Below are 115343 nucleotides of genomic sequence, written 5' to 3'. Positions count from 1 at the left end.
AACTTAATGATATAACATGATATATTAGGATGTAGAACATGAGAAGTATGGGTATTTATGGAGGTGCTTGTATTGGGGAAAGACTCGGCATCCAAGCCGATGTATGAACAGATCTTTGAATCCTTGCGCGAACGGATACAGCTTCATCAATATCAAGTGGGTGAGCGTGTACCTTCGGAGAAGGAATTATGTGATGAATTCGGAGTTAGCCGGATTACCACTAAAAAAGCGCTTGAGATGCTGGCGAATGAACAATTAATTGTTCGTCAGCCGGGACGGGGTTCTTTTGTAGCCGACACAGCAGATGTGTTACAAGAAAGACCTGACAGACCTGCTCCGCGTGCTGCGATCAAAGATCCAGAGAAGAAGCTGCTCATTGGTCTGGTCATTACTAATTTCAGTGACATGTATGGTACAGAACTGTTATATGGTATGGAAGAAGCTTCGCGAGAGCATGATTGTTTTCTTGTACTTAGACGATCCTTCGGGATTCCGGAGCAGGAGGAGCGCAGCATTCAGGAACTGCTGGAACTGGGTGTGGACGGATTGATTATTTTCCCGGCACAGGGTGAATATTTCAGCGATGAGATTCTTAAATTGGTCGTTAACAAATTCCCGTTTGTCCTGATTGACCGGTACCTGAAAGGCATTCCGGCTTCATCTGTCAGCACGGATAATGTAGGCGCGGCGCGAGAAGGGATGAATTATTTGTTCGATCTCGGTCACCGACACATCGCTTTTCTGACACAGCCTCCGGCGAACACCACACCGATTGAAGAACGAATTGAAGGCATTATTGAGGCTCATCATGATCAAGGAGTGTTGGTGAACAGGGAACTGTGGTTAGAATCTTTTCTTTCGACATTACCCAGTGTGTTCGATCCTCAAGTCGAGGTCCGCGATGTGGAGGCACTGGTGGAGCATTTACAGAAATACCCGCAGATTACTGCACTCTTTGCTGCGGAGTATCATATTGCTTTACTTGCAGAACAGGCAGCAGATCGGCTTGGTCTGAGGATTCCGGAGGATTTGTCCATCATTTGCTTTGACAGTCCGAATGCTGCCGAAGGAAGCCGTGTAACACATATGAGACAAAGCCAGTTTGATATGGGAAAACAGGCACTTGAGATGGTGCTTCAAAGTATGCAGAACAACGAAATGGCAGTGAACAGAGTTGTTCTGCCTGCCTGCTTGGTGAAGGGGAAATCAACGAGTACGGTGAAACCGGAGAAATAATTTTAGCGGCATTATATTCATGGTATTCAATCAGGGACTTCGTGTAAACGAGGTCTCTTTTTTGTGCGGATAAAAAGGGGATAATCGCTTTAATTAGTATACCATTTAATGTTGTTTAATTTAAATAACATGCTAATATATAAATAAATATATTGACATGACATTATATTCGTTTTAGGATGATGAAAGCGGTTAACAAACTGGATTACATAAGGAGGACAACATGCTGACACCCAGAGATAATCTAGGGATTCCCCCCTCGATATACGACATGATTGATCGGATTAACAAACGTATGCCGGACCATCCGGAACTTAACCAAATGTTCAAAAACTGTTTTACCAATACGATGATGACCACAATTCAGCGCAAAGAAGATGGAACAACTTTTGTGATTACGGGAGATATTCCTGCCATGTGGTTACGTGATTCTGCCGCTCAGGTCAGACCTTATCTGCTTCTCGCTTCAGAGGATGAAGATATCGCTGATATGATCGCTGGACTGGTTGAACGTCAACTGAATTATATTCTCCTGGACCCTTATGCAAACGCTTTTAATGAGACAGAGAGTGGAAAAGGACATCAGGAAGACTTGACGCAGATGAATGATTGGATCTGGGAACGGAAGTATGAGATCGACTCTCTCGCTTATCCGATTCAGCTCAGTTATCTCTTGTGGAAGAATACTGGCAGAACAACTCAATTCAATGATACGTTCCGCAAAGCAGCCAAGATCATCATACAGCTATGGCAAGTGGAACAGCATCATGAGACGAAATCTCCCTATAGGTTCCAACGTCTTGATGCTCCCGAAACCGATACACTCAGCAGAGAGGGAAGAGGTACTGAAACAGCCTACACAGGCATGACCTGGTCGGGGTTCCGTCCCAGCGACGATCGCTGTGAATATGGTTATCTGATTCCATCCAATATGTTTGCCGTTGTAGCACTTCGTTATCTACAGGAAATTGCTGAAGCGGTGTTCGAGGATGAAACGCTGGCAGTTACTGCTCAGCAGCTGGAGGAACAGATCAACAAAGGTATTCAGGAGTATGGCACCGTTGAACATCCGGAATATGGAACCATATATGCGTACGAAACGGATGGTAAGGGCAACTACAATCTGATGGATGACGCTAACGTGCCGAGCCTGCTGTCCTTACCTTATCTCGGATATGTGGAGGAGAACGACGAGGTGTATCAGAATACACGCCGTTTCATTCTATCCTCACACAACCCGTATTTTTATGAGGGAACAGCAGCAGCTGGAATTGGTAGTCCGCATACGCCGGAAGGGTACATCTGGCATATTGCTTTATCGATGCAGGGGCTGACTACAGAGGATCGCAATGAAAAATTAAGATTGCTCCAGCTCATCCAACAAACGGATGCGGATACCGGACTGACCCATGAAGGGTTTTCGGCCAACAATCCACATGAATATACCCGTCCATGGTTTTCATGGTCCAACATGCTCTTTAGTGAGCTGATGATGGATTATTGCGGATTCCGCGTACAGAAATAGAATTGTGTACAGAAATAGATAGGAAAGCAAGAGAGAACCTGCGAGTACATCATAACGTTCGGAGTTCGTCGAATTCCGACAAGAGGAGAGCGAACCATGAGAAAAATATCATTGAAAATGCCAGTAGCAGCAGTTATGACATCCTTGCTTATTCTAACTACAGCCTGTTCAGGCGGAAGTTCAAGCACAGGTACAACCAGTGACGGCAAGAAGGAAGTGACCGTATCGTTCCGATCTTCCGGATCTGAGGATACACTTACGAAGTTTTTCCAATCAGGCTTGGTGGATCAATTCGAGAAAGAAAACCCGGATATCAAAATCAACATTGCGCCTGTATTGGCAAGTGAGGGTGATTACACATCCAAAATGGTTTTGCAGATGAAATCGCCTGACACGGCGCCAGATGTCATTGCCGAAGATACATCCATCATCAAATCCGATGCGGCTGCCGGATATCTGGAGCCGCTGGATACACAGGTCAAGGGATGGCCCGATTGGGAAGAACATATCATCGATAACCTAAAAGCAGGGGTTACTGGCGAAGACGGCAAAATCTATGGCGTTCCGGCTACTTCGGATACACGCGGCATCTGGTATAACAAGGAGCTGTTCCAGCAAGCTGGACTTGAAGTTCCATTTAAACCTGCAAGCTGGGCAGAGGTACTTGAAGCAGCACGTACCATCAAGCAAAAACTGCCGGGTGTGACACCGCTTAATATGATCGTGGGCAAAGCAAACGGTGAAGGTGTTACCATGCAAACGCTGGAAATGCTGCTCTATGGTACGGCGGATACGCTGTATAACGACACCAGCAAGAAATGGGTAGTTAACAGCCAGGGTCTGCTGGATTCCTTCAAATTCATAGATCAAGTGTTCAACACGGATAAAACAGGTCCGACCATGCAGGTTGCCTTGAATGGACAAGCTGGCAGTATTGCCTTCCAGCAACAGTTCCCACAAGACAAACTGGCGATGGCTGTAGATGGTAGCTGGGCAGGTTCGACATGGGCGGAGAACGGTGCTGCTCCAATCGCCAACGTTGAAGAGAAAATAGGCTTTGCGCCATTCCCGACACAAAATGGGGAAGAGCCTGGAGCAACGACGATGTCTGGAGGATGGGCTTGGTCTGTTCCTGCACAGGCGAAAAACAAGGAAGCAGCTTGGAAATTTATCGAGTTTCTGATGAATAAGGAAAATGCGACTGCACGTGTAGTAGCGGAAGGCAGCCTCAGCCCACGTAATGATTCCACAGAAGTTGAAGGTTATACAGATCGTCCATATACCAAAGAAGCACAGGAGCTCTTGAGTGTGGCCCACTTCCGTCCAGCGAACGATCAATATGCAGCGGTATCCGCACAATTGCAAAGCATTGTTGAAAGTATTGCCTCGGGCAAGCTGACGCCAGAGGAGGGAATTACACAATTGAAGGACAACGTATCCCGTTCCCTTGGCGCGGACAGCATCGAAGAGAAATAAGGATATCGATATATTCGGAGGGGGAGGCACAATCTCCCCTTTTTCCGGTTCGAATGGAGAGTGACTTATGAAAAGGAAAGCACCAGGCTCATTTCTGTTTCTCATGCCTTCCGTACTGTTATTACTTGTGTTTTTCATTGTTCCCATCATTCTGACGATCTGCTTTGCTTTTACGAATATGGCTCTGACCGGGGCGGCAGCCAAGAGTTTAGAGTTTGTCGGATTCCAGAATTTCATTAATATGTTCCATGATCCGGACTTTCGGATTAGTGTTTGGCGCACGCTGGTCTTTCTCATCTTTTCCGCAGTGATTGGTCAGGTATTGCTTGGTTTCATTCTGGCTCTTCTAATGAAGGAGAAAAATGTGACGTTCCGCCGGGTCATTGGCATCATCGTCATTGCCGGTTGGGTGACACCCGAGATTGTCGTCGCATTCTGTATGGTTGCCTTTTTCAGTGACAATGGTTCGCTCAATCAGATCCTCGGCTGGTTTGGGGCAAGTCCAATCTCCTGGTTGTTCAGTTTCCCTATGGTGAGTGTCATTATCGCAAATATCTGGCACGGAACAGCCTTTTCAATGATGGTCTATCAGTCGGCTCTGGATGACATCCCGAAGGAAGTTGAAGAAGCTGCTATTATTGACAGCGCCACCGGGTTCCAGATTGTGAGACACATTACGATTCCGATGGTAAAAGGGTCCATCGTGACCAACATGATGCTGGTCACCCTACAGACACTGGGTGTATTCACGCTGATCTATACGATGACCGGTGGTGGCCCGGGTACTTCGACACAAACCTTACCGATCTTCATGTACAACCAGGCCTTTGTGAACTATCAGTTTGGATACGGCACAGCCATATCTCTGGTGCTGTTGTTCATCGGTATTATCGCCAGCCTGTTCTACATGCGATCCATGAAAGTGAAAGTGTAACCATGAAGGAGGTTCGATCCCTATGGTCAAACATGGGCTTCAACACAAAATCCAGTACGGGATTCTAGTCTTTCTAGGGCTCTGTTTTTTATTGCCGCTGCTCTGGATCATTCTGGCTTCATTTGACCCGAATGCACAGCAGGGCATCAAAATGCCCAGTACGTGGACCATTCAAAATTTCAAGGATGTGCTCGGGGATTCGAGCAATCTTCGTTCATTCGGTGTTGGCCTGATTCTGTCAGGAGGGCAAGCGATATTGGTTGTAATGGTATCTGTTCTTGCTGCGTATCCTTTATCCCGTTATGAAATGAGATTCAAAAAGAGCTTCCTGTTATCCATTCTGTTCATGACAGCTCTTCCGATTACTGCCGTGATGGTTCCGGTATTTCAAATGTTTCTGTTCTTCAAAATGCAAAATAGCATTATTGCCACGATGCTGTTCCTGACCGCATCCTCACTTCCTTATGGCATCTGGATGATGAAAAACTTCATGGATTCGGTGCCCATTGATCTGGAGGAATCGGCATGGATTGACGGTGCGTCCGTATGGAACGGATTGAGACGAATCGTGGCTCCGCTTATGCTGCCCGGTATTGCAACGATAGCGATATTTACCTTTTCGGGAAGTTGGGGCAACTTCTTCGTGCCATACATCCTGCTCCAGACACCGGAGAAACTTCCGGCATCCGTCACGATCTATCAATTCTTCGGCAGCCACGGTATGGTCGAATATGGCAGATTGGCTGCATTTTCACTACTCTATACAATGCCTTCGGTTGTACTATATATCTTCTCCCAGCGTTACATGTCCAAGGGCTTCAGCATGGGTGGGGCAACCAAAGGTTAATGACAGGAGGTACGCAACATGACAACCCAAAAGACGGCACATCTTATCTCGCATACTCATTGGGACCGAGAATGGTATATGCCTTATGAACACCATCATGTACTGCTCATTGAGCTGATGGATAAATTGCTGGACACGCTTGATCAGGACCCGGAATATCGCTATTTCCATCTGGATGGGCAGACGATTATTCGTGAAGATTATTTGCAAGTTCGGCCCGAACAGCAGGAGAGGCTTGATCGATATATTCGTGAAGGACGCATCCATTTTGGTCCATGGTATGTGTTACAGGATGAGTTTCTGACCAGCAGCGAGGCCAACTTGCGTAATCTGCTCATCGGTCATCGTGATGCTCGCCCATTGGGTGTGATATCCAAGACGGGATACTTTCCAGACTCGTTCGGAAATATGGGACAAGCTCCGCAGATTCTGCAACAGGCGGACATTCATAACGCGATCTTTGGGCGTGGAGTGAAGCCTACGGGATTCAATAATGCGGTGGTTGATGCAGACAGTTACGAATCTCCCTATTCCGAGATGATCTGGCGTTCGCCGGATGGTTCGGAAGTGCTCGGCATTTTGTTCGCAAATTGGTACTGCAATGGGATGGAAGTTCCGGTTGATCCAGAGAAAGCTCGAGTATATTGGGATAAAAATCTGGCGGATGCCGAGAGGTTCGCCTCGACTCCACATCTGTTGTTCATGAATGGTTGTGATCACCAGCCGATCCAGACGGATCTGCCTGAAGCTTTACGTACGGCTGCTGCGTTGTATCCTGAAGTGGAATTTATCCACTCCAATTTTGACGATTACATTGAGGCGGTTACGAAAAATGTGCCTGAGCATCTGGCGACCATTGAGGGCGAGCTTCGCAGTCAACACACGGATGGTTGGGGAACACTGGTGAATACGGCATCCGCACGGGTGTATCTGAAACAGTTGAACCAGCAGGGGCAGACGTTGCTTGAAAAAGTAGCCGAACCCCTGGCCGCCATGGCTCATATAGCCGGGGTAAAAGATTATCCGCACCATCTGTTGACACATGCCTGGAAGATGCTGATGCAGAACCACCCGCATGATAGTATCTGCGGATGCAGTGTCGATGAGGTTCACCGTGAGATGGTGACCCGCTTTGCCAAGAGCAGACAGCTTGCAGAGAAATTGGTTTCGCAAAGCGCTCAGGCCATTGCAGATTCTATTCGTGTGCAGCCATCTGAAGTCTGGGGCGAGGATGCCGTCCTTTTCACCGTGTTCAACACGAGTGGATGGAATCGCAACGGGATCATTGAGATGGACCTGATTGTGGACAAAGTATTTTTCCCAGAAGGTCCCAGTCCGCAGGCACTAGCGCAGAAAGTGGAAAAAGATGCACTGCCAGCGTATCAGCTGGTCGATTCGGATGGACACACGTATTCGGCAGAAATCAAGGATCTGGGTGCACATTTTGGCTATGAACTTCCCAAGGACCGCTTCCGACAGCCTTATATGGCTCGTAAAGTAAGAGTGACTTTCCAGGCGGTGGATGTACCTTCGCTAGGTTATAAGACATATGCTCTCATTCCCGTTCAGAAGCAAACAGAGATTGCTGAGATTGCTGAAGTGCCCGATACGAGCGAACTCATCCAGGTTCAGGGAATGATGATGGAGAACGGTCATTTGCGGGTGACGATTGAAGAGAACGGAACGGCAACAATTGAAGATAAGGTCTCTGGTGCTGTATACAGGGGATTAAATGCTTATGAGAACACCGGTGATATTGGCAATGAATACGTATATCGTCAGCCTGAGGGAGAAACCACTCTAACGACAGAGCATCTGAAGGCAGACCTGCGGATCGTGGAGCAGTCTCCGTATCGAGCGGTTATGGAGAGTGTACTACGCTGGGATATTCCTGCTGGAGCGGACGAACTGTTCGAGCTGGAAAAGCGACAGATGGTTCCTTTTACAGAACGGAAGGCGCAGCGAGTCGAGAAGACCGTTTCATTGGTAATTAAGACAACGTATACGCTGGAAGCGTGCAGTAACATGGTCAAGGTAAAGTCTGACTTTGACAATCAGGCCAAGGATCATCGACTGCGCGCACTCTTTCCGTCCGGACTGGAGACAAAGGAACATTATGCAGATTCCATTTTTGAAGTGGTCAAACGTTCCAATACACCGGCCAAAGAATGGGTGAATCCGAGTAATGCGCAGCATCAGCAAGCGTTTGTACATGTGAGCGATGGTGATCATGGATTGATGATTGCAAACAAAGGGCTGAATGAATACGAGATTTTGCAGCATGAAGAAGGCAGTACGATTGCAGTTACGCTGCTGCGTGCCTCTTCGGAACTGGGAGATTGGGGTGTGTTTGAAACGCCGGAAGCCCAATGTCTGGGACCTCAGAGTGTGGAATATGCGATTATTCCATTTGCAGGCGATGCTGCGCAGTCAGGGGCATGTGCATCCGCATATGTCTATCCAATTCCGTGGACGACCGTCCAGCTAGGGGCATTAGCACGCACGTTTGAGCGGGAAGGTCATGTCGGAGCTGATGGGCACAAGGTTGAACTACCTGTATCGAAGCAATGGTTGGCGTGGAATGCACACAGTTCGACACTAGCCTTCTCCACATTGAAGATCGCAGAGGAAACCGGAGATTTGATTGCTCGCTGGTATAATCTGAACTCCGAACCTGTTGAATTGAACGTACAGCCTGGATTCGAATGTTCCTCTATTTACGAGAGCGATGTGCTGGAACGGGTTAAGGACACGTTGGAGGGGCACAGCCAGATGGTATCTGGATACAAGATTGTTACACAAGGGTATGCGTCACGTTGAGTTGATTATTGAACATCATAACTATAGAAACCTCCTGTTCACGTTATTGTGGACAGGAGGTTTTTGGATGTTTTCTTCTAATTGGGAATATATAATCAAAAATAGAATAAAAAAATATTGCAGTTTCATATTTAAATTTCGATTCCGTTTCCTCTACTATTTTCTAGCACAATTAGTCTGTCTATAGAGGCAAATTTAATTTCCTCGTATCTTTATTTCTTCAGAATTCAACCGAATTTCTCTCCTTGTATGGACTAATTATAATATGGTCTATTTTTGTTTGACAATTTTTCTGTCTTTAGATACTATAGCATAAACGACAGTGATCACTGACATTCTTTGAAAAGAGGAATCAAGTTGTCTAACAATACAAAATTAAGCAGCAAGGAGAAATTAATGACGGCTGCTATCGATTTAATTTCGAAAAAAGGTTATAGCTCTGTAACAACTCAAGAAATTGCCACTACTGCTGGTTTAAGTGAGAAAACATTATTTCGACAATTTGGGACGAAACAAAACTTATTAGAAACAGCTTTTGACCATTATCACTACTCAGAAGAAATGGCAAAGATATTTAATGAAAGGTTAGTATGGGATCTACAAACGGACTTGTTATTGATCTGTAGAACATATCATGAAATTATGAATCGTAATCGAAAAATGATTATGATTAGCTTAAAAGAAGAAGATAATTTACCTGGTTTCAGAGAACGAACAATAAAACATCCTCGTCAACTAATGGAGGTATTAACTAATTATTTCAAGGCCATGTATGGCAAAGGAAAGTTGATAGAAACGAATCCTGAATTACAAGCTTTTTCTTTCATGGCACTGAATTATGGTACGTTTATAAATCATCTAGATGAACGATCTAATTTTCCAACCCTCTCATTGGAAGATATAATTAAAGAGACTGTATGGATATTTTCTAGGGCGTTAACTCCCTAGTTTTTTTCAACAAAAATGACAGTAAGTACTGACTGTCATTCGGTTATTCATTCAATGCATACAAAGAATCGAGGAAAATGATATGAACACCAAAGCTGCTACAACAAATGAAACAGGCCCACTTTTACTGCGTGTGTTAGTCTTCACACTTATCATTTCAGTCATGAACGGAACCATGTTTAATGTGGTATTGCCAGTAATCAGCAAAGAATTCCAACTCACTGCATCACAAGTAACTTGGATTGTTTCAGGCTATTTGATTGTGTATGCGATAGGTACAGTTACCTATGGGAAACTGACAGATAAATTTAGTATTAAAAGTTTAATTACGTTTGGTCTGTTACTTCTGACAGTTGGATCTCTTGTGGGAGTAGTTGCTACACAATATTGGATGATCATCGTTGCACGTATCTTGCAAGCCGCTGGTGCGGCTGTGATACCTGCGTTGGCTATGATAATTCCTGTTCGTTTTTTTTCACCTGAGAAGCGTGGGCGCGCTTTGGGAACCTCTGCAATAGGTACGGCTCTTGGAGCAGCACTTGGTCCAATTATCGCGGGATTTGTCTCAAGTGCTTTAAATTGGAAATTTCTCTTTGTCATACCTCTGCTTTCTCTTATCACATTACCTTTGTATAGAAAGTATCTGGATGATGAGCCAGTGACAAACGAGAAGATTGATTACATTGGCGGAATTTTATTGGCAGGAACGGTTGCTACATTCTTACTCGCACTTACACAATCCAATATGTGGTTGTTAGTAACTGGATTAGTTATCCTAGTTTTGTTTATCATTCGAATTCGCTATGCTTCTGTCCCCTTTGTGAATCCAGCGATCTTTAAAAATAAACAATATTCTATAGGGATGGCGATTGCATTTGTATTAGTCGCTGTTGGATTCGGCATTCCATTCCTGACACCGCTCATGTTGTCGGATGTTAATGGTCTGTCACCTGCATCAATCGGGCTCATTATGTTACCTTCAGCTCTTATTACCGCCATTCTTGGACGTAAGGGTGGAAAATTAGCGGATGAGAAAGGGAATCCATTTCTACTGTATATCGCATCAACACTTCTTGCTGGAGGTTTCATTATTCTATCGTCAGTCGTGGGGATGTCACCTACGTATATTCAAATATTCCTTACCTTAGGTGTACTGGGTCAATCTTATATACAAATTGCTATGTCAAACACTATCTCACGAACTTTGCCCAAAGATGAGGTCGGAATCGGTATGGGATTGTTATCGATGTTTAACTTTATTGCAGCAGCAGTATCCACGACTGCGATTGGTAAGCTACTTGACGGTGGAGCAACTACTGTTCACTTTAATCCGTTTGTTCATGATAAGGTTGCTTTTGTGTACAGTAACATATTGCTGGCGCTGGCTTTAATAGTCGTTGTAATGGCAGTACTTTATTCTCTTCAATTTGGACGTAAATCCAACAATAAATAAACATCTTATTGGAATTGAAAGAATATCTTCTGTGGACTAGGCCCTAATGATCAGGCCAGTATACCATTCTGTGTAATAACGAGATTTATCATGCGATCTGCTTATGTACACGATTCCGATGTATAAACATCTAATAACAATTCATGTCGTGATTTTATACATTTATTGTCGTGAGTTTCTATTAAAAATAGATGAAGTCTGTGATAACTTATAGATAAATGTCAGAATATTATATAGTATGGAGGTAAGACAACAGTGACCATTCGAATTGGAAAAATTAGCTTGTGGCATGTTCACGCATGGGATTACATCAAGCAGGCACAGGAACATGAGGATACAGTCATCGCCGCTGTGTGGGATGACGATGCCAAGCGGGGGCAGGAAGCAGCTGAACATTTAAACGTACCGTTCTATGCTTCACTCGAAGATATGCTGGCCAAGGATGACATCGATGCCGTTATTGTAGATGCGCCAACCCGCATCCATGGAGAGGTGATCACGGCTGCTGCCAAGGCAGGCAAACACATTTTCACCGAGAAAGTGATTGCTTCGACACAGGCGGAAGCCAACAGAATCCTTGATGAGGTAAAGGCAAATAACGTCAAGATGACAGTTTCCTTACCACGTCTGAATGACGGGTATACATTAACGATTCAGGATGTACTTAACCAAGGATTACTTGGCAAAGTGACTTATGTTAGAGCGCGTTTATCGCATGATGGAGCAATTTCCAACTGGTTGCCTGAACACTTCTATGATCTGAAGGATTGTCAGGGCGGTGCACTGATTGATCTGGGCTGCCATCCAATGGTTCTCGCCAAACTGTTTCTGGGTCAGGAAGTAACAGCGGTTAATGCGAACTTCGGATATATTACAGGGAAAGAAGTGGAAGATAATGCTGTCGCAACCTTGTTCACGGATTCAGGAGCAGTCGGCGTTGTTGAAGCTGGTTTTGTGAACAGCCATTCTCCATTTACGATTGAGGTTCATGGTACGGAGGGTACACTTCTGTACGGAACACCCGAAGAAAAGCTGTTGATTCGCACGAAAGCAGCGCAGGGACAATATGATGACTGGACTGAAATTCCTTTGGCAGACAAAAGAGAAAGCGCATTCAATCAATGGGTTGCACATATACAGAATGATACGGATGCAATCGAAAACGTGCAGATCGCTATGGAGCTAACCCGGTTGATGGAAGCTGCGAATCTCTCTGCCAAAGAAGGGCGCAGAATTGCTCTGAATGAGTTAAAGAGCTAGGTTTTATTAAGGAGGTGTGCAGTCTTGAGCCTGTATCCTTATGAGAAAATGCTTGAACGGCAGGATCTCCTGGAGAGACTGGATATTCTAATGGTTTGGGGACATTATCAGATTCGTGTGATGCGATTTCATCTGACTTCTTTTCCAGCGGGCCGAGTTGTGGATTTCCATAATCATGCAGAGTTTGAGTTTCATTTTATCCCAAGAGGTAAAGGCAAAGTGATTCTCGATGATCAGACACATGCACTCTCGGAAGGTATGCTGTATTTGACTGGTCCGGGTGTCGTTCATTATCAGGAGGCTGATGCCAAAGAGGACATGGATGAACTATGTCTTCATGTGGATATCGTTCACAAGCCAAGGGAACATGTCGATCCCTGGGAAGCCGCTGAATCCGAGGAAACGATTGAAAAGCTGAGAACGCTTCCGCTTACTCCGGTGAATGATTATCATCGGGCGATGCATTGTTTTTTGGAAGCCTATGAGGCATGTGATCAGAAATTGTTAGGTTATTATACATCGATCAAGCAACTGGTCATCAGCATATTACTCAAAACCGTGCGAGCATACGACACCGGGGGGAATCGACCGGAAGCCCCTGTGCGGGATATGTCGGTGTATCGTTATGAGTATGCAGTGCAGTATATGGAGGCAAATCATCCTACAGTGGTCACGCTGGAGCATGTAGCTGAGAAACTACATATCAGCAGCAGACAATTGCAGCGAATCTTCTATCAAGTACAGCCGGAGATGCCGTTCAGCCGCGTACTGGAGGATATTCGTCTGCGCGCCGTGTGCCGCAATCTGGAGGAAAGTAACGTATCCATTGAACAGATTGCTCTTGCTTCAGGATTCAATAATGCCAACTATTTGCATGCTGTATTTCGCAAACGTCTGGGGATGACCCCGTCGGCTTTTCGTAAAATGAAACAACCAATACTTAAGTGAGGGTGAATATATATGAGTAAAGTATATCGTATCGGAATTATTGGCTGTGGTGGAATCGCGAATGGTAAACATCTGCCGAGTCTGAGTAAATTGGATCATGTTGAACTGGTGGCTTTCTGCGATATTGTTCAGGAACGTGCAGATGAAGCCAAGCAGAAATATGGCTCTACGGATGCTGAAGTCTACACCGATTATCAGGAATTGCTCAAGGATGAATCTCTGGATATTGTGCACGTGCTTACGCCGAATATTTCTCATGCCGAGATTTCCATTGCTGCCTTGGAAGCAGGCAAACATGTCATGTGTGAGAAGCCAATGGCAAAGACCTCTGCTGAAGCCCAGCTCATGCTGGAAGCCGCAGAGCGTACCGGCAAGAAACTGACCATCGGATACAACAACCGTTTTAGAGAAGACAGTCAATATTTGAAGAAGGTGTGCGAAGCGGGTGATCTGGGGAATATCTATTTTGCCAAAGCACATGCGATTAGACGTAGAGCAGTACCGACTTGGGGCGTTTTTCTGGATGAGGAGAAACAAGGTGGCGGTCCACTGATTGATATTGGTACGCACGCACTTGATCTGACGCTCTGGATGATGGATAATTATCAACCAAAAGTTGTGCTGGGTACGACCTATCATGAGCTTTCACAACGTGAAAATGCGGCCAATGCCTGGGGCCCGTGGGACCCAAAACAATTCTCCGTAGAGGACTCGGCCTTTGGCATGATTGTGATGGAGAATGGGGCAACGATCATGCTCGAATCCAGCTGGGCACTTAATTCACTGGATGTGGATGAGGCCAAATGCAGCTTGAGCGGCAGCGAAGCCGGTGCGGATATGAAGAACGGACTTCGCATCAATGGCGAGAAATTCAGCCGTCTGTATACTAACGAGATTGAACTGAGTGCAGGCGGGGTAGCTTTCTACGATGGTAAAAGCGAGAGCGCACCGGATGTCGAAATGAGAAAGTGGATTGAAGCAATTGAGAACGATCAGGAGCCGGTCGTTACACCAAAACAAGCGCTGGTTGTATCTCAGATCCTGGAAGCACTTTACGAATCTGCTCGCACAGGCAAGGCTGTGTACTTGAATAACGGTAGCAAAGCATAGAACAAACATAAACAATAGATTACAGAACCCTTTGTCCTGTTATTTGGGACAGAGGGTTTTTTGTTCATGCAATCTTACATTTTTGAAAGATTCGTGAAAGATAGATAAATAGGAGATAAAACCAACAGTAATTATACTTTAAACAAACAAGATGCTGACAATGAACAAATGGAGGGGTTACAAATGGATTTAATACAAGTTATAGGCAGATTATTACCTATCTTAGCTATTGCATTGGCCGCTGGAGTTGTTGTAATCGGTATTACTTATTCAGTATACATTGCATACAGGAAAAGAGGGGGGGAAAGAAGAATAACCAGTAGGCAATTTATAGCATCATTTTTGATCTTGGGTTGGTTTGTCATTGTCATGACATTAACCGCATTTAGCAGAGGAGCTAATTATGAGGGTTGGATCAATTTAGAGCTATTCAGTGGCTATATAAACGCATGGAATAAATGGTCGGTGAGCGAATTTCAACTCATCATTTTTAACATGTTGATGTTCGCACCACTCGGTTTCCTACTTCCGCATATCGGAATGAAAACGCGTCACGTTAAGCCCGTGTTACTCATATCGCTGTTGGTAACGCTGGGTATCGAAATTTTTCAGATGATCACCGGCAGGGGAATATTTGAACTTGATGATATTCTTCATAATACAATCGGGAGTATTGCAGGATATTTGTTGATGAGAGCGATCCTCGACATTATTGAGCAAAGAAGGATCACCGTAAGGTTACTATTGAAGGCACTCTGCATACCACTAGTTTTTACGCTGCTTTTTTCTAGTGCTTTTATGATCTATTACAACAAAGAACTTGGTAATCTCTCCATACGTCCAGCTATTTCTCAAAATATGAATCAAGTCAAAATAACATTTAACACAAAGTTACCGGATGAGGCCGAGAAAGTGTCTCTTTATCGCAGCAGTGAAATTCACAACATGGAATATGCCAAACGAGTTTCCTCTTTAATGAAGGATTATTTTGGATTACATCAGAAAGGTAGCATATCTATTGATGGATACAACCGAGTTTGGAGTTTTGTTGACAATGCAGGGAGAGAATATACATTTAATTATGACGTAAATAGCGGTACATGGTCGTTGTCATCGAATATCGAAGCAAGCACTCCTGTAGAGCCGGAAGATTTAATCAAACAAGGACAAGAGTATGGCGGTTGGTTGATTCAGAATGACTTATTGTCTCAGAAAGCGATATTCAGCACACAAAATGGAGACACGGTTCGATGGGATATCAGAAAAACAGTTACAGATGTGGCGAAGGGTGACCGCGATTATGATACCGGACTGATTATGATTGTCCCATCAGCAGAATCAATGGTTCCGCAGAATTTATTTTATTCAATGAATGAAAATATTTATGTACGAGTGGTTGATATTATCAGTCCGGCTGAGGCATACGAAGAAATTCTCAAGGGGAACTTTTCGATCTATAACAACTTAAAAAAAGGGGACGAACTAAATGTGAACAAGTATGAACTGACTTACACTTATGATTCAAAAGGTTATTATCAGCCAGTTTATCAATTCGAAGGAGAGGTCGATGGAGTGAATTGGAATGCTTTGATCCCAGCAGTAATGAATTGATTTCAGCTTCTACGTGCCTTGATGAAGCATAGACAGCAGCTCCTGCTTCAATGAAGATATGGAACTGATAAAGGTTGTTCTGTCATCGTAATGACCCATGTAAATAACAAAGGAGAAGATGCTTCTGCCAAATGCAGATGCGTCTTTTTTTTTGTACCAAAATGCTTCAATTTGGAGGTGGTGAGAAAAAAATATGAATGTACTCGAAAAAAAAGTATTGCATATAAGTTTAGTCGGAATTATATTAATGGTATAAGGTCTAGACCATATACAGATCGGAGTGTTTAGATGTCCAGTACGTTTTCATTTCGTTTTGAGAAAGTATCCACCAAAAAGGTTAGTGAATTCATTAGAGAACAACTGGAAGAAGCCATTATTTTGAAAGAATTGATGAGTGAAGAACAGCTTCCAGCCGAGCGGGATCTGGCAGAGATTTTTAATGTAAGCCGCATTACCGTTCGCGAGGCACTCTCTTCACTGGAAGACAAAGGATTGATTGAGAAACGGGTGGGTGCCAAAGGCGGTACATTTGTATTGCCTCTGACAGCCAATTCGCATAAGCGCACGAGAGAGGAAATTAAACGGGATTGGTCACAGATGCTGAAGGTGTTTGAATATCGAACCATCATCGAACCAGAGGGGGCTTTTCTGGCCGCTGAGCGGATCACCGCAGGCGAACTGGAACTGCTAGAAGGCTATATGGAACAAAGTATAGAGCCAGAGTGTACAAGGGAATGGTTCAGGGCGCTGGATGTGAAATTCCATCTGACCATCGCCAAAGCGTCTGGCAATCCGTATTGCGAGAGAGCCGTCAGACAAATCCGGACCAAAATTAATCCCGCGCTGGACTTGATGCCTTATGATGACCGGATACGTTCCGTCAATCACGGTGTACATATGGAGATTCTTGAAGCACTGAAAGCACATGACAGGTTCAAGTCCCGGGAGACGATGAAAAGACATATCGAATTCTCGGCTGACGCGATCTATGCCCGTTTGGTTTCTGAATCGGATGAAAATGAAGGGAATGACAGCGAATGAATCGTTCAGAACTAATACAGCTGGCTCAGCCACTGCAAGCCCAGTTAAGCGCTTGGCGCAGAGATTTACATCGGCATCCGGAAATCGGTTATGAGGAGCATCGAACATCCTCCATCGTAGCCGAGCATCTGGAAAGCCTGGGACTCGAAGTTACACGGAATGTAGGAAAGACCGGGGTTACAGGCCTGCTTCGCGGAGAGACAGATGGACCAACCTTTGCCTTGCGGGCAGACATGGATGCCTTGCCAATTCAGGATCAGAAAGCGGTGGAATACCGCTCGCAAGCAGAAGGCAAAGCGCATTTATGTGGACATGACGCTCACACCTCCATCCTGATGGGAGCAGCCCAACTGCTTACTGGCCTTGGAAGACCAAAATCAGGCAACATCAAATTCATTTTCCAGCCAGCAGAAGAGGGACTTGCAGGGGCAAGAGCCATGATCCAGGACGGTGTTCTGGAGAATCCGAAGGTTGATGCCATCGCAGGATTACACATGACCCCTGGACAGAACACGGGAACCTTGGGTGTAAGTCAGGGCGTTGCGTTTGCATCAGCTGATCCTTTGATTATCAAGATCCTTGGTAAGGGGGGACATGCTGCTCGTCCGCATGAGGGCATTGACGCGATTGCGGTATCCGCTCAGGTCATCACCGCATTGCAGAATATCGTCAGTCGGATGGTCGATCCGCTTGAACCCGCTGTAGTCACGATTGGCAAAATCACCGGAGGTTATATGGGAACAGCCATTGCTCCGGAAGTGGAGATGATCGGTACGGTTCGTACACTCTCACCTGCCATTCGTGAACGGATGCCAGCTTTGATCGAGCAGGTTGTTAAAGGGGTCTGTGATTCTTTCGGAGCAGGATACGAAGTCGTCTACGGCGATGGATACCCTGTTGTTGTGAATGATCTCGGCATGGTTGACCTGTTAACAGAGACTTGTGATCAGGTTAATGCGGAGAAGGGATGGAGCTATATCAAACCCTCCACAGGGGGCGAGGATTTCGCTTTTTATTGTGAACAGATTCCAGGTGTGTTTTTCAGACTAGGATCTGGTAATGATGAGGAACGTACTCGTTATCCACTCCACCATCCCATGTTTGATCTCGATGAGACAGCGATGCCTTATGGTGTGGGCATGCTGTCTGCAGTAGCACTTGAATTTTTGGCAAGGAATACAACAACTAAGGGGGAGCAATCACAATGAAAAAAAGACAATGGACAGGCTTGTGGATCACGTTACTGGCAATCGTAATGGTGCTCAGCGCCTGCGGTGGAAAAACGACAAGCACAGATGACAATACCGCAACAGAAGGAACGGGCAGTGCAAGTACAACACTGACCGTTGCTGCAGCAACAGACATTGAGAGTTTCGATCCGCACAACAACAACAATACTTCCAGTGAGGCGGTTCTGGTCAACGTTTTTGATTATCTGATCAAAAATGACAGTGAACAGAAAAAAGTAGCAGGACTTGCGACCTCATGGGATCAGGTAGATGATACAACATGGAGATTCAAGCTGCGTGAAGGTGTGACCTTCCACAATGGCGATCCATTCACTTCAGCAGATGTAAAATACACGCTGGAGCGCGTAGCCAAGGACGAGACACTGAAACAAAACAGTTATTTCAAAAATATCGTAGAAGTTAAAGTGGTGGATGACTATACCGTAGACATTATCACAGATGGTCCAGATCCGCTCTTGCTGAATCGTTTATCCAAAATGGGAGCTGGCATTCTGCCAGCAAAATATATTGCGGATAAAGGATTCGATGCTTTCCTGAAACAACCGGTAGGCACTGGCCCTTACAAGTTCAGTAAATGGACCAAAGATGATCGTGTGGAACTGGTGAAAAACGAGAGCTACTTCGACGGTGAACCAAAATGGAATGAAGTGGTATTCCGCGTTATCCCTGAAGCCTCCACACGTGTATCCGAATTGCTTGCTGGTGGTGTAGATGTGGCATCTTCCATTCCGTCCACTGACATTGCCCGGATCGAAGGCGAAGCAGATAAAAAGATTGTCAAAGCGCCAATCCAGCGTGTGCTTCAGTTGATCTTCCGTCAGACAGAAGGCAGCATCACGGCTGATCCGAAAGTACGTGAAGCAATTGACCTGGCGATTGACAAACAAGGAATTGTGGACAGCATTGCTGGCGGAGCAGGTATTGTAACCCGCACATCCGTAACACCAGGCAACTTTGGTGCTGATCCTTCATTGTACAAAACGTCACTCTATGACCTGGAAAAAGCAAAACAATTGCTGCAAGAAGCTGGCTATGCAGAAGGTGAAGCCGAGATGACGATCTCCGTTTCCGCACAATACAAAGAACAAGCTGAAGTTGTTGCAGCGATGCTGGAACAAGCAGGATTCAAAATTAACCTGGATGTCCTCGAAGCAAGTGCATTCAGTGAACGTTACAGCTCCAAATCATTCAAAGAAATCTTCATGATTGGTATCGGCAACTCCTTGTTCGACGCTTCGAATAACTACAATCGTTATATGTTGGAAGAAGCCAAAGGCGAGTCGGATTACAACAATCCTGAAGTAGAAAAACTGCTTCAATCTGCATTGGTGAACATGGACCCAGCGGCTCGTGAGAAAGAGTATCAGCAAGTACAGCAGATCTTCTCTGAAGAACGCCCAGCCGTATATCTGTACCAAATGGAAGGTGTATACGGAACAAATGCTAAAGTGAACTTCGCGCCGCGCAGTGACGAGATGTTCTATGCTGACGAGATTACACCTGTTGCACAGTAACATCGAGTATAACAACCGGTCATTGCAAAGATAAGGCCGTGAACGGCAGGGACTGGATAACCATGTTCCTGCCGTTCTTTTTCTTAACAAGGGAGGTGAACAAGGAATGGGCAAATACGTACTTAAGTCATTACTACAGATCATTCCGGTACTGTTCATTGTTTCATTAATTGTGTTCATTTTGGTTCGAGTCACCGGTGATCCGGTTGCGCTAATGTTGCCCGAAACGGCTACCGCTGAAGATCGTGCTGTCTTGACTCAGGCACTCGGTTTGGACCAGCCATTATATACGCAATACGTGAAGTTTCTGGGCAGTGCGATACAGGGAGATTTTGGTCAGTCTTTTCGCTATAATCAGCCTGCATTAGAGCTTGTGCTGGAGAGATTGCCTGCCAGCTTTGAACTGGCGGTAGCCGCCATGTTCTTTGCTGTACTTATGGCTGTGCCGCTTGGGGTCATTTCGGCTGTGAAACGCAATACGTTTACCGATCTCATCATTTCAGGAATATCCGTCATTGGTAAGGCGATGCCAAACTTCTGGATGGGGATTATGCTTATCCTCTTGTTCTCCGTCATGTTGGGGGTATTGCCGGTATCTGGTCGCGGAGGATTGTCCCATCTGATCTTACCGGCATTTACACTCGGCGTTGGACTGGCTGCGCAGATGACCCGTCTGATTCGCTCCAGCATGCTGGAGATTCTGAATCAGGACTATATTCGAACAGCCCGCAGCAAGGGGCTTGGCCGAATGGTTGTCATTGGGAAACATGCATTTCGGAATGGATTGATTCCGGTCGTGACGATTATGAGTTTGCAGTTTACAAGTCTGATCGGGGGGACCTTGATTACGGAAACGGTATTCTCCTGGCCTGGACTGGGTCAATTGCTGGTCGTTGCAGTCAACACACATGATATGGCGATTGTACAGGCAGCGGTGTTTGTCATTGCCGTTATCGTGGTAGTAACCAATATCTTGACGGATGTAGCCTATAGGTTACTTGATCCGCGCATCAAATACGACTAGAAGGAGGTGCAATCATATGACAGGCAGCAATGATATGCCAATTCCGGGTACAGAACAGGAACAAGACAATGGGCGTGCACCAACGGGATCTCGTTATATCTGGCAACAACTGATCATCAGCAAGACCGGAATGTTTGGTGCTGTGCTTGTATTGTTGGTTGTGTTAATTGCCATAGGTGCACCTCTATTGACGAGTCATGATCCGGCAGCGGTTAATCCGCTGAACCGACTTAAACCACCAGCGTGGCTTGAGGGCGGAACGGCCGAATACTGGCTGGGTACCGATAATCTCGGCAGAGACATGTGGAGTCGAATTGTATATGGTGCCCGAGTTTCCTTAATCGTGGGGATGGGTGCCGTGATTGTGTCAGGAATCATTGGCGCCATTCTGGGGCTGATATCCGGATTCTACGGGAAATGGCTGGATGCCGTCATCATGCGTGTAGGTGATGCCTTCATGGCGATTCCAACCATTCTGTTCATGCTTGTTGTGATGGCGATTGTTGGCCCGGGTATTACAACGTTGATTTTTGTCATCGGGGTGACGAACTGGGTTCCATTCACCCGTGTGGTAAGAAGTGAGGTTCTTAGTATCAAAGAGCGGGATTTTGTTCATGCGGCCAGATCGATTGGCGCGAAGAATGGAAGATTGATTCTGAAACACATTCTGCCGAATATCCTTTCATCCTTTATCGTAATCTGTGGTATGAATGTCGGCACAACGATTATTATGGAAGCTTCACTCAGTTTCCTGGGTCTGGGTATCAAACCACCCGATGTATCCTGGGGAGGGATGCTCAGTGATGGCAGACAATACGTTGCAACAAGCTGGTGGGTCGCTACATTCCCGGGACTAGCCATTACATTTACCGTACTCGGTGTTATTTTCCTTGGAGATTGGCTGCGTGATGTGCTTGATCCACGTACGGAGACAGCTCATAAATAAACGGAGAAGGGAGCCATCAATATGAATCAAAGACCAATTATGCCGGAGGATCTAGTTCACTATCGTTGGATAAGTCAGCCGGTGATTAGTCCTAACGGACAAGTGGCTTATGTGGAACAGACCATAGATCAGGATAAAAACGAATATAACACGCAAATTCGAGGAATTTCGCTCGATGGTAATGACGATATTGCACTTTCGGATGGCACGAGGGATTCCTCACCTGCTTGGTCGCCGGATGGCACACAGCTCACATTCATTCGCTCCGTGGATGGGGGTAAGGGATTATGGACGCTCCATTCAAATCAAAAAGAGCCGGTCATGCTGATATCTCCCGCACGTAAAATTTCGAGTTATATCTGGTCGCCAAACGGGCAGTATATTGCATTTACCAGCAAGGTGCAACCGGAGGACCAACAGAAGAAAGCTGACGCCGACCAGGAGCCACCACCTGTGCTGCGAGGTAAAGTCTTTGAGCGTACAACGCCGAAGGCGGAAGGGGCTGGCTGGTGGGATGGACAATACAGCCATTTGTTTGTATATGAGATCAAAAGCGGGGAAATCACGCAGGTGACTTCCGGGCTATGGAATATCAGTGCTCCGGCATGGTCGCCAGATAGCAAGCAGCTTTCTTTCATTTCGAAGCAAGTAGAGGATGAGCAGCTTGATGCAGATTTGCTGTACTTTACAGATATATACAGCGTTCGATTGGGAGAACGTGATCTCTTCAAAGTGACGGATTCCAGTCTGGCGATAAGCCAGTTCTCCTATTCGTCCGACGGGCAGCAGCTGATCCTGATCGCCAGTGATCGTGAGTATGGAAGTGGGAGCCACAACAGCTTATACGCTGTCCCCGTTCATCGGGGGGAACCCAGGATAATTGCACCTCAATTAGATATGCAGATGGGTAACGCAGCACTGGGGGATATGAAGTCAGCAAGTCCATCTCCTTCTCCGATCTCGGATTTCCGTCATCCGGAACGTGGTGTATATGTGCTCGGGACGCATAACGGAAATGTGGATGTGTACCGCATTCAAGATAATGGAGAGTGTCAATCTGTTACGGGCGATGGTGAGAAGGATGTGTATCAGTATACCTTAACACTAGATGGTACGTCGCTGGTTATCGCTGCGTTGACTACTGAACATCCTGGAGAGTTATATCGCGTGGATATCGACAGTGGCGAGATGTTCAGACTCACCCATCGAAATGACGAATTCATGGCCGAATTAGCCATAAATGTGCCTGTTCGTGTTGAGTTTACCTCTTCAGATGGATGGCCGATTCAAGGTTGGTTAGCCACACCGGCAGTAAGCGCATCCAATGGGAAGCTGCCATTGATTTTGCAGATTCATGGTGGACCCCACGCAATGTATACGGGAACATACAGTCATGAGATGCAGACACTCGTTGCGCAAGGGTACGCTGTGCTGTGGATCAATCCTCGCGGAAGTATGGGATACGGTCAGGAGTTTGCCAGAGCTTGCCGTGGCGACTTTGCCGGAGGGGATTACAGGGATCTGATGGAAGCTGTTGATTATGCCCTGGCTACCTATGATTTCCTTGATGCATCACGTCTGGGTGTGGCAGGTGGCAGTTATGGCGGGGTGATGACCAACTGGATCGTTGCGCATACACATCGCTTCAAGGCTGCTGTAACCCAACGCTCTATCTCCAACTGGTTGTCCATGTATGGAACGAGCGATATCGGAATTTCCTATGTCGAGGGCGTCATTGGGGGCAATCCGGCAGAAAATGCTGAATTCTTGTGGTCCCGCTCACCTCTTGCCCATGCACATCACATTGAAACGCCACTTCTGATCATGCACGGAGAGCAGGATTATCGGACACCAATTGCGCAAGCGGAGGAATTGTATACCACATTAAAACGATACGGTAAAAAGACCAAACTGATTCGTTATCCGGGCTCCAATCACAGCTTGCTCAAAAGCGGTAAACCTTCACTTCGGATCGATAGTTTTGAACAGGTGAATGCCTGGTTCAATCAGTATCTCGGTAAAGAGGAGGGTGAGCAATGAGTCGGACGCAGCTGTCCATTCCTGTAGGCCTTCTTGTAGAGAATGTTCTGACAAGTGGGGCACCTGAAGAAGTAATTATTGAATGGTTACAACGTCGAGACTACTCCCAGTTGCTGCCTCTGGTTAAGGAATCCGCGATGGATTTTGATGAAAGACTGCAGACAGCAGCTGATATCGGAGACGATTGGGAAAAGGCGATACGTCATGGTTATGAATTCAAGTTTTTGCATATTAACGGGTTGAAGCGATTAATCGATTTCCGGTTTGATCGTAAGGTGGGTCGGGATTACGTTCAAGATGAACTGTCACTGAAGCATATTCAACTGACCGCACAAGAGATTAAATTGCTGCAATCGTTAATTGGCAGGCAGTGGCTCGTGCAAGCAGAAGAAACAGAGGCAGCAGCAGAAGTTAGAGAAGAAAGTGAGTTATCCTCCCGCATTCCTGTCCGTATTCAATTGAAATTCCCATAATATGACCAGAAGAAGCCGCGATGATCGCGGTTTTTTGGTATGTACAGGTAGAAATGTGGATGACTAAATTCAAAAGTTGAAATCGGTCTTTATATGATTTATATTTATATTAAATGATATGATTATCTATCAATAACATAAAGATTTAAAGAGGGTGACATGGGATGTCCATTCAAAATGTTGAGGGTATATCATTCAACCAACCTGATGTGAGGTTTTAGTCTAATTTTAGCTACCTAGAGGAGTGACAGCGATGAATAAGATTAACATAATAAAAGCCAGTCCACAGTCCTTAGTCGGCGGACAACTGAATCAGATGGCACTTGAATATATGGCATATTCGCTTGCAGGTACCAAGGATAAAGGCATTACAGAGAAAACATTCAAAAAGTTATGGGTCTCGAATCAGAACCGATTCAGTCACCAATTCGCCTTTGAAGCTAAAATGGGTAGCCAAACGCTGGGCATGATCATGTGTTATCCGACCACTATAATGAACAAACTCGCTTTGCCAACGTTCTCCAAGTTGTTTGAACTTCGTAAATGGAGCCTCATTAAGTATAATCTCCAACACTGGAAAGAGTTTTACTCCATGGTGACATTAAAAGAAGCGGAGAACGACGAATACCACATCGGAACATTGGCGACCTTGCCTGAAAGCAGAGGACTTGGTGTAGGGACACAACTCATTCAATTTGCAGAGGAGCAAGCTGTAACACAAGGTCTGTCCAAATCTTCGCTTACGGTTAAAAAGGAAAATCTACTAGCTATTAAACTCTACGAGCGTTTGGGATACCAGAGAGTAGGGGAAATCAATAAACCTTCGCTATCCCTGTACCGAATGTCCAAAAAACTGGTGTAATGTTTTCTGAAACGAATAGAAAAAAGCAGCTAACTGGAGAGTTTCACATATATAAGCCCACATTGGAACAGTTAAAAGTGTTGCTGGAGGGACGCTCTATGCGTCCTTTTTTTAGTTTTCAGATTTTCTCATAAAAAAGTATCTTGACTTTTGTATGGGTTTAAGCAGGTACTTGACAGGGGTGTGGTATAGTATAAAAAGTTCTTTTATGAAGAAAGACGGAGAAATATACAATGTGGGGTGTAACCAGTGTATCAATATAAAGATCAGGAATATGAAGCAGTGCATTTTGAGGGGCGTGATTTGCGCTATGGAGAACTCATAAGTTGTGTTTTCAAACAATGTACGTTCATGAACGCTTCTATGGAAGAGATCGAAACCAGTAACTGCCGTTTTATCGAGTGTGACTTCAAAGGTGCTTCCATGAATGGTTCAATTCATACGGAATCAGCTTTTGAAAATTGCACCTTTGGTGGTGCGAATCTATTTGCTTCCAAATTCAGTTCTTGCAAGATGACGGGATCGGACTTTTCAGGTGCGCAAATGGATGGGATTACACTAAGTCATGGCGATTGGTCTTATACGAATCTGAGACATACCCGATTAGGTAAACAGGATTTGCGAGGAATTCGTTTCTTTGAAGCTGACTTTACGGACACGGATTTCACCAAAGCGGATTTGAGAGACTGTGATCTTACCCGAGTTGTATTAAGCAGAGCTAAGCTGCAAGGGGCCGATCTTAGAGGGGCTAACCTGGAAGGCATCGATCTGAAATCATTGGATATCAAAGGTGTACGTTTGGATCGCGAACAAGCCGTTCTGTTTGTACGCTCGTATGGTGCGAAAGTAGACTAATAAAGTGGGCCATGTCCATAAGTGATTGGAACCAGACAGCAATTGAAGAAAGATAACCATGCTATGAGCCGCCGAATGGCGGCTTTTAGTTTTACTCATGAGGAAGTATGTTATAATTTATAGTCTAATCCAATCATATGATGGATGATCAGATCAATTGTTGAACTATACTCGCCAAGAGGTGTAATACAATGAAAAAGGAAATGACAACAATCAAACAAACCAGGCTTCATTCCATTTTGGACGAGGCTACCAAGTTGCTGATTGAAAAACCAAATGCTTCCATGAATGAAATTGCAGAATCTGCAAAAATCGGGATCGCTACGTTACATCGATACGTGGAAAGCCGCGAACAGCTCATGGTTCATCTGGGATTACGCGCAATCGAGGTGGTCAGTGAGACCATGCAACACATTCAGCTGGATGAGGAGCACTGTGAAAAGTACATACCTGAACTGATTGAGGCGCTGATTCCATTAGGCGACAAAATATATTTTCTGGCTCATGACACCACCATTAATTATAATCCCGAGATTGAGGGAGCAGATCTGAAACTGAGAGAACCGGTACTGCATGCGGTTGGTCTGTTGCAACAAAAAGGTTATTTCCGCTCCGATCTCGATAAAACCTGGATTGTCGATGTGCTGTATTCCATCATGTTCCTGACGTGGCAGCAGGTTGTAAGTGGTCATATCGCGAGAAAAGCAGCCCCTGCGCTTGTAGTAGACACGTTTTATCATGGGTTTAAGCAGAAGTGAAATAATGGATGAGTGTACTGACCGGAAGTAGCCCATCACCGTTGACCAATTAAAAGTCGCTAATTTAGCGGCTTTTTTTGGCTTCTTTACTGGCATACATTCCTGTTTCAAGCCAGAGACATTGAACTAACCTGTACTGGGCATCTGAGATTTAGTAAAACTAACTATAACAAAATGAACGATTACATAGCATTATTTGTCTTATTAATGAAAACACAGCAAAGGGGGGTGCTATAGAATGACTGACAGAGAAATTTTTGAATTGTACAAAGAGCAAGTTTATTACTTCTGTTATTATCTGATGAAAAATCAAGCAGATGCTGAGGACATTTGCCAAGAAGTATTTGTCAAAGTTATCTTGGCAGATAGAACTAAGGTAAGGAACTTGAAATCATGGATATTGCGGATTGCTTCAAATGAGTGTCATAGCGTTATTAGAAGACGTAAATCTGGATGGATAAAAGAAGTGCGACATTATTTGTTGTCCAAAACCCAGAATTATAACCCAGTGGAAGAGGGAGTGTATCATAGGGAAACAAAAGAAGAGTTACAAGGGTTATATAGTGAACTTCCTGACAAGATCAGGACGGTTGTTGTCCTCCGATTTATCAATGATTTGACTGTACCTGAGATCTCTAAAGTCATGAACATACCTGAAGGAACTGCAAAGTCCAGATTGAACAAAGGGTTGAAACTTCTTAATAAAATGGTTGAACCTGAACTAAAGGAGCTGAGTAATAATGAATCAGTATTCTAATAAGGAAAAAAATATATCTCATCCGGATTATGACTTGATGTGGACAACCATTGAAAAAGAAGCACATAAACGCCGAGTCAATCTGCAATCTTCACAAAAGCTTAGTGGATACCGAGCTAAAGCAATTCCTATCAGCATCATTTTTACTTTTTTCTTGCTTGTTGCTATTCCGGTATTCGCCAGTATGACGATTGATTGGGATCGAATCGGAGGCCGTGGCGTCGCAAACGCAATAAATAATGGTATCGGTCAACAATATGATCTTCGTTCTTCCAGTTCAGGTGTGTCCATGAATTTGAACGGTGTAGTAACAGATGGAGAGAAAATGAAGGTGCTGATATCTCTGGACACATCAATCGATCTTTCAAAGTACACGGGGTTTGCTACGGAGAAAAATATCTTAAAAGATGAGTCCGATGCGAAGGCGAAAGTATATGGTTATTTAGGATTCGATCCTGAGAGCCAAAAACTCATCGGGGTCTATGAAACACCTGATACATTAAAGGATGGTACGAAAGAATATACATTTGAAGCACAAAATCTTATTTTTTACCGGGATAGGGATATTTCCTTAAAATCTTCTGGTACAGTTGGAGATACGATAGTCACTGGAGTTACGCAATATCCAACAATCAATATTGAATCCGTTAACCATTCTGAAAATCAAACCGTTATTCGTTATAAAGTTGCTGCATCCCCATCTGATATGGGACGAGGTAATCCCCACTTGGTAGTTCATACCGGCGCTCAAGTGATAGACGCAATTCCAACCTTGTTGCCCAGTGAAGATACAGGTTTGTTGATTGAACAGGTATTCGATATAACCGAAAAAGAATGGACAAATGCGAATCTTCATCTCAGTTATATTGAACAATCAAAACGGATATTAGGGACTTGGAAGTTTGATTTTGTGGCAGATGGGAAAAAAGCAAGTGAGTCTATGTACACAAAAAAATTGGAGACAACTCCTGAGTTTCAAGAAAAAACAGGTGTCACTTTAGAGCAACTCAAAATAACTCCCTTGGATCTCCAGATTCTAATCGACGAAGAGGGTTCGCTTAAAAAAGGTATTGTTCATTACAATACAGCCCAGTTAGTTATAGGTGATAACACAATAACTGGGGGAAGAACTTTGATAGGAGACCATCGTGGTAGTTATCAGCATTTTTTCCGATTTGAATCCCCTGAGTGGTATCAAAACTGGTCTGATGTTTCAATGAAACTCATCTTAAAAGATGCCGTCGTTGAGAAACGAGATACCACTAAAAACTGGATTCATTTAAATAAACCCAAGAAACAAAAGCAGTACACCAAACTCACTGTCGATGGAGTTGAAATACAATTTTCTTACTATAGGGATGGGGAGGAATTAGTTGTAGAGTCATATTCTAAAACTCCTAGTTTCAGAGGTGTTAACCAAACTACGTTACGTATTAACGGCAAAGAAGTAGTACCTGAAGTTACACCTAGGGGCATGGTATCTTCAGGAATTTATATTGATACCTACAAAGGTATTCCGTTTGACGGAAGGATTGAACTTAATCCTGGTATTTATAAATATAGCGATCCACACCGGAACGTAGAAGTTAAACTATAAGGTGGATTTATCTAACGAGTCAGGTTAGAACGTTCAATTGAATACGGATTTTAATTGCGAACACCCCAAAAAAGTCGACTGTATCGTTAGATACACAGACTCTTTGAGGGTGTTTTTTTGCGTTCACAACAGCGTTTCTCAGTGCGCAAGCATCAAAGACTTGATTTTAACTCATATTCAAATATTAACAGCGTTCAGAATTTAAGATTTTCAGTTTACAAAAAATGATATAAATTTCTAGTAGATTCAAATCATTACCAAATAAAGACAAAATATTCAAACGAGGAGGCCGGACAGAACGACCAGCAATTGTGCAATTTAAAATCAGCTTATGTACTCATTCCATCAAACCAAATCAGGAGGGATTCCATGCTTTACACCATTATTGTGCCAGTCAACCAGGACTATAACATTCTGAACCTGTTCACAGATTCGCTACTCCGGACGGTAAGCCGATCCACTCAGATTATTTTCATCAACGATGGTTCCGGCTCAGCCGTTTTTCAACATCTGGATAAACTGAAGCAAGAAGTAAGAGAAGGTGTGACCATCGAGATTCTTCAGCATGATTTTCCACTCGGTTGCGCCGTGTCGATTAATAGCGCACTGAGCCTTGCCAAGGGAGAGTACATTTTCTTTCTGGATTCTGACACGATTCTTCAACCGAACTGGCAACCGATGATGAAAGAGACACTGGATAGCGATATTACAATCGGCATGATTGGAGGGGTTCTGTTGTATCCACAGACAGGAGGCGTGCAGCACTGCGGCATTGCTTTTGCGGACACCATCGGCCGACACCTGTTCCTGAACGCATCTCCTGATGATATCCCGAAAGAAACTTTCTCTGTTCAACTGGTGGTGTTCGCCATGTTTGGCATGAAACGGGAGGTGTATGAGACCATCGGTAACCTCGATGAGAAGTTCTTTAACGGGTACGAGGACTTTGATTATCAGATGCGGGCACGAGCTGCCGGATACGATACAGTCATTAATCCGAATATTCAAGCATATCACTGGGAACGCAGTAGCGGTATTCACCGCAACTTCAACCGCAAGAACAATCTGGCACGCTTCTGGAAAAAGTGGGGCAGCCAAATCGAAGCTGATGTGTGGCCTTTCGTTTTCAGTCATCTGAAAGCGCAGCTAGAGAGTCAAGTTGAATACCAGCATCTGCCGATTGTTGGCATTGATCTTGCCGAGGTTCGTAGTGATGCGGATACATTCTGGACCAAGTTGGAGGAAGCTGACTTTGCAAATGTAGCCGAAGTACGTGACTATTCAAACCGCTTCAATTCCAACGGAGCTATCTGGTTGCCACAGGTACTGGGCAAGGAACTGATTCATAGTGAGAACCGGTTACTGTTCTTGGTGGACAATTTCGCCCGTTTGCTGGAGAACCGCTACTGGATTGAGATGAGACATGCTCATCGAGCCAAGGATCTGATCATTGACCTGTATGGCAATGTGATCACGATGGATCGCATATACGATGGATGCTGGCCTGGAACCAAAGTTCGGTAATTCACTCACAACGAAAATAAACAGGGAGGTACTTAAGGTGAAAGAAAAAGAGAGCACGCTCGATCGTGCCGTAAGATTTACCCGTAATCTGGAGTGGTTGGAACAAGTCGAAAAGGTAATTCCGAGCGGATGCAGCACTTTAGCCAAAGCACCTGAACGTTTATTTCCGGGGCATACCCCCGTATGTTGTGCAGAGGCTTATAATTCCCGATTTACAGATATCGACGGAAATGAATGGCTGGATTGCGAAATGGCCATGGGTACGGCGCCATGGGGCCATGCCAGACATGAAGTCCAATTAACCGTCATTCACCAGTTGAAAAAAGGGACAAGTTTTTCTTTGCCTGCCGACATCGAGCTTGAATGTGCCGAGTTGATTCTGGAGCGGTTCGAGGGTCGTTATCCCTCACTGCGCTTTACCAAGAGTGGCGCCGATGCAGTGAGTGGGGCCGTGCGTCTGGCCCGTGCCGCTAGTGGTAAAAGCAAGGTTATTGCGACAGCTTATCATGGGTGGCACGATTGGTCTGCCTATGGCTATTACGGTGGCCAGACGAAAGAACGTGGCATCCCAGTGGATATCGAGCGTTCAACGATCTGGATCAACAAGCCTACTGTGGAGCGAATTGAGGCCCAGATTACCTCATCTCCCGAGGATATCGCATGTATTGTTCTATGCCCCAACGAGTGGAAAAAGGACGCGCTGGAGAAAGCCGTAAACCTGTGTCGGTCTCTGGACATCATTATCATATTCGATGAGGTAACGTCCGGTATTCGAATGGGCAAGCAGGCTACAGCAGGAGAATATGACATCTGGCCTGATCTGCTCTGTATCTCTAAAGGTATGGCTAACGGTATGCCGCTCGCAGCGGTTATGGGGCCGGAGCACTTGATGTCTTTGTCAGGACAGGTCAGATTCAGTAATGCCCATTCCAGCGAAACGACAGCGCTCGCCGCAGCCATTGCCTGTGAACGATTAATGAAAAATGCGAAAGTGTGGCCGACCTGGCGAGATCCGGCAACCCGGATCATGGATCGTCTGGAATCTGAACTTGTGTTACTCGGATTGACGGATCAATTGGAAGTGAGAGGGACGTATGCAAGCTTCTACATTCAATCCTTGGCTGAAGATAACTTCCAAACAGATCCTTTCCGCGAGTTCATGGTGAAGAGGATGGCTCACTTCGGCATCTTTACCAAAGGTTATTTTATTTTCTCCGATGCCCATACACGTGAAGAATTGCTATGGGTGGAGGAAGCGCTGTTGCAGATCCTGTCAGACTGGAAAGAGATTCAGAAGCAGGAACATCTTCACGCGATGCAACTTACGAAAACGTTTGAAGCTTAATCCATAGATCATAATCGACAATCGACTAGGAGGAATATTCAATGAAAGCACTCGTATATCAGGATCTCAAACAGGTGGCGTACCAAGATATTGATGAGCCAACCATTCAAAAACCAAATCAGGTAAAAATTAAAATCTATGGTTCAGGCATCTGCGGTACAGACCTGAATATTGTCAAAGGCAAAGTGCCTGCGAATAAAGGAACGATCATTGGTCATGAAGGTGTGGGCACCGTGGTTGAGGTGGGTGACGAAGTTCGTGGTTTCAAGATCGGTGATCGGGTATTGGTTGATCCCACGCAATCTTGCGGTACCTGCTCTTATTGCCGCGAAGGTCTGTTTATCTACTGCGAGAATTTTGATGACTATCAAGTAGGGATGACGACGCACGGAACCTTTGCTGAATATTTTGTCGGGGATGAGAAGTACATCTATGCCATCCCGGATTCCATGAGCTGGGAAACGGCCATGATGATCGAACCACTGGGATGTGTTCTGCAGACATTCATGAAAGCAGGAGTCAAACCGAGTGATTCTGTACTCGTCCTCGGTTCCGGTGCAATCGGTTCCCTGTGTCAGCTTGTGAGCAAACGATTGGCAAGGCTTACGGTAGGCACGGAAGTGGACCCTTATCGCAAAGAGTTCGCATCAGGGATCGCAGATCATGTGTTCTATCCTCAGGATCTGACACTGGATAAAGTATACGAGATCAATAATAACAAAAAGTTTGATATTGTAGTGGACGCAGTTGGTAACCAGCTTCATGTGGGATTTGAGATGATTGCCAAAGGCGGAAAAATTATTCCTATGGGATATGACGACAGCTATGAGGTGACGTTCAAATCAACAGCCGTGATTAATGATGGCATTAGTATCATTGGCGCGGTTGCTAATCACTCGATGATCAGTACGGCACTGAAATTTGCCCAAAGTATTCCGGAGCTGGAGCAGATGGTGACAGCCAAGGAACTGCTGAGTGATTATGAACAGGCCTTTAATGGAACGATTGGTTATGACTTGCGTACCGGAGAGACCTTGCCGATGAATTCGGTCAAAACAGCTCTGATCCTATAAGCATGTAGACATTAGCGGGTTTGCCGCTGCGAGAAGTTGGAATTTGCAGCGGTGAAAACCGCAGAAGGAAGGGATATCGATTGAAATTGCTTCAAGATTTGCCGAAGAATCCACGCTACTCCATTTTACTCGAACCGGTATGGGCCATTCCGGGCACGATCGTTCTCTTCTACGCTCCTTTATATATGAAGGAAGCCGGACTTTCGGACATTGAAATCGGTTTAATCAATTCGGTGAATCTTTACTTTGCCTTTATCTTTCAATTGTTTGCGGGTTCCATTACCAATAAGCTGGGCCGGAAACGAACAACGCTGATCTTTGATCTGCTTGCCTGGAGTGTTCCCATGTTCATCTGGGCCTTCTCCCAGAACTTCTGGCTGTTCCTGATCGCTTATTTACTGAACGCAACATCCAAGTTTGTAACGGTCGCCTTTAACTGTCTAATCATTGAGGATGTCGAGGAACATAAACGATCGAAAGTGTTTGCCATTCTCAACATGATCATTACAGGAGCCGGGGTATTAACGCCGATTGCCGGGGTGGTCATTGCTGATTATGGTATTGTGCCAACACTTGCCAGCATTTACTTTGTCGGGGGTATCCTCATGACTGCTATGTTCTTCATTCGTAACCGATACACGGATGAGACTGAGGTCGGCAAGGAACTTATGGGATTGCATAGTAAAACCCGCGTGCTTCAGAGCTTGGGTGCCAGTCTGCGCATGTTCGGCAAATCGTTCTACAAACGGAGACTTTTTCCGATTATTCTGATTACGGTTTTATCCAATCTGATCTTGCAGCTGAATTTCTTTCAGGTCATTTTCTTCAAGGAACAGTTGAAATTTGATGATCGTGTCATTTCGTTTATTCCGGTTGTGACCGCAGTAACCGTCATGCTGCTCTATCTGGTCATCATTCCGCGACTGAAACGGCGTTCGGAAGAAAAGTATGTTGGTTTTTCCATCGTGCTCAGCACGGCTGGGGCCATTCTGTTTCTATTGATCCCTGTGGGGAATATAGGCATGTTGTTTCTCACACTAATCGTGCTTGCTGCGGGTAACTTCATTTTGCAGACGTACCGGGATTCTCTGCTGATGAACCGATTGGGTACGCATGAGAAAGCCGACATGTTCTCGGCCGTGCAGACCGTAATGACGCTTACAGCCATTCCATCCGGTTACCTGACGGGCCTGCTCTACCATCACAATCCAACACTGTTGTTCAGTGTCATTCTTGGTCTATATGTCGTACTCGTGGTCATCATGTTCTTCCTGCCAGATCCGCAAAAGCACTCCCAAGTACTAGAGTCTTACAAAAATATGTAGAAAAAGGGGTTTACTGTATCTTGAGCGAATATGTAGTACAGAAAAAAACTAGAACAACCTCTAGAACATAATTTAACTTGGGAGGCTGCTAACAAATGACGAACGTAATGACAACAGAAGCACGGAAGCAATGGAGCTGGATGAACGAGCCCGAAACCTGGTCCTATACGGATCAGGGAGGTGTGCTGGTGGAAGCGAAGGAGGACACGGACTTTTTCCAGGACCCTGCGGGCAAGCATATTCGTGCAACTGCTCCTTTCTTGTCCATGCCTGTGCCTGGCGATTTCGAAATCACAACCCAATTAACTGTTGATATGAAAAATCAATATGATTCCGGATGCCTGATGGTGATGGCGGATGACCTTAACTGGTGCAAAATTTGTTTTGAGTATGATGGAAAAGCGCCTACCATTGTGTCGGTGGTCACACGTGATGGTTCATCCGATGATTGCAATTCGGTTGAAGTCTCCGTACCTAATCCCTATCTGCGTATACGCAAAGTAGAGGACTGCATATCATTCTTTTATTCTCCCGATGGGGAAGAGTGGAAACTAATTCGATATTTCGGCATGCCGATTCAGGGGAAACTTCGAGCTGGATTAGTTGTTCAGTCGCCGACTGGAACGGGCTGTACGTGTCACTTTTTATCCGTGAACGTTACTCATCCGGACTTGACCGCACGCTTCTAATCCGCTCCCCCGGCCGATCATTGGAGGGAGAACAGGTTCATGGTAAAAGCATTTATATTTGATTTTGATGGACTCATTATCGATACAGAGACACCTTGGTACTATGCGTTTCGCGATATTTATGAAGAGCATGGGGTTGAACTTGGTCTGGAGCTATGGTCGAAAAATGTGGGGACTTCCTTCGAGGAATTTCATCCTTTTCTGTACCTGGAGCAGGCGCTCCAAAAAAAGATAGATCATGATCATATCAAGCTGCTATCAGAACAGAAATACGAAGCCTATTTGGGACAAGCGGCAATTCTTCCAGGGGTGCATGAATTGCTTCAGTCTGCGAGGGAGAAGGGGATTCAGCTTGCGGTTGCTTCCAGCTCCACACGGGACTGGGTGCATGGTTACTTGCAGAAATTAGGCATTTTGGATTATTTCACAGTCGTTCATACATCCGAGGATGTGAAGCGAGTGAAACCGGACCCTGAACTGTACCTTCTTGCTCTCCAGAGTCTTGGGATCGAGGCTTCCGAAGCGATTGTGTTCGAAGACTCACCTAATGGCTTGAAGGCAGCCAATGCCGCAGGTATTCGTTGTATCATCGTGCCTAACGAGGTAACGTGTGGTCTGGAATTCGCCATGCATGAACTGCGGTTATCCTCGCTGGCCGAGATCAATATGGAGGCGCTTTAATCCAGATACTGCTTGCGTAGCTCGATAGGGGAGATCCCTTCGTATTTTTTGAACACTGATCCAAAGTAACTGGCACTGTTGAAACCAACGGCTTTGGCTATTTCATGAGCCGTATTGGCATCATTTTCAATGAGCATTTCCTTGGCTTTCAACAGCCGATAGCGCATCAGATACTCCAGTGGAGTCATTTGAAATTCTTTTTTGAATATCCGATTGAGGTGTTGCTCGGTAACGTCCATCTGCTCGGCCAACACGGGGAGAGAAATATCCTGATGATAATTTTGTTTGATAAAAGTAATGAGTTCATCCAATCTTAATCGGGCATCAGAACGTTCGTAAGCACTATAGCGTTCACCTTCAATGGTTAATCTGACCAAAAGCATGTACAGTAATGCGGATACGTGCCAGATCTGATCCTTGTGCCGGGACTGCAGCGCCAACGTAATTTCACGCAACAGGATATGAAGCATTCCATCCGGCTTGAAGGCGCGCAGCTCCCCGATCTGCAAGGTATGCAAGAACCGTGGCAATAAATAGCCATTGAAAGACAGACAATCAAATCGTAATGAATCACTCCGATTGTGGTAACGGTAGGTTACCTCTGGGAACAAAATGAGAGCGGTCCCTTTTTTGATCGAAAATTCATGATTCTTTGCTGCGATTCGCCCTGTTCCTCCGATGCACTGTACAATGCTGTAATCCCTTGAATGGTCGCTCCAATTCATCAATTCATCAACGGTCAACTGGTTTTGCCCTGTAATCATGAGCGGCATATCGGTATCCATCGGATTCCCCATGCTAGGTTTCGGCATCGTCGTGTATTCCTCTTTTCGTTAAAGGATCATGTGCGTAAGTGGCGTGGTTACAGAGTTAAAAGAAACCTAGAAAGAATTATATTACATAAATGGAATAATTTTAATTGAATGACGAGGGGTGATAAAACGTTTTCACATAGATACTTCAACAGTTCTTTATTGGATGAATGAGTATGAACTGCGGTCTGATCAGCCTCTATTTATGGACCTAAAAGTACGCCTGCCTTGCCAACAGAATGCAAAACGGTATACGCTATAACGAATGAGTGATTATAGAAAGGAATGCAAACATGAAGAAAGTCATCGTAGTCGGATCGGGTATTCTGGGGGCATCAACAGCCTATCAATTAGCCAAACATGGCGCAGAGGTAATCATCGTAGATCGAAAAGATATAGGACAGGCGACGGATGCAGCTGCCGGTATCATCTGTCCATGGCTGTCACAGCGTCGCAATCAAGACTGGTATCAGCTCGTCAAGGCAGGTGCGCGGTTCTACCCTAGCATCATAGCGGAGCTTGAGGGTGAAGGAGAAACGGAAACCGGATATGCTCAAGTGGGGGCGCTCAGCATTCATACGGATGAGGATAAAATCAACAAGATGGAAGAGCGGGCCCATCTTCGCAAAGCAGAGGCACCGGAGATTGGTGACATTACACCTCTTGATGCCATAGGAACCCGTGAACGTTTTCCACTGCTGGAGGAACGTTATCAATCGGTACATATCAGCGGTGCTGCACGTATAGATGGAAGGGCGCTGCGCGATGCCTTGATCCGGTCTGCACAGCGAAATGGAGCGGAAGTAATTCATGGAGACGCCAAGATTAAATTTGAAGCAGATCGGGTCATTGGTGTGAGTGTTAATGATCGGAGTTTCCTGGCAGATGAAGTCGTTGTCTGTGCAGGTGCTTGGGCTAACGAACTGCTGAAGCCGCTCGGCATACACTTTAAAGTGCATTATCAAAAGGCACAAATTATGCATCTACATGTCACGGATGGGGAGGATACAGGCCGCTGGCCTGTGATCATGCCACCTTCTGACCAATATCTCTTGGCCTTTGATCAACAGAAGATTGTGATTGGTGCAACTCATGAAAATGATGTGGAAGGTTATGATACAAGAGTAACCGCAGGGGGCATGCAGGAAGTTTTGAATAAAGGTCTTGAACTGGCGCCGGGGCTAGCCAATAGCATATTCCAGGAAGTAAGAGTTGGGTTCCGTCCGTTCACACCTGGCTTTCTGCCTGTAATGGGGGCTGTCCCAGGCTGGCAAGGTCTGATTACCGCGAATGGACTTGGAGCCTCTGGCTTGACCATGGGTCCTTTTATCGGGAGTCAACTGGCGAAACTAGCTCTCGGCATGGAGCTGGATATCGATATTGAGCCCTATACTGTTGGCAAAGCAATGGATGAAATTGAAAGAGGTGAACCATGACATATTCACAACGTGTATCCGATGGAGCGAACTCGTCCGACATCATATATCTAGAGCATCAGATCGGTACGACAAAAGAAGAACTGCGCATAGCTTTGGAGAAACAAGAAACATCCAAACGCGAATTGGCGGAATTGAAGTCATCACCAACCATGAAAGCATCGGAAGACGGTTCTGAAGAGCAAGTCTTAATGGAGAAGGCAAGCCAAACGAAGAAATTGATTGAAACCCTGTCTGAACAACTGGAGCAACTACAGGATTCATTAGCGAAACTAGGCGATTGATTGGGTAATGATATACGATGCGTATAAAATGAAAACTCCTTATATTAAGGGGTTTTTATTGATTTAGTTCAAATGGTTTATATCAATAAATGAACGGGTGGTATAAAATGGAATCAGGTGCTGAACTGTCAATTCAGGACCCATGTAACCAATCACGAAACTATGCTGAGAGGTGGATTCCAAATGTATAAAGAAGTGATACGTGTTGAGGACATTACGGGGTTTCAGTCCAGATCTGAAGAGTTTTTCCCACTTCACTGGTTTCGAAAAATGCTGTCCGAGCATCCTGTGTACTATCACGAAGATACAGACACCTGGAATGTGTTCAGATACGATGATGTGAAGCAGGTCCTCAGTAATCATGAGTATTTTTCAGCCGAAGGAACCCGGACGACCATTGCCGTTGGAGCGAAGAACAATGAAGGCACACCTCCAGACAAATTAAACATATCAAGTATCGACCCTCCCCGTCATCAAAAAAGTCGTTCGTTGTTATCGGCTGCTTTTACACCGCGTAGTCTGAAAAACTGGGAGCCACGAATTCGCAACATTGCAGAGCAGCTTGTAGCAGATATTGAGCCAAATACGACCATTGATATTGTTCAAGCGTTGGCCGCTCCGCTGCCTTCGATGGTTATGGCTGATCTGCTCGGCATCCCTCTCACAGATAGTCATCGCTTCAAGAACTGGGTAGATATTCTGTTTCAACCCACCAATCCGAAGACTGCTGAAGAGAGTGAACTGAAAAAACAAACTGCAGCGCAAGAGTACTATCAATTCCTGTACCCCATTGTGGTTCATAAACGGACTCATCCTGGTGAGGATATCATTACCAATCTGTTGAACGTTGATGTTGAGGGGGAGAAGTTCACAGAAGATGAGGTTGTTCGCACGACTATGCTTCTGCTCGGAGCCGGTATTGAGACAACAAGCCATATGGTTTCAAATACGTTCTATTCCTTCCTGTACGATGACCCGAGTCTGTATAGCCAACTAAGACAGAATCCCGATTTGGTTCCGCTTGCAGTGGAAGAAATGCTTCGTTATCGTTTCCATAATGCCAAGCGACATCGGACAGTGAAGCAGGATAACCAACTGCTCGGAGTAGATTTGAAAAAAGGAGATGTTGTCATCTCCTGGATGAGTGCAGCCAATATGGATGAGCAGATGTTTGAAGACCCGTTTGAGCTGAATATTCATCGTCGGAATAACAAAAAACATCTTACCTTTGGCAATGGCCCACACTTTTGTCTGGGTGCCCCGCTGGCAAGGATGGAACTGAGCATTGCATTGACTGCATTTGTAGAGAAGATCGCTCGGATTGAGCCGGTGGAGTCCTTTGATCTGGAGAATAATCTGGCCACTTCAGCTCCGGGGCAGTCGTTGACTCATCTGCCAGTGAAGATCGTTGCGGAGTGATAAGGAATCATACAAGGAATCATACGGGACACAACCTAAAAAGCGGCAGATCAGACGTAAACGTCTTGATCTGCCGCTTTGTTATGCAAGCAAGTATGAGGCTGGACACCTTAATTTCAATTCATGGAAACTTTTTGTCTTACAACCTGTTTGCTTTCTTCCTCTTTGGCTTGTTTGGTACGTTTGATAAAGAAGGAAAGAACCAATCCCACAACAGCGATACCGATGATAACAACATAAGCATCATTGATGCCCTGAATCATGGATTCTGTGGCAAGCTGTTGTTGACTGAGGCCATTGGCTGCACCAGTCGCCATCATATCCTGTACGTGTGCCGTTGTACGGGAGGTCATGACACTTACGAGCAATGAAGTACCTACAGCGCCAGCAACTTGTCTGACAGTGTTGGAGATAGCTGTGCCGTGTGCACCGAGCCTTGGTGGCAGTTGGTTAAGACCCGCAGTTTGAATCGGCATCATGAGCAATGCCATACCAATTCGGCGGCCGGTTGACATGAATACCAGGTAACTATAACTGGTTGAATCCGTTAAGTCGATGAAACCAATTGTCGCCACGATGGTGATTACCATGCCGATAACAGCCAGCCATTTTGCTCCAAATCGGTCAAACAATTTTCCGGCTACTGGCATCAAGAAGCCCATGACAAGCGCACCTGGCAGAAGCAATAATCCGGACTCCAGTGCAGTGTAACCACGTGCGTTCTGGAGATACAAGGGAAGCAACATCATGTCAGCATACATGATCATTGTAATCGCGATACTGATGACGGTGGTCAGGGAGAACATGTTGTACTTGAAAGTCCGCAGATCAAGCAGGGGAGTTTCAGAAACGAGCTGACGCCATGTAAACAGGGCTAGAGCAACAATTCCTGCTGCAATGCAGATAAGGACTTCTGCACTTGACCACCCCAGACTTCCTGCTCTGCTGAAGCCATACAGCAATGCGCCGAATCCGATAGTAGACAACACAACACTGATTGTGTCGAACTTTGTGTTGACCCGTTCGGATACATTCTTCAGGTATACAAACGCAAAGGCAATGACAATAAGGGTTAATGGAATCATGCCATAGAACATCGTTTGCCAAGAGTAGTGCTCCAGAATATAACCGGCAAGGGTAGGTCCGATTGCAGGGGCAAAAATGATGGCAAAGCCAACCATACCCATCGCAGATCCTCGTTTTTCAGGGGCAAACAAGGTCAAAATAACGTGCATCAAGAGCGGCATGATAATGCCGGCACCTGCGGCCTGAATCATGCGTCCTGTCAGCAATGTGCCAAAGTTGGTTGCAAGAGCGGATACGATGGTACCAATCAGGAAAATAAACATGGAAGCTTGGAATAATTGTCTGGTTGAAAAGCGTTGCATGAAGTAGGCCGTGATGGGGATAAGTACCCCGTTCACCAGCATATAACCTGTCGTTAACCATTGTGCTGTTGCGGCGGAGATGTTAAAATCACCCATCAGTTCCGGTGTAGCGACACTCATGATCGTTTGATTCAACGTTGCAAGGAAGGCTCCCAAAATCATGATAAACAGGATGGGGCCTTTCTTTACGGATAATTCTTCTTGCACTCTAGCCTGACTCAATCCTTTTCATCCTTTCAATCCACGCGTGACTAAATTTACAACGTGTTGTATAGTTTTCAACCTGCACTATCGTGATATTACGGATATGATGGAGAAGATGGCCGATGAGATGATTGAGCATATTGAACGGATCGTGGATGAATATGCTCCTCATTTTGAGAAACAAAGAACGGAAGAGGCTTGGCCTGTTCTGGTCAAGTTACTGGAGCATTTTGCAGAGAACGCCTCGTTCTATCAGGTGGTACTTGCTACCAAGCGCACACCGATTTTTACCGAACGACTGCTCAAATTGTTGAGTACGCTGGTGAAAGCCAAAATTGATCGGGTAGAGATGGAGGATGAACTCGAAGAATCCGGCATTCACAAGGAGATTGCAATCTGGTACGGTTCTTCAGCCCTGATTGGTACCATTGTCGCCTGGTTGCGCAACGATATGCCTTATTCCCCGCATTTTCTGGCGAAACAATTCTCGTTAATTCGCTCGTACTCTTATAATGACCTGATATAATCAAAGTACAATCCACTGACGGCAAACGGGGAGATATAACAGGGAAATTGCAGTCCATTTCACCTAACGTTAATAGAGGAGGAATAATGTAATGAAATATAGTGCAGAACGTATCTTTGTGAGATTTTGGAATGTGGAAGATGCCTCATTGCTTCTGGATCTACAGGTTCGAAATCGTGAGGCAATTGAGAGTACCTCAGCGAGTATTCGGGAGGAGTCTTTCTACAGCTTGGAGCGGCAAAAGTCAATCATTGAGAGCTGGAACAAGAAGAGAGAAGAAGGAAATCGCTATTCTTTTGGTATTTTTCTACATACAACAGATGAACTGGTCGGTGAGATTTCTTTGTTTGAGATCATATTGGATTCCACTCCAAAATGGATTGTTGGTTATGTGACGGATATTTTGCATCAAGGAAAAGGGTATATGAGCGAAGCCCTGCAATGCGTGCTTGAATTTGCCAAACATGAAACTGAAATTACACGCATCGAAGCTGGTGCGGTACCTGATAATACAGGTTCCATCCGTGTACTTCAAAAGGCAGGATTCACAGAGTATGGGTCACAGCCTGTCCCGATCCAGGGAACGTTAAAAGAACATACGATGTTTGCTGTGGATATACAATGAGCAGGACGTATCACTATTTACTATAAGTTGAACTATACATTCAAACGTATCGGAGAGGACAGAAAAATCTATGGCTACTATTCTCGTTGCAGACGACGATCCAAACATTCGTGAACTCGTCTGTCTCTTTCTCAAAAATGATGGATTCACAACAGTGGAAGCTGCGGACGGTAAGGAAGCTCTTACCGTGTATGGCGAAACGCCAGTGGATCTGGTTGTGCTTGATATTATGATGCCTGTCATGGATGGCTGGGCACTGTGTAAGGAACTCCGAAGAGCCAATCCCGATCTCCCGTTACTCATGCTGACAGCGAGAGGAGAGACGTGGGAGAAGGTGAAAGGATTCGAATTGGGTACGGATGATTATTTGACCAAACCGTTTGATCCATTGGAACTGACCGCCCGTGTCCGGGCATTGTTGAAACGTTACAAAATTGGCTCCACGCATACAATACAGTTTGGCAACGTTATTCTGGACCGTCAGACGTATAAGGTGATGAGAGGTACGGAGTCGCTTACGTTACCGCTTAAGGAGTTCGAATTGCTGTATAAGCTTGCTGGAACACCAGGCCAAGTCTATACACGTGAGCAGTTGATCGATCAGATATGGGGTATTGATTACGCCGGAGATGATCGAACGATAGACGTACATATTAAGCGTCTGCGCGAACGATTTGCGACTACACCAGATTTTCGGATCGAAACAGTGCGTGGACTGGGATACAGACTTGAGGTCCATGAATGATCCGATCCATATATATTCGTGTGGTCCTGACCTTTCTGGGGTCTGTCATCGCTGGTACGGTCATTTCATTTTTTGTATCTACCTGGATATTTGAGGACAAATTGAATCAAAACGCTCAAATTAACTTGCGTAATTTCGGCCAAGACGTTGTGCAGATCTATAAGTCCCTGCCAGTAAGTGAAGCGGACTTGTACGTAAGTGGAATGAAGCAGCTCAATTCCTATCATATTCGAATTTACGAAGCTACGGGTCAGTTCAAGAGTTACGGAAAGACTAACGGACATAAGTCTGCTGCTGTGACGAGCGAGCAACTAAAGAAAGTATTAGCTGGTGGCGTTGTTCAAGATACGAGGGATGGAATCGCTACGGTGATTTTAGGGTTGCCGTTGAAGACGGAGATGGGAACAAAAGCGATGTTTTTGGAAACACTCTCACCACCCTCAGCCACTTTTGTGGTCAAGTGGGGCTTGATCTTTGCAACCTGTTCGTTGATGACAGGGAGTTTGTTAATTCTGGTTGCTTCTGTATATCTGGTGAGACCGATCAAGAAATTAACCAAAGCGACCAAACGGATTGCAGCTGGAGATTTCAACGTCAAGCTGAACATTAAGCAAACGACTGAAATAGGTACGTTGGCTCGCAGCTTTGAAGAAATGATGCATGATCTGAAGCAGTTGGAGCAGATGCGCAGGGAATTCGTTACAAATGTTTCGCATGAGGTTCAGTCTCCGCTCACCTCGATATCCGGTTACGCTTCCGCACTGAAGCAAGTAAACCTCTCAGAAGACGAGCGAAACCGTTACCTGGATATTATCATCTCTGAAGCAAAACGAATGTCCAAAATGAGCGATAGTCTGCTCAAGCTGAGTTTACTTGAATCGCAGTCACAGCAACTACGGCTCACCACCTTAAGCCTTGATGAACAGATCAGGCGGGTCATCGTGGCGCTTCAGCCGCAATGGTCTGGGCGCAACATTCATTTCGAGCTTGATTTGGAGAGCGTGAAGGTAACGGCTGATCACGACCAGTTAAATCAGGTATGGACGAACATTCTCGGAAATAGCATCAAGTTTTCCAAGGATGGCGGTATGATTAAAGTCAGTATCGAAGAGGATTTCAAAAATGTGACTGTTCGAATATCCGACACGGGCATTGGAATTCCCCTGGAAGACCAGAAGCGTATATTCGACCGCTTTTTCAAGGCAGATCGTTCCCACAGTCGTAAATACGACGGGAGTGGTATGGGACTAGCAATCGTTAAACAGATCGTATCCCTTCATCAGGGTGACATCCGAGTGGAAAGCGAACCTGGTCAAGGCACGACCTTTATGATCACGTTGCCAATCCATCCACCAACGGATAGTTAGGCTCACAGGATAGGGCCAATGAATAGAATATAGATCGGATTATCTAAACCGAATGATCATGCCATGTGTAACATGCAAGCTTTCTTGTATGTTATACGTGGCTTTTTTTGCTTGTTCATATTCAGTTCATATTGACGTCACAGGGAGTACATTTTCATTGGTTAAGCTTTCATTAGCAGCAAAGAAGACAACCGAACAAACAGTTCAAGACAGGAGAAGATCAGAGTGACACAACCAGAGGGAAAGAAAGCCAAGAATAGAACCAGGGTCAGGAAGGTACGAAATATTATACTTAAAATACTAGGAGCAATCTTAATTGCCATTGTTCTATTTCTGGGTATTGTTTATATCACCAATGTGATCAGTAGTAATTCAGAAGCGAAGAAGATAGAGTCCTATGGTCAGCACGTATCTGTAGACGGGAAAAATATGAATGTGCTCATTCAAGGCGAAGGCAAGGAAGCGATCGTGCTTCTTCCGGGATATGGAACAGCTGCACCAGCGCTTGATTTTAAACTGCTCATCGATGAACTATCACCATATTACAAAGTTGTTGCGGTTGAGCCTTTTGGTTATGGATTGAGTGATGAAACTGAAAAAGAAAGAACCGCAGAGAACATCGTAAGTGAAGTTCATGAAGCTCTACAGCAACTTGATATTAACAAATACATGCTTATGGGCCACTCCATTGCAGGCATTTATGGCATTGATTATGTGAACAAATATCCGGATGAGGTGACGGCATTTGTCGGAATTGATAGCAGTGTTTCAACACAACCGGGTATGGATGCCAAATTACCTACTAAAATGTTCGGATTTCTCAAAAAATCAGGTCTCCAAAGATTAGTGGTCAAATTTGGTGAAGACCCTTATGCCGGACTCCCATTTGATGAACATACTGTAGAGCAGATGAAAATGCTGTCGAGTAAAAACTCAAATAGTGCCACGATGTTAAATGAGATGGACCATATTGCTTCCAATTTTAAAGGAGCTCAAGGTTTAACCTTCCCTAAAGACCTTCCACTTCTTCTCTTTGTACAAGCCAATAATGAAGGTGTAGAAGGATGGATACCGCTGCATGAAGGGCAGATCAAAGATTCAGTACATGGGAAAGTAATCACTATGGATGGCGAGCATTACTTGCACCATACGTTATTTAAAGAAATAGCTGAAGATGTTAGAGCATTCATGAACGAAGCGAAGTAAAAATTCTGTAAAAGTACACACTCGTGACTTAACAGAGGTGCATTACCGAATATGAAAAACCGTCTTGCTGGGCGGTTTTTCCATAGTAAATCCAATTTGGCCGTTGCCGTGATGAGAGAGAGAGGAATTCAAATGAGATTATTTGAGATACTGTTAGTTCTATCCTGTTTCGCGTTACTCGTAGACCTACTATTTATTAAAAGAAGTGCAAAGAAAACAGGATTGGGTTTGGGGATAGGAAGTAGCGTTATACTCGTAGTTCAATTGTTGGTTGAGGGATACAGATGGCAGTTGCTTGTGGTATATATCATGACGGCTCTATTCATAATTATTGTTTTACTCAGACATTCCGAAAAGATGATGAATCTGAAAATAGGAAAGTTCTTGAAATATAGTTTATCTTCCCTGATTGTCATTCTGCTGGTTGGTTCTACTGCCTTGTCTGCATACTTACCTGTCTTTAATTTGCCGAAGCCGGATGGTCCAGAGAAAGTGGGTACGCAAACCTTTCATTTTACAGATCAGAACAGAGATGAAGTCTTCACTGAAGATCAAAGTGACAAGAGGGAACTAATGGTTCAAGTTTGGTACCCTGCTGAAAATAGGAATAATATCAAGCGTGACACGCTGTTTCCAAAAGATAAAGAGAGGTTCAAAAAGTATATTCAGAGCTTCTCTACTTCTTTAAAACTGCCTGAATTTGTGCTCGACTACTGGAAATATAGTCAAACCAACTCTTATGAAAATGTAGAAATCTTACCTTCTGCAAGTCCGTATCCCGTGGTACTACTATCTCATGGTATGGGAACCAGTAGAGTTCTACATGCATCACAGGCCGAGAATCTGGCCAGTCATGGGTATATCGTGGTCACCATCGATCATACGTATAGCACCTTTGCTACCCTTTTTCCAGATGGCCGTGTAACGGATTATAAAAAAAGCACGACTACACTAGATGAACGCACAAAAACAGGAAATATATGGACGAAAGACGTGGAGTTTGTAATCGATCAAATCGAAAAGCTGAATTCAGGTGCAATCGAAAGTCAGTTTAAAGGAAAAATCGATCTAGATCACATCGGGACGATGGGGCATTCTTTTGGAGGGGCAACCGCGTTTAATGCAACGTATTTAGATCAGAGAATCAAGGCCGGGGTTAATATGGATGGATCACTATATGAAGTGGAAAATAGAGATGATATAAACAAGCCGTTTATGTTCATCCGATCGGGAAGTTTTGAAGACTGGTTAGCCAATTTTGAAATAGATAGAAATTCGGATGATGAAGTAACTAAATCTCTTTCAGATGAGCTGCACATTATGAAAAATGTTATTAATCATGGGGGAAAAGTGATCTATGTAGAAGGAACCCAGCACTTCAATTTCACGGACCTTCAGTTCTATTCAGAGCTGGTTAAACTGTCCGGTATCACAGGAGATATCAATGGTAAAAGAGGATCAAACATCGTAAATCAATATGTACTCGACTTCTTTAACAAACAACTGAAAGAAACGGGTGGAGATCTGATTCAGGGACCAAACGACTTGTATCCGGAGGTGAAATTTGTAGACCCGGAAGAACTCTAATAACCAAAACATTTAACAGGAGATGATGTGAATGGGACGACAAAAGGGAAAACGCACTTCAATCGCCGTGTTAACGCTGGCATTAACGATGTTAGCTCCAATGTCTGCAATGGCTGCGCCTGTTACAAGTAGCAGTGATTTTACGTATGAACCAACCAAGAAAACGGTGATGGAGAAAGCCAAGTTACTCACCGAGAAGCATGGAATAACAAGCCTGCAATATGCCCTTATCGATGGTGGCGAGATTGTGGTGTCCGGTCAGACGGGTAAAAACGATAAAAACAACAAGGTGCCTCTTACGTCAGATACGATCTATGGCATAGGATCAACGAGTAAAATGTTCCTTACAGCTTCTGTTATGAAGTTAGTTGACGAAGGCAAGATGGATTTGGATCTGCCTGTTGTGAACTATATCCCTGATTTTAAAATGAAAGATAACCGATACAAACAAATTACACCACGCATGCTGTTAAATCATTCTTCCGGTCTGTTGGGCAGCACTGGCAGCAATGCCACATTGTACGGGGATAATGATACGTATTCACATGATACGTTTCTGGATCAATTAGGGAACCAAAACCTGAAGGCAGATCCCGGCGCATACTCTGTGTACAGTAACGACGGTTTTACGTTAGCCGAAATTATGGTTGAACAAGTTAGCGGCATGAGCTTTACAGCTTTTATACACCAATATTTAACAGGACCTCTGGACATGAAGCATACCAAAACACCACAGGATGTGGTTGACCCGGCAGACATGTCGGGAATCTATTCTCCTTTGGTTGAGGGTCAGCTTCCACAAGAGAATTATAATGTCATCGCTACTGGAGGCATTTATTCCACCGCTGAAGATCTTGTGAAATTTTCACAGATTTTCACGGGAGAGGTCCAAGGCATTCTTACCAATAAGTCTGTAGAAGCCATGGCGCAAGAAGAATACAAAAGAGGCATGTGGCCAGAGGATAGTGATACGTCTATATCTTACGGGTTAGGGTGGGATAGTGTAAATTTGTACCCATTCAGTGAATACGGCATCAAGGCAGTAACGAAAGGTGGAGATACCATATCGTATCACTCCTCATTAATCGTACTGCCAGAATACAATCTGGCTGCCGCCGTTACCTCATCTGGTGGGACAAGTGCCAAAGATCAGTTCATTGCGAATGAATTATTACTCAGCGCACTTGAGGAAAAGGGCATTATTACAGAACGGAAGCCGGAAAAATCGTTTGGTGTGCCAGTGAAGGCAGGTATACCTAAAGAAATAGCCACGAATGCAGGTATATATGGCAGCATTAATTCGGTTAAGAAGATTGAAATGAACAATGCTGGACAAATGACTGTATCCACACTCGCAGCTCCGAGTAATCCGGCTCAAGAATACACCTATACAGCGGATGGTACGTTTGTTAACGATAAAGGCACAGAAAAGCTGAAATTTGTTACGGAGCAGAATGGAAGGACGTATCTCTGGTCTCGAACTTATATATCCTTGCCGGGACTTGGGCAGTTGGCGTTCTCCGAATATACGGCGGAGAAGCTGGAAGCCAATAAATTATCCCAGGATATTACTGCCTCATGGAAGCAGCGTGAAGGTAAGAGATACTACGTGGTGAATCAGAAGTATACATCAACTGTATATCTGCATTCATCACCAATCCTCTCTTTCCATATGAATGAAGAGACTCCAGGGTATATGACCAATAGTAAGATTATTGGAGCCAGCGAAGCAGTCACAGATCTGCAAATCCCTGGCATGGCAGGACGGGATTCAAAGGAAATTTATTTTGCTAAAAAGAACGGAGTAGAGTACATTACAGCCGTTGGTAGCATATACGCCAGTGAGGAAATGGTACAACCACTGTACTCGGGTAAACAATCTGTAACAACGATTCAAGCAGATGGTTATGCCAAATGGTTTTCGGTGCCCGCAACGGTGAAAGGAAAAGTCATGACGGTTAAACTGCCTTCAAATGGCGCCTTTGCCGTATATGATCAGAATGGTATTTGTATTAATCACACCGTAGTCAGCGGTCAGAATGAGGTTGTTTTACCGGAAAACGGCCGCATTGTATTTGCTGGTGACGTTGATTCCACATTTGAAATTTCATTGAAATAGTAAAATGAATGTATTTAAAAAACATACCAAAGCCTTCTCCATGACGTGGGGAAGGTTTTGGTATGTCAATGTAGGGAATATTTAATTTTCCGAATTCAGGACGGTATCAGTTCTCCGCCGAGGCTTTTGCCTGCTTGATGCGAAAGGAAATCGTAAAGCTCAAGAGAACGAGAAGTAATTGAAGAGACAGAGCCAATATAATCCCCGTCAACAACCCCAAATTTAGTGACTGACTAACGGCAATAAGGGCTCCGCCGACGCCAATGCTTACCCCTGGGCTAAATGCATCTGTAAACTGAAGGCTGGCGGAGATCTCACCTTCTTCACCTGTTTTTGTATGCTGTAGTGCAATCGCTCCAGTCGTAGGATGTGCCAAACCGATGCCGAATCCAGTGAAAAGCTGTGAAATCACTGCAAATACGATCCCTCCTTCGGGGAGGCCAACAGCGAGAATGACCGCAGCAACACCAATGATCATAAATCCAATACCAATGGTTACCCGTTTTTTTCGGCCCATCCCATGGTCTTTAGCATCAAACCTGGACTGAAGCCAGGCAGCCGCTGACCAGCTTAATGCACCAGCGGCTACAATTAATCCCGCCATATCTGCAGGAAGCTTTTTCACATCTGTCAAAGCGAGGACAACATAACTCTCGGTCGCATTATAACTAGCAACAAAGAATCCTCTTGAAGCAATCGTGGCCGGTAAACCTCTTCTGGCACTTAAGGTGCCCTCTGGCAGCAGCTTTCGCAAAGGCTGAATCATGATAAGCAATCCTGCTACGGAAAGCACAATTCCTTTCCAATCGGTTATAAAGCCTAGCCCAGCCAGCAACATTCCCGTTCCAATAGTCAGTAATACTGCAAAACCTTCTTTTCTGTTACTCTTGGAAGGTTTATTCACTCTAACTGTAAATTTGCGGAAAGCGGGAAGCGTCAGCATGACAGCCAAACCAATGAAGGGAAGCACAAGCCAAAAAACAACTCTCCAGGAGATATGCTCCGCTATAAGCCCAGCAATATAAGGGCCTATTAGTGCAGGTAGAATGTATGCGCCGGAAAACAAAGCAAGTATTTTCGTTCTCAGCTTATCAGGATAACCTAAAGTAATGCTGTAATATACACACGTAATGATACCGCCTCCACCAAACCCTTGAAATACTCTCCCTATAATTAGAGTAATCATGTTCACAGAAGTAGCCGCAATTACGATGCCGATCACAAAAAAAAGTATCGATATGCCAAACGATGCGAATACGCCGTTTTTGTTGATCCGCGCCCCAATGATCATTGTTCCAAGGATTTGTGCCAAAAGAAAAGAGCTGAATATCCAACCGTACAAATGGAGCCCATTCAATTTTTGAGCCAGGCTTGGAGCAATCGTAACAACTGCTAAACCTTCAAATGCGACGGTAGTGACAGCAAGAATAATCCCAATGGTCAATGCTCTGTACTTGGCGTCGAAAACACCTGCTTCTTTTGCTATTATTTCCATCTTAAAAATCTCCTTTAGAATAAATTTTAATAGTCTCGACCATAGTTGCTGCAGCAAGTATATGACAAAAAAAGTCATCCCCCCTTTAAAGTGGAGAGGACTCCTCTTTGGACTATAGATCTTTTACGTTGTTATACATTACGGTAAGAATCCTTCTAAACATCTCAACCTCCTCCTTGGATAACCCCTGGATCGTTTTATTATATGCATCCATGGAAGGAGCAAGAATTTCATCTTTCATATCTCGTCCTTTAGGAGTTAAATAAACACGTAAAGATCTTCTATCCGTTTCATGAATCACACGATAAATAAATTCTTTCTTTTCGAGCTTAAACAGCATCCGTGCAACATTCGTTTGGTCCTTATGAAGTCTCTCGGCAAGTTCTTTTTGAGTAATGCCTTCTTTTTCCCATAGTACGATTAGTATTTCCCACTGATCCACTGTGATGTCAAACGGATTGACTACCTTTTGATAGTAATTATTCAGTTTAAGTGCCGCGCGTTGTACATTAACACCGATATATTTTTCTAATTCCAAGGTTGTCCTCCTAAATAATTGTCATGATTATAGTTGTTGAGACCATTATAATTCCATCTTTTTTTTGTGTCAATTAATAGAAGTGTTCATGGAAAAGCGCCCGATCCAAAGAGAGCACTACTTTTTCCGTTGAATTGATTTATGGCGTAAAGTTTACGTTGTTTCAAGTGAATATAAAGGTTGACATCTTTTGGGATTTCGCATACATTCGTATACATGAATGCGTTGTATACATATGTATACAAGTAATGGGGGTGGCAAAAATGAGAGATCGTGATCTGAATGAAATCGATGGAAGTGTACGTCAAGGTGAGCGTCCGAAACGTGATATGAGTGACAATGAGCAACGTGGTGAGCGTTCAAGACGTGGCAGAGGAAATGGTGAACATCAGGGAAAACGGGGTCATGGTGCGCAAACGTTCCGTCGCGGCCGGATTCTTGTGTTTTTGGAACAAATGCAGAATCGAAGAACAACGCTTGCCAGACAACTTGGACAGGAGGAGTACGAACATATTCGCCCAATGATTAGTGGGGAACTAAAAGCCATTGATCAGGTCATCGACGAGTATATCCATCTTTTCGAGTTGCAAAATGAAGATGTAAGCCCCAATAAGGATATGGAGAGTGAGAGTGAATAAGTATGATTCGTCGGTTTTTTTCGTATTATCGTCCTTATAAAAAACTGTTTTTGATTGATTTTGGATGCGCTGTACTCGCAGGTCTTCTGGAGTTGGCTTTCCCCCTTGCCGTCAGCAAATTCATTAATGAATTGTTGCCAGGTCAGGATTGGCCTCTCATAATGCTTGCCTGTGTTGTGTTGTTATCCATCTATGCACTTAATACGGTATTGAACTATGTAGTTACATATTGGGGACATATGCTTGGCATTAATATTGAGACCAACATGCGTGAGAAGATGTTCGCTCACTTGCAGAAGCTGTCCTTCCGGTTCTTTGATAATCGTAAAACGGGCCACTTAATTGGTCATCTTACGAATGATCTGAATGATATCGGTGAGGTTGCTCACCATGGACCTGAAGATGTATTCATCGCAGTAATGACATTAATCGGATCGTTCTGGCTGATGGCTAACATTAATCTGGAGCTTGCGCTGCTTACCTTTATCATTATCCCAGTTATGGCTTGGGTCATTATCGTATTTGGTGGCCGGATGACAAAGACCTATCGGCGACTTTTCGGAGACGTCGGCAATTTCAATGCACGTATTGAAGACAACGTCGGTGGCATGCGTGTTGTACAATCGTTCGCGAACGAAGAACATGAGAAAGAACTTTTTGCTGTGGACAATCAGAATTTCCGTAAAACCAAGCTGCTTGCCTACAAAACGATGGCAAAAAGTATCTCGGTCAGTTATATGATGATGCGACTGGTTACGGTGTTTGTCATGATCAGTGGAGCCTGGTTTTATATTGATGGCAGAATCAATATGGGTGACTTTATGGCCTTCCTGCTCCTGTCTAATATCTTCTTCCGTCCTATCGAGAAGATCAACGCAGTCATCGAAAGTTATCCAAAGGGCATTGCTGGTTTCAAGCGTTATCTGGAGATCATTGATACAGAACCTGAAATTGCGGATAGCAAAAACGCCGTTGAATTCGAAAGTGTGAAGGGTGATATTCGCTTCGAGAACGTCTCGTTTGGTTATGAATCCAGTCGGCGTATTCTAAGTGATATCAGTCTGTCTGTTCGACCAGGGGAAACCGTTGCTTTTGTTGGCCCGTCGGGTGCAGGCAAGACGACGATCTGTAGCCTGCTGCCCCGATTCTATGAGGTAGAAGAGGGACGTATCACTGTAGATGGCGTCGACATTCGTAACGTTAAGCTTCAATCCTTGCGTAAACATATTGGAATCGTTCAACAGGATGTATTTTTGTTCTCGGGTACCATTAAGGAGAATATTGCCTATGGTGATCTGAGTGCAACGGATGAACAAATCTGGGATGCCGCCCGTCGTGCCTCGTTGGAGGAATTGATTCTTACGTTGCCTGATGGCATGGATACCATTATTGGTGAACGTGGTGTTAAACTGTCGGGAGGACAAAAACAGCGTTTGTCCATCGCACGTATGTTTTTGAAAAACCCGCCCATTCTTATTCTGGATGAGGCAACCTCTGCGCTGGATACGGAAACGGAATCACTGATCCAGCAATCACTCGCTGAATTGTCGGTGGGCAGAACAACACTTGTGATTGCACACAGACTGACAACGATCAAGAATGCAGATCGAATCATCGTAGTAAACACAGATGGTATCGCTGAACAGGGCAACCATGAGGAATTGGTCGCCGCTGGAGGGATATACAGCCGTCTTCATCAGGTGCAATATAGTCACTCATAATCTATATAAATTGAACAAAAAATATTTACACTAGCCACTCCGATGACAGAACAACCTTGCCGCGCATATGCGCGGCTTTTTTCAATATGAAATAAAAATGAGGTATAACATACTCTGGTAAAGATAATGTTGACAACGTCCACTAACGTAATTATTATAATGTTGACAATGTCCACTAAAAAGGAGGGTTTGACATCAACTCTCAGTACATAAATCCAGATATACTGGCTGACATGCGACGTTTTAACCGTTTTTATACCAACATACTTGGTGTACTCGACAAGCATATTCTCGGAACAGGGTATTCCTTTGCTGAAGTACGGGTCATTATTGAGATTGGAATTCGGGGAGAGAGCATTGCGAACAATCTGGTAGATACACTGACCATTGATCGCAGTTACATGAGCCGAATTGTGAACAAGCTGTCCAAGGAAGGACTGCTGGTGAAAGTGAATTCTGCTGCCGACAGCCGGGTCAGTCTGATTCGTCTGACAGCCAAGGGTGAGGAACTGTATGCCCAATTGAATGATCGATCCGACGAACAGATCCTGAAATTAATGCAAGACCTCAATGAAGAAGAGATTCAAGAGGTATACACCTCCATGATGAACATACAAGAGAAGTTGAACAAGAAGGCAGGAGAGACAACACGATGATACGATTTGAATGTGACTATAACGAGGGTGCGCATGAACGCATTTTACAAAGACTGATGGAAACCAATATGGAACAGACGAGCGGGTATGGCACGGATGAGCATTGCGAACGGGCGAGAATGCTTATTCGTCAGGCTTGTGACAACGAGCAGGCTGATGTTCATTTCTTGGTTGGCGGTACACAGACAAATACAACGGTGATTGCCTCTATTTTGCGTCCATATCAAGGTGTGATTGCTGCGACCTCGGGACACATTGCCGTTCATGAGACAGGAGCTATTGAAGCTACAGGACATAAGGTACTCACAGTTCCAAGCGAGGACGGAAAGATCACGCCTGAACAGGTTAAGGCAGTCTATGATGCGCACATGAATGTATCGTCACCGGAACATTGTGTACAGCCAGGCATGGTCTACATATCTCAGCCAACGGAGAACGGAACGATGTACAGCAAGGCAGAACTGCAAGCATTAGCATTACATACAGTGAGCAGAGCATGTGGTCTTCCATTTTTCGTGGATGGAGCACGTCTTGGATATGCACTCGCTTCACGCGATTGCGATATGACATTTGCTGACCTTGCGCGCTTGTGCGATGTATTTTACATCGGGGGAACCAAGATTGGTGCATTGATGGGAGAAGCGGTCGTTATCCTGAATGATGCACTGAAACCGGATTTTCGTTATATGATCAAACAAAAAGGTGGCCTGCTTGCCAAAGGCAGATTGCTGGGTATCCAATTCGAAACGTTGTTCGAAGATGGTCTGTACCTCGATATTTCTCGCCATGCCGTAGATATGGCCTTGAGAATTCATGATTCACTCGAACAGCAAGGAGTTCGCTTCCTGTACGATTCACCAACCAACCAGCAGTTTCCGATTCTGCCTGATCGTTTGCTTGAGAAATTACGCAGCGGTTATACGTTCACCTTCTGGGAGAAGGTTGACGATACACACAGTGCGGTGCGGTTCTGCACCAGCTGGGCAACGCAGCAGGAGAATGTGGATGCACTGACTCGTGACATCGCTCAATTATTGCATGAAGAGATTCAGCTTCCGGTGCGCGTCGAAGCATTGGTTTAACTTTACTTTTAACAATAGAAGTGAACTGCTCATTTGAATTAATTGAACAAAATGCAATTATCCTTGCTCCAGCCGTCCCATGGAGAACGAATCCTTGATGTCGGTTGCGGCAATGGGGATCTGACAGCGAAAATCGCAGCCGCAGGAGCGCTGCCAACAGGTATAGATTTTTCAGAAGAGACGATTAGGCAAGCTAAACAGAAATACCCTGATATGAATATTCAAGTAGCAAATGCTTGTCATTATCGGACAGAAGAATCGTTTGATGCGGTCTTCTCTCATGCCGTTCTGCATTGGATAAAGGATGCTCCAGCTGTAGTACAATCAATACAGTACCACTGATGCGGGATGGACAATGGTATCTGGACAGAAGCCGACTGTGAGTCGTAGCAATTAAGGAATCGGGGAATACGATATGAAAATGGACAAACCCAAGATTCAGGAGCAGTTGCTCGAACCGGAAACGATTACATTCCTCGAATCCAAAGTGGAGTACAAACACAAACTGATCGAGAACATTACATTGGATCAACAGGAAGCGAGTAAGGTTTCCTTTGAAAATGTTGTATTTAGACATGTGACGATCTCGGAGTCTACCTTGGAACAATTTGAATTCACCGATGTTCGCTTTGAACACTGCGACTTCTCCAATGTCAATCTCTCAAGTGCCTTCATGCATCGAATCGAATGGCATAATTGCAAGTTTGTCGGAACGGATTTTTCCAATAGTCGATTGCAAAATGTCAGTTTCCTTCATGGTCTAGGCGACTACAGCAATTTTCGTTTTGCCCATCTGAAACAGGTCTCCTTCTCGGAATGTACCTTGATTGGTGCGGACTTTGCTTATCTGGCACTGCAAAAAATGGAGTTCAGTCAATGTAACATCGACCAAGCTTCCTTAACGGGGACCAAAATGAAGGATTTGGATCTCAGTGATTGCGAATTTGACTCCTTGGTGTTGACCATGGAAGATCTCAACGGTTGTGTGATTTCACCACATCAAGCCGCCACATTTGTGGGGTTAATGGGTTTGATTATCAAATAAATGGCATGATTACATTTACGGGGTTGCCAAGATAGTGGAAGTGTGTATAATTGGAGACACATTAGAATAAAAACAGGTTTTCTAGGGTTCCGCGATGTATATGTCGGTCTGGTCCGAGAGAAAACCCGCAACCTGTTGGTTGTGCCACGGAGGGATAAAAGCCTGGGAGATGAACTGCTACATGCAGTTTGTTTCCCAGGCTTTTTTTGTTTTTACGCTAATGAACCTTAGGGTTGTACAAAAAATGTAGTAGAGAAGGAGTGTTACAGGGATGAATAAAACGTGGATGTCGGTTGTGATTGCAGTGGTGCAATTCTGGGCATGGTGTTTTATGGAGAACCTCGTAATGCCTTAAGAATTCTGTTTATCGCTATGGTGCTTGGATCGGCAGTCGGTCTTAAATTGGTCAGTTGAAAAAATAAAAATATAAAGATAATTTACAGATTGCGTTTTTAATGGTATCCTTATATGTTACGTGTGAAATAAAAGATGCGTCTTATTGATAGATGTGCGTAAATGAAGGAGACAACATGACATTTAACGACTTAAATATTATCCCCTCTATTATGGAAGGGTTAAGCAAAGCAAACTATACTAATCCTACCCCTATACAGGAACAGGCCATACCAGCTGTATTAGCTGGCAGAGATCTGCTGGGATGTGCACAGACAGGAACAGGCAAGACGGCAGCATTTTCGGTGCCGATCATTCAATTATTAAGCGAGAGATCCAAAGGACAAGGATCAAAGTCCGCACGACATATTCGCTCATTAATTTTGACACCAACACGAGAACTCGCTATTCAGATCGCGGATAACATCAAGGTATATAGCCGGTATACGGACATTCGTTGTACGGCAATCGTTGGCGGCGTTTCGCAAAAAGTACAAGAGCGTGCGCTGAATCAAGGTGCAGATATTATTATCGCAACACCTGGCAGATTGAACGATCTGATTAACCAGAAGCGTATTGATCTGAAGATGGTTGAGATTCTCGTTCTGGATGAAGCAGACCGGATGTTGGACATGGGCTTCATTCATGATGTGAAAAGAATCATTGCCAAGATGCCTAATAAAAAACAAACGCTGTTTTTCTCAGCTACGATGCCTCCTGAAATCACCAAAATGGTTAAAACCCTGCTGGTTGATCCAGTCAAAGTAGAAATCACACCGGTATCTTCGACAGTAGACCGCATTGAGCAATCTATATATTTGCTGGAGAATGGCAAGAAGCAGCAGATGTTGAACCAAATTTTGGAGGATAAATCCATCGTCACGGCATTGGTGTTCACACGCACGAAGCGCGGCGCTGACCGGGTTACACGTGATTTGGCCAAAGCGAATGTTACGGCACAGGCTATTCATGGCAACAAGTCTCAGAACGAGAGACAACGGGCGCTGAACAACTTCAAGAGTGGTGCAACACGTGTATTGGTTGCGACGGATATCGCTGCAAGAGGAATTGACGTGGAGGAACTGTCACATGTCATTAACTTTAACCTGCCTAATATCCCGGAAACGTATGTTCACCGTATTGGACGTACAGGTCGAGCAGGCAAAAGCGGGATGGCAATTTCGTTCTGTGAGAAAGATGAACTTCCATTCCTGAAGGATATTGAGAAAGTAATCAAAAAGACGATTCCTGAAGTGAAAGGTCATCCGTATCCAATGACAGGTGTACCTGTGTTTGATAAAACCAGCAAAGCACCAGGCAGTAAACCTTCGTTCAACAAATCGGCTGCAGGCAAACCGGCGAAGTCCAAAGCTAACCCGGCACGCAAGCCCAAATCCGAATGGTTTGCCAAGAGTGGTAAATCAAACAGTAGTCGTTCAAACGACGGTAGACCCAATAGCAGTAGATCAAACAGCAGTAGCAGTAAATCAAACCATGGCTCATTCAGCCGCAGCAGCAAAACTAGGAATGATAGAGCCAATTAAGAGTTAAATAAATCCAGATAAAACCTTCTCCATTCATTTGGAGGAGGTTTTATTATGTGCTTTTATGTGCAACAAGCTTATTTACATACGAACTTACATTCGGTATCATTATATCGTCCACTGGTGAAAGGGAGGTACTAACTTGAAGGATACGATGATTAAATACAGTTTGAAGAAGAAAGGTTCGACCAAGGATTATCCATTTGGGCCTGATCCAGTCGCGATTAAGGTTGCTGGTAAAATGTTCGCGCTTATTTTTGAAAACAAAGAAAAGAACTGTCGCTTAAACTTAAAATGTGATCCCATTATTGCAGAGAACCTGAGAGAGCAGCATGAAGCGGTTCAACCGGGATATCATATGAACAAAAAACACTGGAATACCATTATGCTGGATGGTTCATTGTCAGATGAGGATATCTACGTCATGATCGATCACTCATATGATATGGTTGTCCAATCTCTTCCGAAAAGGATTCGGGATTCTCTGACCGGTAAGAGATAAGAAGAAATATATGAGGTAGGTAAAGGGCTAATGGTCTGCTTCTCTAACAGAATGAATATCCTATGAAAATGAAGACATATTTGAAGTCCATTTGGTTCCATTACCTTGGAAATAAACAAGATCGAACGGCCTTGTTTAATGTGGCTTCCCTTGTTATCAATGCTGTAACAGGGATAGGCAAGTTAATCCTGGGCATATATCTGCTTTCGGGATGGTTCATTACGAATGCTGTATATTATCTGATTTTGTGTGTGGCGAAAGGCCAAGTGCTCCATAAATATACAGCTACCAAGAGGATGGACTCTCCCGAAGAAAGATATAGATTAGAGCTTACGGTATATAAGCGCGGTGGTCTGTTCCTGTGTTTACTGGGCGCGTCCTATTCGATGGTCTGCCTGCGAATGTATCTAATCGGCGATGCCTTCATATATGAGGGTAACATCGTGTATATTGTATCTACAGTCGCTTTTACGAAGCTGGTTTTTGCCGTGTATGGTACCTGGGCGAACCGTCATCTCCATAACCCGATCATATCTACATTGAAAATGATTAACTTCACCGATGCGATGGTATCCATCGTGGTGACCCAAGCGACATTACTTACCATGCAAGGCTCACCTCTTGCATTAAAAACCAGTAGCTTGTTTGGCATGGGGTGCAGCGTTTTATTTTGTTTGATGGGGGTCTGGATGATGTTCCACAAAAAAAAGGAAACAAGTACGGATCCAAACCGATCTCCTGGCACTGAATGTTAACATTGAAGATCAAGAGCAGGGGAAGGTGATTTTGGTCCACGTTTGAGCATGTTGATCAATACATATCGAATGAATTGTACATGACGGAATAGACGAGTGTCATCTATACTTAAAGGGACAACGGAGGAGTAATGGCAATCCATTAAAGGAGTGATAAATATGGATCAACAACAACAACTGGCAATGGTACAACAAATGCGTCAAAATGTCGTCGGTACAGGTGCAGCTCTTCAACCCAGTTCCACGTATGCTGTCACAGTAAAAGAAGTCATGATTCCTACGACTAAAGGTGATACACGTGTACTTGTGTATACACCGGATAGGGACCATTCCGCTCCTCTGCCGGTCTTCTTTAATATGCACGGGGGTGGTTTCATCTTGGGACAAGCAGAGATGGATGATCCATGGTGTCGCCTGATCGCTGATCGATCTGATTGTGTGGTCGTTAATATCGATTACAGTCTTGCACCAGAGCACAAGTTCCCAACAGCGGTCCATGAATGTTACGACGTTGTACAGTGGGTCCACACCAATCCGCAATCTTTCTCGGTTAACCCGTCTCTATTCGCTATTGGGGGGCATAGTGCTGGTGGTAATCTTGCTGCAGCAGTATGTTTGTTAAACCAGCAACGTGGAAGCGAGCTGCCTATTGTACTTCAGGTTATCGATTATGCCGTATTGGACGTGGCTACAGATCCGGCTGAGAAACCGAGTTATGAAGAAGCCATTCCAGCCGATATCGCGAGAACCTTCAATGCCATGTACCTTGAAACGCCAGAAGATGCGCAAGACCCGTTGGCTTCACCTATGCTCGCAACATCAGTAGAGGGACTTCCGGAAGCATTGATTATTACCGCAGAGAAAGATTCACTGGCCCAAGAAGCAAGAACATATGCAGCAAGGCTGGAAGCAAGCGGTGTGAAAGTGACGTTTAAGGAGTATGAGGGGGCAGCTCATGGATTTACGCATTTTGGCGATCTCCAGATGGCTGAGGATGCCTGGTACCGGATGAGTGACAAGATTAGAGAAGCGTTTTCCAAATAACGTACATCAAAAAGATGTTGAGAAGTGGTTTGATATCATTTGAGCAAGTTGTTTAAAAAAGTTATCTTAAAGTCGCCTAATGGCGGCTTTTTTTGGTTCATTGGTGTGATGGCTTCAATCGCTTGGTGAAACCAAGCTTCTGATCTTGCGGATGTGTTAATAAACTAGATTAGGAGCCTTCTTGAGATTATAACGATATCGTTAAGGGTAAGAGTTGTTAAATTAGAGGAAATAATGACTAATACCAGGAGGTTTATTATGAACCCATATAACAGTCCATCCGATATCGCGATTCTTGGCATGGGAACGGCTCTACCTGCTCACCCCGTAGCACAGTCAGATATTGCAGAACTAATCGCTTCTTCTCTTCAGGATCGGCCAGATTTGGCCCGGTTTGCCAGACGAATATTCAAGTCCTGTGGTGTTGAAACACGATATACCGTGGAACCGAGCTATCTGGGTTCACTGGAAGAATGCCGATATCTGCCCTCTGGTGAGCGATCAGACGTCCCGACAACCGAAGAACGAATGAATACATACAAGCGAGAGGCGCTTCCACTCGGGATTGAGGCAGCAGAGAAAGCCCTGAAGGATTCAGGCGTATCTCCCAAGAGCATCACGCATATCATCACCGTCAGCTGTACCGGTCAATATCTGCCAGGTCTTGATGTTATGCTCGTCCGTCACTTGGGTCTGTCTGCACGAGTTAATCGACTGCCACTGATCTTTCAGGGCTGTGCTGCAGGGTTGAAAGCCATTCAGATGGCACGAGATGTCGTGCAGGGTGCTCCGGGATCACAGGTACTTGTTGTCTGTGTAGAGTTGTGTACCATTCATTTTCAGCCCGTACAAGATCGGGAAGCGCTGTTTGCGGCTTCATTCTTCGGAGACGCTGCTTCTTCTTGTGTAGTGGGCACACCAGAACCTCAACACAAGAATGTTCTGAGTCTGGGAACGGGTTATTCTGTACTTCTTCCGGATTCGACTGAAGATATGACCTGGGAGGTGGGGAATCTGGGGTATGACCTGTATCTATCCCCTCGTATTCCGAAGCTGCTGGGTGTTCATCTGGAAGAGGAATTGCGTCTCTTATTGCAAAGTGAACAGTTTCCTGAGCTGTGGGCCATTCATCCGGGAGGACGTGGGATTGTGGATTCTGTGCAGAATGTAATGAAGCTGAGAGACGAGCAAACGAAGTATAGCAGGGATGTCCTCAGAACGTATGGTAACTTATCTTCCAATACCATTCTGTTTGTACTGAATGCGATGCGTGAGGACATGAAGACACAGGGTCAATCCTCCACAGATGGTGTAGCCATGGCATTTGGACCGGGACTCACCGCAGAGCTGATGAAATTCACTTATGTACCCTCATTAACTTCAGTGATGGAGGAGCACGATCATGTCCTTTTTTAGAACATTGTCCACTCGGGCCAAGGAAGATGAGTTGATGGATGACTTCTCTCTGGGAGGGGAGGAGTTGCGTGAAGCGCTTAGACATCTGAGACGTCTTAACAAAATATTTGCAGCACCCGGCCCAACGCTGGCTGGTGTAGAGAAGTTGTGGAACTCTGTCGGCAGGCCGGATAAGCTGACTCTGCTGGATGTGGGGGCAGGTTCAGGAGATGTGAACCAAAAACTACTGCAATGGGCGGATCGTCAGGGTGTTCAGCTGGAAATTACGCTGGTTGATCTGACGGAAGAAGCGTGTGAGGAAGCGAGACAACTATTCCGTGACGAACCCCGAGTCCGGGTACAACGTGCTGATCTTACACAACTGCCGGATGCTTCAGCCGATATCGTGACAGGTTCCCAGTTTGTGCATCATTTTGACGGAGATCAACTGGTTGATATGGTTTCTCATATGTTGCGAGCATCCAGACACGGTGTCGTCATTAATGATATTCACCGCCACCCCGTATCCTATAAGGCGGTCTGGATTACTACACGGATGATCTCGCGCAATCGGTACATTCGTCATGATGGGCCTCTTTCCGTAGCCAAAGGTTTTACAGGGAAGGATTGGAAGGAACTCAAACAACGGTTAAATCATGATACGATGACCTATGAATGGAGGCCCTTATTCCGTTACTCTGTTGTTATTCCCACAAAAGGCAGGTGAACTTACGTGTCGAAATCGATAGATGTGATTGTCATCGGAGCCGGAATTGCCGGCAGTACGTGTGCAATGCAACTGGCAGGAAAAGGTCATCGGACCCTTTTGCTAGATCGCCAGGAGTTCCCGCGGCACAAAACCTGCGGTGAGTTTATGTCACCCGAAACTAAGGAGATGCTGGAGGTTCTGGACATTCACCTTCTGGACCAGACGAAGAAACCCAGCACTATGGATCATGCCAAGATCGTTATGCCACAAGGCGGAGTGATCGAAGCACCGCTGCCGGGATTTGCATATGGCATAAGTCGATATGAGCTGGACCAGATTTTGCATCAGAAGGCTCTGGAGGCCGGAGCCCAGCTTGTGACCCAAGCGACCATAACGAGCATCGAGCAGCTTGAGGATGCCAGTTATGAGGTTCAGGTGAAACAGGGAGATGAGCGGATTAGTTACAGAGCCAAAGCCGTCATCGGAGCACATGGTACCAAGAAGCCGCGAGGGATGGCTTCCGCACCTGATCTGCGGGACCAAACCGTATACGTTGGCGTTAAGTCCCACTTCAGCGGAATTGAGATTCCCGCACGGGTAGAGTTATACTTTTGCGAAGGTGGTTACGTGGGCATTTCCCCGATTGAGGATGGTATTGTGAATGTCGCCGCATTGTTGACACTGGATACCGTCCAGGGAAGTGGCAAGTCTGTCAACGATATTTTACATGCGGCATCCCTGACAAACGTGAGTTTGGCAGCCCGTTTAGCCGAAGGAAAGCCTGTAGATGGAACGCAAGTGTCGATTGCGCCGCTGCATCTGTCCAACGTGCCTGAGCCGTGGTCTCAATATCCGCATATTGGGGATGCCATGCTGATGATACCGCCCTTATGTGGAGACGGAATGTCCATTGCCCTTCGCTCCTCACTCCTGTGTGCAAGGTGGACTGACAAGTACCTGCAAGGCGACATTGAACATGCCGATTGGCAGAGTAATTACACGCTGGAAGCAAGCCGGGAATTCACCCAATTGCTTAGACGCGCAAGAAGAATCCAAAAGCTGGCTTTTGCCAAAACCAATAAGTTCTATCCTGGTCTGGCCCGGATGATCCCCGGTCTGGCCGCTTATGTTGTGAAGGCCACACGGTTATCCGAGATGAACGCAGCGCGCTAACAGGCTGAATTTTGCTCAATACTTTTGCGAAAGAGGTTGCTGACGGCGGCCTCTTTTTTGGAGTACAAACATCTTTTTTGTGGAGACAGTTTGGAAATTCGGGAAATGCTCGTATAATAGAATCTAATGTAATGATAGAGAGTTAATTCAGATGAAATGTCGGGAGGCACTATTTAAGATGAACTATTCATTTTCCAATCGTATCGCAGCACTGCAACCATCCATTATTCGTGAGATTCTGAAGGCTTCTTCGGGGCAAAATGTGATTCCATTCTCCGCAGGAAATCCTGCTCCGGAAACCTTTCCTATTGAGGCGATTCGCACATTCACTCAATCCATCCTGGAGCATGACCCGGTTACAGCTCTGCAATATGGGATTACGGAAGGATATGTTCCCCTCAGGGAAGCATTGACTCAACATTTGAAGACAGGTTTTGATACCGGTAAATCATCCGATCAATTGTTCATTGTATCTGGAGCGCAGCAGGGGATTGAACTGGCCTGTAAAGTATTTTGTAATGAAGGGGACACGATCATCTGTGAGAGCCCGAGCTTTATCGGTTCCCTGAACTCCTTCCGGGCATCCGGTGCAAAGCTTGCTGGTGTTCCGATGGAGATGGACGGTATGGATATCGAGAAGCTGGAACAGGCGCTGCAAACGGAGCCTAATGTGAAACTGATCTACGTGATCCCAAGTTTCCAGAATCCTACCGGTGTAACGACGAGTCATGCAAAACGTAAGGCCATATACGAGTTGGCTAAGAAGTATGGCGTGATGATATTGGAAGATAACCCGTACGGAGAACTTCGATTTAATGGAGACGATGTGCCAACCATTAAGTCTATGGATGATGAGGGTCTGGTCATCTATGTTGGATCATTCTCCAAAATTTTGTCGGCAGGACTGCGCGTCGGTTTTGTACAAGCGCCACATGAAGTGGTGGAGAAGATGGTTGTCGCGAAACAGGGAGAAGACGTACATACGGCTATGCTTCCACAGATTCTGGCATACAAGTTCATGACAGAGTATGACTACGCGGGGCATATTAACAGCATTCGTGAGGTCTATCGTAGAAAAGCAACATTGATGATGGACAAGCTGCAAGAGCATATGGGTGAGTCCATTACCTATACCCAACCGGATGGTGGACTGTTCCTCTGGTGTGATCTGCCAGCACATGTGCCAATGCTTGATTATGCCAAGACAGCGGCAGCTCAAGGAGTTGCGGTTGTACCGGGAAATGCATTCCTGGTGAACGAGCAAGACCCTTGTAATGCCATCAGACTTAATTTCTCAACCCCGTCAGACGAACAGATTGTCAAGGGTGTAGAGATTTTGGGGCAGGTATTGAAAGGTTATAAAGCTTAATATGATCAAAAATGCAGTATATCCATGAGAAGTCGCCAATGGGCGGCTTCTTTTTTTAGAGCTATTACACAGCCCTAATTATCAATTAAAGCACTTAATTCAGCCTGAAATACCTTTTGATTCTTCTGATTGAAAGTACTCAGCAGCACGGTAACAATTCCATTCCCTTTTCTTCTGGGAGTTAGTCCAATGACTTCTGCAATGACATGAAGTTTATCATTCGGAAAGACCGGCTTCAGGAATTGAATGTTATTCATTCCGGTGCCAGCCACGACATGCTCTCCATAGACTCCGACCTCAATCCATAATTTAAAGGAGATATTCATCGTTTGCATGCCAGAAGCAATTAAACTGCCGAATCGGCCTTGCTTGGCCTTGTCCTCATCCAAATGCATGTACTGTGGATCATAGATTGTGGCAAACTCAATAATATCAGTCTTGGATAATGCCAAGGATGTGGTTTCGTAGCGTTGACCTATTACATATTCACTAAATCTCATGAAGGCACCTCGGTTTCTTTAAAAATGCTAGTGAACAATTCCGTGTGATTGCTGTGTTACTGCCATAATGGACCAAACAGATGAAACTGTCTTTGAGGAGTATATATGATGACAACGATTAAAGATGTAGCCAAGATGGCTGGTGTAGCCAGTTCGACCGTATCTTGCGTACTCAACGATAAAGGGAATGTAAGTGAGCCCACAAGACTCCGAGTACTTGAGGCAGCAAGCCAACTCAATTAAGTGAAGAGCGGCCCTGCATCTGAAGCAGGATTTCCGATTGTCGTCATGGATCGGGATCTGGATATGCTCAACATATTGTAAAGGTTTTGATGAGTGATACGCAAGGTGGGTACCTGGCCACCCATTATCTGATCGAGAAAGGACATCGATCGGACGATTGCCTATATTAGCGGACCGGCTCATTCGGAATGTAACCTGTGATTCTGTTCGGCTCCTCAACTTGAGTTGAGGAGCTTTTTCCATTCTATAGAATTTTAAATACTTAAAAAGAAAGGAGAGTAGCCATTTATGCATAATATAAAGACGAGAAGTTTTTTGGCGTTGGAGATAAATGGAGGTTGATACGATGGGCGTACCCACTTTTTTGGAGACAGGCCATATGCAAGAAGGTTTTCCCATTCGGGTAATTCATACAGGAAATCAGTTCAATTATGCTGCACACTGGCATGATGAGGTTGAACTGGTTCTCGTCAATGGTAAGAGCGCCAGAATTGGCGTGAACGACCACGTGTGTGAGTTGGAAAAAGGGGATGTGCTGCTGATCAAACCAGGTGATGTGCACTGCTTTTTGCCGGGGACCGAATATTTGACCATTATCTTGTTCCGACTCGAATTGTTAACCGGGAGTTTCACGACTGAAGCCGAAATTCAGGCTCTCGGACAACTTTTCAACAAAACAACAGTTATTCCCTCGAATACGGGAAGTCAGAGCAATCTGACTCAATATGTAGATGACATCATTACCGAGAAGAAAAATCAGAAGCCGGGATACCGATGGTTAATGGTATCGAGATTGTATGATCTCATCATACTTTTATTACGTACAAAAGTACCGGTTACCACCGATGAATCTTCATCTTCAGGATGGGCCTGTACTTCCTCCAAAAAATTTGAATTCCTTGAATCGATCTGTGAATATCTGGAGGAGCACTATGCTGAGCCCATTAAGCTGGAACAGGTGGCGGAACATATTAAATTCAGCAAGTTCCATGTCTGCAAGCTGTTCAAAGAGATCAAGGGAGTAACACTGATGGAATACTTGAATCATTTTCGAATTATCAAGTCCGAGTGGGCCTTATTGTTCCGTCAAGATACGATTCTGGAGATTGCGATCGGACATGGATTTAACAATGTTAACTCCTATAATCGTCTATTCAAAAAATATAATGAATGCACACCCTCCGAATTTCGTAAGAAACACCGAACGAATATGACAAAATATGGAGGGTAATGCACAATATTTGTGGAGAAAGCCCTCTCCAAAATCAATATACTCTAATAAATTGTAAGCGTTTCCTTTTTGAAGGAGGGGGCCTATGAAGAAGTGGTTTAAGCCAACTACTGTATTTGTATGTGTAGCGATGTTGTTAGCTGGTTGTCAGTTCATTCCATCGAGTCAAACCAAGCAACAGGAGATTACCGTGTGGAGTTTTACAGATGAAGCAGGGTACGCCATCGAGAAATTCGAACAGAAATATCCTGACATCAAAGTGAACTTTGTCAACATCCCCGGTAATTTCTATATCACCAAGCTGAAATCTGCGCTACAGACAACCTCGAAGGCTCCAGATGTATTTATGATTGAAAATGCGAATATTCGAGAGCTGATTGACGTTCCATATTTGGAGAATTTATCAGCTTCGCCGTATAACGCCAATGAACTTATCCAGGAACAATATGATTTTGTTCAGGCCAATGAACAGGACAATGAGGGAAATGTCAGAGCGATAGGTTATCAGGGAACACCAGGGGGCATCTACTATCGTCGGGATTTGGCGAAAAAATATCTGGGCACCGATGATCCTGAGAAGGTGGGTTCACAGATCGATACATGGGAGAAGATCTTCGAGATTGGAGAGAAGGTACAGCAACTTAGCGGGAATAAAGTACATGCATTGGCGAATTGGAATGCTATATCGAATTCATATGATGGTATACCTTGGGTGAAGGACGGCAAGTTTATCATCGATCCAACTTACTTGGAAGTGCTCGATCTTGTACGTGAAGCACGTGAGCGGAATGTACTTGCCGAGTATGAAGATGGAAGTGCAGGTTACGCTGCATCCATGCAAAAAGGAGAGGTCATGTTTTATCCCGGGGCAACCTGGGCACTGCAATATACGTTCAAGGCAAACGCCCCGGATACCGAAGGCATGTGGGGCTTGGCTCAGGGACCGTCAGCGTTTAGTGCAGGCGGGACTTATATAGCGATGTATAGTAAAAGTGACAAAAAGGATCTGGCCTGGAAGTTTATTGAGTTCTATAATTTTGACCACGACTTTCTGTCCGAGTTAGCGAAAGAACAGGATTATTTTACCAGTAACATGGTTGTGAATGATGAACTCGCCCCATCTCTCTCATCGTCCTATTTGGGAGGACAGAAGCATTTCGAGTTTTTCTCGGAGGCTGCAAAACGGGTACCTGTATACGAACGCACCAAATATGATGCCACGATTAACAATGATATCTACAAGATTGTACTCCAGTTATATCTTAATAAGGACATTCAGACCAAGGAAGAAGTCGTAAAGCGAATCAAACGTGATGTCACCTTGAGATTTCCGGAGCTGGAAGTGGATTAGCTTAGGACGTGTCTGAAAACCTTCCTTCGGAGTTTTCAGACACGCCCTCGAAGTAACCGATGGTTATACACATCCGATGATAACTGGGGGGATAGAACATGTTTGCCAAAACGATTCGCAAGGACCATTACGGCTACTACTTCATTGCTCCGTTTTTTATTATTTTCACCATTTTTGGGCTTTATCCCATTTTATATTCGCTCTATATCAGTTTCACCAACTTTGATGGCATCACGACGCCTGACTTTGTAGGGATCGGTAACTACGTGGCCGTACTACAAGACCCGTTGTTCTACAAAACCTTGTTTAATACGTTATTCATCTGGGGCGTATCTGTCGTTCCGCAGCTGACGATCTCCCTGGTGTTGGCCTTTATTTTGAATGATAAGCTGCTCAAAGGACGGGACTTTTTCAGGGCCGTATACTTTTTTCCCAACATCGTTACGGCTGCATCACTCGGGTTGCTTGTCAGCCTGATCTTTGACTGGCAATCTGGAGGACTTAATCATTTGTTGGTGCAAACTGGCATCATACAAGATCCAATTAACTGGAAAAATGATCCCTGGTTTATGCGTCTGATTGTGTCCTCGATTCTCTTTTTCCAATACTTTGGCTATTCCATGGTCATCTACTTAGCTGGTCTTCAAGGCATTGACCCTTCTCTGCTGGAGGCGGCCCAGATGGATGGCGCGAAAAAGAAACATATTTTCATTCATATTATCGTGCCGATGCTCCGTCCGATTATTCTGTTTCAGATGATTACATCCATCATTGGGGGCATCCAGATTTTCGATCAGCCATTTACACTAACCAATGGAGAAGGAGGTCCTGATCGAGCAGCTATGACCAGTATTATGTATCTCTATAATGTAGCATTTCAGAGCACGCGTTTTGGTTACGGCGCTGCCATCGCATTTTGCCTGTTCATCATTATCATATTGTTGTCCGTTGCATCCTTCATCATGACCAAGCGGAAGAGCCGTTCATAGGGAGGGGAGTTCTCATGCAAACTGCAAAATCAGTTGAACAACCAAATGCAGCGATTCAGCAATATGCCACTACAAGGCGACTAACGGCGGGCAAGATCATCATCTATCTGTTATTGATTGGTCTTGCGGTGCTGTGCATTATTCCATTTTATCTGATGCTCATCTATTCAACACATAACAATGCAACGATTGCTTCGACATTTACATTTCTCCCTGGATCGTTTTTAGTGGATAATTATATGAACATGGTATCCAAAATCAACATATGGCGCGGGTTTGCCAACAGCATATTTATTGCCGGAACATCGACCGTATTATCTCTGTATATTGGGGCCTTAACTGCGTATGGATTTGCTAAATTTAAATTCAAAGGACGAAACGGGTTGTTCCTGTTTCTGTTAGCAACCATGATGGTACCGGGTCAACTGGCTTTGATTGGTGTATATCGACTATTCAGCATGATGGGGCTTCTGGACAGTTATGCCGCGATTATTTTGCCTGCGGCGGCTAACGCGTTTAATGTATTCTTTATCAAACAGTTCATGGAGAGCAGTATCCCGGATGAGATTATTGAATCTGCGCGGGTGGACAGTGCCGGTGAGTTCCGGACGTTCAATCAGATTGTACTGCCTATTCTGGGGCCGGCGATCGCTGCCCTTGGCATATTCACGTTTATCGGATCTTGGAATAATTTCCTAACACCGCTTGTGCTATTTTTCTCCCTGGATAAATATCCGCTTCCGGTATTGGTTGCGCTAGTGCAGGGGTACTATGGGATGGATTATGGGCTCTTGTATTTGGGTGTAGCGATCTCTATCCTGCCTATTATTATTGTATTTTCTGTATTTTCCAAACAGATTATTGGGAGTGTTGCTTTGGGTGCTGTGAAAGGGTAGTTTACAAATAGTAAATAGAGAATTGCGATGAGCAAGTTCTCCGGATTCATAGGGAATGAATAGCGTTCTATATCATCAGGGCCGCCCAAGAGGGCGGTTCTTTTGCTATTCTATATTTTGCGTATATATTCCATCTTATAAGCAAAGGATACCTTTATCTGAGAATATCTGGACGGAGCGTTCACGGAAAGGGGAGGCGTCATGGACACATCAGCGATAACACAACAGAACATGCCATTGACAGGACATCTTGCTGTTGATCAAGAAATGTTACGTTCTGTTTTTGCGGGTTGCTCGGACGTTGTCTTTCATACATTCCAAACGGCGTGTCTTACTCCAGCGTTATGCGTATATTGTGTTGGTATATGCGATACAGAGCGGCTGGAACGACAGTTACTAACGCCCCTTCAGGAAATGGGGATCGAAGCAGCGCAAGTTCCCCTTGCCTCTGTTAAGCATGTTGAAACGATCAATCAGGCGGTACAGTCTATATTAGAGGGAGAAGCTCTGTTACTGCTGGAAGGTTCAGTAGGTGGAACTGCATACCCTCTATACCAAGCTGCAAATCGTTCAACAGAGGAACCGTTAGCTGAATCAACCGTACGTGGTGCACGGGATGGATTCACAGAATCGTTGACCATGAATATGTCTCTTCTGCGCAAACGTCTCAAGACACCTGCATTGAAGCTTCATACACGTAACATGGGAGATCGTACAAACACCAGTATTTCACTTGTATACATGGAGGGGATTATTGACCCCAAACTCGTTAAAGAAGTGAAGATACGACTTGCCGATTTAAAGCTCAGAGACGTACTGGAGAGTCAATACATTGAAGAAGGCATTGTGGATCAGCGATATTCACCATTTCCACAGATGATTGCGACGGAGCGTCCGGATGTTGTCGCTTCCAACTTGCTGGAAGGTCGGTTTGCTATTCTCGTTGACGGAACGCCGTTTACCCTTATCGCGCCAGTGACCATTTTTTCCATGTTACAATCCCCAGAAGATTATTATCAAAATGTGTTCATGAGTGTTTTTGTACGCTGGCTGCGATACATTTTTTTTGTTTTATCCATGCTGCTTCCATCGGCTTATGTAGCGATTACTACGTTTCATCAGGAGATGATTCCGACCGTATTACTTCTCAGTATTGCACGGGCGAGAGAAGAGATCCCTTTTCCTGCATTGGTAGAAGCGCTCATTATGGAAATCGCCTTTGAAGCACTGCGAGAGGCTGGCGTCCGATTGCCAAAGCAGGTGGGATCAGCGGTCAGTATCGTGGGAGCCTTAATTATTGGGCAAGCGGCGACGAGTGCCGGAATTGTATCAGCTCCCATGATTATCATTGTGGCGATTACCGGTATCGCCTCTTTCATGATCCCTCGCTATGCTGCCAGCATCGCGACCCGTCTACTACGTTTTCCCATGATGTTTCTGGCAGGAACGCTAGGACTCACAGGTGTCATGTTGGGCGTCATTTTGGTTGTCATTCATTTGAGTAGTCTTCGTTCATTTGGAACACCTTATCTGTCACCTGTAGCCCCCACGATGAGCAAGGAACTCAAGGATGTATGGTGGCGACCAGCACCAAGGAACAAACCGGATTAGGACAATCTACATTCAAGCAAACAAGGGAGCGGGATCACATATGTTGACTGACAAAGGGAAAATATCCGTGACTCAATTGGCCTTTATGGTCTTTCCCGCCATTTTCGCGACGGCTATCCTGTCTGTTCCTGGAATTACAATGCATTATGCAGGACATGACATGTGGATGACTCCAATTATAGGTTCTATCGTTGGTTTGGCTGCCATTGGTATTTCCGTTGGACTTGATCGTCTGTACCCTGGAAAAACCCTCATACAATCCAGTGTGTTGATTGCAGGTCGGATTCCGGGTAAGTTACTCGGTCTGATCTATATCGCTTTCTTACCTCACCTGACGGGCTTGATTATTCGGGAATACGGTGAATTCATTGTCAATAATGCACTTCCACGTACACCTTTGTTTGTGGTGATGGGTACGATGCTTGTTGTATGTGCGATTAATGTCAGACTTGGGATCGAAGTTGTTGGACGAACCTCTCAGGTGTTTGTCACCCTTGTGATCGTGTTGCTTAGTCTAATCTTTATCCTATTAATTGGTGAACTGAATCCTGCCGAGCTGTTTCCTTTCATGGAGAAAGGTCCAATTCCCATTATTACGGGGGCCGCTGCACCTGCTGCATGGTTTAGTGAATATATCGTGTTGGCTTTTCTGCTACCTTATGTGAATGAAAAAAAACGAACAACCCGGGTCATGCTGGGTTCCCTTGTATTTGCGACAACTGCAATGACGGTTACCAATCTGTTTTGCCTGTTTTTAATTGGTGATTTGACGGATACATTTGTATTTCCGGTCATGATCGCAGCAAGATACATAACCATTGCGGACTTTCTGCAACATATCGAATCCCTTATTATTGCCATCTGGATTTTCGGTATTTTCGTTAAAATTTCCGTTTTTCTATATATCTTTGCTACATCAACAGCGGAATGGTTCGGTTTGCGGGACTACAAACCTGTGGTTGGTCCAGTTTCGTTCCTGTGCATGGTATTTGCTTATTGGGTTGTGTCCGGCGGATCAGGTATTGCCAGTCTGGTTAGCGCTTCAGCGAACTTGTATACGATCAGCATTTTATTAATCCTTCCGGCAATGATCTATGGTGTCGCATGGCTGAAGAAAGGGTGGGCACATTTTCGGAAGAATCGAGCGAACACCTGATTGATGGGGGAGGAGCACTTGCGAACATATAGAGTACTGCTAATGCCAATATTGTGTTGTGTGCTTTTGAGTGGATGCTGGGATCGCATCGAGATTAACGACCTGGCTATTGTGCTGGCTACTGGTATAGATTACGAAGATGGCAAAGTACAACTGACTTCACAGATTTTCATTCCGCGAAAGGCGAGTGCAGGAGATAGCAGTGGGAGTGGAGGCAGTCCAAGCGGGGTTACGATGATTCGAACGGCGGAAGGAAGTACAGTTGCCGAGGCATTGAATCGGTTACAACGTAAAGTTCCCCGGAATATGTTCTGGGGCCACTGCGAAGTCATCATCATTAGTGAGCAAGCCGGCAAACGCGGTATACGCGAGTATATCGATTTCTTCCTGCGGTACCCTCAGTTCAGGGAGCATGCATATGTTTTTTCCAGTGAAAAGGCTGCAAAAGATATCCTTGCATTACTTGATCCACTGGAGCGAAGTTCTGCTGAATCGTTGCGTGAGATGGCCAATCTGAAGTTAGGTACACGTGTTACTGCGCTTGAACTGGCTAAATCGATTGAAGGTCCGAGCAGTTCCGCCATTTTGTCTCGAATGTTAATCTTACCCCCGGAGCCCGATCAGGATAAACTGACAACGACACCATATGTGAAAGGTCTGAGCTTGTATAAGAAGGATCGCTATGTCAAGACGGTCAATGAACCACTAAGCGTAGGTGTATTACTACTTGCAAAAGAACTGAACAACATTATCATGCCTGTTGAGTTTGAGCCGTTAAAGGGTTCTTTCTCGATAAGGCTCATTGAAAATAAAACCTCCTTGAAGCCGCGAATTGTCAAGCAACAGTGGAGTATGAAGGTCGATATCCAAACCAGGGGAGAAGTGGTGTTAAATACGACGGATGCCAATCTGACGGATCCCGCTGTATTAACTAAACTGGAAAAGGAATGGTCGGCTAAGCTCACATCTTTGGCTCATGATGCTCTAGACATGTCCCAGAAAGAGCTGCGCTCCGATTTTTTTAAATTCGCAGTTGAATTCCGCAGATATTATCCGCATCAATGGAAGGCGCAGGAGAAGAACTGGGAAACCATCTATCCTGATATGGACGTGGAAGTCAAAGTAGATGCTCATGTAGTACGTACCGGAAAATCAACAGGACCACAGGGGATACCTAATGAGGACGAAAGTTGAACAGAATTGGCTCCTGTACAAGCCTGAGAAGAGAGGTGATTGCATGAAACTAGGCTCAATCCTTGGAATTTTGATGCTGGCGACTGCGATAGTGTATGGAGAGTGGAAGAGTAGCAAAGAGAAGCGAGCCAGAATAGTGAGCGCGGGAATTACTGCAGTGGCAGCAGTAATTGGGGTCATTCTTGTTTTTCAGCCCCGTTTGCCTGGTCCTACCCAGTTTATAAAGCTTATATTTGGAAGTGTGGATCAATTTATGAAGTAAGATGATGGGAAAAAGAAGGACCAAGTCTCTGCGTACCAGAGGTGTGGCCCTTCTATCAGATATTCGTATGGACGGTGGGAGCAGCGTTGGAGATATTAAAGACAAACCGACTGCCCATATGACTGGACTCTTTGAGCCATACAATGCCACCCATTAATTCAGCGAGTTGGTTACAGATAGACAGGCCGAGCCCAGCTCCGCCATACTTTCCTGAATTACCATGAATCTGGGAATAGGATTTGAACAACAGATCCTGACGATCTTGCGGGATGCCGATGCCCGTATCCTTTATTTCGTAGGATGCATGGAGAGTACCTTTTGTATCAGCAGATACCTCAGTAGAGATGCATACTTCCCCTTTTTCAGTGAATTTAAGCGCATTCCCAACAAGATTAATGAGAATCTGACGAACTTTGTGCTGATCGCCCATAAGCATCAGATGATCATTAATATTATATTCTGCGTACAACCTAATTCCTTTTTTCTGGGCTTCAGAAGAAAATAATTGTAATACATGTTCAACTGTTTCAGTGACACTATAGGGCTTGATCTCCAGAGAGATTACACCAGCTTCTGCTTTGGAGTAGTCCAGAATTTGATCCATCATCGACAGAAGGCTGGTGCCACTTGACTCAATGACATTAACATATAACGATTGATCCTCACTCAGCCTGGTCGATTGCAACAGATTGGCCATGGCAAGAACACCATTCATTGGGGTCCGAATTTCGTGGCTAAGAACGGCCAGCAAATTGTTCTTTTCTTCAAGCACTTTTGCAGCAGTCTCTTCCGCCTGTTTTAACTGTTGCAGAGTTGTTTCCATCTCAAGAAGACTCGTGAAAAATGAAGACAAGGAGAGAAGCAGATCCACGTCCTTTGGTTGATAGGAATAGAAATCCTGATCAAATGAACAAAGGGAGCCGTAAATTTCTCCGTTCTCATTATGTATGGGCACACCGACAAATGAACAACCGCCTACGAATTTTGTAGCGTCCATATGTCTGGTTAATGGATGAGTCAGATTATTATTGATTACCAACGGACCTTGGGAATGTTCTGTCACAAGTGCACAGTATGACTCGGCGTTATCAACGACCAGCCCTTCACCCAGGATTAGTTTGTCGCGATTATATACGTTCAGAACCTTGGTGGATAGATGATCCAACTGGGCAATACAAAACGTATTTGCAGGAATTAACCTGCTTGCCGTATCCATAACGTTAGCAGCCGAATCATATAGTTTATGTGAGACAATGGATAGTACATCAATGAATTCTGTTTTCAACATATTGATTTGACTCCTCCTGATTGTAGAAATTCGTTGTGCACTGTATTCAGTATATATGAATTCGAAGAATCGATCATGTATGGTTTTGACAGTGGAAGACGGAAATGAGAAAATATAATGCTGTGCAACATGTATATATTAATAAAGTTTTGGAGGCAAATCAATGAATCAACGTTTTCGAATTACTCGATCCATGCAAGATAGTCATGCCGAACAATCCATCACGCTGGAAGAGTGCAAACTCCACTTCGAATCCCAACCCGATTTTACCTATTCACCGGTTCTTAACATTGTAGGAGCTGAGAGCACCATGACCATCGAGGGGGACTTTTTTATGTGGGACCTTGAGGGTGCACAAATAGCTTTTCGTTTGTACATGGGGGATCTGTATGTAGCTATTTCGAACGAAGCTATTGTACCCAAAATGATTGAGATTGCAACGGAACTACGTGCAGATATCGTTGAAGGATAAGAAGTAGAGAACTAGAGTTTAATAAAATGTAATGATGTTAGTTGTAATATACTTTGGACATTCCTGTAAAAATGAGACTAAAGATTCATTTATATTCCATATATTAGATTGTAATATATGGAATATAAAACATTTTACAGGAGAGTGAATGAAGTGAAAAAGACCAAATTAATACTTGTTGTATTCATGATCCTTGCCTTATCGGTAACTGGAATAGGATCGAGTTCAAAGGCTTATGCAGCTACGGCACGTACACCCATTGTATTGGTACATGGATTGACCGGTTCAGATAGCAATTTTACAGCAATTGAGAGTTATTTGCGTAGCCAAGGGTGGACAAGAGACGAATTATTCGCGATTGACCTTCCTAGCAAACAAGGAAACCAGCTGTTGAATTCCGCAGCAATTAGTCGATTCGTAGATGATGTTCTGCGCGAAACGGGTCATACAAAAGTCAATATTATAGCTCATAGCATGGGTGGAGCTAATAGTCTCTATTACATACTTAAACATGGAGGCGCTTCCAAAGTAGATAAGTTGATTACCCTTGGCGGGGCTAATCGATTGACCACAACTACAGCTCCGAGTGGAATAAAGGTGACTTCGATCTATTCCACCAGTGACACGATTGTGTCCCCGGCACTTTCCCGGTTGAACGGGGCGAACAACGTTTCGGTTTCCCTCGTATCCCATATCGGTCTGCTGTTTAACTCACGGGTGAATGCGCTGATCAAAACTGCGTTGAACGAGTCCATTCTATAATTAGAAATCAGAATAAAAATGGAACAAGTTAAAGGAGTCTGTATACATGCAACCTCAACCGAATGATCAAATTAAGGTTCATCCAGGCTTTTGGGCTGGATTACATCAATTAGGGATTGGTGCTGACGATATCGCTCGCACAGCACAACTATCTCTTGAGACAATAAATAAACCTGTAGTGACCCAATCTCAGTACTTTGCAATCTGGCAGGCCTACTTTGATCTCAATGGGGACACCGCCGAGGGCATCATCCAACTTGCAACCGGATATGAAATATCGAAGTATCCTCCGCCTGTACTGGCAATGTACCATGCTCGTGATTATCGTGATGCTTTGAATCGCATGGTGCGTTACAAGCAAATGTGTCCTCCCGAGAGTTTGCAGATTACCGAAGCAGGGGAGGAATGTATCATTGAACTCGAATGGTTACATAAGGGGCAACAAGGTCCGCCAGTACTGATCGGTATTACGCTGGCATTTCTAATTGAACTTGGACGGAGGGGCACAGGACAGCCTTTGACTGCAAAACGGGTTGAGTTCTCCCAACCGATGGGTGACGTAGCGACCCTTGAGGCTTACTTCGGATGCCGAGTCGATACGAATTCCAACTATAATCGGTTGACGCTGGAACGGAAAGATCTGAGCCTTCCATTTCTATCGTATAACGAGGAGTTACTGGAGATTCTGACTCCGGCTCTGGATCGGTCGCTGGACGAACAAGAGAGTAATCGTTCCGTTACTGAAGTGGTCAAATGGATTATGAAACGCAGCCTCACAGGAAAGCGCCCTGACATCCAGACGGTCGCCAAAGAGCTTTGTATGAGCGATCGCACCTTGCAGCGGCGACTGACGGAGGAAAACACGAACTTCAAGCAATTATTAACCGAGGCCAGACGGGAGCAGGCCCGAGAGTACCTTGCAGATCCTTCACTTGATATCAAAGAAGTGGCATTTCTGGTTGGATATGAAGACCAGAATTCGTTCTATCGTGCTTTCAAGACCTGGGAAGGGGATACACCTTCAAATTGGCGTGTCAGGCAATAATTCTGGCGCAAGGTGCTAGTTACCAGGCCCTTCAGACTGCGTAATATTATATCTATCCGGTGCATGAAGCTGTTGGCAATGTTCAAGAACAGCTGCCGGATAGTTGTAATCAAGAAGGAGAAATGCAGGATGGATATGGGACTAAAAGAGAAAACAGCCTTAGTTACAGGATCAACAAAAGGGATCGGTAAAGCGATTGCTATAGAACTCGCCCGAGAAGGTGTTCATGTTCTGATTAATGGACGTAATGATGAAGAGGTGGAACAAACCGTTCGTGAAATCAAGTCCACTTTTCCGGAGACTTCTCCGCAAAAGGCTACCGCTGATCTTGTGGATCTGGCGCAACGCCAAGCTTTATTCGAGAAATTTCCTGAAGTTGATATATTAATCAATAGCATGGGTATATATGAAATCATGAGTTATAAAGACGTTAATGATGAAGTGTGGGAGAGATATTTCCGTACCAATGTTCTGGCAGCCAATGGCTTGTGTCAATTTTATTTACCTAAAATGGTGGAGAACAATGACGGGCGTATTATTTTCATCGCAAGTGAAGAAGCGCTGATGCCCTCAGGCCAGATGCCACAATATTGCATGACCAAATCAATGCTGCTGTCATTATCCAAAAGTCTTTCCAAACTGACAGCAGGGACCGAGGTTACGATTAATACGATTCTGCCAGGGCCGACATTGTCTGAAAATGTACGTGAGATTATTGAGGGCATATATCAGGATGAGACGTTGAATTTCGAGGAAAAAGAGAAAGATTTTATGAAGAGTAATCTGCCACAGTCCGAATTACAGCGATTCATCAAGCCAAGTGAAATAGGCAGACTCGCGGCATTTGTATGCAGCCCATATGCGGCAGCCTTTAGAGGCTCTCCGATCCGTATGGATGGGGGGATGGTTCCCACCATATTTTAAAAGTGTATCTGATTGAAGGCTTCTATAGCACACTGATATTTGGTTTTACCCCATGTTTCGTTCGATACGCAAAGCAATAGCCTCTCCACGAATGGACGGGGCTATTAGGTGTGCAGATTTGAACGGCGGTTCATTTCCCAATCAATAGTTATACGATCCTGCACGTTCTACAATTATATTCCAATCTTCTTCTTCAAAAAGGATGTTGTCTTTATCCTCTGTTACTCCGATCCGGACCTCAAGGATGACCAACCTGGTTTCAGCGAGAATAGAATAGACGCTCTCCGAGGTGATCACGAACTGATTGCCCATAGTCAACTGGGTGACATGTCCGTTGATAAGCAATTGACCGCTGCCTGCAAGTACCGTCCACGCTCTACATCCTGCCCGATGCCAGTTCAACCCGATATGTTTGCCGGGTAGAACCGTTATGTTTAATGTGGTTACAGTTGTATTCTCATCTTCTACCGAACTTTCAATGACACGATAACTGCCCCAGGTTGCTTCACCATACATCGGTTTTAGTGGCAAGCTACCCAATTGCGCTTTAATTTCATTTGAATTATTTTTGTTGGCAATGAGAATGCCGTCCGAACTTGCGGCAGCGATAATACCTGGCACACCTATGACTTGGATGGGGTAGGGAAGCTCGTTAATAATATAGGAATCGGAGGAAGAACCCGAGATTCCACCGTGTCCGATTACATGGGTATCTAACTGTGCGCACAGCGTATCCCAGCTTCCAATATCCTGCCATACGCCCTTATATGGCAGAACTGCGGCCCGCTGAGCCTTTTCTGCAACATGCTTGTCAAAACTGCGTTCAGGCAACGTTTCATACAGGGATGACAATTGATCATAATGAACCGGAAGCCCCATTTTTTTAATATGGGATATCATAAACGCGACGGTGAACGCGTACACACCGCAGTTCCATAGTGCCCCACGTTGTAGCAGAGTTTTAGCAATGGTGGCTTTGGGTTTTTCTATAAATTGTGTTATGGGCGCATAAGCATGACGTTCTTCCACACCCGGCAGGATGTATCCATACTGTTCTGAAGCATGTGTAGGCCTTGTCCCAATTAAAGCGATATCGGCTTGAGAGTGTTTCAATATATCCGGCAGTAATTGGAATTTGCTGAAAAAATCTTCACCTGCGAACACATCAGCTGGCGCGATACAGATCACATCGTCATCTTTGGCCATTCGGAAGGATTGCAGATATAACGTCGCTAAGGCCGCAGCAGTAAAAGTGCCTCGTTTATAAGGTTCCCCGATGACTGGTATTTTGCCTTGAGTATGTCGTGCCGTAATATTAGCCTGATCTTGATGTGAAATAATGAGCGTTGAATCCGTTAGGCATGAACTGTCAAGCTGGCGACATACTCTGCTGATCATGGATTCCCTACCTCCAGCGGGTGATGGAAGTATATCTATGAACAGCTTGGAGCGAAGCTCATTGGATAACGGCCAGAGCCTTTTGCCAGAGCCGCCGCACAGCAGTACGATATGCATGGGCTTCCTCCTTAAGCTCAGGGAGCTTTACTGTAGATTTTTCGTTTATGAAAGGAAAGAGAACGGTATTGAAGAGCAAGATTACGGATTTGTTGCTCTTTTAACGAAGAAGCGTTCACATGCAGACTTTTATTCATGGAACTTCTAAGGACCATGCTGCCTGGGTTCTTCGTATACATATAATTGGCATACGTTTCATACTCGGAGAAACCAAACTGCTTTTTCTTATTGATATTGGAGATGATCGCTGTGTACCATGGCAGCTTATGAACCGCTTCAATTTTCTGTTTTAAGGCAGCGAGTTTCGATTTGTCGAACAGCATATAATGGGTGACAAAAGAGCGGGGCCGCGGAGCTTTCATGCCTAACAACTTACGGTAGGTATTGAAATATTCCGGCTGGCTCCAGTCACGGCAGTAAAATACCGTTTTGCCTTCTACAATAAATGAATGAGGTTTAATCAGTACGGTGTCCGCATCCATGACTAGAAAGTACTTTGCCTTCACAATGGAATCTCCGTCCATTTTGAGCAGCTGCTGATATAACCAGCCTGACCGATTCCAACGGGAGGACTGGTAGTGTATCTCGTTTTTGGTTATAGGCAGGACGGATCGCTCATTAACAAAAATGCAGTTTTTACGGGAACAGAGTTTTCTGATTTTGGTGTTGAGCGGAGAAACAATATATATACTTCCAATGGGATGTTTTACATAACGGCGAATGTTATCGATGACGAGGGGAAGGGTAGCCAAATCTTTCTCGATCGCTGGTATAAGAACATCAATCTTGGGCGCATTATTCAACCGGATTCCAGGCTGGACGGACATCTCCTCAACTCCTTGGAAAAATCGTGATGACTCATTATATGGTATGTGTGCAAAAGTGTTTTGGTCAGGGCATGTGCAAATATACATTTTTACGAATAGGGGCTTTTGTTGAGGGTTCCTTTATCGGTATTACATATAATGCATGCAGGGTCTTGATCAAACAGCGGGCTATAATGCGGTTGCTGAAGGGAGAGCTTACGACATGGGAGTTGATAAATTGCAGCCGTTAAGAAGCAAGTGGTTAAAAACAAAATTGATCATTAATAATGAATTAATTAAACCGTTTATCCCCGACACACAGAAATATAATAAAACGAATCTGAAATCCATGATCAGCAAATATGGAATGGTCTATGTCAAACCCGAGAGAGGTACTTTCGGGATGGGTGTTATTAAGGCCGAGATGGAAAGTCATCAACATTTTGTCTATCAGATCGAGCAAAAACGCCTGACGTTTGACAGCTTTGAATCGTTTTATAGCAGTCTGACTCGTCTGGTGGATAAAAGAAGTTATCTGATTCAGAGAGGAATCCATCTGCTTAAGCACAATAACAGACGTTTTGACATCCGAGTCATGATACAGCTAAGCCCGGCCAAACAGTGGGAAGCTACCGGAATCATCGGCCGATTGGGTCATCCAAAGAAAATCGTAACCAATTATCATAGTGGTGGTACACCGATGGATATTCACAAGCTGCTACAATCACATGCATCCACCAAACGCAGGAATGAACTGGTTCAGGAGATGAATGAGCTTAGCCTGCGCATAGCGCGTCATATGAAGAAAAAGTACCCGTATCTAAAGCAAATCGGTGTAGATATCGGCCTTGACCACAGTCTGAAACCCTGGATTATTGAGGTAAATGTCAAACCTGACCCATATATATTCAATCAATTAAAGGACAAGACGATGTATCGCAAGGTAATACGATATTACCGCCATGTTATGCCCAAAAAATAGAATAACAGACCGGACTTTTCATAGGAATGGCAGGAGAAGGTTTCAAGCTCAAGAGTCGCCAATGTGCGACTTTTTTTTGTTGATCTGCATTTTAGGGTGAGAATAATGCATTTCATCCCAATTCGACTCCGAAACCTATGCTAAAATAGTATATTCGAGAGTGAAATTCAGAGTCGATGTCGATGAAAGGCGGATGTTCCCCCCCATGTTCAATATTGCAATCTGTGATGATGAGGAGCAGCAACGAGAACGTGTGAAATCCATGCTGGTCTCCTTATCTCTAAAAACCAATTTTGATTTTCAAATTAGCCTATTCACATCTGGTGAACAACTGCTCTCACACTACAGAGAGGTTGGGGATACATTCAATATTCTCATCTTGGATGTGGAGATGGGCGGAATGAACGGGATTCAGACCGCCAAAGAGATCAGGAACATGAAGTTTCTGGATGTACAGATTATGTTTCTGACCAGTTACCCGGAATATATGGTGGAGAGCTTTGATGTCATCACCTTTCAATATCTGATCAAGCCAATCCAGCCGCAAGTTTTCGAGGAAAAGATGATTAAGCTGTGTCAATATTTTCAGGCATTGGACAAAAAGTATGTACTAATCAAATCAGACTATGATGAACTGCTGCTGAAATATGATGATATTCTCTGGATTGAGGTCGTCAAAAGTTTAACGATCAAGAACAAGTTAAATTTTGTGACACAGGAAAATGTACATGAGACCAAAGGCATTTTATCCAGCTACGCTACCGGTTTGAAAGACCATGGTTTCTTGCAGATTCATCGCTCCATTATCATCAACCTGATGCATGTTCAGAAGTTCTCCGGTACCCAAGTTGTCATGTTAAATGGAGCGGAAATGCCCATAGGCCGATCCAAGGTTAAAGAAGTCAAGGATGCGTACACCAAATACATGATCATGAGGATTCAATGATATGGATGCCTATATAATATTTTCCATCATCTTTGTGACCTTACTTATGGCATTTCAGGCGAATTTTTATTTTGATTCTGTGCTGGGCAAGTCCAAGCGGAAGCCACAGAGAGCGCTCTATTTCGTAGTATTTGCTATGCTGGGTTATTTTTATTTGGCATCTTCCTTCTCTGATCTTGTTTCGACTGCTGTTGCTCTGCTATTAATCTTCAGTCTGGCACAGTCCTATGAAGTGGAGTTCAAAATCAAGCTTGTTTTTACCATCCTGTATGCAGTCCTGATTACTATGGCGAATACTATAGCTGTATATATTCTCGGAGTTTTGGAATCCACAGATTTCATCTCATGGGAACAGTTCAACGGAGAAAACCACTGGATTCTCTCCAAGGTGATGCTGCTTGGTTGCAGCATCATGTTCATTGTAATTCAAGTTGTCCGTCTAGTCGCCAAACGTAGAAGTTTTGCCGTTCACTATCGTTATTATTTGCTGTTTCTCATCGTACCGATCATTACGATCTATCAGATCAATGTGGCCTCCCTCTATAGTGAGAAAAACATATTTTACGTCTTTTCTGTACTGGGTTCTCTTTTTCTCAATGTGTTCATTGTTTATGTATTCGATAATATGGTGGAAAAGGTACAGCTCGCGCATGAAAATGCCGATTTGCAACGTCAGATGGATTACCAGGATGCCAACTATGAGAAGACCGTGCACAGTTTCAAAAACATTAAAAGCATCATCCATGATATCAATCAGCAATTTCTGTATATTGATGAATGTATTCAACGTAACGAACTGGCGGCGGCAGGTGACCATATCAAGTCTACATTAAATACTATTGAAGGTGCGTATCAGCGGGTGAACTCCGGCAATCTGGTCATTGATGCACTCGTTACGAATACTTTGGCTATGGGGCAGGCAAACGGGATCAAAATCGACACCAAAATCCAGCTTCACTCCCAACATATCCAGATCGATCGATATGATCTGTGTGTGGTGCTTGGTAACATGCTTGATAACGCAATTGAAGCCTCCAAGAAGGTCAGACAGGCGGAGGATCGATATATCCTCATTGCCATTCATTCCACGGCATCTGCTCTCGTCATCCAGATTATGAATCATGTTGAGCAACCGATCGTTGACTTGAAAAGTGAGAAGCCCAATCCGGAGTACCATGGGATCGGTCTAACCAATATATCGAGAATTTGCGAGAAATATGGTGGCCATATGAGTATTGAGCATCAGCATCGGAAGTTTAACAACATGGTCGTGCTTCCGTTCCACACCGACAATCCCTGAACCTGCCGTTCAGGGATTGTTTTTTTCCATTCAGGGCCCATTCGCGTTTGATCTGCCTCTTACGGGATATGATGAATTCATTCATAAGAACATTTGAGGGAGGACATGAGATGAAGAAATTAATTAGTCTTTTATGTACAGCGGTGCTTGTAATTACACCGCTGGCAGAAGTCAGAGCAGAGGCGAGTAACAACGGTACGATTGAGGCACGGGCGGAGCAGATCGCCAAGGAGATGGTGCAAAACTACGGTATCACCAGTGTGCAATATGCGATCATGGATGAAGGGGAATACATTTTATCAGATAGTGTTGGGCTGCACGATAAGGCATCACAGAAGCCAGTAGACAAGGATAGCATGTATGGCATAGGTTCAGTTAGCAAAATGGTTGTTACGGCAGCCGCCATGAAGCTGGTCGATTCCGGTAAAATAGATCTGGATGAGCCGCTTACTTCGTATATCAAGGACTTTAAGATGGCAGATGCGCGCTATACTCAAATCACACCGCGCATGTTGATGAATCATTCATCCGGTCTTTACGGTACACATTATGGAAACAGCATGTTGTTTGACGATAATGACACCCGCAATCATGATGAGTTATTGCTTAAACTTCAGGTCGAAAAACTGAAATCCAAACCTGGCGCATACTCCGTCTACACCAATGACGGTTTTCAATTGCTTGAAATCCTGGTTGAACGGGTGAGTGGGTTAAGCTACAGCGAATATATCGCCAAGTTCATCAGCGAGCCGTTGAAGTTGGAATCAACGAAGACACCCTTGGATTCCTTTGACAGAGCGCAGTTATCCGAAACCTATTGGCCTACACTTGAGATGAAGATGCCTACCGAAAATGCAAACATTATCGGTACAGGCGGAGTGTACTCTACCGCAGAGGAATTGAGCCACTTCGGAGAGGTTTTAATGGGGAACAGACCGGATATTCTATCCGAATCTGCAGTGAAGGCCATGCAATCTCATGAATATCGTAAGGGCATATGGGTATCGGATGAACAAAATACGATCAATTATGGCTTGGGGTGGGATTCGGTTGACCTTGCACCTTTCAGCGATTATGGGATTACCGCGCTTGCCAAAGGCGGAGATACCATGTTGTACCATGCCGTGTTAATCACGATACCCGAACATGATATTTCAATGGCGGTCCTATCATCTGGCGGATCTTCTGTCTACAATCAGATGTTTGCCAGCAAAGTGCTACTGGAAGTTCTGGCCGATCAAGGTATCATTGACAAGGTTAAACCCGATCAGACCTTCTCGTCACCCGACAAACTGAAGATGCCAACAGAATTAAGCGCGTACTCCGGTCTATATGGTACGGTAGGAGAGACATTGGACATAAAGATCAAGGATGGTGAGATGCAACTGCCTGCCATGCTGGGAGGAGTTATTCCTGAGCAGAACTATGTGTACACAGGCGACGAACATTTTACAAGTGCGGATGGCAGTGTGAAAGCCAGTTTTGTGAAGGAACGTAATGACAAGGTATATGTTAAAGTTCAGGGCATGATTACGTTACCCGGCATAGGTCAAACGGTAATGAACACGTATGATTATCAAAAACTGGATCGTAATGCGCTAGACGCAGCAACCAAAGAGAAATGGACAGCTCGTGACGGCTCGAAATATCACGCGTTAGATGAAAAGATAACGTCGATCTTTTATTTGCTTCCATCGATGCTGATTAAGAATCTATCCGTTGATGCCGAAAATGGTTACGCCAATGGTACGCAAATTAAGGATACAAACAACGCAGAGAATATCGCCCAGATTCCTGTGATGAACGGAAGAGATGCGTTTGATCTGCAATTTTACACGAAGAATGGCGCCGAGATTTTGATCCAGGATGGGCAAGAATACATTGCCGAGGATGCGATTACTCCAATCTTTGGTGGGAAAAAAGGAATTACGACTATTCCGGCAAACGGTCAAGCCCGTTGGTATGCGATCGATGCCCGATCGGGTAACAAATCCATCACGGTGGATTATCCGAAGACCGGAGGTTATGCAGTGTATAATGATAAAGGGGAAATGGTTGACTTCTCTGTAGCAACCAATCAGGAATCAACGAAGCTCCCGAAAAGTGGTTTTATCGTTTTTGGTGGGAATGCCGGTGATGTATTCCAGATTGAATTAAAGTAAAGCAGGGACTGCTTATACAAAGTCGCATTCGTAACTTGTCACATAAATAATGTAGTATTCAGGAAGTCGTCTTATGGCGGCTTTTTTTACTTTTGCAGATTGCACGGAGAAGTTGCGAGGTGATGTATTCACTTCCATTTGACTTAGAGTACGCTCTAGGGTGTAGACTTTGAAGAAGAAATATTGCCAAGGAGATGAACAGAATGACACAGGAAAATTATACTAGAACTTTACAACATAAAATGGACTCTGGCTTCAACCATAACAGTACAGCGGAGGATGTATTGAGAGATCTGGACTTGTCAGGACAGCTTGCTATTGTAACGGGTGGATATTCCGGCCTCGGGTTGGAGACGACACGTGCGCTTGTTAATGCGGGAGCCCGTGTAGTGGTGACTGCGCGTCGTCCAGCGGTTGCGAAGGAAGCACTTTCTGGTCTGGAAGGTGTTGAAATAGATGCATTGGACCTCGCTGATTTATCCAGCGTTCGTGCTTTTGCCGAGCGGTTTCTGGCGAGTGATCGGAACATTGACATGTTGATTCTTAATGCGGGCATCATGGCTTGTCCTGAGACACGGGTTGGTCCTGGCTGGGAAGCTCAATTTGCAACAAATCATCTGGGCCACTTTGCCCTGACTAATCTGTTATGGCCAGCACTCACTAGTCAGGGGGGAGCCCGTGTTGTTTCCTTGGCATCAGCGGGACATCATTTCTCACCAATTCGATGGGATGACATCCAATTTGAACATGGCTATGAGAAATTCCCTGCCTATGGACAGTCCAAAACAGCAACGATTTTATTCAGCGTTGAGCTGGACCGTCGAGGTGCAGAGCACGGAGTACGGGCTTTCTCCGTTCATCCAGGCGGAATTATGACACCACTACAGCGTCATATGCCCAAAGATGAAATGATTGCTCTGGGCTGGATTGATGAATCTGGACAAGTGGCCAACCCTGCGTTCAAAACACCTGAGCAGGGGGCAGCGACGCAAGTCTGGACAGCAACTTCACCTCAGCTGGAGGGAAAAGGCGGTGTCTACTGCGAGGATTGTGACATCAGTGAATTGGCTCCCGAAGATGGAGGTTTCTATGGGGTCAAGAAGTATGCTATCGACCCCGAGCAGGCTATTCGTTTATGGGAGCTATCGGCCAAGCTGACTCAAACAGACATAGAACTCTCATAGTCATGTAGTTGCGGCAACAGAGCAACAGCCTGCTTCCATGCAGGAACTCACTGAAAAGTTCAAAATCTAAGAGAATGCGATCAATTATAATGAAAACAACATAATTTCAAACAAAATCTCCTATTTAGCATATAATAAAGAAGGAGCATCTCATTTTCGCGATGATGCAATCATTTCTTTATGAATTCAGGGAGAGAAAATCATGAATATTTTTGAGCATCAGATACCTTTGGAAAAAGTGAAATTCAATGAACCGCTAAAAAATCACACGTTTATTAAAATAGGTGGTAACGCAGATATTCTCATCCATCCAACAACGATAGACGAAATCACTAAAATCGTGGAAATTGCCAACTTACATCAGTTACCTCTGACGGTCATTGGAAAAGGCTCAAACGTCATTATTAAAGACGGGGGCATCCGGGGAGTAACGATTTCTCTTAGCCACTTCGATCAAATTAAAGTGAGTGGGGACAGCATGATTGCGCAAAGCGGCGTTGATATCATTGATGTATCGAGACTTGCTTTGGAGCATAGCTTGACCGGTTTGGAGTTTGCTTGCGGCATTCCCGGCAGCACGGGGGGCGCACTTTACATGAATGCGGGTGCTTATGGCGGTCAGATCGCCGATGTTGTTGAACGTGCGACTGTAATCACCAAAGACGGCGCAGTGTTGGAGATCCCGCGAGAAGAGATGAAGTTTGGTTATCGAAATAGTCTCTTTAAGATGGATCACTATATCATACTGGAGGCCGAATTCGGGCTCAAAAAAGGAAACAAGAAAGATATAGCAAGCAAAATGAAGGAATTAACGTTCCTGAGAGAATCCAAGCAGCCGCTTGAATTCCCCTCTTGTGGAAGTGTATTTAAACGACCCGAGGGACATTTTGCCGGTAAACTGATTCAGGACTGTAACTTGCAGGGCACTCGCATCGGAGGTGCTGAAATCTCCATGAAGCATGCAGGTTTTATCGTAAATGTGGATCATGCTACTGCCCAGGATTATATGGATCTGATCCAATTTATTCAGAAGAAAGTGTATGATACGTTCCATGTTGAATTGGAAACGGAAGTAATCTTTCTGGGAGAATAGCTTTGTTGAATGACTTGAAAGGTCGCCGTTGGCGGCCTTTTTTGATTTGTTTAATTCTTTATTGGTATTTAAAACCAAAGTTAATATAAAGTTTACATAACGAATACAATTAAGTGTATTTAATGTAATAAAATATAAATATAGTCATTTAGGGAGTGTTCCTCAACTGAAACAATTGGAAGTCGAAGGGAGATTCTATCTTTGAAAAAATTAATTACAGCTGCTTTATCCATCGCACTGTGCCTTGAGGTTGTTGTTCCTACGGTGATGCTTGCAGCTCCAAATGCACTAGAAGCTAGCGTTAGTCAACTTTCAAAAGAAAAACAAAACTTTATTTTCTTAGAAGGAAAGCCGGGAGATGCCCATCTTGTATATACGTATGAAAGCAATGGAGATACGTATAAAGTTGAAGAAAGAGCTAATAAGGACTTTACTGAGATTAATAGCACAATATATGTGAAGAACGCTGAAGGAAAATTTGTTGAACATGCAATCCAGAATGCTATCATCGATACCCAGAATTCTCTTTTCCAAGTTACTACTAATGAGAATGGAATAATTGAAACAGAGACACAAAATTTTGGTGTTGATACAACCGATCTCTCAACTATCCCAAATATCCCTGTGCGTCCTGATAGAGGGGATTTGATTACCCCTTTTGATAGCTATATGGGAGGAGCAGTATCTGCTTGGTATTACGGGTCTTGGGCAGATGGTAGTAGCAGAATTGAAAGATATACTGTTACTGCTGTGACAGCATTAATATTTGCGTTAGCAACGGCTGCGAACCCATCAGCTGCAGTTGTAACAACTACTGTAGGTGCTGTGGCACTGACCATTGTTCAAGATCAAGTTCCACTTGTATTTTATAAAAGACGGTATGCAGAGAAAAAATCCTTAGTTGCTACTACTATCATTGTCGGATCTAAATGGGACACTATTTTTTATAGTAATTCAGCCCGTACAAGTGAGATAGGACGTACAACCGCAACGAAATTTTTGAGCGGGTATGTGGGGGATTGAGATGGATTTGAAAACTTTTCTTAAAAACTTCTTGGGATTCTTCATACTCTGCAATTTGGTTTTTATCATATTTAATATGCTAATACGCCATAGAACTTGGGATGAGATCGATCATATGCTAAATTTATTTAGCGCTATTATATTTAGTACAGTAGTAGGTATTTCAAAAGCAAGGAAGTAATTTTCTTTACTTAATCTCCTTAAATGACTATGAAAATCGTAGCGTCACTTATGTATTAAGCGCCTTAGGCGCTTTTTTTATTGTACGAATTATACTCAAACAAGAATTCATATGCTAATTATGGTAATATCAGAGTGATTGTATTTAATATTTCATCGTGATTATAAGGAGTGCACTTGGAGATGTTCAAACGTAACAGGAGAATTCTGCTAATCACTGCATTGGTAATTTTACTATCACCCTTATCAATCTTGGCATATATGTATATGAATGAACGTGCTGGTGGGCTAGCCGATCAACGGATATCCAAGGTTTGGGGATTAAGTGAACCTATACATATTCCTATAGCGAACAGTCCTCAAGGGGCCGTTCAAGAATTTAGAGGTGAGTTTTATACCTCCCAATTCATTCATCAGGAGGCTGTGGACGGGGGCATGATTTTGTTTACGCACAAAAAGGGTCGGGAAAACAACAGTAATCTTCAGATGGAGTATACCCGCAAGAACATTTTCGGATGGAAATGGGTATGGGGTGGAGGATATTCCATCAATGGATCAGTTGAATCCAAGTTTGCGTTGCATTATATGAGCATACCGAAGTTGGAAAAAGTATCGGCACCGTTTCCGATGTTGTTTGGTGACATCATAGACTCCACTATCAAACGTGTAACTGTTGAAATCAAAGAGAATGGTAAGCCCGACACATTCGATGCGAAGCTGGTTGAGGCAGGTGAGAACCAAAAAATCTGGTACGTATTCCTGCCTTCATCAGCTACTGTTCCTTATACGATCAAAGCATATGATGAAAAGGAGAACCTCTTAATCAACAAAGACATTGAAGAGGTAGATGGCTTTGGCTCATTATTTGTTGAATAATCTCAAATAGAACCACGCAAAAAACAGCGGCATTCGAAGACTTGTTTTCCAGTCTATGCGTGCTGCTGTTTTTATGATTAGGGAAGTAATGGTTAGATGGAATTTGGATCTTCTGCGTTTCGATTGGCCTTCACATATTTGAGCTGCGCAACGATGATGACACTGATGATGACCAGCAGGAACCACGAACTAATTTTGCTAAAGCTAACCAGTTGCCAGGCATCATGCTGGTCAGGATATTTCCAGCCATTGAAGAATGTAGCGATATTCTCAGCAGTCCAGATGAAGAAACCAACAATGATAAAAGCAAGCGATAAGGGCATTCGATAGGTCGTTGCTCGTACCCGGTAAATAATCCAGGTTTTCCAGAACACAATAAATACAAGTGCCGTCAGCCACCAGCGAAAATCGGGAATAAAATGATGAGTGAAAAAGTTAATATAGATAGCTGCTCCGAGCAGCATGGAAGGTGCAAAACCAGGCCATCCGGTCATGTCCATTCGCAGTCTTCGCCACACCTGACACATAAAACTGGCTACACTTGCATACATGAATCCGCTATAAAGAGGGACACCCAGGATTTTGGTGTAAGCTTGCTCAGGGTAAGACCAAGATCCCATCCATACTTTATAGATTTCCAGCACCAGGCCAATAATGTGAAATACACAGATGACCTTGATTTCATCCTTGGTTTCCAAGCCACTTCGATACATCAGGTACTGCACAGCAAGCAATACGAGCAGAATGGCATCATATCGATGAAGGAAAGGAATAGGAATTACGCTGGACAGGGCCAGTGTTCCAAAGATCGCTACAGGAAATATGCAGCTCATGGCCTGATGATAGCCAAAATGAAGTAGCTGTATTAGAGGTTTCAATTCAAGTTTAACTCCTTTCCAACACGGTTGAGCACGATTTAGAGATAAGTTTTTATTAAGAGTATTCATCACTGGCGTTTTTGCCTACATCCCATAATATAGATATGATCCATGAATAAAAAGAGAAAAAAACGCGCAAATCTGTTCTTGTTTTCAAACTTGAATCATCATGAGAACGCTCTATGAGAGGCGACAGGGTCACTCCATGTATATTCTCTTCTGGTTATGTTAAAATGAAATTCGTACAATTACATCAGACAAGGAGGCCGCTATGCAACCGATTAAACCTCAAGATATTCAGCTCCGGATCAATGAACTTGTGAATCAGGACTTATACGTACACCTCGAACTCACGTCTGGAGCGTATGCGCATCACTATGACAGTTCGAAGCACCCAGCATCGGCATTCATTACTAATGCGGCCATACGATATACGCAGGGGTCCATTTCAGGTACGGGTCCATACCGGGTTGGTCTGAAAACCACTCAGGGATGGATTTACGCCGAGGGCCTTACACATATTGATGAGCAGGACCAAGAAAGACTGATTCTAGCTGGTCACGACACCCAAGGAAAGCTGGTTGTGGCGTTACAACTGAGTCGGGAGATGTTCTGATGAAAGCGGAGGATCAAATAACGATGAAAACTACAGATAATGAGCATGAGCGAATCTTGGTGGTATATCCGCATCCGGATGATGAAGCTTTCTCGGTGTCCGGAACATTAGCCAAGTACATAGAAGGTGGCTCTCACGTTACCTATGCTTGTCTAACACTGGGCGAGATGGGGCGCAACATGGGGATTCCTCCTTTTGCTAACCGCGTCACGTTGCCTGCAATACGCAAACTAGAACTGATTGAAGCTTCCGAAGCGATTGGAATTCAGGACTTAAGAATGCTCGGCTTCCACGATAAAATGATCGAGTTCGAAGACCCACAGCTGCTCGACGATAGCATCATGGCACTGCTCAAGGAACTGAATCCATCACTTGTGATTACTTTCTATCCGGGGTTCAGTGTACATCCTGATCATGATGCGACGGGAGAAGCCGTCATTCGGACGATTAGTCGTCTTCCTGTGGGAGAGCGTCCACTGGTTCATTGCGTTGCATTTGCCCACAACCAGGAACAGTTCATTGGTAAAGCCGATGTAATCGTTGATGTAACGGGATTTTTGAAACAAAAAATGGCGTCGATCCGGGCCCATCGTTCACAGTTTCAGGCAGCGGAGCTTGTCGGAGATCGAGAGTTAAATCAAGATGAAATCCAGGCCCGTTTCGGCAGAGAAACATTCTGGACCTACCCATTTGAATAACATGATTCATCGGAAGTTGCCGATGGGGTTTTAAGTAGACGGTAGAGTAATAATACGTTCAAATGGGACGAAGCAGAGGTCTACCCTGTTTCGTCCCATTTGCGTTTATTCATCATTGCTGCCCTTTGCGGGAATAGATCAAACTATACCACGATTAAATGGGCAAATCTTTTTTTTCAAAAATAACGATTCCTGCACCATACAGAAGTACTGCGAGTCCTGCGAACACAGCCATTCCTCCATACGCAAAGCTATCACCCGCGAACAATCGCACCGGATCGAACAAGGAATACAATGAGATATTGCCAATCCAGCTCAACGTTTCTCCTGAATCGCCCAACATTTGCAGCAGTACAAACGCTACAGAAATACCGGCGCCGAGTCCAAGGCTATACTTGCTTTCATTTGCCAAACAAGATGCGAAAAAACAGATGCCATTGATCGCGTAATACATCAGAAGGGCGTAAAGATTAAGCCAAATGAAATTGTTAATATCCATAAGCCCCGGAAACATGACAGATGATACGACAAGAGTTAGTACCGTAATCCAGCAAAAGATCGCTGTTATTGAGATCAGACTGTAGACCGCTTGGGTAACAGCAATGCGTTTTCTTGAGTTGGACGTTGAAAGCAGATAGGACATACTTCCTTTATCCACATGAGCGGCTATTATTCGGTGGTTCGTAATGATGGAAACAATCATGGGGAACAAATAGAGAAGAAGACTGTAAAGTGTTCCGGAAAGAAAGGTAAGCAAGGTGGTTCCAACGTTCATTCCCATAGCATTGATGAGCTCAGGAGGAAGCATGCTTAACATTTCTTTTAATGCATCGACGCTATCCGGATCGAACATACCGATCAGCATAATGGAATAAAAAGAATAAATGGCTACAACAAGAAACCAAATGAACCGATTGGCCCGCATGTTTGCTTTAAATAATGCCCAGGACATATTAATTGTGCTCCTTCCCATAAAAGTCCATGAAAATTTGCTCAAGCGTTTGGGGAGGGCACTCCATATCAATAACCTTGCATTGGGAGAGTGCGCTGAGCACTTGGTCATATCCATCCGTAATCTTAATGTCCACACGTAAAGGACCCAATTCAGTATAAAGGAGTCCGTTATTTTGAAGGATCTTCATATCCTCCGCATGTGCCAGAGCGACTACAATGCTTTTCGGCAGTGTCCTTTTTAGCGAGTTTATGTTCTCCACGGTTACGATTGACCCTTCTCGTATGATGCCTACACGTTCACAAGTGTGATCGACTTCATCAAAGAGATGGGAAGACATCAGTATCGTTTTGCCCCGGTTTCTTTCCTCAATAATTAGTTCCACAAATCTTCGCTGCATCAGCGGATCCAGCCCGCTTGTAGGTTCATCAAGAATGAGCACTGCAGGGTCGTGCATAAAAGCGGCGATCAATCCTACTTTTTGTTTCATCCCCTTGGACATTTTGCGGATCTTCCGACCCGAATCCAACTCGAATCGGTTGATTAATTGATCGCGGCGCAATTTGTCGTTACGTCCTCTTAAATCATCAATAAATTCCAGAAAATGCATGCCTGTCATGTTATCGTAAAATGCGATCTCGCCAGGCATATAACCCAAATTCTTCTGTATTTGTGCTGCTTCCCTTCTGCAGTCTAAGCCGTTAATGCTAGCCTTTCCGCTGGAGGGGTTCACAAATCCCATCAGATGACGCAGAGTCGTTGTTTTTCCGGCACCATTGGGCCCAAGAAATCCAAAGACCTCTCCTTCTTCAACGTCAAAACTCACATCCCGAATGCCCTTACCATTCGAATAGATCTTGGTTAATGAGTGGACCTTGATCATTGATATCACCTCCACGAAAAAAAATATGTAACAAATACCATCTAAGTTACATAATATTATCGGCTTGATTAGATGTCAATAAAAATATAACATGGAGGTATATTGTTACATAATTCGCGGAGGATAGGACGGTAGCTTACCATGAATGGCTTCGAAAAACGCAGAGAACAGAAAAAAAAGCAAATCCTGCAATCGCTAATCGATATGGTGATGACTCGCAATTTTAAAGAAATCGGCGTAAGAGAGATCGCGCAACATGCTGGTGTGTCTCCTGCATCCATATATAATTTTTTTGGAAGTAAAGAAGAATTGGCCAAGCAGATTTTTTACCATCAAATAGATGAGTCGGGGAAGGAATTCAGTCTACTAATGAACTCCGATATTCCTTTTGAAGATAAGATGAGTAAAATGTATGAGGTATCCGTCAACAATCAAGAGACGTTGAATAGTGAGGGCATCAAGAATTTTATGTTTGAAGATCCGGCATTCAGAGAGCATGTTGAGGATTATGCCAGAAACGTTGTCATCCCTGAGCTTATGAAGCTGATCGAACAAGGCAAAGCCGAGGGGAAAATAAAAGGAGGTGTATCGGCAGAAGCCATCATGATTTTTATGAATGGAATTATGGCCATGTTGAGCGAACCATCTTTCGCAGAAAAACTTAACGTAAATGTGCGAAAAGAGTTGGGCAAGCTGTTTCTTTACGGAATTCTGGGTAATAGGGAAGAGAGGAATTAATTATTTTTAATACTTGAATGGCATTTATATAGCACAGTTGCTTGGGAAGTCGCCGATATGGCGGCTTTTTTTGGGTTTACATCACAATATCGACACAAAAATGTAGCGTCTATAGCCTAATTGAGCTATATGGAAAAAAGTTCATTTTAAGTACACTGTGATCAGGATTGTGATAACGCTTCATTTATTACGTTGCTTCAATGGATGAGGAACATGGAGAGTTGATTTTAAGTGGAATGGAGGGATGGTGTGTACAACCAACGTAGTTTTGGGATTGTTAGGGTTCGGGGATTAATTTTTCTAATCGGAATGATGTTACTCCTGCTATCCCTTCCGCACGGTGCAATCATGGCCTCTTCCGGATATCGTGATCTCATTCCCCTCCAGCCTATGATTGACCGTTCTGCACCTGGAGAAGTCATTGAACTTGCATCAGGTCGTTATTCTGGACCCGTGACGATTGACAAAAACATCACCATGCAGGGTGATCCTACGGTCATAGTTGTTAATGCGGAAGCCACCTCTACGATAATGATTCGCTCGGATGGGGTGAAGTTGAGCGGTTTTACAATTGAACATGATACGAATGGACAGACTGCAGCGATTCAGGTTGAAGGGAAGAACAGTGAAATCACGGATCTGCATATTCAGACCCAGGGGTATGGGATGATCATCCGGAATTCGAGTCATGCAACGATTCAGCGGAACAACATTACTTGGGTCGGGTCTGATTCTGCTTCCAGTGGACAGAAGGGCAATGGCATTGATCTGTACAACTCGCATGACAGTTACATTGAAGCCAATGAGATCATCGGCATGAGGGATGGAATCTATCTGGAGAACAGTCGCAAGTCTACCGTGCAAAATAACAGGCTGTTACATACAAGGTACGGCATCCACTGTATGTACATTGACGGCTCATCTGTCATGGACAATACCGGAGAGGAGAATATGACAGGTGCCATGATTATGGGCGTCAAGAATACGGTAATCTCGGGCAATTCTTTTCGCAAACAGAGTACCAATGTTCATTCCCAAGGGATTTTATTGTATGACGTGCATCAATCCTCAATTCACAACAATGTAGTGGAAGGTAATCGTGTCGGCATGAATATTTCAGAATCCTCGGGCAATGAGATCCGTGGCAATGCGGTGCTGCGGAATTTTATTGGCATCCAGCTGGTTCTGGCAGAAGCCAATAAGTTTACACGTAACCAATTCGTATCCAATGTCATTGAAGCTTCGGCGCTGGATAGCCCGAATAATGTCCTGATGGAGAATTACTGGGACTCCTTTCAGGGGCTCGATCTGAATCAGGATGGGATCAGTGAAATGTCCTATGCCATCAATCCTTTTTATGAGCAACTGGTCAGTCGAAATTCTGCGTATCAGCTCTTTTTTCAATCACCGGGTATGGTCTTTCTGAGTGACTTGTTTACAGAAGGCAGAGAACAATGGACTACCGACAAGTCGCCACGAATGAGCATGGATATAGAATATGATCTGAACATGTCAGCGGAAAGGGTAGCAGGTTCCAAAATGGTGTGGATGGTCGGGCTAGTTCTGTTGGGTATGGCAACTTTTATAATCATCTATATGGGGGTATTACGAAAATGAACAAAAGTTTGAACAGAAGATGGACATTGGTCATGATATTTATGTTTGGCATGGTATTGTTAACCGCTTGCGGAACAAAATATGCGGCATTGCCGATCAATGAAGACGTGGATATCTGTGCGATCTGTAAAATGCAGGTGAAGGACGATGCATATGCAACACAGCTTACTACGAAAGACGGCCAAAATTACAAGTTCGATGACATCGGTTGCATGAACCAGTGGAAAACAGAAAATGGCACAGATAACATCGGCATGGACTATGTACGTGATTACAATGACAAGGAATGGATTGAATACAGCAAAGCCACGTATGTATACGACGCTTCATTGCGTACGCCTATGGCCTATGGAATTCTTAATTTTAAGGACAAGCCCTCCGCTGAAGCTTTCATTGCAGAGCAAGGTGTTGGAACCATTATGACCGCTGAGGATCTTGCCTCCCATGACTGGAAACAGAACACAGAGAATATGGACATGATGGGTGAACATGGGCATGATGAAGCCGGGCATGGTGAAGAAGGAGACGGTAATGAGATGCATCAGGAAGGTGAGATGAAAGAAGAGTCAGGCCACTAGGAATGACAATAGAAAATGGTGATCAATGATGTCAGATATGATACAGATTGCAAGACGAGAAGTGAAAATGGGATTTCGCAATCCTTGGGCGTATTCGTTTCTGATCCTTTTTTGCACATTTAGCTTAAGCTTGTTACTTCTGAATTCACAGAATCTGGTTGAAGGATATTCGGGCACCACAGGTTCCATGTTGAATCTTATTCTTTACCTTCTGCCATTAATGACGCTATTCCTTGGTTCCTTCTCACTAACATCCGAAAAGGAAGACGGTAGCTGGCAGCTGCTGTCCACGTATCCCATCGGCACGATGTCTTTTATTGTGGGCAAGTATCTTGGGCTGTCGATTGTTTTAATTACCATTGTTGCGTTTGGATACGGCCTGATGGGGGTCATTAGCGGAGTAATCGGGAATCCACTGGATGCCGTGACATATCTTCTCTTTCTGGCATTCTCATGTGGACTGGTGTTGTTATTCCTGACGCTGGCTCTATTTATCGGTTCGTTATCGCGCAATCGGTGGCAGGCGTTAACCATCTCGGTGACCGTATGGTTTTTCGCTGTCATTGGGTGGCCGACATTATTGCTCTCTGTGCTGGGGCTGATGCCTTATCTGTGGGTGAAACCGCTGTTGGTTATGCTAACGCTCATCAATCCGGCCGAACTGGTGCGCTTGTATGTCGTGATCAAACTAGGGGGCGGCTCCATTCTGGGACCAGAATATTATCGATGGGTGGAGTGGGTGCAGCAACCAAGTGGCAGTTGGATCTTCATCGGGATATGCCTGTTCTGGATAACCTGCTCTGTCCTGGCTGTTTACGCGATCTGGGAGAGGGGGCGTTCTCATGGATAAGGTGGGACTCGAAGTGATGGGATTGTGCAAATCTATTAAAAAGCAACCGATTGTTGAGGATATCTCCTTTCGCATTACTTCAGGCCAAGTGCTTGCCCTCTGTGGAGGGAATGGCGCAGGGAAAAGCACGGTTCTGCGTATGATCGCAGGTATTCTTCGGCCTACGTCCGGTGAGGTTGTGGTGAACAATGTGCGATGGTTGAAGGAGCGCAAGCGTTATTCAGAGCAGATTGGATATATGCCGGACGATTATCAATTTAATCAAGGACTGAGTGCGGAGGAAATGCTTCTGTTCTGGGCTTCTCTGAAGAAAGTTCCCAAGGAGAGAGTACAGGAAGTACTGACCATGGTAGGCTTGGCGGATCAAAAGAAAAACCGGGTTACGACCTTCTCCAAAGGCATGCGCCAGCGTGTGTTATTCGCCCAGGCTGTACTGTCCAAACCTCCACTGCTCATCATGGATGAGCCAACAAATGGATTGGACCCATTCTGGATGCAGGAATTAACTCAGCTGCTCAAGGGAATCAAACAGGATGGTCACATGGTCGTGTTCTCGACCCATCAGTTGGAGATTGCAAACGATATTGCGGATCAGGTGATATTCATGAACCATGGACGTAATGTTGGAGAGGGTTCCACCCATGACTTTCGTGATCAATTCGGTTCGCTCCATGCAGCATTTCATCAAAGTCTTGGTTTAAAGTGAAGGTGAGTTTAATGCAGAAGAAGAGTTTTAAAAGCAGACGTACACTTACAATTTTGATTGGTGTGATCGCATTGTTAGCAGGTACATGGGCCATTTTCGAAAATGTATCGACACCCGAGTCTGGGCGTGGCAACACTATTCAAGCAGGTACAAAAGCCCCTGAGTTCACAGCGGTTAATTCAGCAGCCGAACAAGTCAAGCTGTCCGATTATCGGGGCAAAGCCGTGATGATTAACTTTTGGGCTTCATGGTGCACACCTTGTGTAAGGGAGATGCCGCTCGTTCACCAGATTGCTCAGGACTATCAGAACGACGTGGAAACCCTGTTTGTTAACGTGGGGGAATCGAAGGGTACGATTCGTGAGTTTATGGATAAGCAGTCGTTTGATTTCCCTGTGATCATTGACGTGACAGGCAACATATCAGGTATGTATCGTATAACGGGTTTGCCCGCAACAATGGTCATTGATAGGGAGGGGGAGTTCCGTCACATACTGCTCGGTGAACTGACCGAAGATACACCGTTGCAGCAATGGCTGGAAGAGATTATCTAGTCGTAAGCGTTGGGTGGTGGTGAGGAAAGGGGCATGAACGCCAAAGATCGCCATGTTACAAGTGAAATGAATGTACGTTAAAAGTAACTACAAAATGTAACCAGATAAAAAGCCGGACACCCATTTAACGAGGGGTGTCCGGCTTTACTTTTGGAGTTATGCTGCTTCGCAGTCAATTACAATACAGCAGCTGAAGCGTGATTGGTACGAGCGATTCTGGTTGCGTCAACCATGTTACGCAGGGAAGCTACTGTTTCTTCCTGTCCACGGGTTTTTAATCCGCAGTCCGGGTTAATCCAGAACAACTTGGGATCAAGAACACGCAGAGCACGTTCAATCATACTGCTCATTTCATCTACACTCGGAACTCGTGGGCTATGGATGTCATATACGCCAAGACCGATCCCGAGCTCATACGTATTTTCTTCAAAGCTGTGAATCAGTTCACCGTGACTACGGGATGTCTCAATGGAGATAACATCCGCATCCATAGCTTCAATGGAATCAATCATGTCATGGAATTCGCAATAACACATATGCGTATGGATTTGAGTCGTTTCATGCACCGTGCACGTGGAGATGCGGAACGCTTTGACTGCCCAAGCCAGGTAATCGGCTTGTTCATTTTCCTTCAGCGGAAGCCCTTCACGAACAGCCGGCTCGTCAACCTGGATCATACCAATGCCTGCCTGTTCAAGTGCTTCGACTTCCTGTCTCAACGCATACGCCAATTGATAGGCAATCTGCTCACGAGCAATGTCTTCGCGTACGAATGACCAGTTCATGATTGTTATCGGGCCAGTCAGCATGCCTTTGACAGGGCGCTCTGTCTGCGATTGGGCATATTTCGTTTCTTCCACCGTCATTTCACCCGTAAATGCAACATCTCCGAAGATAATAGGTGGCTTCACGCAACGGGAACCATACGATTGTACCCAGCCATACTGTGTAAAGGCAAAACCGGCAAGTTTCTCGCCAAAGAATTCAACCATGTCGGTACGCTCAAATTCACCATGCACCAACACGTCAATTCCGATCTCTTCCTGAAGCTTAATCCAGATATCAATCTGCTCCCGGATGAAGGCAGCATACTGTTCGTTGTTCAACTCACCCTTGCGCCACAACTGACGTGCTTTTCTGACTTCAGCAGATTGCGGGAAACTACCAATCGTTGTTGTCGGGAAGAGTGGCAAATTCCATTTGGCCTGTTGGGCTTCATGACGCTCTGCAAAAGGACGGGAGCGCTCTGGCTGTTGAACACTGATGGAAGCAACGGCTTTCTGTACAGCGGTACGGTTCCGGTCTTCGGATTGCTGAAGCGCCTGAAGAGGAAGCTCTGCTTCGTCTATTTTGGCAGTAATCTCTGCACTTGGTGAAGATAAGGCTGTAGTCAAAAGAACAATCTCATCCAGCTTTTCATCTGCAAACGCAAGAGCATTCTTCAGTTCGGATGTAAGTTTTGCCTCCCGTTCTGTCGTTACTGGCACATGCAGCAGGCTGCAAGATGATTGCACGATGATACGTTCAGGCGTCACGAACTCAGACAGTTCATTCAGCAACTTCAGTTTTGTTTGAAGGGAAGCTGTCCAGATCCCACGTCCATCAATAATACCTGCACCGAGCACTTTGTCTGCCGGGAAACCGGATGTCCGAATGGATTGTGTGTTACCAGAGAGTCCGTGTACAAAATCAAGTCCTACACCTTGAACTGGCAGTGCAACAATATCGTTGTAGTTTTCGACAGATTCAAAGTACGTTTGTAGCATGATATTCAGGCCTGGAACGGCTGCGGCAAATGTTTTATATATTTTATTCAGACGCTGTATGTCTTCATCGCTTAATTTGGTTACCAGAATAGGTTCGTCGATCTGCACCCACTGAACGCCTTCGCTTGCAAGTTCTTGAAGCAATTGAGTGTAAAGTGGCAGCAAGCGGTCCAACCAAGCGTCCGTCTCGGATTTATCATATCCCTTGGAGAGCTTCAGGAAGGTTAACGGTCCAACGATAACCGGTTTACCTTCAATGCCGAGTTTTTCTTTTGCTTCACGATAAGCGAGAAGTGGTTTGTTCTCCGTCAGAGTTGGGGAAGCCCCGTCCAGTTCAGGTACTATGTAGTGATAGTTGGTGTTGAACCATTTTGTCATTTCACTTGCTGCGGCATCTTTTGTTCCCCGGGCAATGCCATAATATACGGACAACGGAACGGAACCACCATCATAAGCAAAACGTTTAGGGATAATGCCAAACATCACGGCCGTATCCAGAATATGATCATAATAGCTAAAGTCATTAACTGGAATGATGTCGATGCCTTTTGCTTGTTGCTTGCGCAAATGATCGATACGAATCTCCTGCAAACGTGTGTGAAATTCTGATTCCTCCAGCTTACCTGCCCAGAACGCTTCCAACGCTTTTTTCCATTCCCGATCAGCACCAATACGCGGATATCCCAATACACTGCTTTTTGTCATTGATTAAAACCCCTCTGCTTGTATGTTACACAAAATTTATCACAGATCCGGAGTTATAATGTAATTCCATTAAATTATACCTAGTTATAGCCTTAGGCTATATCAAAAGGTATGTTTAGCATGAAGTATAGAACTTGAAGAAGTCATTACGTTTGAAATAGATACCACTAATGTTACAATGGTTAACTATGTTCATACGAATGATTGAAAGGAAGGCGGTACGCATGAATCTGTATCATATCCAGTCGACCGTGCATGGGATCAACAGAGTAAAGTCCTTTTTGGAAGAAAATTATATTGGTATTGCTTGGTCAGGTACAGGGGATTTGGAGCATACCCCACCGGAGCAATGGAAGGAACAGTTGGTTCAACACTATCCCTTGGATGAAGCAGAATTGGCGAGCACACTCGCGACACTACATATGTTTGCTAACCTCATGCAGGATGGAGATTATGTATTAATTAGCGATGATGAATGGACGTATGTTGGGGATATCGGGGATTATTATTATGACGATTCCGCTGGCACAGAAAACGACTTGATCTGTCACCGTCGCGGAGTTACCTGGTTGGGTCGTATTCCTCTCGCTGAGCTGAATGACAAAGTACAGGCACTGCAAAATGATTCAGCCATCCTTGCGAAGTTTGAGTACCCCATATCACAAGCACAGCTGGATCGAGGTCTTGCAGTCAGTATAGCAGCGGAAGCAACCAATTCTCACTCAACAGGGGTAGATGAAGCCACAATTCAAACAGCTCTCCATGTGCTGAGAGAAGCGTTACACAGTGAAGAAGAAGTGCTGCGAATTCGTGCGGCTACAGCCATTTTGCAGTATGCCAAACAATAAGCCCTTGACTATATAAATTGAACTTGTCATTTACACGATAACGGAGAGGACAGAAATAACCTGAAGAAGCGGAGCTACAAGCTTTCTGCAAGAAAGCTACATCGGAAGCATACGCTATCCCCGGATTTACCCTTTATAAAAAGAATTAAAAAAATCTGGGGATAACAGCGATGGGAAGGTTGTTCTGTCATCGGAGTGTCCAGTGTAAATATTCGTTAGTTCATTTTATATAGCCCTGAGATCTGTTCATTTACATTCCCATGAGTTAGTCCTCCGTGATAACAAACCACAGATGTAATGTCGAGTTCCATATACTTTTTCAAGGAGCAACGAGCCGTCTCGATATCGAGTGTGGTAGGGCCATGAACGCCGCCGAGTATGCCGTTGACACTGTACATTGAATCTCCGGCAATGAGCGTCTTGCTGTCCATCAAATATAGACTGATATGACCTGGCGTATGACCAGGTGTATGAATAACGCGAATTCCGCCGCAAAACGGCAGTTCCTGACCATCAATTACCGTTTCATCAACTTTGCCCTTTGGAGGGTACTCAAGGTGATCGTCTTTGAGAAGAGGGAGCTGTCCCTCAATATACGGCTTATCCAGTTCATGTGCATATACCCTGACATGATCACCACACGCCTGCAAAATCTCAGGAAGACAGCCTATATGGTCCACATCCTGATGCGTCAAAATTACTGTCTTAAGTTGGTTGATCGGCACGCCTACTTTTTCGAGTTCGGTACATAAATCGTCATATTGTCCAGGGAAACCGGTATCTATTAACACGGCCATTTCTTCATCCCATATCAGAACAGGGTGAATCAAATTCCCTTCAAAATCAAGCTGAAGCATCGTTATTCCCTTTGAAATTTCCATAATATCAGACCTCCGAGAGTTAAAATTTATATACATCGTTGCTCTTTATATTTCTTATGTAAACGAATAAAGACGGCAAAAAGATACGTTCGGGTACTTATAGAAATATTCAATGAATGAGGGAATGGACGCTTGGTAGTGAAGAACTCGGGTTGTTATATGGCGGTGATGGAACGGCGGGATTTCAACTGTCAGACGTTGAGGTACCACGTGTGCAGCTAACATACTACATTTACTCCAAATATTTCATCTGAAAATATAGAGACAAAAGCTCTCAATCCGTTACGCGATTATTAATCGAAGGTTCTTGATGTTGGGCACCCCATTCGCATAGTCCTTCCAAAACGGGCAATAACATTTCAGCTTTGGCTGTCAGTCGGTACTCGACTTTAGGAGGGACTTGGGGATACTCTTTCCTCTCCACCATCCCATCTGCTTCGAGCTCTTTGAGCTGTGAACTCAACGTTTTATACGTGATGGCTCCGATCTGCCTTTTCAGTTCATTGAAGCGGACAGGTGGGTTCTCTGCCAGAAGATACATAATCACCATTTTCCATTTGCCACCAATGACAGACAACGTATATCCAAATGGGGTATCTTGAATGTTTTTTACTTTACCGTGGTATTCAGCCATACTCATCATTTACACTATCCTTCCGGGTAGTACCTATCATAAAAGACCGTACTATTTATTTGTTTGGGCTCAGTTTATACTAACCTTACTTTGAAGTAAAGGAGATTAATTATGAGATCGTATGGTCATGTTTGGAGGTGACTGTTTAGTAGAACAAGCCCCACTTGCTTAATTAAATGAACGATACGGCGGAGAACTTGGTCTGATATGGATTGATGCTCACGGTGACTTGGTTAGATAAGAGGGTTATGACAACGGTTATACATCACCGCTTGGGAATCTGCATGGAAAATACCTATTTTGAACCAGTGATATGGGGTTACTGATATCAAAATACTGATATAATAAGTCAAAATAGAGGGAGGTATGGGGCTTATAGCGAGCGGATGGGGAATGTCGATGGTACCCCCTGATCCTGCTGATTCTGTTCAGTGTCATGCACGCGGCAACAGAACTGGTTAACAGAAGCAACAAGGCTACGCGTCTGACCGTATAGCTCTTGCTATAGGTCATTAAGGCTCTGCCACTATACAACAAAGGAACAACCATCGCTGGTTGTTCCTTTTGGTGTGTGGACTATTTTTTATAAGAAAATCAGTAACAATGTTCCTGCGGCAAAACAGTAATACGAAAAGTATTTCAGGTTGCCTCTGGCCATGATGCCCATAAACCATCTCATAGAGAAATAGGTGACGAAAAGTGTCGTGATGAACGCGATCAGATAAGGGATCGCCAATTGAGATCGATTCGGATCATTGGTGATGTCAGATACACTCATGATGAGTCCGCCAATGCTTATGGGAATATACAGCATGAAGGAGAACTTCAAAGCCGTGTCCTGTTTCATGCCGACGGCGATGGAGGCAATTACAGTCGCCCCTGAACGGCTTATACCTGGAATAAGAGCGACCGCCTGAGCGAGACCAACCAATAATGCATCTTTCGTAGACAGATCTCCGTCTTGCTTGCGACCACGAAGATTACGAATAAGCCATAATGCAACCCCGGTGACTAATAGCGCGATGGAAACGGTATAAACGGATGAGAATATTTCTTCAATCCGGTCCTTGAACAGGACTGCAACGACAGCAGCAGGGATCGTACCAATAATTATGTATAAGCAAAACATGAAGTCTGCTCTATATTCGTCTTTACGAGTACGCAGGTAACCTAATGCACCAATAATCAATTTTTTGATATCTTCCCGGTAAATAAAAATAATGGCGATCAGAGAGGCCGTGTTTGTTAAAATCTCAAATGACAAGCCATTCTGCTTGATGCCTATGAGTCTCTGAGCGATGATCAGATGCCCACTTGAGGAGACGGGAATTGGCTCCGTCGCACCCTGAACAATACCTAAAAACATATACTTTAACCACAATATAATTTCTTCCATCTTGTCCTCCTTGAATACGTTTCATTGGCTTTCCAATGATGTTCTCTCTGTATGAAATTATTAATCTACTCTACTGATGATAGCTGTTTAACTTGGTGACTTGCAAGTTTGAATTCATGGGGAGAATGAAATAAACTTGGCTTGTAAAATTCTTCAGATCATGATATCGTTGATAACGATTATCAATATCAATGAAGAGGTGGGTTTATTTTGCGTAAACAGAGAAGATCAATATGGATTATGATGGCACTTGTTATGCTGCTCGTACTTGGCGCATGTGGTCAGTCAGCCACGACAAGTAGTACAACTGGTGGGGACACGAACGCAGTTGGAGAGACAGAAATCAAGACAGATTCGGATTCAGCGACATCAGTGGACAAAACAGCAACTGCCGAGGAGGAGCTCGTTACATATCAATCGGATGCAGGCGAAGTACAGGTACCCAAGAATCCAAAACGTATCGTCGATTTGACAGCATTCACAACTGGATACTTTGTTGCGCTGGATGCACCAGTGGTCGGCGCCTCATCAGGTGCGATGAACAACAAGTATATCAAGGAACAACTGACAGCAGCGGGCACAACCGATTTGGGTGAAGAGCCTACGCCTGAGCAACTGATCAGTTTGAAACCTGACCTGATCATCGTGTACACTGGCTCAGAGGGTATCGACAGGCTGGAACAGATTGCACCTGTCGTACAGATTGAGTACGGTAAGCTTAATTACAAGGATCTGATGATCGAAATGGGCGAGCTTACCAATAGAGAAGATGCGGCAAAAGCTTGGATTGCACAATGGGAAGCACAGATCAACGAGCTCAAGCCTAAGATACAGGACGTTGTAGGTGATCGTACCGTCTCCATCCTGAATCCGTATGCCAAAGGTTTATATGTGTTCGGTCATAATTACGGTCGGGGTGGTGAGATTATCTACGGAGAGTTCGGTCTCAAAGCACCGGCCAAGGCCCAGGCTGAGGCGATTGACAGTGGGACTGGATGGGCTTCGATCTCCATGGAGGTATTGCCGGAATATGCGGGAGATATCATCTTCACCAGCCCGTGGGCAGGTGATACAAGCGATTCCAAGATCGTTTATGAAAATACATTATGGGAGAACTTGCCTGCGGTGAAGGCAAACCATGTGTTCCAGCTTGATCCGACCTCAGATACGTACAACGATCCTGTATCACTGGAGGGTCAGCTGCAATTTATTTCCGATAGCCTGCTTACCGCGAAGTAAGATTAGACTGCATAAATGGTAATACTGGAGCATTTCCAAATGTCGTTACAAGACGGGGAAATGCTCTTCTTATGAGCTTAGAATGTTATATACGTCGAACTTGGATGGGTTTTGACCAATGTAATTAAGCTTGATACAATAGGATAACAGCTGATGAACATTAAATATCAAGTGGGGTGATCTAGATTGCAGCAAAAGAGTGAACGTTTGAATGTTTGGTTGGCTTTCTCTAACATTCATACCCATCTGAACGAGAAGCTGGAACAAGCTCTGCTTCAACAATATGACTTATCTTTGAAGGAATTTTATGTGTTAAACTTCATATATAATGCGGAGGGTAAGGAATTACGCCTACAGCAACTTCAAGAACTAGTAGGGTTGAGCCAAAGTGCTACTTCCAGGCTCGTCGTTAGGATGGAAGCCAAAGACTGTGGGGCTCTGGAAAGACATGCATGTGAAGATGACCGGCGTGGCATTTACACTCGAATTACGGAGCTTGGAGAGAATAAATACAAGAGAGCACTCCAAACGTTTAATCAGGTCTTGCAAACTGAATTGGAACAGGATGGATTTGAGACTCGATTAGAGAACCTCACTAAAGAATTGTTCTAAGGCTAGGGTGAATATAGGGTAATGTAGTCATTTACCCTATAAGAAGACTTGACACTCATTAATATATCCGTTAAATTAAATGCATGCGCATGAATTTAATATGGATGCGGTGATTTTGTATAAAGGAGGTTTTGAACATGAAGGTATTCGTCGTAGGATCAAATGGACAGATTGGTCAACAGCTTATTCATCTTTTGAAGAATAGTGAAGAACACACCGTTCTTGCCATGGTACGAAAACAAGAACAGGTAGATTCATTTGCAGCACAAGGTGTGGAAACGGTGCTTGCCGACTTGGAAGGTACGGTTGACTCACTTGTAGCTGCTGTAACGGGTTGTGATGCCATTGTATTTGCAGCTGGTTCTGGCGGTACAACGGGATATGATAAAACACTCCTGATTGATCTGGATGGTGCCGGGAAAACCATTGAAGCGGCTCAAAAAGCGGGTATTGATCGATTTATCATGGTGAGTGCGATCCAAGCCAATAATCGTGAGAACTGGCATGATAACATCCTTCCATATTATGTAGCGAAACACTATGCTGATAGATTGTTAGAGAGCAGTGGGTTAACTTATACCATTATACGTCCAGGGATTCTAATGAATGAACCTGGAACAGGTAAAGTTACTGCTGCTGAGAATATCACATCCGGTAATATTGCTCGTGAAGATGTAGCTCATGTAATTTTGGCCAGTTTGAGTGACAAGAATACCTACAAGCGTTCATTTGATCTAATCGCTGGTGAGGATACAATATCTGAGGCATTGAGTGGACTCTGATCCAAAACAAAATTTTCGACGATATCTGATGAGTTAAGAGAGGGCTATACAATGATTATGTTGATGCTTTTGACCTTCATATTAGGTATCTTCATCGTTGTACCTCAATTTTGGCCAGTGCGCAATCTTGAATATATAGATTATCAAGTATTTCTCAGACAAGAGCGTGATTTTCGGCAGTATAAAGTGATTGATATTCGAGATGCGACGGATTATATGGCTAATCCTACTCCGAATACGATTAACATCTCATTGGGGCGCCTTGCTTTCACATGGGAAAAATACCTTCTTCGAGAAGATAACGTAATTATAATGTCACCTGGTATGCTTCAATCCAAAAAGGCTGTTCGTATTTTGCGAAAGCATGGATTTGAATGTCTTTATGTGATGAAGTAAAAGATATATGTGAGTTCCAAATCAGACGGAGTTATTAATTGTAGGTATTGTTTCAATGCTTGCGCATGCATTTTTATTATATGTGATTCATGAAAAGGGGAGTTTTATTTTGATGACAGATTTGTTTAGTCCATATTCTTTTAAAAGCCTAGAGCTTAAAAACCGTGTTGTAATGGCCCCAATGTGCCAATATTCAGTTGAGCAAAAAGATGGTATTGCAACAGATTGGCATTATATGCACTACGTTAGTCGTGCCGTGGGAGGAACAGGCCTCATTATCATTGAAATGACAGATGTGGAACCGGATGGCCGGATCTCAGATTATGATCTTGGGTTATGGTCAGATGAACAGATCCCGGCTCTGAAGCGGATCGTCGATGCGTGTCACAGTTATGGTGCCAAGGTTGGTATTCAGATTGCTCATGCGGGCCGCAAAGCAGAAGATGCCGAGGTTCCAGTTGCTCCATCCGCAATCGCCTTTGATGAGAATTCCAAGCAACCTCGAGCGCTTACAACGGACGAAGTAAAAGGAATGGTTGAAAAATTCCGGAGTGCTGTAGCTCGTGCTGTAAAAGCTGGTTTTGATGCGATTGAGCTTCATGGCGCACATGGATATCTGATTCATCAGTTCCATTCTCCACTAACAAACAAGCGGGAAGACGAATATGGTCAAGATTTAACGTTATTTGGCCGGGAGATCATTCAGGCTGCAAAGGCTGAGATGCCCGAGGATATGCCCTTGATGATGCGTATTTCAGCCAAAGAATACGTCGAAGGTGGCTATGGCATTAAAGAAAGTTCCGAGTTTGCCAAGGCATATAAAGAGGCAGGTGTTGACGTATTTGATATCTCATCTGGTGGCGAGGGACCTATTGCTGCATGGGGCAGACCAGGGACTCACGCGGCGTATCAAGTGCCTCTTGCTAAAGCAATCAAAGAGGCTCTTGATGTGCCCGTGATTGCTGTTGGAAGACTCGATGATCCTACGTTGGCGAATGCAGTCATCGGAAATGAAGAAGCCGATCTCGTTGCAGTTGGCAGAGGGCTGTTAAGAAATCCTTACTGGGCCTTGGAAGCTGCGTCTGCTTTGCGCAAGACAACGGACGTTCCAAAACAATATACGACTGGTTTTTAATGTATTAGCGATTTAATGATCTTCATTAATACATGAATAAGAAAGGACTCCTCTGATAAAACAGAAGGAGTCCTTTTGGTCGTTGAACTAGACGAGCTATAGGAACGGTACTAGCCAGTAACCAGTCAATAGAGTGTAGTCGTTTCATCGCTTCCGCCTCTCAAGCGTTTAATATCTTCTCTGGGCGGAAATCCGAACATGCGAGAATATTCACGGCTGAATTGGGCTCATGGCAGTCACTTCTTTAAAGTGACTGTGCAGAGAGGCAGTGCTCATATTCGCCAAATCTATTTCCTTTTTGAACAAAGGAGCTAGCAGAGGGATATCTTCCGAATGATCTTCCAATAAACGGGCTAACCTGACGACTGCATCCAGCAGAGACGGTTCAGCTTGGCTGACAAACATCGCACGTCTCGTTGTTTTCCGCGGTCTTGCTGGGAAATCGGAATGGTTCAATACCTCCAGAATCTCACTGGATGTGAATTCAAGTTTCAGGGCCAGATAGGGAGCCTCAGACGAGGCTTGAATCACTTGTCCACTAACCGGCAAGTCAACGGTTGCCACAATATAACTTCCTGGACCATATCGGAAACGATCCTGTCCCAGAAGGACCTCCTTCTCACCCTGAAGGATAATGCAGAAGGAAGGTTCATTCACTCTAAATATAGGTTCAGTAACAACCGATTCACGGATTAGAAATAATGAAGGGATTGCCGTGGGATGTACCCCATCCTTGTCAGAATAACGGTCAATGAGTGTGGCTAATTCGTTTTGTTGTTCATGTATTTGATCAGACAGGCAAAGTTCTCCTTTTTTCCTGACAACATAATAATCACATTCTATCGTATATTGACCGAAGGCGGTAGAAAACGGATAGGAATAGGCAAACATTTGATGTGAATGGATAAGACATCGATTGCTGGCCGCATATTCACAAGTACTCAGGTCATGATATACAACAAGTACAGGAGATATACACCTACGGTTCAACCAATATATGATTAGATGTGGACGTACGGAAGCTGGTGCACATTTTATTTACTGATCGTTCCCGATGTGTTAAATTGATTTTGGGAGGGAAGTCAAAATGGCTAGGAGTAAAGAGTTTGAAGTGAACGAAGTATTGGATAAAGCAATGAAAATCTTCTGGGAACAAGGTTATGAGAAGACGTCGATGAGTGACCTGGTTGAGCATATGGGGATTCATCGCAGAAGTATATATGATACGTTTGATGACAAACATTCGCTGTTTTTGCAGGCAATGGATCGTTACAATGGCAAGGTCAACAACACATTGCTCGCAGAGATCAAAGCGTCCAGGACAGCAGTGGAAGCACTGCATAAAATTTTCGAAGTTATGACCAGCGAAGCAGAGGATACGCCATCAGGTTGCCTGATCGTGAACTCGGCGGTGGAGCTGGGCCAACGTGATACGGATGTGGACTCCCGATCTCTTGAATCATTTAATGTAGCTGAGCGGATGTTCGAGCAGATTATTGAATGGGGACAGCGAGATGGAGAGTTCTCCTCTGATCATAATGCAAAGGAAATGGCAGAGTACCTGCACAATATCTCCGTGGGCATACGAGCCATGGCAAGAACCTCGACGGATAAGGAAAAATTAAAACGGATTGTCAATGTATCCATGAAACTTTTGGAACCTTGATGCGTTTTTCTCTACACATACGAATAGTAGCTTGAAATCCATTAGAGGACCTCAAGCTACTATTTTTTTGCGTTAATCAAGACAATAAAAAACGTGAACAATCAATTGGTGGTGGCATGTTCCATCGGTTTAATTTTGTGAATCTCTTCGGTCCCAGCTTCCAAAGCTGTTTCGTAGTAGGAGCGTTTGTGCTCGATGACTTTCATGGTTTTTCTTAGTTCCTCCATTTGTGCTTCCACAATAGCTTTTCGCTCCGTAAACATGTCATATCTTTGCTTCAGCGAGGAGTCTCCTTCAGAGCACCATTCAATGAAGTCCTTAATGTCTTTAATAGGCATGCCGGTCAGTTTCAGACATTGGATGATCTTTAGAAGGTCAATGTCGGAGTCTTTGAACAAACGTGTTCCGCTCGGGGTACGTTCCACAAAAGGCATGAGTCCTTCCTTGTCGTAGTAACGCAATGTATATACCGTAAGGTCTAATTTTTTGGCAACTTCACCGATTGAATAGGTCATATAGAATGAATTCCTTTCTACTAGGGGTAGACTTCGAGTTAACTCTAGGATTGATCCGAGTGAATTCTAACATGTTGGATTACTGGATGTCAAAGTACGTTGGAGATAAAAAAATAAGATAAACATTTGACCTAGAGTTAACTAGAGGGGGTAAGATTATTTTGAACTTTAAATTACGAGGAGGTTATACCATTGATTATAGCTAAAGCCAGAGCCGTTGACGGACCCGACCAACAATTCAGAAGTGCTGAAATTAAACGACGTGATCTGGATACTAATGATGTATTAATCGAGATTAAATATGCAGGTATCTGCCATTCTGACATCCATACTGCCCACGGTGAATGGGGACCTGTGAATTACCCACTCGTTCCTGGACACGAGATTGCCGGGATTGTAACGGATGTGGGAACCGGAGTATCCAAATACAAGGTTGGTGACCGAGTAGGGGTCGGATGTATGGTTGACTCCTGTGGTGAATGTGATAACTGTCGTAAAGGTGAAGAGCAATACTGTCTCAAAGGAAATATTCCCACTTATGCTGGGGTAGACAAATACGGTGAGCCGACGCAAGGTGGATATTCAACTCATATTGTTGTCGTAGAGGATTTCGTCGTTCGCATCCCTGATAACATTGGACTGGATGCTGCTGCACCTTTGCTCTGTGCCGGTATTACGACATATTCACCCCTGCATCACTGGGGAGCTGGCCCGGGTAAGAAAGTTGCCGTTGTAGGTATGGGTGGTCTTGGTCATATGGCTGTCAAAATTGCACATGCGATGGGTGCCGAAGTAACCGTTCTCTCCCAATCCTTGAGCAAAAAAGAAGATGGACTACAATTTGGTGCAGATCACTACTTTGCCACAAGCGAGCCGGAAACATTCGAGAAACTTGCAGGCAGCTTTGATCTGATGATTAACACAGTAAGTGCGAATATTGATATTAACGCTTATTTCTCACTGCTCACGCTGGATGGTACACTCGTGAACGTGGGTGCTCCTCCAGAGCCTTTAGCTGTTAACGTATTCTCTCTCATCGGTCATCGTCGTTCATTCGCAGGTTCCATGATTGGTGGTATCCGTGAGACGCAGGAAATGCTTGATTTCTGTGCAGAACATGATATTGCACCTAACATTGAGGTCATCTCCGCAGACCAGATTGACGAAGCATACAAACGTGTACTGGCTTCCGACGTGAAATATCGCTTTGTTATTGATATCAGCACTATGTAAGTATGAACTGTGTAATATTGATAGTTATAAATAGTAGAAAGCAGCTGCCGCCAAGGTCAGCTGCTTTTTGCTTTTCAGTTTGTTAATTGCTGATCGTTCTATAACCCGCCGTCTCATCGCAACGAACAGAAGATACCTGCGTCTAATAACTAGTAACTAGTTGGAAAAATATGAAAGGAGTGGGATGAGAAAGGTGAAGGCATCATTTTCACATCAGCCTGAAGGGTGCAGGCAGCTCATTTTTTGTTGAGTTATCGGGCAGATAAGGGGTTTTGAATTTGATATTCATGATAGAATGAGTTTAAATGGGGCAAATTAAATAGTATATTTCATGATATAGGGGGAACTAATGGAGACCTTTGCAGAATTTATAGCTCGCATCGATAACCCGGAACACCAGGCACGAACAGAAGGAGTCTTGAACTGGGTCACTGAAAAATTCCCGAATTTAAAACAAAAAATAGCATGGAACCAACCGATGTTTACCGACCATGATACCTTTATCATTGGCTTTAGTGTATCCAAGCAACATTTGGCTGTTGCTCCCGAGAAGGCCGGAATTATTCGTTTTTCGGAAGCGATCACACAGGCGGGGTATGATCACACCAAAGAGTTGGTGCGGATGAAGTGGAAACAGGAGATTGATTTTTCGTTACTTGAGAGAATGATTGAGTTCAATATAAAGGATAAGGCAGAATGTTCAACATTCTGGCGCAAATAAATCGCGATATAAAAAGAAGACCCCAACTTCCGGATGAACCGCTCCCTGTCAAGT

Annotated in this window: 108 protein-coding genes, 4 pseudogenes and 1 riboswitch; of the genes and pseudogenes, 95 read left to right on the top strand and 17 right to left on the bottom strand. The window is 44.5% G+C overall.

Features of this window, described 5'->3' with window-relative positions; genetic code table 11:
- Positions 1–63: 63 nt before the first annotated feature.
- From J7E78_RS03990 to J7E78_RS03845, 30 genes are all read left to right on the top strand, one after another.
- Positions 64–1236, top strand: coding sequence for a GntR family transcriptional regulator (locus J7E78_RS03990; RefSeq protein WP_311516950.1), 1173 nt, complete (start codon positions 64–66; stop codon positions 1234–1236).
- A 223-nt stretch (positions 1237–1459) separates the two neighbouring features.
- Positions 1460–2761: a glycoside hydrolase family 125 protein gene (locus J7E78_RS03985; protein ID WP_215075039.1), complete on the top strand. Its 1302-nt coding sequence runs from the start codon at positions 1460–1462 to the stop codon at positions 2759–2761.
- A gap of 96 nt (positions 2762–2857) precedes the next feature.
- On the top strand, positions 2858–4237 hold the full coding sequence (locus J7E78_RS03980; protein ID WP_215075038.1) for an extracellular solute-binding protein: 1380 nt from the start codon (positions 2858–2860) through the stop codon (positions 4235–4237).
- 67 nt (positions 4238–4304) lie between these two features.
- Positions 4305–5171 carry a carbohydrate ABC transporter permease gene (locus tag J7E78_RS03975; protein ID WP_215075037.1) on the top strand — a complete coding sequence of 289 codons (867 nt, stop codon included), beginning with the start codon at positions 4305–4307 and terminating at the stop codon, positions 5169–5171.
- 22 nt (positions 5172–5193) lie between these two features.
- On the top strand, positions 5194–6018 hold the full coding sequence (locus J7E78_RS03970; protein ID WP_215075036.1) for a carbohydrate ABC transporter permease: 825 nt from the start codon (positions 5194–5196) through the stop codon (positions 6016–6018).
- Positions 6019–6036: 18 nt separating this feature from the next.
- Positions 6037–8838 (top strand): alpha-mannosidase, encoded by a 2802-nt coding sequence (locus tag J7E78_RS03965; protein WP_215075035.1) that lies wholly within the window; start codon positions 6037–6039, stop codon positions 8836–8838.
- Between the two features lie 357 nt (positions 8839–9195).
- Positions 9196–9786 (top strand): TetR/AcrR family transcriptional regulator, encoded by a 591-nt coding sequence (locus J7E78_RS03960; RefSeq protein ID WP_251034807.1) that lies wholly within the window; start codon positions 9196–9198, stop codon positions 9784–9786.
- An 82-nt stretch (positions 9787–9868) separates the two neighbouring features.
- Positions 9869–11239 carry an MFS transporter gene (locus J7E78_RS03955; protein ID WP_215075034.1) on the top strand — a complete coding sequence of 457 codons (1371 nt, stop codon included), beginning with the start codon at positions 9869–9871 and terminating at the stop codon, positions 11237–11239.
- Between the two features lie 255 nt (positions 11240–11494).
- Positions 11495–12499: a Gfo/Idh/MocA family protein gene (locus tag J7E78_RS03950; protein WP_215075033.1), complete on the top strand. Its 1005-nt coding sequence runs from the start codon at positions 11495–11497 to the stop codon at positions 12497–12499.
- A gap of 24 nt (positions 12500–12523) precedes the next feature.
- Positions 12524–13447: a helix-turn-helix domain-containing protein gene (locus tag J7E78_RS03945; RefSeq protein ID WP_251034806.1), complete on the top strand. Its 924-nt coding sequence runs from the start codon at positions 12524–12526 to the stop codon at positions 13445–13447.
- A gap of 12 nt (positions 13448–13459) precedes the next feature.
- Positions 13460–14557 carry a Gfo/Idh/MocA family protein gene (locus J7E78_RS03940; protein ID WP_215075032.1) on the top strand — a complete coding sequence of 366 codons (1098 nt, stop codon included), beginning with the start codon at positions 13460–13462 and terminating at the stop codon, positions 14555–14557.
- Between the two features lie 183 nt (positions 14558–14740).
- Entirely contained in the window at positions 14741–16168 is a 1428-nt protein-coding gene (locus J7E78_RS03935) for a VanZ family protein (protein ID WP_215075031.1), read from the top strand.
- Between the two features lie 288 nt (positions 16169–16456).
- Positions 16457–17209 (top strand): FadR/GntR family transcriptional regulator, encoded by a 753-nt coding sequence (locus J7E78_RS03930; RefSeq protein WP_215075030.1) that lies wholly within the window; start codon positions 16457–16459, stop codon positions 17207–17209.
- On the top strand, positions 17206–18417 hold the full coding sequence (locus tag J7E78_RS03925; RefSeq protein WP_215075029.1) for a M20 metallopeptidase family protein: 1212 nt from the start codon (positions 17206–17208) through the stop codon (positions 18415–18417). The genes J7E78_RS03930 and J7E78_RS03925 overlap by 4 nt, the downstream gene beginning before the upstream one ends.
- On the top strand, positions 18414–19973 hold the full coding sequence (locus tag J7E78_RS03920; protein ID WP_215075028.1) for an ABC transporter substrate-binding protein: 1560 nt from the start codon (positions 18414–18416) through the stop codon (positions 19971–19973). The genes J7E78_RS03925 and J7E78_RS03920 overlap by 4 nt, the downstream gene beginning before the upstream one ends.
- Positions 19974–20079: 106 nt before the next feature.
- Positions 20080–20997, top strand: a complete 918-nt coding sequence (locus tag J7E78_RS03915) for an ABC transporter permease (protein ID WP_215075027.1) — start codon at positions 20080–20082, stop codon at positions 20995–20997.
- 16 nt (positions 20998–21013) lie between these two features.
- Entirely contained in the window at positions 21014–21943 is a 930-nt protein-coding gene (locus J7E78_RS03910; RefSeq protein ID WP_215075026.1) for an ABC transporter permease, read from the top strand.
- Positions 21944–21964: 21 nt separating this feature from the next.
- A complete protein-coding gene (locus J7E78_RS03905) occupies positions 21965–23983 on the top strand; it encodes a S9 family peptidase (RefSeq protein WP_215075025.1) in 2019 nt (672 codons plus the stop codon).
- Positions 23980–24456 carry a hypothetical protein gene (locus J7E78_RS03900; protein ID WP_215075024.1) on the top strand — a complete coding sequence of 159 codons (477 nt, stop codon included), beginning with the start codon at positions 23980–23982 and terminating at the stop codon, positions 24454–24456. Before J7E78_RS03905 ends, J7E78_RS03900 begins: the two co-directional genes overlap by 4 nt.
- A 253-nt stretch (positions 24457–24709) precedes the next feature.
- Positions 24710–25318, top strand: coding sequence for a GNAT family N-acetyltransferase (locus J7E78_RS03895; protein ID WP_215075023.1), 609 nt, complete (start codon positions 24710–24712; stop codon positions 25316–25318).
- Positions 25319–25567: 249 nt separating this feature from the next.
- Positions 25568–26173, top strand: a complete 606-nt coding sequence (locus J7E78_RS03890; RefSeq protein WP_036608249.1) for a pentapeptide repeat-containing protein — start codon at positions 25568–25570, stop codon at positions 26171–26173.
- Between the two features lie 191 nt (positions 26174–26364).
- Entirely contained in the window at positions 26365–26931 is a 567-nt protein-coding gene (locus tag J7E78_RS03885) for a TetR/AcrR family transcriptional regulator (protein ID WP_215075022.1), read from the top strand.
- Positions 26932–27169: 238 nt separating this feature from the next.
- Complete coding sequence (locus J7E78_RS03880; RefSeq protein WP_215075021.1) at positions 27170–27688, top strand: RNA polymerase sigma factor; 519 nt, start codon at positions 27170–27172, stop codon at positions 27686–27688.
- Positions 27672–29285: a DUF4179 domain-containing protein gene (locus tag J7E78_RS03875; RefSeq protein WP_215075020.1), complete on the top strand. Its 1614-nt coding sequence runs from the start codon at positions 27672–27674 to the stop codon at positions 29283–29285. Before J7E78_RS03880 ends, J7E78_RS03875 begins: the two co-directional genes overlap by 17 nt.
- Before the next feature lie 369 nt (positions 29286–29654).
- Positions 29655–30809: a glycosyltransferase family 2 protein gene (locus tag J7E78_RS03870; RefSeq protein ID WP_215075019.1), complete on the top strand. Its 1155-nt coding sequence runs from the start codon at positions 29655–29657 to the stop codon at positions 30807–30809.
- Positions 30810–30846: 37 nt separating this feature from the next.
- Positions 30847–32154, top strand: a complete 1308-nt coding sequence (locus J7E78_RS03865; RefSeq protein WP_215075018.1) for an aminotransferase class III-fold pyridoxal phosphate-dependent enzyme — start codon at positions 30847–30849, stop codon at positions 32152–32154.
- Positions 32155–32195: 41 nt separating this feature from the next.
- Positions 32196–33227, top strand: a complete 1032-nt coding sequence (locus J7E78_RS03860) for a zinc-dependent alcohol dehydrogenase (protein WP_215075017.1) — start codon at positions 32196–32198, stop codon at positions 33225–33227.
- A gap of 80 nt (positions 33228–33307) precedes the next feature.
- Positions 33308–34552 carry an MFS transporter gene (locus tag J7E78_RS03855; RefSeq protein ID WP_215075016.1) on the top strand — a complete coding sequence of 415 codons (1245 nt, stop codon included), beginning with the start codon at positions 33308–33310 and terminating at the stop codon, positions 34550–34552.
- Positions 34553–34647: 95 nt separating this feature from the next.
- Entirely contained in the window at positions 34648–35241 is a 594-nt protein-coding gene (locus J7E78_RS03850) for a DUF1349 domain-containing protein (RefSeq protein ID WP_215075015.1), read from the top strand.
- 39 nt (positions 35242–35280) lie between these two features.
- The gene (locus tag J7E78_RS03845; protein ID WP_215075014.1) at positions 35281–35922 is read left to right on the top strand and encodes an HAD family hydrolase; all 642 of its coding nucleotides are present in this window, start codon (positions 35281–35283) and stop codon (positions 35920–35922) included.
- Here the strand turns inward: J7E78_RS03845 and J7E78_RS03840 are convergent.
- Positions 35919–36734: a helix-turn-helix domain-containing protein gene (locus tag J7E78_RS03840; RefSeq protein ID WP_215075013.1), complete on the bottom strand. Its 816-nt coding sequence runs from the start codon at positions 36732–36734 to the stop codon at positions 35919–35921. The two genes, J7E78_RS03845 and J7E78_RS03840, sit on opposite strands and share 4 nt — an antisense overlap.
- Before the next feature lie 293 nt (positions 36735–37027).
- Between J7E78_RS03840 and J7E78_RS03835 the strand changes: the two genes are divergently transcribed.
- From J7E78_RS03835 to J7E78_RS03825, 3 genes are all read left to right on the top strand, one after another.
- Positions 37028–38170, top strand: a complete 1143-nt coding sequence (locus J7E78_RS03835; RefSeq protein ID WP_215075012.1) for an NAD(P)/FAD-dependent oxidoreductase — start codon at positions 37028–37030, stop codon at positions 38168–38170.
- Complete coding sequence (locus J7E78_RS03830) at positions 38167–38454, top strand: hypothetical protein (protein ID WP_215075011.1); 288 nt, start codon at positions 38167–38169, stop codon at positions 38452–38454. The genes J7E78_RS03835 and J7E78_RS03830 overlap by 4 nt, the downstream gene beginning before the upstream one ends.
- A 183-nt stretch (positions 38455–38637) precedes the next feature.
- On the top strand, positions 38638–39873 hold the full coding sequence (locus J7E78_RS03825) for a cytochrome P450 (protein ID WP_215075010.1): 1236 nt from the start codon (positions 38638–38640) through the stop codon (positions 39871–39873).
- A gap of 116 nt (positions 39874–39989) precedes the next feature.
- Here J7E78_RS03825 and J7E78_RS03820 read toward each other — a convergent pair whose 3' ends face one another.
- Positions 39990–41423 (bottom strand): DHA2 family efflux MFS transporter permease subunit, encoded by a 1434-nt coding sequence (locus J7E78_RS03820; RefSeq protein WP_215075532.1) that lies wholly within the window; start codon positions 41421–41423, stop codon positions 39990–39992.
- Between the two features lie 145 nt (positions 41424–41568).
- On the opposite strand from J7E78_RS03820, the gene J7E78_RS03815 reads away from it, so the two are divergent.
- From J7E78_RS03815 to J7E78_RS03785, 7 genes are all read left to right on the top strand, one after another.
- Entirely contained in the window at positions 41569–41991 is a 423-nt protein-coding gene (locus J7E78_RS03815; RefSeq protein WP_251034805.1) for a TetR-like C-terminal domain-containing protein, read from the top strand.
- Positions 41992–42082: 91 nt separating this feature from the next.
- A complete protein-coding gene (locus J7E78_RS03810) occupies positions 42083–42616 on the top strand; it encodes a GNAT family N-acetyltransferase (protein WP_215075009.1) in 534 nt (177 codons plus the stop codon).
- Positions 42617–42686: 70 nt separating this feature from the next.
- Entirely contained in the window at positions 42687–43361 is a 675-nt protein-coding gene (locus J7E78_RS03805) for a response regulator transcription factor (RefSeq protein ID WP_124114570.1), read from the top strand.
- A complete protein-coding gene (locus J7E78_RS03800) occupies positions 43358–44728 on the top strand; it encodes a sensor histidine kinase (RefSeq protein ID WP_215075008.1) in 1371 nt (456 codons plus the stop codon). Before J7E78_RS03805 ends, J7E78_RS03800 begins: the two co-directional genes overlap by 4 nt.
- 225 nt (positions 44729–44953) lie before the next feature.
- Positions 44954–45934 carry an alpha/beta hydrolase gene (locus J7E78_RS03795; protein WP_215075007.1) on the top strand — a complete coding sequence of 327 codons (981 nt, stop codon included), beginning with the start codon at positions 44954–44956 and terminating at the stop codon, positions 45932–45934.
- 51 nt (positions 45935–45985) lie between these two features.
- Positions 45986–47521: an alpha/beta hydrolase family protein gene (locus tag J7E78_RS03790; RefSeq protein WP_251034804.1), complete on the top strand. Its 1536-nt coding sequence runs from the start codon at positions 45986–45988 to the stop codon at positions 47519–47521.
- A 31-nt stretch (positions 47522–47552) separates the two neighbouring features.
- Positions 47553–49640, top strand: a complete 2088-nt coding sequence (locus J7E78_RS03785) for a serine hydrolase domain-containing protein (RefSeq protein WP_215075006.1) — start codon at positions 47553–47555, stop codon at positions 49638–49640.
- Positions 49641–49746: 106 nt separating this feature from the next.
- Here the strand turns inward: J7E78_RS03785 and J7E78_RS03780 are convergent, their stop codons facing one another.
- Together J7E78_RS03780 and J7E78_RS03775 are read right to left on the bottom strand one after the other, a co-directional pair.
- Positions 49747–51135, bottom strand: coding sequence for an MFS transporter (locus tag J7E78_RS03780; protein WP_215075005.1), 1389 nt, complete (start codon positions 51133–51135; stop codon positions 49747–49749).
- 112 nt (positions 51136–51247) lie between these two features.
- Positions 51248–51673 (bottom strand): MarR family winged helix-turn-helix transcriptional regulator, encoded by a 426-nt coding sequence (locus J7E78_RS03775; RefSeq protein ID WP_074094962.1) that lies wholly within the window; start codon positions 51671–51673, stop codon positions 51248–51250.
- 263 nt (positions 51674–51936) lie between these two features.
- Here J7E78_RS03775 and J7E78_RS03770 point away from each other — a divergent pair, with 263 nt between their 5' ends.
- From J7E78_RS03770 to J7E78_RS03700, 15 genes and pseudogenes are all read left to right on the top strand, one after another.
- The gene (locus tag J7E78_RS03770; protein ID WP_251034803.1) at positions 51937–52311 is read left to right on the top strand and encodes a hypothetical protein; all 375 of its coding nucleotides are present in this window, start codon (positions 51937–51939) and stop codon (positions 52309–52311) included.
- Positions 52312–52313: 2 nt separating this feature from the next.
- Positions 52314–54032: an ABC transporter ATP-binding protein gene (locus tag J7E78_RS03765; RefSeq protein ID WP_215075004.1), complete on the top strand. Its 1719-nt coding sequence runs from the start codon at positions 52314–52316 to the stop codon at positions 54030–54032.
- Positions 54033–54265: 233 nt separating this feature from the next.
- On the top strand, positions 54266–54688 hold the full coding sequence (locus J7E78_RS03760) for a MarR family winged helix-turn-helix transcriptional regulator (RefSeq protein ID WP_215075003.1): 423 nt from the start codon (positions 54266–54268) through the stop codon (positions 54686–54688).
- Complete coding sequence (locus J7E78_RS03755; RefSeq protein WP_215075002.1) at positions 54685–55770, top strand: threonine aldolase family protein; 1086 nt, start codon at positions 54685–54687, stop codon at positions 55768–55770. Before J7E78_RS03760 ends, J7E78_RS03755 begins: the two co-directional genes overlap by 4 nt.
- A gap of 51 nt (positions 55771–55821) precedes the next feature.
- Positions 55822–56100: pseudogene (locus J7E78_RS03750) on the top strand (class I SAM-dependent methyltransferase); the annotation flags it as partial.
- An 85-nt stretch (positions 56101–56185) separates the two neighbouring features.
- The gene (locus tag J7E78_RS03745; RefSeq protein WP_215075001.1) at positions 56186–56815 is read left to right on the top strand and encodes a pentapeptide repeat-containing protein; all 630 of its coding nucleotides are present in this window, start codon (positions 56186–56188) and stop codon (positions 56813–56815) included.
- 70 nt (positions 56816–56885) lie between these two features.
- Positions 56886–56986, top strand: a riboswitch (guanidine-I (ykkC/yxkD leader).
- Between the two features lie 135 nt (positions 56987–57121).
- Positions 57122–57229: pseudogene (locus J7E78_RS03740) on the top strand (QacE family quaternary ammonium compound efflux SMR transporter); the annotation flags it as partial.
- A 116-nt stretch (positions 57230–57345) separates the two neighbouring features.
- Positions 57346–58752 carry a DEAD/DEAH box helicase gene (locus J7E78_RS03735; protein WP_215075000.1) on the top strand — a complete coding sequence of 469 codons (1407 nt, stop codon included), beginning with the start codon at positions 57346–57348 and terminating at the stop codon, positions 58750–58752.
- Positions 58753–58894: 142 nt separating this feature from the next.
- Positions 58895–59254: an MmcQ/YjbR family DNA-binding protein gene (locus tag J7E78_RS03730; protein ID WP_215074999.1), complete on the top strand. Its 360-nt coding sequence runs from the start codon at positions 58895–58897 to the stop codon at positions 59252–59254.
- Between the two features lie 62 nt (positions 59255–59316).
- Positions 59317–60009 (top strand): hypothetical protein, encoded by a 693-nt coding sequence (locus tag J7E78_RS03725; RefSeq protein ID WP_215074998.1) that lies wholly within the window; start codon positions 59317–59319, stop codon positions 60007–60009.
- A gap of 159 nt (positions 60010–60168) precedes the next feature.
- A complete protein-coding gene (locus J7E78_RS03720; RefSeq protein ID WP_215074997.1) occupies positions 60169–61053 on the top strand; it encodes an alpha/beta hydrolase in 885 nt (294 codons plus the stop codon).
- A 258-nt stretch (positions 61054–61311) separates the two neighbouring features.
- A complete protein-coding gene (locus J7E78_RS03715) occupies positions 61312–62469 on the top strand; it encodes a type III polyketide synthase (RefSeq protein WP_215074996.1) in 1158 nt (385 codons plus the stop codon).
- Positions 62456–63175 (top strand): SAM-dependent methyltransferase, encoded by a 720-nt coding sequence (locus J7E78_RS03710; protein WP_215074995.1) that lies wholly within the window; start codon positions 62456–62458, stop codon positions 63173–63175. Before J7E78_RS03715 ends, J7E78_RS03710 begins: the two co-directional genes overlap by 14 nt.
- Before the next feature lie 6 nt (positions 63176–63181).
- Positions 63182–64330 (top strand): NAD(P)/FAD-dependent oxidoreductase, encoded by a 1149-nt coding sequence (locus J7E78_RS03705; protein WP_215074994.1) that lies wholly within the window; start codon positions 63182–63184, stop codon positions 64328–64330.
- Positions 64331–64508: 178 nt separating this feature from the next.
- A complete protein-coding gene (locus J7E78_RS03700; protein ID WP_215074993.1) occupies positions 64509–65699 on the top strand; it encodes an aminotransferase-like domain-containing protein in 1191 nt (396 codons plus the stop codon).
- Between the two features lie 74 nt (positions 65700–65773).
- Here the strand turns inward: J7E78_RS03700 and J7E78_RS03695 are convergent, their stop codons facing one another.
- A complete protein-coding gene (locus tag J7E78_RS03695) occupies positions 65774–66199 on the bottom strand; it encodes a MaoC family dehydratase (RefSeq protein WP_215074992.1) in 426 nt (141 codons plus the stop codon).
- A gap of 105 nt (positions 66200–66304) precedes the next feature.
- Between J7E78_RS03695 and J7E78_RS03690 the strand changes: the two genes are divergently transcribed.
- From J7E78_RS03690 to J7E78_RS03650, 9 genes are all read left to right on the top strand, one after another.
- The gene (locus J7E78_RS03690; RefSeq protein ID WP_311516918.1) at positions 66305–66442 is read left to right on the top strand and encodes a LacI family DNA-binding transcriptional regulator; all 138 of its coding nucleotides are present in this window, start codon (positions 66305–66307) and stop codon (positions 66440–66442) included.
- 346 nt (positions 66443–66788) lie between these two features.
- Positions 66789–67673 (top strand): AraC family transcriptional regulator, encoded by an 885-nt coding sequence (locus tag J7E78_RS03685; RefSeq protein ID WP_215074991.1) that lies wholly within the window; start codon positions 66789–66791, stop codon positions 67671–67673.
- An 85-nt stretch (positions 67674–67758) separates the two neighbouring features.
- Positions 67759–69024, top strand: a complete 1266-nt coding sequence (locus J7E78_RS03680; RefSeq protein ID WP_215074990.1) for an ABC transporter substrate-binding protein — start codon at positions 67759–67761, stop codon at positions 69022–69024.
- A 98-nt stretch (positions 69025–69122) separates the two neighbouring features.
- The gene (locus J7E78_RS03675; protein WP_215074989.1) at positions 69123–70013 is read left to right on the top strand and encodes a carbohydrate ABC transporter permease; all 891 of its coding nucleotides are present in this window, start codon (positions 69123–69125) and stop codon (positions 70011–70013) included.
- 14 nt (positions 70014–70027) lie between these two features.
- Positions 70028–70909: a carbohydrate ABC transporter permease gene (locus J7E78_RS03670; RefSeq protein ID WP_215074988.1), complete on the top strand. Its 882-nt coding sequence runs from the start codon at positions 70028–70030 to the stop codon at positions 70907–70909.
- A 201-nt stretch (positions 70910–71110) separates the two neighbouring features.
- Positions 71111–72520 (top strand): spore germination protein, encoded by a 1410-nt coding sequence (locus J7E78_RS03665; protein ID WP_215074987.1) that lies wholly within the window; start codon positions 71111–71113, stop codon positions 72518–72520.
- 40 nt (positions 72521–72560) lie between these two features.
- Positions 72561–73676: a GerAB/ArcD/ProY family transporter gene (locus tag J7E78_RS03660; RefSeq protein ID WP_215074986.1), complete on the top strand. Its 1116-nt coding sequence runs from the start codon at positions 72561–72563 to the stop codon at positions 73674–73676.
- A gap of 18 nt (positions 73677–73694) precedes the next feature.
- Positions 73695–74870 (top strand): Ger(x)C family spore germination protein, encoded by a 1176-nt coding sequence (locus tag J7E78_RS03655; protein ID WP_215074985.1) that lies wholly within the window; start codon positions 73695–73697, stop codon positions 74868–74870.
- On the top strand, positions 74854–75132 hold the full coding sequence (locus tag J7E78_RS03650) for a hypothetical protein (RefSeq protein WP_215074984.1): 279 nt from the start codon (positions 74854–74856) through the stop codon (positions 75130–75132). The genes J7E78_RS03655 and J7E78_RS03650 overlap by 17 nt, the downstream gene beginning before the upstream one ends.
- A 55-nt stretch (positions 75133–75187) precedes the next feature.
- Here J7E78_RS03650 and J7E78_RS03645 read toward each other — a convergent pair whose 3' ends face one another.
- Positions 75188–76420 carry a GAF domain-containing sensor histidine kinase gene (locus J7E78_RS03645; RefSeq protein WP_215074983.1) on the bottom strand — a complete coding sequence of 411 codons (1233 nt, stop codon included), beginning with the start codon at positions 76418–76420 and terminating at the stop codon, positions 75188–75190.
- Positions 76421–76583: 163 nt separating this feature from the next.
- Here J7E78_RS03645 and J7E78_RS03640 point away from each other — a divergent pair, with 163 nt between their 5' ends.
- The 4 genes from J7E78_RS03640 to J7E78_RS03625 all read left to right on the top strand — a co-directional run bounded on the left by J7E78_RS03640 (position 76584) and on the right by J7E78_RS03625 (position 79623).
- Positions 76584–76892, top strand: a complete 309-nt coding sequence (locus J7E78_RS03640) for a hypothetical protein (RefSeq protein WP_215074982.1) — start codon at positions 76584–76586, stop codon at positions 76890–76892.
- Positions 76893–77078: 186 nt separating this feature from the next.
- On the top strand, positions 77079–77654 hold the full coding sequence (locus tag J7E78_RS03635; protein WP_285229346.1) for an alpha/beta fold hydrolase: 576 nt from the start codon (positions 77079–77081) through the stop codon (positions 77652–77654).
- 46 nt (positions 77655–77700) lie between these two features.
- Positions 77701–78699, top strand: a complete 999-nt coding sequence (locus J7E78_RS03630; RefSeq protein ID WP_215074980.1) for a helix-turn-helix domain-containing protein — start codon at positions 77701–77703, stop codon at positions 78697–78699.
- 129 nt (positions 78700–78828) lie between these two features.
- Positions 78829–79623, top strand: a complete 795-nt coding sequence (locus J7E78_RS03625; RefSeq protein WP_215074979.1) for an SDR family NAD(P)-dependent oxidoreductase — start codon at positions 78829–78831, stop codon at positions 79621–79623.
- Positions 79624–79764: 141 nt separating this feature from the next.
- Here J7E78_RS03625 and J7E78_RS03620 read toward each other — a convergent pair whose 3' ends face one another.
- Both J7E78_RS03620 and J7E78_RS03615 read right to left on the bottom strand, forming a co-directional pair.
- Positions 79765–81138, bottom strand: coding sequence for a sugar phosphate nucleotidyltransferase (locus J7E78_RS03620; protein ID WP_215074978.1), 1374 nt, complete (start codon positions 81136–81138; stop codon positions 79765–79767).
- Between the two features lie 17 nt (positions 81139–81155).
- On the bottom strand, positions 81156–81965 hold the full coding sequence (locus tag J7E78_RS03615) for a DUF6492 family protein (protein WP_215074977.1): 810 nt from the start codon (positions 81963–81965) through the stop codon (positions 81156–81158).
- 202 nt (positions 81966–82167) lie between these two features.
- On the opposite strand from J7E78_RS03615, the gene J7E78_RS03610 reads away from it, so the two are divergent.
- From J7E78_RS03610 to J7E78_RS03575, 8 genes are all read left to right on the top strand, one after another.
- On the top strand, positions 82168–82926 hold the full coding sequence (locus J7E78_RS03610; protein WP_251034801.1) for a YheC/YheD family protein: 759 nt from the start codon (positions 82168–82170) through the stop codon (positions 82924–82926).
- A 205-nt stretch (positions 82927–83131) separates the two neighbouring features.
- Entirely contained in the window at positions 83132–83872 is a 741-nt protein-coding gene (locus tag J7E78_RS03605; RefSeq protein ID WP_215074975.1) for a LytR/AlgR family response regulator transcription factor, read from the top strand.
- Position 83873: 1 nt separating this feature from the next.
- Positions 83874–85172 (top strand): GHKL domain-containing protein, encoded by a 1299-nt coding sequence (locus J7E78_RS03600; protein WP_215074974.1) that lies wholly within the window; start codon positions 83874–83876, stop codon positions 85170–85172.
- Between the two features lie 110 nt (positions 85173–85282).
- Positions 85283–87334 carry a serine hydrolase domain-containing protein gene (locus J7E78_RS03595; RefSeq protein WP_215074973.1) on the top strand — a complete coding sequence of 684 codons (2052 nt, stop codon included), beginning with the start codon at positions 85283–85285 and terminating at the stop codon, positions 87332–87334.
- Between the two features lie 203 nt (positions 87335–87537).
- Positions 87538–88518, top strand: a complete 981-nt coding sequence (locus J7E78_RS03590; protein ID WP_215074972.1) for an SDR family NAD(P)-dependent oxidoreductase — start codon at positions 87538–87540, stop codon at positions 88516–88518.
- Positions 88519–88702: 184 nt separating this feature from the next.
- Positions 88703–89611: a UDP-N-acetylmuramate dehydrogenase gene (gene murB, locus J7E78_RS03585; protein ID WP_397330467.1), complete on the top strand. Its 909-nt coding sequence runs from the start codon at positions 88703–88705 to the stop codon at positions 89609–89611.
- Positions 89612–89812: 201 nt separating this feature from the next.
- The gene (locus J7E78_RS03580; protein ID WP_215074970.1) at positions 89813–90634 is read left to right on the top strand and encodes a hypothetical protein; all 822 of its coding nucleotides are present in this window, start codon (positions 89813–89815) and stop codon (positions 90632–90634) included.
- Between the two features lie 363 nt (positions 90635–90997).
- Positions 90998–91690: a hypothetical protein gene (locus J7E78_RS03575; protein ID WP_215074969.1), complete on the top strand. Its 693-nt coding sequence runs from the start codon at positions 90998–91000 to the stop codon at positions 91688–91690.
- 92 nt (positions 91691–91782) lie between these two features.
- Here the strand turns inward: J7E78_RS03575 and J7E78_RS03570 are convergent, their stop codons facing one another.
- Positions 91783–92568, bottom strand: coding sequence for a DUF817 domain-containing protein (locus tag J7E78_RS03570; protein WP_215074968.1), 786 nt, complete (start codon positions 92566–92568; stop codon positions 91783–91785).
- Between the two features lie 271 nt (positions 92569–92839).
- Between J7E78_RS03570 and J7E78_RS03565 the strand changes: the two genes are divergently transcribed.
- Together J7E78_RS03565 and bshB2 are read left to right on the top strand one after the other, a co-directional pair.
- On the top strand, positions 92840–93184 hold the full coding sequence (locus J7E78_RS03565; RefSeq protein ID WP_215074967.1) for a YojF family protein: 345 nt from the start codon (positions 92840–92842) through the stop codon (positions 93182–93184).
- Between the two features lie 23 nt (positions 93185–93207).
- Positions 93208–93882 (top strand): bacillithiol biosynthesis deacetylase BshB2, encoded by a 675-nt coding sequence (gene bshB2 / locus J7E78_RS03560; RefSeq protein ID WP_215074966.1) that lies wholly within the window; start codon positions 93208–93210, stop codon positions 93880–93882.
- 154 nt (positions 93883–94036) lie between these two features.
- On the opposite strand, the gene J7E78_RS03555 is transcribed toward bshB2, so the two are convergent.
- Together J7E78_RS03555 and J7E78_RS03550 are read right to left on the bottom strand one after the other, a co-directional pair.
- Positions 94037–94834, bottom strand: a complete 798-nt coding sequence (locus J7E78_RS03555) for an ABC transporter permease subunit (RefSeq protein ID WP_215074965.1) — start codon at positions 94832–94834, stop codon at positions 94037–94039.
- A 1-nt stretch (position 94835) separates the two neighbouring features.
- Complete coding sequence (locus tag J7E78_RS03550) at positions 94836–95717, bottom strand: ABC transporter ATP-binding protein (protein WP_215074964.1); 882 nt, start codon at positions 95715–95717, stop codon at positions 94836–94838.
- Positions 95718–95858: 141 nt separating this feature from the next.
- Here J7E78_RS03550 and J7E78_RS03545 point away from each other — a divergent pair, with 141 nt between their 5' ends.
- From J7E78_RS03545 to J7E78_RS03520, 6 genes are all read left to right on the top strand, one after another.
- The gene (locus J7E78_RS03545) at positions 95859–96455 is read left to right on the top strand and encodes a TetR/AcrR family transcriptional regulator (RefSeq protein WP_215074963.1); all 597 of its coding nucleotides are present in this window, start codon (positions 95859–95861) and stop codon (positions 96453–96455) included.
- Between the two features lie 249 nt (positions 96456–96704).
- Positions 96705–98072, top strand: a complete 1368-nt coding sequence (locus J7E78_RS03540) for a right-handed parallel beta-helix repeat-containing protein (protein WP_311516916.1) — start codon at positions 96705–96707, stop codon at positions 98070–98072.
- Complete coding sequence (locus J7E78_RS03535; protein ID WP_215074962.1) at positions 98069–98650, top strand: nitrous oxide reductase accessory protein NosL; 582 nt, start codon at positions 98069–98071, stop codon at positions 98648–98650. The genes J7E78_RS03540 and J7E78_RS03535 overlap by 4 nt, the downstream gene beginning before the upstream one ends.
- A gap of 28 nt (positions 98651–98678) precedes the next feature.
- Positions 98679–99500, top strand: a complete 822-nt coding sequence (locus tag J7E78_RS03530; protein WP_215075527.1) for an ABC transporter permease — start codon at positions 98679–98681, stop codon at positions 99498–99500.
- Positions 99493–100206: an ABC transporter ATP-binding protein gene (locus J7E78_RS03525; protein WP_215074961.1), complete on the top strand. Its 714-nt coding sequence runs from the start codon at positions 99493–99495 to the stop codon at positions 100204–100206. The genes J7E78_RS03530 and J7E78_RS03525 overlap by 8 nt, the downstream gene beginning before the upstream one ends.
- Positions 100207–100217: 11 nt before the next feature.
- Complete coding sequence (locus J7E78_RS03520; RefSeq protein ID WP_215074960.1) at positions 100218–100760, top strand: TlpA family protein disulfide reductase; 543 nt, start codon at positions 100218–100220, stop codon at positions 100758–100760.
- Positions 100761–100936: 176 nt separating this feature from the next.
- Here the strand turns inward: J7E78_RS03520 and metE are convergent, their stop codons facing one another.
- Positions 100937–103231, bottom strand: coding sequence for a 5-methyltetrahydropteroyltriglutamate--homocysteine S-methyltransferase (gene metE / locus J7E78_RS03515; RefSeq protein ID WP_215074959.1), 2295 nt, complete (start codon positions 103229–103231; stop codon positions 100937–100939).
- 224 nt (positions 103232–103455) lie between these two features.
- On the opposite strand from metE, the gene J7E78_RS03510 reads away from it, so the two are divergent.
- Positions 103456–104079, top strand: coding sequence for a hypothetical protein (locus tag J7E78_RS03510; protein WP_215074958.1), 624 nt, complete (start codon positions 103456–103458; stop codon positions 104077–104079).
- Positions 104080–104294: 215 nt separating this feature from the next.
- On the opposite strand, the gene J7E78_RS03505 is transcribed toward J7E78_RS03510, so the two are convergent.
- Entirely contained in the window at positions 104295–104960 is a 666-nt protein-coding gene (locus J7E78_RS03505; RefSeq protein ID WP_215074957.1) for an MBL fold metallo-hydrolase, read from the bottom strand.
- Positions 104961–105076: 116 nt separating this feature from the next.
- Here J7E78_RS03505 and J7E78_RS03500 point away from each other — a divergent pair, with 116 nt between their 5' ends.
- The gene (locus tag J7E78_RS03500) at positions 105077–105214 is read left to right on the top strand and encodes a hypothetical protein (protein ID WP_215074956.1); all 138 of its coding nucleotides are present in this window, start codon (positions 105077–105079) and stop codon (positions 105212–105214) included.
- A 20-nt stretch (positions 105215–105234) separates the two neighbouring features.
- Here J7E78_RS03500 and J7E78_RS03495 read toward each other — a convergent pair whose 3' ends face one another.
- Positions 105235–105600 carry a winged helix-turn-helix transcriptional regulator gene (locus J7E78_RS03495; protein WP_215075526.1) on the bottom strand — a complete coding sequence of 122 codons (366 nt, stop codon included), beginning with the start codon at positions 105598–105600 and terminating at the stop codon, positions 105235–105237.
- 109 nt (positions 105601–105709) lie between these two features.
- Between J7E78_RS03495 and J7E78_RS03490 the strand changes: the two are divergent.
- A pseudogene (locus J7E78_RS03490) lies at positions 105710–105832 on the top strand (arginase family protein); the annotation flags it as partial.
- Between the two features lie 345 nt (positions 105833–106177).
- On the opposite strand, the gene J7E78_RS03485 reads toward J7E78_RS03490, so the two are convergent.
- A complete protein-coding gene (locus tag J7E78_RS03485) occupies positions 106178–106990 on the bottom strand; it encodes an undecaprenyl-diphosphate phosphatase (protein ID WP_215074955.1) in 813 nt (270 codons plus the stop codon).
- Positions 106991–107200: 210 nt separating this feature from the next.
- Between J7E78_RS03485 and J7E78_RS03480 the strand changes: the two genes are divergently transcribed.
- From J7E78_RS03480 to J7E78_RS03460, 5 genes are all read left to right on the top strand, one after another.
- Positions 107201–108229 carry an iron-hydroxamate ABC transporter substrate-binding protein gene (locus J7E78_RS03480; RefSeq protein ID WP_215074954.1) on the top strand — a complete coding sequence of 343 codons (1029 nt, stop codon included), beginning with the start codon at positions 107201–107203 and terminating at the stop codon, positions 108227–108229.
- Between the two features lie 186 nt (positions 108230–108415).
- Positions 108416–108841 carry a MarR family winged helix-turn-helix transcriptional regulator gene (locus J7E78_RS03475; RefSeq protein WP_036608058.1) on the top strand — a complete coding sequence of 142 codons (426 nt, stop codon included), beginning with the start codon at positions 108416–108418 and terminating at the stop codon, positions 108839–108841.
- Between the two features lie 137 nt (positions 108842–108978).
- Complete coding sequence (locus J7E78_RS03470) at positions 108979–109623, top strand: SDR family oxidoreductase (RefSeq protein WP_215074953.1); 645 nt, start codon at positions 108979–108981, stop codon at positions 109621–109623.
- A 51-nt stretch (positions 109624–109674) separates the two neighbouring features.
- Positions 109675–110019: a rhodanese-like domain-containing protein gene (locus J7E78_RS03465; RefSeq protein WP_215074952.1), complete on the top strand. Its 345-nt coding sequence runs from the start codon at positions 109675–109677 to the stop codon at positions 110017–110019.
- 112 nt (positions 110020–110131) lie between these two features.
- Positions 110132–111154, top strand: a complete 1023-nt coding sequence (locus J7E78_RS03460) for an NADH:flavin oxidoreductase/NADH oxidase (RefSeq protein WP_215074951.1) — start codon at positions 110132–110134, stop codon at positions 111152–111154.
- A 125-nt stretch (positions 111155–111279) separates the two neighbouring features.
- Here J7E78_RS03460 and J7E78_RS03455 read toward each other — a convergent pair.
- A pseudogene (locus J7E78_RS03455) lies at positions 111280–111952 on the bottom strand (AraC family transcriptional regulator).
- Positions 111953–112241: 289 nt separating this feature from the next.
- On the opposite strand from J7E78_RS03455, the gene J7E78_RS03450 reads away from it, so the two are divergent.
- Complete coding sequence (locus J7E78_RS03450; RefSeq protein WP_215074950.1) at positions 112242–112820, top strand: TetR/AcrR family transcriptional regulator; 579 nt, start codon at positions 112242–112244, stop codon at positions 112818–112820.
- 101 nt (positions 112821–112921) lie between these two features.
- Here the strand turns inward: J7E78_RS03450 and J7E78_RS03445 are convergent, their stop codons facing one another.
- Positions 112922–113335 carry a MerR family transcriptional regulator gene (locus tag J7E78_RS03445; protein ID WP_215074949.1) on the bottom strand — a complete coding sequence of 138 codons (414 nt, stop codon included), beginning with the start codon at positions 113333–113335 and terminating at the stop codon, positions 112922–112924.
- Positions 113336–113527: 192 nt separating this feature from the next.
- On the opposite strand from J7E78_RS03445, the gene J7E78_RS03440 reads away from it, so the two are divergent.
- Entirely contained in the window at positions 113528–114568 is a 1041-nt protein-coding gene (locus J7E78_RS03440) for an NAD(P)-dependent alcohol dehydrogenase (RefSeq protein WP_215074948.1), read from the top strand.
- A 349-nt stretch (positions 114569–114917) separates the two neighbouring features.
- Entirely contained in the window at positions 114918–115289 is a 372-nt protein-coding gene (locus J7E78_RS03435; RefSeq protein WP_215074947.1) for an iron chaperone, read from the top strand.
- The last annotated feature ends 54 nt before the right edge of the window (positions 115290–115343 follow it).

Origin of the sequence: Paenibacillus polymyxa (assembly GCF_018614975.1) — a bacterium.
Classification (GTDB): Bacteria; Bacillota; Bacilli; order Paenibacillales; family Paenibacillaceae; genus Paenibacillus; species Paenibacillus polymyxa_E.
The sequence above is the reverse complement of the archived record's forward strand: the minus strand, read 5'-3'. Positions and strand labels throughout refer to the sequence as shown.

What these genes read in the sequence shown, in the direction of transcription:
- J7E78_RS03985 (WP_215075039.1), top strand. Translation starts at nt 1,460, where the DNA reads ATGCTGACACCCAGAGATAATCTAGGGATTCCCCCCTCGATATACGAC.
- J7E78_RS03980 (WP_215075038.1), top strand. Translation starts at nt 2,858, where the DNA reads ATGAGAAAAATATCATTGAAAATGCCAGTAGCAGCAGTTATGACATCC.
- J7E78_RS03975 (WP_215075037.1), top strand. Translation starts at nt 4,305, where the DNA reads ATGAAAAGGAAAGCACCAGGCTCATTTCTGTTTCTCATGCCTTCCGTA.
- J7E78_RS03970 (WP_215075036.1), top strand. Translation starts at nt 5,194, where the DNA reads ATGGTCAAACATGGGCTTCAACACAAAATCCAGTACGGGATTCTAGTC.
- J7E78_RS03965 (WP_215075035.1), top strand. Translation starts at nt 6,037, where the DNA reads ATGACAACCCAAAAGACGGCACATCTTATCTCGCATACTCATTGGGAC.
- J7E78_RS03955 (WP_215075034.1), top strand. Translation starts at nt 9,869, where the DNA reads ATGAACACCAAAGCTGCTACAACAAATGAAACAGGCCCACTTTTACTG.
- J7E78_RS03940 (WP_215075032.1), top strand. Translation starts at nt 13,460, where the DNA reads ATGAGTAAAGTATATCGTATCGGAATTATTGGCTGTGGTGGAATCGCG.
- J7E78_RS03935 (WP_215075031.1), top strand. Translation starts at nt 14,741, where the DNA reads ATGGATTTAATACAAGTTATAGGCAGATTATTACCTATCTTAGCTATT.
- J7E78_RS03930 (WP_215075030.1), top strand. Translation starts at nt 16,457, where the DNA reads ATGTCCAGTACGTTTTCATTTCGTTTTGAGAAAGTATCCACCAAAAAG.
- J7E78_RS03925 (WP_215075029.1), top strand. Translation starts at nt 17,206, where the DNA reads ATGAATCGTTCAGAACTAATACAGCTGGCTCAGCCACTGCAAGCCCAG.
- J7E78_RS03920 (WP_215075028.1), top strand. Translation starts at nt 18,414, where the DNA reads ATGAAAAAAAGACAATGGACAGGCTTGTGGATCACGTTACTGGCAATC.
- J7E78_RS03915 (WP_215075027.1), top strand. Translation starts at nt 20,080, where the DNA reads ATGGGCAAATACGTACTTAAGTCATTACTACAGATCATTCCGGTACTG.
- J7E78_RS03910 (WP_215075026.1), top strand. Translation starts at nt 21,014, where the DNA reads ATGACAGGCAGCAATGATATGCCAATTCCGGGTACAGAACAGGAACAA.
- J7E78_RS03905 (WP_215075025.1), top strand. Translation starts at nt 21,965, where the DNA reads ATGAATCAAAGACCAATTATGCCGGAGGATCTAGTTCACTATCGTTGG.
- J7E78_RS03900 (WP_215075024.1), top strand. Translation starts at nt 23,980, where the DNA reads ATGAGTCGGACGCAGCTGTCCATTCCTGTAGGCCTTCTTGTAGAGAAT.
- J7E78_RS03895 (WP_215075023.1), top strand. Translation starts at nt 24,710, where the DNA reads ATGAATAAGATTAACATAATAAAAGCCAGTCCACAGTCCTTAGTCGGC.
- J7E78_RS03885 (WP_215075022.1), top strand. Translation starts at nt 26,365, where the DNA reads ATGAAAAAGGAAATGACAACAATCAAACAAACCAGGCTTCATTCCATT.
- J7E78_RS03880 (WP_215075021.1), top strand. Translation starts at nt 27,170, where the DNA reads ATGACTGACAGAGAAATTTTTGAATTGTACAAAGAGCAAGTTTATTAC.
- J7E78_RS03875 (WP_215075020.1), top strand. Translation starts at nt 27,672, where the DNA reads ATGAATCAGTATTCTAATAAGGAAAAAAATATATCTCATCCGGATTAT.
- J7E78_RS03870 (WP_215075019.1), top strand. Translation starts at nt 29,655, where the DNA reads ATGCTTTACACCATTATTGTGCCAGTCAACCAGGACTATAACATTCTG.
- J7E78_RS03860 (WP_215075017.1), top strand. Translation starts at nt 32,196, where the DNA reads ATGAAAGCACTCGTATATCAGGATCTCAAACAGGTGGCGTACCAAGAT.
- J7E78_RS03850 (WP_215075015.1), top strand. Translation starts at nt 34,648, where the DNA reads ATGACGAACGTAATGACAACAGAAGCACGGAAGCAATGGAGCTGGATG.
- J7E78_RS03845 (WP_215075014.1), top strand. Translation starts at nt 35,281, where the DNA reads ATGGTAAAAGCATTTATATTTGATTTTGATGGACTCATTATCGATACA.
- J7E78_RS03840 (WP_215075013.1), bottom strand. Translation starts at nt 36,734, where the DNA reads ATGCCGAAACCTAGCATGGGGAATCCGATGGATACCGATATGCCGCTC.
- J7E78_RS03835 (WP_215075012.1), top strand. Translation starts at nt 37,028, where the DNA reads ATGAAGAAAGTCATCGTAGTCGGATCGGGTATTCTGGGGGCATCAACA.
- J7E78_RS03830 (WP_215075011.1), top strand. Translation starts at nt 38,167, where the DNA reads ATGACATATTCACAACGTGTATCCGATGGAGCGAACTCGTCCGACATC.
- J7E78_RS03825 (WP_215075010.1), top strand. Translation starts at nt 38,638, where the DNA reads ATGTATAAAGAAGTGATACGTGTTGAGGACATTACGGGGTTTCAGTCC.
- J7E78_RS03820 (WP_215075532.1), bottom strand. Translation starts at nt 41,423, where the DNA reads ATGATTTTGGGAGCCTTCCTTGCAACGTTGAATCAAACGATCATGAGT.
- J7E78_RS03815 (WP_251034805.1), top strand. Translation starts at nt 41,569, where the DNA reads ATGATGGAGAAGATGGCCGATGAGATGATTGAGCATATTGAACGGATC.
- J7E78_RS03810 (WP_215075009.1), top strand. Translation starts at nt 42,083, where the DNA reads ATGAAATATAGTGCAGAACGTATCTTTGTGAGATTTTGGAATGTGGAA.
- J7E78_RS03805 (WP_124114570.1), top strand. Translation starts at nt 42,687, where the DNA reads ATGGCTACTATTCTCGTTGCAGACGACGATCCAAACATTCGTGAACTC.
- J7E78_RS03800 (WP_215075008.1), top strand. Translation starts at nt 43,358, where the DNA reads ATGATCCGATCCATATATATTCGTGTGGTCCTGACCTTTCTGGGGTCT.
- J7E78_RS03790 (WP_251034804.1), top strand. Translation starts at nt 45,986, where the DNA reads ATGAAAAACCGTCTTGCTGGGCGGTTTTTCCATAGTAAATCCAATTTG.
- J7E78_RS03785 (WP_215075006.1), top strand. Translation starts at nt 47,553, where the DNA reads ATGGGACGACAAAAGGGAAAACGCACTTCAATCGCCGTGTTAACGCTG.
- J7E78_RS03780 (WP_215075005.1), bottom strand. Translation starts at nt 51,135, where the DNA reads ATGGAAATAATAGCAAAAGAAGCAGGTGTTTTCGACGCCAAGTACAGA.
- J7E78_RS03770 (WP_251034803.1), top strand. Translation starts at nt 51,937, where the DNA reads ATGAGAGATCGTGATCTGAATGAAATCGATGGAAGTGTACGTCAAGGT.
- J7E78_RS03765 (WP_215075004.1), top strand. Translation starts at nt 52,314, where the DNA reads ATGATTCGTCGGTTTTTTTCGTATTATCGTCCTTATAAAAAACTGTTT.
- J7E78_RS03760 (WP_215075003.1), top strand. Translation starts at nt 54,266, where the DNA reads ATGCGACGTTTTAACCGTTTTTATACCAACATACTTGGTGTACTCGAC.
- J7E78_RS03755 (WP_215075002.1), top strand. Translation starts at nt 54,685, where the DNA reads ATGATACGATTTGAATGTGACTATAACGAGGGTGCGCATGAACGCATT.
- J7E78_RS03745 (WP_215075001.1), top strand. Translation starts at nt 56,186, where the DNA reads ATGAAAATGGACAAACCCAAGATTCAGGAGCAGTTGCTCGAACCGGAA.
- J7E78_RS03735 (WP_215075000.1), top strand. Translation starts at nt 57,346, where the DNA reads ATGACATTTAACGACTTAAATATTATCCCCTCTATTATGGAAGGGTTA.
- J7E78_RS03725 (WP_215074998.1), top strand. Translation starts at nt 59,317, where the DNA reads ATGAAAATGAAGACATATTTGAAGTCCATTTGGTTCCATTACCTTGGA.
- J7E78_RS03720 (WP_215074997.1), top strand. Translation starts at nt 60,169, where the DNA reads ATGGATCAACAACAACAACTGGCAATGGTACAACAAATGCGTCAAAAT.
- J7E78_RS03715 (WP_215074996.1), top strand. Translation starts at nt 61,312, where the DNA reads ATGAACCCATATAACAGTCCATCCGATATCGCGATTCTTGGCATGGGA.
- J7E78_RS03710 (WP_215074995.1), top strand. Translation starts at nt 62,456, where the DNA reads ATGTCCTTTTTTAGAACATTGTCCACTCGGGCCAAGGAAGATGAGTTG.
- J7E78_RS03700 (WP_215074993.1), top strand. Translation starts at nt 64,509, where the DNA reads ATGAACTATTCATTTTCCAATCGTATCGCAGCACTGCAACCATCCATT.
- J7E78_RS03695 (WP_215074992.1), bottom strand. Translation starts at nt 66,199, where the DNA reads ATGAGATTTAGTGAATATGTAATAGGTCAACGCTACGAAACCACATCC.
- J7E78_RS03690 (WP_311516918.1), top strand. Translation starts at nt 66,305, where the DNA reads ATGATGACAACGATTAAAGATGTAGCCAAGATGGCTGGTGTAGCCAGT.
- J7E78_RS03685 (WP_215074991.1), top strand. Translation starts at nt 66,789, where the DNA reads ATGGGCGTACCCACTTTTTTGGAGACAGGCCATATGCAAGAAGGTTTT.
- J7E78_RS03680 (WP_215074990.1), top strand. Translation starts at nt 67,759, where the DNA reads ATGAAGAAGTGGTTTAAGCCAACTACTGTATTTGTATGTGTAGCGATG.
- J7E78_RS03675 (WP_215074989.1), top strand. Translation starts at nt 69,123, where the DNA reads ATGTTTGCCAAAACGATTCGCAAGGACCATTACGGCTACTACTTCATT.
- J7E78_RS03670 (WP_215074988.1), top strand. Translation starts at nt 70,028, where the DNA reads ATGCAAACTGCAAAATCAGTTGAACAACCAAATGCAGCGATTCAGCAA.
- J7E78_RS03665 (WP_215074987.1), top strand. Translation starts at nt 71,111, where the DNA reads ATGGACACATCAGCGATAACACAACAGAACATGCCATTGACAGGACAT.
- J7E78_RS03660 (WP_215074986.1), top strand. Translation starts at nt 72,561, where the DNA reads ATGTTGACTGACAAAGGGAAAATATCCGTGACTCAATTGGCCTTTATG.
- J7E78_RS03650 (WP_215074984.1), top strand. Translation starts at nt 74,854, where the DNA reads ATGAGGACGAAAGTTGAACAGAATTGGCTCCTGTACAAGCCTGAGAAG.
- J7E78_RS03645 (WP_215074983.1), bottom strand. Translation starts at nt 76,420, where the DNA reads ATGTTGAAAACAGAATTCATTGATGTACTATCCATTGTCTCACATAAA.
- J7E78_RS03640 (WP_215074982.1), top strand. Translation starts at nt 76,584, where the DNA reads ATGAATCAACGTTTTCGAATTACTCGATCCATGCAAGATAGTCATGCC.
- J7E78_RS03635 (WP_285229346.1), top strand. Translation starts at nt 77,079, where the DNA reads ATGATCCTTGCCTTATCGGTAACTGGAATAGGATCGAGTTCAAAGGCT.
- J7E78_RS03630 (WP_215074980.1), top strand. Translation starts at nt 77,701, where the DNA reads ATGCAACCTCAACCGAATGATCAAATTAAGGTTCATCCAGGCTTTTGG.
- J7E78_RS03625 (WP_215074979.1), top strand. Translation starts at nt 78,829, where the DNA reads ATGGATATGGGACTAAAAGAGAAAACAGCCTTAGTTACAGGATCAACA.
- J7E78_RS03620 (WP_215074978.1), bottom strand. Translation starts at nt 81,138, where the DNA reads ATGCATATCGTACTGCTGTGCGGCGGCTCTGGCAAAAGGCTCTGGCCG.
- J7E78_RS03615 (WP_215074977.1), bottom strand. Translation starts at nt 81,965, where the DNA reads ATGTCCGTCCAGCCTGGAATCCGGTTGAATAATGCGCCCAAGATTGAT.
- J7E78_RS03610 (WP_251034801.1), top strand. Translation starts at nt 82,168, where the DNA reads ATGGGAGTTGATAAATTGCAGCCGTTAAGAAGCAAGTGGTTAAAAACA.
- J7E78_RS03605 (WP_215074975.1), top strand. Translation starts at nt 83,132, where the DNA reads ATGTTCAATATTGCAATCTGTGATGATGAGGAGCAGCAACGAGAACGT.
- J7E78_RS03600 (WP_215074974.1), top strand. Translation starts at nt 83,874, where the DNA reads ATGGATGCCTATATAATATTTTCCATCATCTTTGTGACCTTACTTATG.
- J7E78_RS03595 (WP_215074973.1), top strand. Translation starts at nt 85,283, where the DNA reads ATGAAGAAATTAATTAGTCTTTTATGTACAGCGGTGCTTGTAATTACA.
- J7E78_RS03590 (WP_215074972.1), top strand. Translation starts at nt 87,538, where the DNA reads ATGACACAGGAAAATTATACTAGAACTTTACAACATAAAATGGACTCT.
- J7E78_RS03575 (WP_215074969.1), top strand. Translation starts at nt 90,998, where the DNA reads ATGTTCAAACGTAACAGGAGAATTCTGCTAATCACTGCATTGGTAATT.
- J7E78_RS03565 (WP_215074967.1), top strand. Translation starts at nt 92,840, where the DNA reads ATGCAACCGATTAAACCTCAAGATATTCAGCTCCGGATCAATGAACTT.
- bshB2 (WP_215074966.1), top strand. Translation starts at nt 93,208, where the DNA reads ATGAAAACTACAGATAATGAGCATGAGCGAATCTTGGTGGTATATCCG.
- J7E78_RS03555 (WP_215074965.1), bottom strand. Translation starts at nt 94,834, where the DNA reads ATGTCCTGGGCATTATTTAAAGCAAACATGCGGGCCAATCGGTTCATT.
- J7E78_RS03550 (WP_215074964.1), bottom strand. Translation starts at nt 95,717, where the DNA reads ATGATCAAGGTCCACTCATTAACCAAGATCTATTCGAATGGTAAGGGC.
- J7E78_RS03545 (WP_215074963.1), top strand. Translation starts at nt 95,859, where the DNA reads ATGAATGGCTTCGAAAAACGCAGAGAACAGAAAAAAAAGCAAATCCTG.
- J7E78_RS03535 (WP_215074962.1), top strand. Translation starts at nt 98,069, where the DNA reads ATGAACAAAAGTTTGAACAGAAGATGGACATTGGTCATGATATTTATG.
- J7E78_RS03530 (WP_215075527.1), top strand. Translation starts at nt 98,679, where the DNA reads ATGTCAGATATGATACAGATTGCAAGACGAGAAGTGAAAATGGGATTT.
- J7E78_RS03525 (WP_215074961.1), top strand. Translation starts at nt 99,493, where the DNA reads ATGGATAAGGTGGGACTCGAAGTGATGGGATTGTGCAAATCTATTAAA.
- J7E78_RS03520 (WP_215074960.1), top strand. Translation starts at nt 100,218, where the DNA reads ATGCAGAAGAAGAGTTTTAAAAGCAGACGTACACTTACAATTTTGATT.
- metE (WP_215074959.1), bottom strand. Translation starts at nt 103,231, where the DNA reads ATGACAAAAAGCAGTGTATTGGGATATCCGCGTATTGGTGCTGATCGG.
- J7E78_RS03510 (WP_215074958.1), top strand. Translation starts at nt 103,456, where the DNA reads ATGAATCTGTATCATATCCAGTCGACCGTGCATGGGATCAACAGAGTA.
- J7E78_RS03505 (WP_215074957.1), bottom strand. Translation starts at nt 104,960, where the DNA reads ATGGAAATTTCAAAGGGAATAACGATGCTTCAGCTTGATTTTGAAGGG.
- J7E78_RS03500 (WP_215074956.1), top strand. Translation starts at nt 105,077, where the DNA reads ATGAGGGAATGGACGCTTGGTAGTGAAGAACTCGGGTTGTTATATGGC.
- J7E78_RS03495 (WP_215075526.1), bottom strand. Translation starts at nt 105,600, where the DNA reads ATGAGTATGGCTGAATACCACGGTAAAGTAAAAAACATTCAAGATACC.
- J7E78_RS03485 (WP_215074955.1), bottom strand. Translation starts at nt 106,990, where the DNA reads ATGGAAGAAATTATATTGTGGTTAAAGTATATGTTTTTAGGTATTGTT.
- J7E78_RS03470 (WP_215074953.1), top strand. Translation starts at nt 108,979, where the DNA reads ATGAAGGTATTCGTCGTAGGATCAAATGGACAGATTGGTCAACAGCTT.
- J7E78_RS03465 (WP_215074952.1), top strand. Translation starts at nt 109,675, where the DNA reads ATGATTATGTTGATGCTTTTGACCTTCATATTAGGTATCTTCATCGTT.
- J7E78_RS03460 (WP_215074951.1), top strand. Translation starts at nt 110,132, where the DNA reads ATGACAGATTTGTTTAGTCCATATTCTTTTAAAAGCCTAGAGCTTAAA.
- J7E78_RS03450 (WP_215074950.1), top strand. Translation starts at nt 112,242, where the DNA reads ATGGCTAGGAGTAAAGAGTTTGAAGTGAACGAAGTATTGGATAAAGCA.
- J7E78_RS03445 (WP_215074949.1), bottom strand. Translation starts at nt 113,335, where the DNA reads ATGACCTATTCAATCGGTGAAGTTGCCAAAAAATTAGACCTTACGGTA.
- J7E78_RS03435 (WP_215074947.1), top strand. Translation starts at nt 114,918, where the DNA reads ATGGAGACCTTTGCAGAATTTATAGCTCGCATCGATAACCCGGAACAC.